This window comes from Planobacterium oryzisoli, from assembly GCF_015354315.1.
In the GTDB taxonomy this organism is placed as follows: Bacteria; Bacteroidota; Bacteroidia; order Flavobacteriales; family Weeksellaceae; genus Planobacterium_A; species Planobacterium_A oryzisoli.
This window is the reverse complement of the sequence record NZ_JADKYY010000001.1, coordinates 1-115,343: the sequence shown is the minus strand read 5'-3', so window position 1 is coordinate 115,343 and position 115,343 is coordinate 1. Positions and strand designations below refer to the sequence as shown.

The following is a 115,343-nucleotide window of genomic DNA, read 5'->3' as shown; positions in this document are numbered from 1 at the left end:
ATGGATTACAATATGCCAATACTTTCAGGGCTTGAAACTATAGATAAGATGAAAGAGATTTTTAAACAGAATAATAGAACTGTGCCTCTTGTGGTATTACATACTTCCTCGGAAGAACATGATGTTAGATCAGCATTCAGAAAGAATGAAAATTCGCATTGTTTACTCAAGCCAATTAAATCTGATGAATTATATAGAATACTTGCTAAAACCTCTCAGAGCGTTAAAACTAAAAGAGAAGAAGATTTCTCGAACAGGGATCTGTTAATTTTTGAACAACCTATAAATATCTTATTGGCTGATGATAATCCGGTTAATAGGGCTTTGAATCACAAGATGCTAGAGATGTTAGTTCCTGGTGCGAGACTTCTGCAAGTGAGTGATGGAAAACAAGCTGTTGAAGCATGTGAAAAGGAGATATTCCAACTCATTTTAATGGACGTACAAATGCCTATTATGGATGGCTATGATGCTACGAGACATATCCGTTTATTGCCAGGATATCAATATATACCAATTATAGCGGTAAGTGCAGGAAATGTCTCTGGCGAAATGGAACGATGCGTTAGGGCGGGAATGAACGATTTTTTGTCCAAACCATTTACATCAAAGGATATGTTAAAGGTTCTTCAGGCTAATATTGGCCTTGGCGGGGATGAATGATTGATTTAATCAAGATCGGTAGAAATATTACAGCGGAAGTTGTCAACTAAGTCAATTTCTCTCTTAGACTAAATGCGCTTTAAATTTAAGTTGATTTTTCAATGATGTATGTAATTTAATGATTTTCCAATTGAAAGAGAGTGCAGTAAGCACCATTACTAAATCGCTACCGATGGCATTTTCGGTTCTTGTAAACTGCTCTTTATAAGACACTTTGGGCTTAATTAATCTTTTTGACAAAAATAGTAATCCAAAGATGATGCTACATCCTAGTTAACATGTGTTAATTTTAAGTCTATTGGAGTAAAGAAACTACGGTTTGGAATTGTGAGTTGTGCGGGTTTAAGTCCTCCCTATTGCAAAGACTGCAGGTATTTTATGAAAATCCACTTTCTTTTTTCTCCATTCCTTTACTTTTAGAGTCTTAATAGATTCGCTCTTAGGATGGGTAAGATTGGCCGCTATACAAAGCGAGGTCTCAGGAGATAAAATCTTTACAAGATCTTCTATAAGTGCATTATTACGGTAGGGAGTTTCCATGAATATCTGCGTATATCCTGCTTTATTTACCACGGATTCCATCTGTAAAATCTGCGCCCGACGTTGGGACTTATCAATTGGTAAATATCCATGGAAAGTAAACTGCTGGCCAATAAAACCACTGGATATTAATGTAAGTAGTATAGAAGAGGGTCCCGTGAGGGGAAGCACTTTGATTTGATGCTGGTGTGCCCATCGCACAATGATGTGCCCCGGATCGGCAATGCAGGGCATTCCTGCTTCAGAAAGAACACCAAAGTCCACACCACTCTTAAGCAAGTCCTGAGCATCGGAAAGTTCAGAAACTACTGTATCTTTATCGAGCAGATAAAGCTTAAGTTCTGCTTGTACTTTCTCAGGACATAAAAATTTAATTATACGCCGGGCCGTTTTCTCATTCTCCACAAAATAATGATCAATTGAGCGGATATAGTCCCTAATTACAGGCGCAATTTCGTCCACGTTGGCTTCAGGGCTAAGATATGCGGGAATGAGTACTAACATACTACATGTTATTTAGTGTATGGGACCAATGCTTAGCAGCGTCTTGCAGTAATTGCCAAACCCGCTCAAAATCTTCTCTGTTCCCGTAATAGGGATCTGGTACCGGTAGATTATCGGGGGAAATGAGTCGAACCTTTCGGCGCATTTGCTCCGAAGCGCAAAGCGAATGCACATCCGCAAGATTGCTGTGGTCCATACATAAGATTAGATCGAAGTTTTCCAAATCTTCTGTCGTTAGCATCTTAGCTCTATGGGGTTGCAGATCCAGCCCATTGTCCTGTGCGATAGCAACCGAGCGACGATCCGCACTTCGACCTTGATGTATTCCAATGGTCCCTCTGCTTTCCACATGAAAATCCGAGCCAAGAGATTCCTTCATGATAAGTTCTGCCAATGGGCTTCTGCAAATATTGCCAAGACAAACCGTTAAAATTTTCATTTGGAAGAAGATAAGCTATAAGTGAGACGCAGCCGTAGATGCGTTAGGCAAGTAAAATTACTGCTTAATACGGTCCGAAAGGTCCTTAACGTACTTTTTAATTTCTTTGTCAATCTTAGAGACATCCTTTATTGTCTCGCACGCATACATCACGGTAGAATGGTCTTTACCACCCATTTCCTCACCTATTTTTGCAAAAGTGGCATTGGTGAGTTCCTTTGAGAAGTACATAGCCAATTGGCGCGGTAAGGCAATATCTCTCTTACGTGATCTAGACAACAACTGATCACGATCGATTCCAAAATATTCGCATACAACTTCTTGGATGTAGGGTATATTGATTACTTTCTTTTGTGTGGAGGCAATCTTATTGATTGTATCCTTGAGCAATTCCAAGCTAAGATCCGACTTGTATACTGTAGAATATGCAATCACAGAATTAATCACACCGATTAGTTCACGCACATTGGATTTAACCTCTCCAGCAAGATAATCTACCATGTCTTCGGTTAAGACAATACCGTCCCTGCTAAGCTTATCCACGATAATCTTTCTTCGGGTTAGGAAATCGGGTGATTTTACCTCGGCGGACAGACCCCACTTAAATCGAGAGACTATCCTTTCCTGGATATCTTGGATATCGACAGGAGCCTTATCAGAAGTCAAAACAATCTGCTTACCGTTTTGGTGCAAATAATCGAAAATATGGAAGAAGCTGTCTTGGGTAGCGGCTTTACCAGATAAAAACTGAATATCGTCGATAATCAGTACATCCACCATTTGGTAGTAATTCTGAAAATCGGTCTTATTTTGGGCTTTTGCTGCAGATACAAACTGCTGAATAAATTTTTCCGAGGAAAGATACAATACCACCTTATCGGAGAAATTATTCTTTACTTCCAGGCCGATTGCATGCGCAAGATGGGTTTTTCCTACACCCACACCACCATGGATAAATAAAGGATTGAATGCAGTCGCACCTGGCCTTTTAGCAATAGAGCGCGCCACAGTGGAAGCAAATTTATTACTCTCCCCTTCTATAAAATTGTCAAAAGATAGATGGGCAAGCAGATTAGACTCAATATGAACCTTCTTTATGCCTGGCGCTACTAATGGATTTACTAAATTCTTAGTCCTTGGTAAGGCTTCCTGGACTTTCGGAGGTGGTGTGGAATTGCCTTTCACATTCTGCACAATGGGTTTTTCCTTACCCAAAGGCCGATTTTCCATAACCGAATACCAAAGTTTAATTCCTTTTCCAAAGTTTTTTCTCAAGGCAGCGGAAAGAAGGGATAGATAATTATCTTCGATATATTCCTTGTAGAAATCACTAGGAACAAGTAGAGTTAAGTTTTGGTTTACCAAGGATAACGGAGTAACCTTGTCAAATAACAGATCAAAGGATTTTTCTAGCTTCTTTAGATCGTTGCTATCCTCTGCCGCATTTAGGTTGTCCCGCATAAACTGCAGACACTTTTCCCACACCAATGATAACTCTTGATCCATAAATTACACGTAAAATCGAAATGAAAATATATATTTGACTACCTGAGAAGTAGAGAAACAAAGATGACAAAAATTATTCTCAAAAAAAAATAAAACGGAACTTGATTATTAATAAATATATTTGTATGTTCAATCAAACAACACCCCAATGATCGAAACAACACACTCATTACGAGTACGTTACGCAGAGACCGACCCTATGAAGTACGTCTATTATGGAAACTATGCTCAGTATCTGGAGGTTGCGCGTGTTGAACTAATGCGCACCATAGGTTTGTCCTATGAAGAGATTGAAAAGAGGGGAATTTGGATGCCAGTTTCACAGTACGAGATAAAGTATTTGAAACCTGCAAAATACGATGAGATTTTAAACATAATAACTCGTGTAGAAAAATTTCCCGGAGTGCGAATTGTTTTTGACTACGAAATTTATAATCCTTCTAAAGAGTTAATTACCACTGCTAAGGTAACACTCTATTTTCTATGTGCAGAAACGCAGAAAATAGTACGATGCCCTGACTTTCTAGCTTCCTTACTAAAACCTTATTGGAGCACGACCACCTAAATTTATACTTACTAATGAACGAAAACTTTCTTCTTGCTTCCACTTCCAGCCTTTACGGCGGTCAGTACCTGGAGTATTTAACACCTCACCTACAGGAACTATTCAGTGGGATCCGCACCCTATTATTCATTCCCTATGCTAGGCCTTCAGGGATTTCGCACGAAAGTTATACCGAAAAAGCATCTGCCTACTTTAAAATCCTCGGGATTGAAGTAGTAGGCTTACATAAATTTTCAAATCCCCAAAAGGCTATTGAAGAAGCGCAGGCCTATTTTACAGGAGGAGGAAACACCTTTTTGTTAACCAAAATGCTCCACGAGCACAGTCTTATGGAACTGCTTGCTACCCAAGTAAAAACAGGCAAGCCTTATTTGGGAACGAGTGCGGGAAGTAATATTGGTGGTTTAAGCATCAAGACAACCAATGATATGCCAATAGTCTATCCACCAAGTTTTGATGCGATGGGTCTGATTCCTTACAATTTAAATCCTCATTATTTGGATCCTGACCCTACACTAAAGCACAACGGTGAGACACGCGAAACCCGCATAATGGAATACTTAACGCAAAACAACATTCCTGTTCTTGGACTTCGCGAAGGAAACTGGATACGCAAAAAGAACCAAAAACTACTGATAGAAGGTTCCTGTTCTACCCGAATCTTTGAACCTGGGAAAGTTCCCTACGAAGTAGAGGCCCCTTATCCTCTAAACTTCTAAAACAGCACGGCATCAACTTTGCAGCGTTGCTGAAAAGTGAATTATGAGATTTATTAAAATACTTACAGTCCCAGTTATGATGTTGCTTGCAGGTTGTGCCGCCCAACAGTCCTATCCCACTGCTACCGTAGTGAAAAACTGCAGTGGCACGTATCTGACAATTAAAGGAGAAGACTATAAAGTCTGTAACAGAGATATGCTTGAAAATTACACAGAAGGAAGTACAATAAATGTAGTCTATAAAGATTTGGATAAATGTACCCCACCAAAGGACGAGTACGTTTGTTTGCTCTACCACCCCCATAAGGGAGCGATTCAGATTCTTGAAGTGAAATAAATTAGATAAAAAAAGGGCCTTAATTGTGGCCCTTTGCATTTTGTAGTTATTCCGGCTTGGAATTCTCTTCTGGCGAAATCTTCCGATTTTTGGATGTAACCATGATAATAACCCCGGCTACTATAAATGGCAAGGACAGAACCTGACCTGTATTGAGTCCGAGAAATCCTATAAATTCTTCTCCCTGAGGTTCCTTTAAAAATTCTACTAACAAACGAATAGACCAAAGTACAATAAAAAACAGGCCGAACAGCCACCCTTGCTGATACTTTTTGTTGGTATATCTATATAAGAACCATAGAGCTATAAATAGCAAGAAATACCCTCCTGCTTCGAGTAGTTGTGTGGGATATCGTGGGACCGTTAACCCGTATTCGCTACTCATCTGCGGAAAAAGGACTGCTAAAGGTGAGTCTTGGTGTACGGGTTTACCAATAATCTCCGAATTGAAAAAATTCCCTATTCGTACGAATGCGCCTCCCAAAGCCACCACAATACCTATACGGTCGTATACCCAAAAAGGATTCTTGCCAATGATTTTGTAGGCGTAATAAAGCGTAGTAAAAATCAGTGCGATTGCGGCACCGTGACTTGCCAAACCTGAAAAGCCGGTGAATTTAAATTCGGGCTGCGTCTGGATCGGTAGAAAAACCGAAAGAAAGTCCTGCTTGAATAATTCCGGCTGATAAAAAATCACATGGCCTAGTCTTGCGCCTAGTATTGTACCCAACAGGGTCCATGTAAACAATGGTTCGAGGTATTTTTGATGGACCCTATCGCGCTGAAAGATCTTGGACATAAGGAAATAACCTAGACCAAAAGCTAGAATGAACATTAGACTATAGTAATGTAGTGTGATAGGACCAAGGTTAATGCCAGTGGAAGGATCCCAAATAGTAAAGGGCGTACGTAGTTCAGCAGTCTTATCAGGAGTTATAACCTCCGCAGGACCGCTAGGGTGGTACAGGTATTTAACAGTTTGCGGAGCACTTGCATTTGCTGCAGGCAGCACTTGCATACGATCATCTAACAGTTGGTACCCGTTACTGGTATAGGTCGTGAATACCTCGCCTGGTGCATAAGCCTTCACGACATCGTTCAGAATCACCAATACCGAATTGGAATGTTCTTTTTGTGCAAAATCAATAAAAGCAGGTATATCCGTAGTGGAAAAAATCTGAACTGGAAGTTCTTTGCTATCCACAACCATTCGTCCTGTTGAAAGACCTGAAGGATACAATTGGGCTTTGACAACGACTATTGACAGTAGTAAAATGAGAAATGCCGTTTTTCTAATAATATTATTCATAGTAAATTTTTTTGCTTAAGTATCTATTAAGGTACCGGGTCGTAGCCCTCTCCTCCCCACGGATGGCACCTACTTATCCTCTTTAATCCAAGATAGGTCCCTTTTAGGGGTCCGTATTTTTTCAGTGCTTCCAACATATAAGTGGAGCACGTGGGGTGGTACCGGCAGTTCTTACCAAGTAATGGAGATAGAAACAACTGGTAAGCGCGCACCAGGAAAACCAGAGGCAAAATTGTGATTCGCTGAAATTTCGAGTTCATACCAGTACAAAAATAACTTAAAATATTTCACCTTGCACATCCCTTTGTAGATTTATTAACTTTGAGAAATAAAGTAGAGAGTATGCACAGTCAAATTCCGCTCGCAGAGAAAATGCGACCCACCACACTTGATCAGGTACTTGGCCAGCAACATCTTACAGGTAATCAAGGTACGATTGCCCGTATGTTGAAAAGTGGCCATCTGCAGTCGATGATTTTCTGGGGACCCCCTGGTACAGGAAAAACCACCTTGGCAGAAATAATTTCGAGCCAGTCGGGACGGGATTTCTATAAACTATCAGCAGTGAGTAGTGGAGTCAAGGAAGTACGTGAAGTGATTGAAAAGGCAAAAAATCAGCATCTTTTTTCTGGGAAAGCTCCTGTATTGTTCATTGATGAAATTCATCGTTTTAATAAATCCCAGCAGGACTCCCTTCTTCATGCAGTGGAAAAAGGATGGATTGTCCTGGTGGGCGCTACCACGGAAAATCCTAGTTTTGAGGTGGTGTCGGCATTACTGTCACGTTCACAGGTATATGTTCTTAAACCTTTAGAGAACGAGCATTTAGATCAGTTAGCCCATCAGGCCACCAAGCGTTTTAACGAACTGCACCATAGCCAGTTCGCTATTGAGGATACTGCTGTCTTTAAACATTACAGTGCCGGCGATGCACGTAAACTGATTAATGCCGTGGACCTTGTCCTAGGCCAATACCTATCCACGGACACCACTTTAATAACCTCGGAGATGGCCAAGGAAACGCTGCAGGAAAATATTGTACTCTACGACAAGAATGGAGAGCAGCACTACGACATTATTTCAGCATTTATAAAATCCATCCGTGGATCTGACCCCAACGCAGCGGTATATTGGCTAGCACGAATGATTGAGGCGGGTGAGGATTTGAAATTCATTGCACGTAGGCTATTGATTTTAGCCAGTGAGGATATAGGTCTAGCTAATCCGCAGGCACTGACCATGGCAAATTCCTGCTTTCAAGCAGTGAGCGTCATTGGATATCCTGAGTCTAGAATAATCTTAAGTCAGACCGCAGTATACTTAGCAGTATCGGCAAAAAGCAACAGTACCTATACAGCGATTAATGCGGCTGTCGAGGAAGTACGACGATCGGGAAATCTCCCGGTACCTCTGCATCTTAGAAATTCGCCGACACAGTTGATGAAATCTCTGGACTATGGAAAAAATTACAAGTATGCACATTCCTATCAAGGAAACTTCACGCAGCAACAGTTTCTGCCAGATCAATTAGATGGAACGGTATACTACCATCCTGGTCATAATACTACAGAAGAGAAAATACGACAACAGTTAAATACCAAATGGCAGGGCTCGTACAATTATGAAAGAAGGAAAGAACATTAGACCAGACTACATTCCTAGTAACAGTCACGGTAAAGTAGTAGAGGTCTGCTCTAAATAACTGTCCTTACGGGGCATTATAATGGAGCGGTAATTGTTCGCATTATTTTCTGTTAGTACAATAAGCTGTGGTTCCAGACTTTTCTTCTGCGTTTTTAGCAGGGCTATGGATTTTGCAAAAACTCTGACTTGTGAATCGGAAATGACTACTCCATCCACTTCCACAGGATTGTCCTTTGCAATGCCGTTCATTTGATTGAGTTGCTGCAAGGTAAATGAGGGCTCCGCTTCTAACGGCTTTGTAGTTTGAATAGAGATGATACCTCGAGAAAGAAACGAACCGAAAGCTTTCATGTCTTCAGGCAATTTTTTATTGTACACATGCATACTTTCTATTAATGCATTTTGAAGGGATTTATAAAAACCAAATCCACAAATGGTGTTATTTACCAGCACCAGAGGCTGTGAACCCGAACTTTGCATTCGTAAGTTTTTAATTTGTCCCGTGCAGCACAGGCCGATACAGAGAAGAAATAATGTTAAGGTGGCTTTCATGTTACTCTGATTTATATATTTGTGAACGCTCGGAAATTCCATTAGCATTGAATGCCTCTATTTGAAAATAGTATGTATCCGTACGGTCGGCTCCAGTAAAGAAATACTCATTTTTACCATAAACCATTATACTTCCATAGAGCTTGTCAGGATCTTTTCCAAAATAAATCACGTATCCGTCTGCAAGAGAATTCTGTTGCCACTTCATCCAAATACTGCGCCGTTCTCCATGTTTTTTAGGATCTGCTCGTAAGGGTACAAAATTTTCCACGGGAGCAGGCACGGGTCCGGATCCCTTTCCGAACGCCCTAAGACCACTTAGAGCAAACTTTCCGGTTGGCATTTTATTATTTTCCATCTTGAGAAAACGCGCTTTCACCGGTTTCTCTAATTCAATATAGTCGTGCGGAACATCCGTAGTATTTTTACTCTTATCAACCACTGTTGACCACTTCTTACCATCTAGTGAACCATAAATTTTATACTGGTGCGCTTTTCCAAGGGTTTTTCCCATGAACTCAACATCCTGGTCAGCATAATTCACTTGAATCGCATACACAGTAGAGGTAGTACCCAAGTCAGTCTGAAACCACTCTCCCTTGCCGGAGGTTTGGGCACTCCAGTATGTTTTTATATCCTCATCCACTCCGTAATTGGCATGGTAGCCTCCCAGGGTGGAGGACACTTGAACAGGCTTGTTATAATTCAACAGCATCCATCCAGTGAACAGTCCTTTTGTGAAGTCCTGACCTTGAGCGTATTCTGGAGTGTACGTGGGATAATCTCCATACGCCGTAATACTGTACATTACATCATCCTTATCAAATCCTGCAGGCCATATTCCTAACCGCCTTTCAAAATTATTTTTAGTGGAGATAAAAATGGTTGATACGTGCCAGTAATTATCATATTTATCCTGAAAAGTAGATCCATGCCCCGCACCCCTTGCAAATCCGCCTGGTTTGTAGGAAAATGGGTTGTGCTTTTGGTACTGGTATCCTTCCAGTGGATTGCTTGACACATACACTCCATCTGCATAGCCACTAAATTCAGTAGCGGGAGCACCATACTGCATATAGTACTTTCCGTTATGCTTTGTTACCCATGCGCCCTCTACAAATGGTTGCAGAAATACATTATCGTTGTATTCACCAAAGCGTTCCCACCCATGGTCTTCAGGTTTTAGTCGTAGAATGGGTTTCACATAGCCTTCACTCTGCATCGTCTTGGTATTAATTTCTGTTCCTAATAAAGGCCATTCGTTACTAGAACCCCAATAAAGAAATAACTTCTTGGTGTCCTGATCGTAGTGAAATGCAGGATCCCAAGCACCCACTTTAAGTGTATCCACTGCAATTTCCCATTCGTCTTTGGTGGGATTCTTACTTTTCCATATAGGAAAATCCGATTCCCAGGTAGAACCGTACACATAAAGAGCATCGTCCATAACCCAGGCTGCTGGAGCATTTAAATCGTGTATATATTTGTCATCCCTCAAGAACTTACGGTAAACGAATTTCCAATTCAGCATGTCCTCGCTGTGCCAATACCCCTCCTGATTAGTAGAAAAGAGAAAGAGACGGTCCTTGAAGTTCACAATGACTGGATCTGCAGTGGCCCTATGCTTTCCTTGTTTGGAAAAAACTTCAAAGGGAGTATACCCGTAATCTATATTGATGGGATTACAATAGGTTTCTTGTTGTGCAAAGACAACTGCTGTTGACACGCATAGCAATGAGAGAGATAAAAAGGATTTCATGCGTAAGAAAAAATAAACTTCCTATCAAATATAGCGATTTTCTGCGAGAGGTCCGCATACATTATACCATTCGAACCTTGTGCGGGTTATTCTTTAAATAAGCTTTCTTGGCTAAAACTTTACTACCTTCTGCCAGACGATTTTCATATCTTTGTCGGAAAGCAAAAACCCACTTTTACAATGAAATTTTTTATCGACACTGCTAATTTAGAGCAAATCAAAGAAGCACAGGATCTTGGTATCCTGGATGGAGTAACTACCAATCCCAGCCTTATGGCTAAGGAGGGAATTAGCGGCAATGAGGCTATCAATGCACACTACAGTGCTATTTGCGAGATCGTTGATGGAGACATCTCAGCCGAAGTCCTATCTACTACCTACGAGGAAATGATCAAAGAGGGAGAAGAACTTGCGGCGATTCATCCTAATATTGTTGTGAAAATTCCAATGATAAAAGACGGAATCAAAGCCCTTAAATATTTTACCGATAAAGGAATAAAAACCAACTGCACCCTAATTTTTTCCGCTGGTCAAGCCTTGTTAGCAGCAAAAGCCGGGGCTACCTACGTTTCTCCATTTCTAGGAAGACTGGACGATATATCTGTCGACGGTCTGAACCTTATTAATGAAATCCGTACTATTTTTGACAACTACGGTTACCCTACACAAATTCTTGCAGCGTCGATTCGCCACTCCATGCATATAATTGATTGTGCTAAACTTGGCGCCGATGTAATTACATCTCCTTTGGCTCCAATCTTAAGTTTATTGAATCACCCTTTAACAGACAAAGGACTCGCTCAGTTTATAGAAGATTCTAAGAAAATGAAATAAAAAGAAAAAGAACTTTAAAAAGAGCATCGGTTTAGAACCGATGCTTTTTTTTAAAGTATCTTCTGATATAAATTATATATTTTATTCATTTATAAGTACTTATAAATTATATCCTATAAAGCACTTAAAGTTAATTTTGCGAGATATTGATGGTTACTATCTTTAGCTAATTGCTCCGACTCAAACCCTTTACTGCGGGCTATTTTTTGCATGGTACTGTAATCTATATAGAGCCATTTGAACCAAGCACTCCTTAAAGAACCGTACTGGTAACTACACTCCACTTCACCATAATAATAATTGGAAGGAAGGATGAACTCTTCGTACATATACTTAATATCACACGAATCGAAAATAATCTGCCCGCCTGTCTTTAGAAGCTCTTTGGCTTTTTCTAAGAAAACCCCAAACCCCTGTAAATCGCTGCACAAGCCTATGCCGTTCATTAGCAGTAGCAGTGTGTCGTACTTCCTACCTGAAAATGAAAAAAAATCTGCACATACTACTTCCCTCACTCCTCTATCTCTCATTACCTTGCAGCCACTTTCTGAGATCTCCAAGGCACACACGTCCAATCCTCTTTCCTGCAGCTCAAGGGCATGTGAACCCGCTCCAGCACCAATATCTAAAACAGACCCTTTACTACTACGCACTGCCAACTGCTCCAGCTCGGGCATTTGTGCAAAACTTCTAAAATACAAAGACACCGGCATAAGAACTTTGGGCCCAAACCTATCGTGCACATAAAGTCTGCTTGAACGATTTTGCTCATAATAATCTTTTATTGCTAAACCCGGTAAATCAATCATGACCATAAATTAAAACAGAGAACCACTTTGTGATTCTCTGTATTTTCTTAGTAGCGGGGACACGACTCGAACGTGCGACCTCCGGGTTATGAGCCCGACGAGCTACCTACTGCTCTACCCCGCGGTGTTTGGTAATAAAAATTTCCATCACATCCGCAAATGAAAACTTCGTAGAATTAGTAGCGGGGACACGACTCGAACGTGCGACCTCCGGGTTATGAGCCCGACGAGCTACCTACTGCTCTACCCCGCGATATTGGATTGCAAATATACACAATTTCTTTCATTTTGCAAATAATGTGAAGCTTTATTGGGCTCAGAAGAGAATTTAGTAACTTTGCTTAATGGCACGCATAATTAGAATACATCCTGAAAATCCACAGCAAAACGCTATAGACGAGGTGGTAAAAGTCTTAAGAGACGGAGGTCTTATAATCTATCCCTCGGATACTGTGTACGCTCTTGGATGCGATATAAATAATATCCGTGCCATGGAACGTTTGGCTCAAGTCAAGAAGGTAAAACTCGAAAAGGCGCAATTCTCTATTATATGCAATGACCTGAGTCACTTATCCGCGTATACTAAACCGATCGACACAAGCATCTTTAGAATTCTTAAGAATAATATCCCCGGCCCGTTCACTTTCATCTTGGAAGCAAACAAAAATCTTCCTCTAGCCTATAAAGGGAAAAAGACGATTGGCATACGCGTTCCGGAGCATAACATTCCTCAGCTAATTGTGGAAAAGTTAGGCCATCCAATCGCTTCCACTTCAATCAAAGACGACGATGAAGTTTTGGAATACACCACAGATCCTGAGTTGATAGCCGAAAAATACGAGAATCTGGTAGATGTCGTAATTGATTCGGGATTTGGAGACAACACCGCCTCCACTGTGGTCGATCTAACCTCAGGTGAACCTGAGATCATCCGTGAAGGTAAAGGGCAGTTATAATTATACTACAACCATAGTACAAAATACCGTAAATGAAGATAGTTACTTCTCCGGCAAAACTAATGAAGACCGGCCACAAAGTGGAATCTCCTTTAAGATCTTCCACTCCCCTTTTTATTGAGCAGGCAACCGCTCTTCATGAAGTTATAAAAACAAAGACTCCTCAGTACCTAAAAAAACTGATGGAGATTTCCGATAAACTGGCTGATGAAAATTGGGAACGTTTTCAAAACTGGGTACCCCATCCCAAAACATCTGAAAGCGCCCAGGCCATTTTTGCATTTCAGGGAGAAGTATACAGAGGCCTTGATGCTTCAAGTCTGGGCGAGGCGGAACTACAGTACTTACAAAAGAATTACCGAATTCTTTCAGGTCTTTACGGATTGTTACGTCCCTCGGACCGTATTATGCTTTACCGCTTGGAAATGGGCCGGAAATTTGCAATAGAAGGTCATTCAGACCTATACTCTTTCTGGAAAGAAATCCTTACTGAGCGACTATCCAAAGAACTGAAAAAAGGAGAAATTATTTTAAATCTAGCAAGTGCTGAATATGCAAGGGCACTCGATTTCAAACAACTTACTAATCAGGTGCTGGATGTAGAATTCTTGGAATTAAAATCAGGCAAACCCAAAAACATCGTAGTCTATACCAAACACGCACGGGGATTAATGGTCCGTTACTGCGCAATACATCAAGTTACCAAAAAGGAACAGCTCTTTGGGTTTAATCTGGAGGGTTACCGGTACGAGGAGTCTTTATCAACCGATCAAAAAATCACTTTCACTCGCTAATATGGATGCATTTTCGCTACAGTTGGAATTTGATCGTAGGCTTCAACATCTCTATTCACAATCCGAAATAAGGTTTCTCTACCAACAGATCAGCGGCCATTTTACTCGAGAGAGCGAAATTAGGAATGCTTTATTAAGGCTGGAGCAATCAGAACCATACCAATATATTATAGGTGAGAGTACCTTTTATGGAAAAGATTTCGTGGTTACTCCCTCCGTTCTAATACCACGACCTGAAACCGAAGAACTTGTGGAACTAGCCCTACAGAGGATAGCACTAGAAAAAGATTTCAAAGAACACCTTACCATAGTAGATATCGGGACCGGCTCAGGAGTTATACCAATAATTCTCAAGATACATCAGCCGCACGCAGTGGTATGGGGAATAGACGTATCCCCAGAAGCGATTGAGATAGCGAAGAGTAACGCGCAGCGCCACTTGCAGAAAATCGAATTTGTTTGCATGGACTACCTTCGTAGTAGTTTTCCTGTACAAAACGTAGACGTTTTAATCTCCAATCCACCCTACATCTCAGAAGAAGAACTCCAAAACATTGAGCGCAATGTGCTTGGTTTTGAACCCTACAATGCTCTTTTTGCCCCGGGACCTGATCCACTGGTTTTCTATAGGAAGTTGGCTAAAGATGCACAATCCCACCTTCGTAGCGGTGGGCTAGTTCTAGTGGAAATAAACCAGAAATTAGGTAATGAGACCTTGGACTTATTTAATAAGGTATGTACCCGCACTGAACTAATTCAGGACCTTTCCGGCAACGACCGTTTCGTGGTGGGTATAAAGTAGGTAGCTAAATCTTTTTTCGCACGAAGATTTGGTACGATAAATACAGTAGTGGCAGGGACATAATAAGTATATAGCGGGCATTCCCAAGGGCCAGTTCCGGCAGTACTGCAATGGCATAGACCAATCCAAAGAACGCTCCACCTAAATGCGCTGCATGTCCTATATTGTCGTGAGGGCGTGGATTAAGCATCATATATACCGAATACCCAAAGTAGAGTAAGCCGAAAATATATCCTGGAATAGCAATGGGAATAAAGAAAAAGTAAATGCCTATCTGGGGATAGACAGCAATTGCACTAAAGAGAATCCCGGACACTCCTCCACTCGCACCGATCGCACTATACCAACCCTGGTGCTTATAGAGAAACAATGAGAAAAGGTTACCAAGCAGTATAGATCCTAAATACACCAGCAAGAACCCAATTACCCCAAAGGCTTCCAGGACAATGGGTCCGAAAAAATAGAGCGTCAGCATATTGAATGCCAAGTGCATGAAGTCTGCATGCAAAAATCCAGCGGACAGTAACCGAATATATTCCTTTCGGTGGATTATATCGCCTACATTAAACTTGTATTTTTCAAATACCGCTTGGTTATTCAAAGCGTAATAGCTAATAACACCGGTTAGTACTATAATGATTAATAAAATCTGATCCATAAATCGTTATGTTATTCTTCGAACAAATTACCAATAATGCCTTCATCAGGGAGATCACTATTTTCCGCTTCAGGCTCGGAAAGGATTTGCTCAGAACCACTCTCCACTAAAGATTCCTGGGGATAATGTAATTCTACGGACCTAATCTTATGCTTTGTGAGCTGGTTTCCTATGGCCTTTATTCCTTTTACTGCAATAAACTCATCTACTGCAATAATATCGTTATCCTTTTCTTTACCTTTTTCTTTGGAATATACCAACTCTGCTTGTACACCGTTACCCACAAAAACTGCTTCGATAAAGGACTTTGCATGCTGCGATGGCATAAAGCTCTGTGTTGAAAAATTATTTTCCAGAATAAATCGCTTGATATAATATATACCTTTCTCTCCGTCGAAATACACGCACCCCAGAGGTTGCTCAGGATGCCATTTCTCAAGAATAAGGTATTGATCGTCAAACCGGTTGGAAAGATCAAAATTCACCAGACGTGCCTCCCCTTGGTCGGTTACCGTTAAAATTTTATCGTCGCCTTTAAAAGTTCCAAGTAAAACGCCTCGCCCCTCCACATTAAGCCTCCGCACTTTTTCATCAAACCAGATTTTTCGTGGCGCCAGCGTGGAGACTCCCTCTTCCTTGAGTTCAACCTTCTTCACGGCATACTTAGTGACCAGGTTGCCTCGTGCGCTTCTTCCCTTTATTGCTAGCTCTGAAAAATCCACATCCATGCGACTTTTGCGTACGCGTGGGTTGGGTTTTAAAAGCACTGATACAATCTCAGCTTCGCCATTGGGATTGGCAGAAAAATAAAGTACACTGGAGCCTTTCATTTCTGAAGCCAATGCATAATCGGTATTTCTCGTCACGGCAGTGACTGCAAACCGCTTCATATAATAAGGTCCTTCCTTGCCTTCTCTGTATATCATGTTATATACGGTTCTCTGGTCTCCTTTTTTCCAGATGCCCACATGGAGAATATCCTTGCCTACAAAGGTCTTGCCTTCGACTTTGACTACTTTCATAGTTCCATCTCTGCGAAACACTATAATATCGTCAATATCGGAGCAATCGAACAGATACTCATCCTTGCGCAGGGACGTTCCTATAAAGCCCTCTTCCCTATTTACATAGAATTTCTCATTGGCTACAGCAACTTTAGTAGCATCGATGGTATCAAAAACGCGTAGCTCCGTACGGCGTATCTTATCCTTACCGTATTTTTTCTGGATCCGTGTATAGTACTCTATTGCGTAGGAAATTAAATTTTCAAGATGGAATTTGCACTGCGCAATCTTCTCTTCCAAAGATGCAATGGTTTCTTTGAATTTGTCCAAGTCAAATCTGGATATACGTTTGATACGAATCTCCGTAAGTTTTACTATATCTTCTTGTGTTACCGCACGAAGCAGATGGCCGGTATGTGGCTTTAGTCCAGTTTCAATGGTAGAGAGCACCTCATCCCACGACTTTACTTCCTCTATATCGTGGTAAATCCTATTCTCTATAAAAATACGTTCCAAGGAAGCAAAATGCCAGCTCTCCTGAAGTTCGTCTAGTTCAATTTCTAATTCTCTCTTTAATAGTCCGACCGTATGGTCGGTGTTCATCCTCAATATCTCCGAAACCGACAGAAACATGGGCTTATCTCCTACAATAACACAGGCGTTTGGAGAAATCGACACCTGGCAATCCGTAAATGCATACAACGCATCGATGGTTCTATCCGGGGAAACATCATTGTGCAAATGAATAAGTATCTCTACTTTCGAAGACGTATTATCTTCTATTTTTTTGATCTTTATTTTTCCCTTCTCGGTGGCTTTAACTATCGAATCTATCAAATCGCCGGTATTCTTTCCGTACGGAAGTTCAGTGATTGAAAGAGTGTTCTTCTCTTTATGAATTATCTTTGCTCGGGCACGAACTTTACCGCCACGCTCCCCGTCATTATATTCAGAGACATCCAGTAGCCCCCCGGTAAGGAAGTCAGGATAAAGTTCGAATTTCCTTCCTTTTAGGTGCGCAATGGAGGCCGCAATCAATTCGTTAAAATTATGCGGTAGAATCTTTGTAGACAAACCCACACCTATCCCTTCTACACCCTGCGCCAAAAGTAGCGGGAACTTTACGGGAAGATCCACGGGTTCATTATTACGACCGTCGTAGGACTTGACCCAATGTGTCGTTTTGGGGTTAAATACCACCTCGAGTGCAAATGGGGTCAGACGCGCTTCAATATAACGCGCTGCAGCTGCAGAATCCCCTGTAAAAATATTTCCCCAGTTTCCCTGCGTATCGATGAGAAGTTCTTTTTGACCAATTTGCACCATAGCATCCGTTATGGATGCATCACCATGGGGATGGTACTTCATGGTATTACCTACAATGTTTGCGACCTTGTTGTAGCGACCATCCTCCAGTTCACGCATGGAATGCATGATTCTACGTTGTACCGGCTTGAATCCGTCGAATACGGATGGAATAGCGCGATCAAGGATTACATAGGAAGCATAATCCAAAAACCAGTCCTTATACAGACCGGAGACTTTCTTTAAACTCTCACCCTCGTTATAATGTTCTTCAGACATGTTTTAAGTCCTCTTTGGTTCTAAAGGTTATAAGGTTTCTTCTAGTTGCTGTTTTTTGTCAATTTCAGGATCTTCAATCACCAAGTTGGAAAGAATGAAATTTTGCCTGTCCGGAGTGTTCTTTCCCATGTAGAATTCAAGAAGCTGCTCTATGGTCTGATCTTTACCTAACACGACGGGTTCCAACCTGATATCTTTTCCTATAAAGTGCTTAAATTCATCCGGTGAGATCTCTCCAAGTCCCTTAAACCTTGTGATCTCCGGATTTTTACCTAGTTCATTAAGTGCTTTTATTCGCTCTGCATCGCTGTAACAGTACCTAGTCTCCTTCTTATTCCGTACACGGAACAAGGGGGTTTGCAGTATATACAAATGGCCATTCTTTATGAGATCGGGGAAAAACTGGAGAAAGAAGGTAATCATCAACAATCGGATATGCATACCGTCCACGTCCGCATCGGTGGCAATAATCACTTGATTGTAACGCAAATCTTCCAATGAATCTTCAATATTGAGCGCAGCTTGGAGCAGGTTGAACTCCTCGTTCTCATAAACCACTCTTTTGGTAAGGCCATAAGAATTCAAAGGCTTTCCGCGAAGCGAAAAAACAGCCTGCGTTTCCACATCCCTTGATTTAGTAATGGATCCCGATGCGGAATCTCCCTCGGTGATGAAGATCTGTGACTCGCTTTTCCTAAGAGCCCTCTGGTCGTTATAGTGTTGCCTGCAATCCCTTAATTTTTTATTGTGCAGAGATACTTTCTTAGCTCTCTCACGAGCAAGTTTCTGAATACCGGATAGCTCCTTTCGCTCTCTTTCAGAGACAAGTATCTTGCGTTGAAGCGCCTCAGCAGTAGGAGTATTCTTATGCAAATAATTATCCAGCGCTTTCTTTAAGAATCCGATCATAAAAGCGCGTATAGTTTCCTTTCCCGGTTCCATATCACTGGAGCCTAGTTTTGTTTTAGTCTGGGATTCAAACACCGGCTCAATGACTTTAATAGAAACTGCGGCTATGATGGATTTGCGAATATCGGCTGCTTCGTAGTTTTTGTTAAGAAACTCACGTACGGTCTTTACATAGGCTTCTTTGAATGCATTGAGATGAGTACCGCCCTGAGTTGTGTTCTGACCGTTGACAAATGAAAAATAAGTCTCGGACTGACTTTTGTCGGAATGCGTGATGGCAATTTCAATATCTTCATCTTTAAGATGAATGATGGGATACAAAATTTCTTCTTCCAGTTCTTCTTGAAGCAGATCTTTCAGACCGTTCTCTGAATAGAATGTCTCTCCATTAAACAGAATCTTTAAACCAGGATTTAAGTATACATAATTACGGAGCATTCGCTCGATATACTCTTTGCGGAACTTGAAATGCGTAAAAATGGTCGCATCGGGGATAAAAGTAATCTCGGTACCATTGCGCTCTGAGGTTGAAGATTCTTGATGGTTCTGCGTTATAGTACCTTGTGAGAATTCGGCAATTTTCATCTGTCCGTCCCGAAAAGAACGTACACGGAAGTATTCGGAAAGTGCGTTCACTGCTTTGGTACCCACTCCATTCAATCCCACTGCCTTCTTAAAAGCCTTACTGTCGTACTTTGCTCCAGTGTTCATCTTGGATACCGCATCCACAACGCTACCAAGAGGTATTCCCCTTCCATAGTCTCTGATCTGCGCTCTGCCTTCGTCGATTTTAATCTCAATGCGTTTTCCAGACTTCATCACGAATTCATCGACTGAATTGTCAATGATCTCTTTCAAAAGGATATAAATGCCGTCGTCCGCCGAAGAACCGTCACCCAATTTACCAATGTACATTCCCGGACGCTGACGGATATGTTCCTGCCAATCCAGAGTCCGAATATTAGCCTCAGTATATTGCACTGTATTGTTATCGCTCATTAAAAACGTTGGATTTATCTAGTTTTGGAGTTTTGCAGTTATAAAGCCGCATAACTACAAAAGTATTGAAATACAAAGGAATTGGAAAATATTTTAGAGAAAGTTTCTTCACAAATCCAATAAAAAAGACCCAGAGAAGACAGGTTCTCCTGGGTCTGTGTATTCTTTAGCAAAGCGAGCGTTTACGATAGTGCAGTTTTACATACCGTCACCGTCCAGCATCCGCCCTAACCCTCCTAGTAATGAACCTTCCTCTCCTTTCTTTTGCGTACCAAACTGTAGAATCCTGTTCGCAAGTCGCGATATGGGCAGTGTCTGGATCCATACCTTACCCGGTCCGCGAAGTTGTGCAAAGAAAAGACCTTCTCCACCGAAAAGGGTATTTTTAATTCCACCCACAAACTGTATATCGTAATCTACCTCTTGGGTGAATGCTACAATACAACCCGTGTCCACCTTTAATACTTCCCCAGGTAAAAGCACTTTTTCGATGACATGTCCTCCACTATGGACAAAACACATTCCGTCGCCTTCGAGCTTTTGCATGATAAATCCCTCGCCTCCGAAGAGGCCCGTACCTAATTTCTTCTGAAATTCAATTCCCACAGCCACACCTTTAGCTGCACACAAAAAACTGTCTTTCTGACAAATAACTTTCCCATTCAGTTCTGAGAGATCCAGTGGAATGATTTTACCTGAATACGGTGCTGCGAAACTTACTTGTTTCTTTCCTGCAGAATGATTGGTATAGACGGTCATAAACAGATTCTCTCCTGTTAGAAGCCGTTTGCCTGCAGAAAATAATTTACCCATGATTCCCTTCTCGTTTCCATCGCCAAACATAGTCTTCATTTCTATCCCGTCGGTCATCATCATAAAACTGCCAGGTTCAGAGATAACACTCTCCTGGGGATCCAGTTCAATTTCAACGCATTGCATTTCCTCACCGTGAATTGTGTAGTCTATTTCATGATTGTTCATAGTGTACTTTTTTACCAATAAGTAGGGTAAATTCACTAACTGTTACATACTAAGAGCAAGGTTACTGCTATGGTTCTGCCACGCTATTGCGCCACAAATAATCGCACGAATTCCTTTATGAGATAGCACAAGTTCCTTCACCCGTAAAGTTAATTGTTAGTAAAAAACGTTCCAATCAGTTAAGAAGAGTGTTTATCAATAGGACCAGGATAGGGACCCGCTTCTAACCTTTGTCCTCGTTCTATAGTATAGGTCTGGTATAGTACAAATGGAAGTGAAAGAAGCAAAGGTCCAAAAACCAAGCCCATGGCACCAAAAAGCTTAAGACCTACCAAAACACCAAATACCGTTATTAAAGGGTGAATATCGGCCATTTTCTTTAATAGTGTAAAGCGTAAGACATTATCTATCCCACCAACCAATATAAAACAGTACAGTGCAAGCATAAGCCCTTGATCCATCTGACCTGTTGCTATCTGATAAATGCATATTGGAATCCATACTACCATCGTTCCAACTACCGGAACAATGGAAGCAACACCGGTAAGCAGTCCCCAGAACACTGCTTTCTCAACGCCAAAAATACTATATCCTACTATGGCGATGAGTGCCTGGCTGACCGCAAGGATAGGAACTCCATAGGCATTGGAGCGAATCAGTTCCAGGTTTGCTGTGATAAAGTAGTTTTTGGCACCTTCTGAGAGTGGTACTAACGCTTTTACTTGCGCTTCCATAGTGCGGTTACTCATCAGCATAAAATAGAGAATGAAGAGTGCCACAAATATATTTGCAAAGAAATTACCTACCCAGTTCAACGTTGAAGGTATATAAGACAGAACTCGGTTTACAATGGTTATTAACTGCTCATTATCTATTTGAAAATCCAGTCGCTGGATATACTCATTGCCCTGTATGAATTCTACTACCGGGTTAAATTTTTTGATAATCTCCTGAGGATGGTCAATGACATCATTTATTTGAGGAATTAAGATTTCAAGCAAAAGCCATAAAGGCACCCCAAAGCTCACAATAATCAAAAAAAGAATCCATAACGTAGAGACAAGTTTATTCCAACGTTTTCTTTCAGTTAGGTATAAAAAATATCTGCGTACGACCGCATAAAGTACAATGGCTCCAAGGAAACCGGTGGTAAAATACTTAAGCTCAAAAGCTAAGACTAGCAGCAGGAATAGTGCTAGCAAAACCATACTCCGTAGGATGGTTTTCTGAGAAAAAAGGGTTCGCATGGTGAAAAGCTTGTATCGTCAAAGTTAAAACAAAAAAGCATTGAACGAGCCACTGCCCTTTCAATGCTTTGCTGGTTATATGCAAATTTCCACTTAAAAATTACTAACCCACTTCTGGTACGCCTGCATAAATTGCTTTAAGAATTCCTGTGTATCCTTTACAAAGGAGCCATCGTCTTGTAACAGGTTCTGCACCTGACCGATATACGCCTCTGGCTGTTGCATTAAAGGCACATCCAAGAAAACCATACTTTGTCTTAACGCATGGTTTGCTCCAAAGCCACCCAGAGCGCTCTGTGAAACACTCACAACTGCTCCGGGCTTACCTGCCCATGCATTTTGTCCGTATGGCCTTGACCCGATATCCAAAGCATTTTTTAGTGCACTAGGTACGCTACGATTGTATTCAGGAGTCACGAAAAGAAAACCGTCTGCACCTTTAATCTTGGTGCGAAATTCTTCCCAGCCTTCTGGCAGAGGCTCCTTATCCAAATCCTCGTTGTAATGCGCTAGATGCCCGATATCAATAATTTCTAGTTCCAAATCTCCATTCTCCAAATTCTTAAAGAACTCGGCCACTTTTAGATTATAAGAGTCTTTCCTAAGACTTCCCACAAGTACTGCAATTTTTTTACTCATATGCTCTTTATTTTTATTTTTCTACATCGCTAAGTATCCTCCATCCACCGGATAATAACTACCAGTAATAAATGAAGCCTCGTCACTAGCTAGAAACGCACAGAGCGCTGCCACCTCCTCAGGAGTACCTAGCCGATGCAATGCATGCTTTTGTTCCAAATCCGTAATGGCTTCCTTGCCCATGGTCTCTTCATTCACTAAGCCGGTATAGATAAAGCCCGGTCCAATAGCATTTACTCTTATCTTATCGGAAGCGTGGTCTAGAGCACCTGCCTTGGTTAGCCCAACCACCCCATGTTTAGAGGCAATATACGCGGCAGCTCCCAAGAATCCGACTTGGCCCAAAATTGATGCTATGTTCACAATGGATCCTCCAGAGCTTTTCATCATTGCGGGAATCTGGGTTTTCATTCCGTAAAACACTCCGGTGAGATTAATATCAATAACTTTTTGCCAGTCCTGAGCCGACACTTCAGCGGTTTTCTCAAATTTACTACCAATTCCAGCGTTATTGACTGCTATGTCCAACCTTCCGAATTTCTCCATTATGAAAACCATCATAGCTTCATGCGCTTCTAAACTAGAGGTGTCGGCCTTGAAATAAGCGGCCGTCATTCCATTTTGAATCAACTCCTCGGTGGCTTTCTTCACACTTTCCTGGTCTATATCACTTAAAACCACACTTGCGCCGCGGCGGGCAAGTAACTGTGCAGTAGCTAGTCCTATACCTGACCCGGCACCAGTAACCATAGCTACCTTTCCTTCTAAATTGTTCATAATCTGTTATTTGGTATTTCTAATTTACAAATTTGAAAGGAAAGATTGTGTTAAAATTTGTTATTATTTACAAAAAAAGACGGACAATGTCCGCCTTTATAGATGTAGAGCAAATTTCCTATTATACGTTGAATCGAAAATGCATAATATCTCCGTCCTTAACAATATACTCCTTTCCTTCCACCCCCATTTTGCCGGCTTCCTTTACTTTAGCCTCCGAACCAAAGTGAATGTAATCGTCGTATTTAATAACTTCTGCCCGGATGAATCCCTTCTCAAAATCCGTATGGATTACTCCGGCCGCCTGAGGAGCAGTCCATCCTTGGCCTATGGTCCAAGCGCGGACCTCTTTAACTCCTGCAGTAAAGTAGGTCTGAAGTTTTAAAAGGGCGTATGCCTTACGTATTAAGCGGTTTACCCCGGGTTCGCTTAGACCTAGTTCGTCAAGAAACATTTCCCGTTCTTCGAAGGTCTCTAGTTCATTGATATCGGCCTCGATCTGTGCTGCAAGCACGACCACTTCTGCCCCTTCTTGTGAGGCCATTTCCTGGATCTTCTCGATCCACGGATTGCCGTTTTTAATACCTTCTTCATCTACATTACACACATAGAGAATCGGCTTCTTTGTAAGTAATTGAATATCTTCTATTATGGACCTGGTAAGGTCATTGGTTTCAAATTCTCTTGCATTGCGACCCTCTTCAAGAAAGCTCTGAAGAGAAAGTAGTGTCTCGTAAGTAAGGACATCCTCCTTCTTTCCGGATTTTATAAATTTTTTGGCTTTCTCTACCGCTTTACTTATAGTTTCTATATCTTTTAGCTGAAGCTCGATATCGATTATCTCTTTATCGCGCAAAGGATCTACTGTTCCCTCCACGTGCACTATATTCCCATTTTCAAAGCACCGCAAAACGTGAATAATGGCTTCACATTCGCGGATATTGGCCAAGAATTGGTTTCCTAAGCCTTCCCCTTTACTAGCCCCTTTTACGAGTCCGGCAATATCTACGATTTCAACAACCGCCGGAAGAACGCGCTCTGGTTTGACCAGCTTTTCAAGCTCAAAAAGCCTTGGATCAGGAACCGATACCGTTCCCAAATTGGGTTCGATTGTACAGAAGGGATAATTGGCGGACTGCGCTTTGGCATTGCTAAGACAGTTAAACAAGGTGGACTTTCCCACGTTGGGAAGTCCTACGATACCACATTTCATATATTTAAATTAACGGAGTAGAACAAGGTGCCAGCACCTTAAATTTTGGCGCAAATATAGGGATTTTGAAATGAAAAAAGCTCCAGTTTCCTGAAGCTCTTATGAAGGATGTGCAGTTAAACTACCAGTCTCTTCTTCTTTCGTTTCCGCCACGGTTGTAACCACCACCCGAATTGAAACCACCTCTTGGTCTCTCCTCTCTTGGACGTGCCTCGGAAACATTAAGGACTTTTTGTTTAAACTCCTTTTGGTTTAATTCTTCAATTGCTTTTTGTGCTTCTTCGTTATCCGGCATTTCAACAAATCCGAATCCACGGCTTCTGCCTGTTTCTCTATCGGAAATGATTTTAGCGGAATCTACGGTACCGTAGTTTTCAAATAATGCTTGCAACTCGGACTCAACAGTGTTGTAGTTGAGGTTTGAAATAAAAATGTTCATAATAAATAAATAATAAAAATTGCTGATTAATAATATTGAAATCAACGAACGGACATATGAACATCTATTGATATTTCAACTTAATAACTGAGTGCAAGATACAACTAAATTCCAAACCACCTGCTACGAATATAAAATTCATTAAAAGTGGGAAGCTTTGCTGCTCAGTGCATTAGTCCACTGCAAGGTGCTCGTAGTCGGATTCGTTCCCAAGACGATCGACCGCTCTTAATGCTACGGCCTTGAGTGTCTTGCCGTCTTTGGTGCGTGGCAGTGTTTGAACCAGCTGCTCTTTACCTAAGATATGGGACTGCCACTGTTGATCGTATTTTGCGTAAAGAATCCATCCAAATACCTTATCAGGCTGTGCAGTGCGCCATTCCACGCGCAGGGAGCTCTGCTGCCCGCTGGCAAAGAGCCTGGGCGCAGGAACGACAGGAGCATTTATCCAAGGACTTTTAGGCACCAGTGCTTTCTGCTCGTAGGTTTTTTTAATGGTCTGGTACATGAGTGGATCTTTTAGTACTCCTGCAATACTGTAATGTATCTCACCCTTACTTTTTAGAAGCTCACGTCGGATCGTACTCATCTGGCCCTGAATTTCACTAGCACGACTCTCCACATTTTTCACCCCGACGGTGTTGAGTCCAGGCCATAGGTGTCGCCCTTTCGAATTTTCCTGTTGCCACCAACGTAATAGAGAACTAAAGCGCTGAGGCCCCTCTTCTTTCCAGTACAGTTGAGGAGAGAAATAGTCCAACCATCCCTCATTAAGCCATAGTTTGGCATCTGCATACAGTTCATCGAACTGCGAGGTACCTTTCACGTCTTGAGGATATCCACTTTTCCAAATTCCAAAAGGACTAATCCCAAATTTTACAGTAGGCTTTATATCTTTAATCTCCGTATGGATTCGCTTAATGAACTTATTCACATTGGCTCTACGCCAGTCCGCGCGAGTCAATGTACCTCCTGAGTTCAGGTACGCCATCCAAGAATTTTCATCCGGAAAATCCCGACCTCCATTGTACTCCTTATAAGGGTAAAAATAATCATCAATGTGTATGGCATCAATTTCATAGCGCTGCACAATATCCGCTATAACACGAGATACGTGGTCTTGTACCTGAGGATCGGAAGGATCCATCCAGTACATTCCGTTACGGAGCTTTTTAATTTGTTCCGGCATCTTCTTTACGAGACTCGCCGAAGTAATCGGCCCGCCGGTCGTATGGTGCGCCCTATACGGATTGATCCATACGTGGAGCTGCATACCCCTTTTATGGGATTCCTGAATCCAGAACTGCAAAGGATCGTAGTAAGGTTCTGGAGCTTTTCCTACGGTTCCAGTAAGAAAATAAGACCAGGGTTCCATGGCACTTTCGTAAAAAGCATCTCCAGAAGGTCTAGCCTGAAAGATTACGGCATTGAAGTTGGCCTCAGAAAGCCTGTCCAGAATATAAATAGCTTCCTTCTTTTGTTCTGCCACACTTAGGGAATTTCGGGAGGGCCAGTTAATATTGGCCACTGTGGCTATCCAGGCTGCTCTAAACTCTCTGGGTACCTCAGGCAGTACCAGTACCTCTTTCTCCGATGGTACTTTACTGGAAACGGGGGGAGTGAACGTACTGTCTTTATCGAGTACAGTCTGCCTTTTTTCAACTGTTTTCGATTTACAGGCTGATAAAAGTAGGGCAAAAAGTACCAGCCACAGTAGATGAATGTGCATTTTCTTCATAGGGCAAAAGTAACAGAAATTAGTAGTAGCAGTACGAAGTTTAACATTTTTTACAATAAAAAAAGGCGCCCAAAAGACGCCTTATATTTGTACTATTAGAAATTACGATTCGGACTTTGCCTGTCTGTCGGCACGTTTTCTATCCTCTTCAGAGAGGACCTTCTTACGCATCCTTATAAAGTTCGGCGTCACCTCGATCGCTTCATCGGCCTGGATATATTCCATACATTCCTCTAGAGACATGAGTATTTTCGGCGCAATATTTCCGTCTTTGTCTTTTCCGGATGCCCGCATGTTGTTCAACTGCTTTCCTTCAACAATGTTTACTACCAGGTCACCTGGCTTGTTCTGTTCCCCAACAATCATACCCATGTACACCTCTTCTCCTGGATCAACAAAAAAGCGACCCCGATCTTGAAGTTTTTCAATGGAGTAGGCAGTACACGGCCCTTGGTTCTTAGAAACCAACACTCCGTTGTTACGGCCTGCAATTGCCCCTTTGAAAGGCTTATATTCTGCAAATCGGTGTGCCATGATGGCCTCCCCTGCCGTAGCGGTTAGCATTTGTGAACGTAGACCAATAAGTCCTCGGGAAGGAATTTCAAATTCCAAATGCTGCATTTCTCCTTTGGTTTCCATAATATGCAAATCACCCTTACGCTGCGTGGCCAAATCAATCACTCGGCTTGCGTATTCCTCAGGAACATCCACCACCATACTTTCGTACGGTTCACATTTTACTCCATCGATCTCTCTTAAGATTACCTGAGGTTGACCAATGGTCATTTCGTATCCTTCTCTGCGCATGGTTTCGATAAGTACGGAAAGGTGTAGTATACCGCGACCAAATACAAGGAAGGTATTGGCATCGTCGGTTTGCTCCACCCGTAGAGCCAAGTTTTTCTCCAGTTCTTTTTCCAGTCTTTCTTTTAGGTGATTCGAAGTCACATACTTCCCATCTTTACCAAAGAAAGGGGAATTATTGATTGAGAAAGTCATGTTAAGTGTAGGTTCGTCAATCGACAAACGGGTCATTGGTTCAGGATTTTCTAGATCTACAAAGGTATCTCCAATTTGAAAAGCGTCAAATCCTACAATGGCGCAGATATCCCCTGCACTAACCTCACTTACTTTTTTCTTCCCTAATCCCTCGAACACATATAGTTCCTTGATCTTTCCTTTAACAATTTTTCCGTCCTCCTGTGCAAGACCAATCCACTGCCCTTCTTTCACACTTCCGCGTGCTACCTTGCCTATGGCAATCCTACCTAGAAATGAGGAATAGTCTAGTGAGGTAACCTGCATCTGTAAGCTTCCTTCCTCCACCTTTGGTTCGGGAACATATTGAAGAATACCATCCAACAGGGGAAGGATCGAATCGGTTGTTTCTAAAGAAGAGTTGAACCACCCTTGCTTGGAAGAGCCGTAAAATGTAGGAAAGTCCAGTTGCTCCTCGGTTGCATCGAGATTAAAGAAAAGGTCAAATACGTTATCGTGTACTTCTTCCGGACGACAGTTTTCCTTGTCCACTTTGTTTATAACCACAATAGGCTTAAGACCTAACTCCAGAGCTTTATGTAGTACAAAACGGGTTTGTGGCATAGGCCCTTCAAAAGCATCTACAAGTAGTAAAACCCCATCGGCCATTTTAAGTACTCTCTCCACTTCCCCACCAAAATCGGCGTGGCCAGGAGTATCTATTACATTGATCTTAGTGTCCTTGTAGGTAACGGAAATGTTCTTAGAAAGAATGGTGATCCCTCTTTCCCGCTCCAGGTCATTATTGTCCATTATAAGCTCACCGGATTCCTGATTGTCTCTGAAAACACTGGTGGCATGAATGATTTTGTCAACCAAAGTCGTCTTGCCGTGGTCAACGTGTGCGATAATCGCGATGTTTCTGATATTTAGCATATTGAATTTTAGACGGTGCAAAAGTAGTGATTATTAGCGAATTGATAAAAAAAACTTAAAAAATTAATTTTTTCTTAACGACAGCTCGTAATCACTTGGTTTTCTTAAAGTGGTTAGCGTACTCTGGTGCTTTTTCTATACACCGGACTAAACAAAAAAAACCTGTCCTTTGAGGGACAGGCTTCTGGCACTATACAACCACTTTGTATCAATTCGGCTCTAATGAGAGATGTTTATAAATAGAGTCTTTGAGCTTTAACCGTCTCTTCCTTAGCTCGTTAAGATGAGTGTCAGAGGTATGAGAAAAGCCGCCACGTTCAAAATGCTGTATTATAGCATTAACTTCTTCGTAATTTACATAGAGGCTCTTGAATTCCTCGCTTCGCATTCTTAGTTTCTCGATGCGCTGCTGGTATTGGGGAAATTCGTTTCGAAGTGTATGGTTTTCCATATGTGTGTGTTTTTAAGCGTTACTTAAAGTTACGGTTAAAAACAGCCCAGCACAATATGACACTTATCACTGTCGCCAGCGTCGAGGAATTCTCTTTACTTTTCTTTCTTAGTAAGATACTTCGCGTTTATAAACTCCCATACCATGGGTAGTAAGGATATGCCGATAATTCCAAAAATCACCGTTTCAAAATTCTCCTTAACAATGGGGATATTTCCAAAAAAGTACCCGGCCAGCGTAAGACTTAGCACCCATACTAACGCACCGATGACATTGTACCGAATGAAAGTGCTGTAGTGCATACTACCAATGCCAGCGACGAACGGGGCGAAAGTACGTACGATTGGAACAAAGCGCGCAATAATTATAGTTTTAGGACCGTTCTTCTTATAAAACTCCTGCGTTTGCAAAATATACTTTGGATTCACTAGTTGCTTGTCTCCTATTTTCCAAGCCAGGGCTTTAAGTCCTACCTTTTTCCCTAGCGTATAATTGACCGTATCGCCAAGAATGGCTGCTACGATAAGCAGAAATAAAACCAGGAAAAGATTTAAACTCGCCGTCTCTCCGTTTTGACCAATGACTCCCGCACAAAAGGTGCCGGCTGCAAAAAGGAGCGAGTCCCCTGGTAAGAACGGCATGATGACCAGCCCTGTCTCCACAAATATGATTAGAAATAGGATTAGATATACCCAGACCCCGTAGTCCACAATCATTGTGAAAAGGTGTTTATCAAGATTCAAGAAGAAGTCTAGGGCAGATTGAAGTAATTCCATGGTATTTTAATGAAAGTGCAAAAATACATTTTACTTTGCGTACTGCAATTACTCCATCCAAAACTTCACAAACTTTAACGTGGGAAAACTATTATATTCCTAAAGTGGACTCCCCTCCATCGAGTGCAATGCACTGGCCTGTGATCCATGATGCTTCTTCGCTTAAAAGAAACCGGCACAATGAGGAAGCATCCTTGCTTGAACCAATCCTTTTCATGGGATTACGCTGGGCCATTTTCTCTTTCTTTTCTGGACTGTCAAGTAACCTGGACGCCAAAGGAGTTTCGCTAAGTCCTGGGGCAATGCAGTTAAAACGAATACGGGGCGCGAATTCTGCCGCCAGGGAACGCACCAGGCCTTCCAAAGCTGCTTTATGAGTGGACACAACCGAGTGAAACCCATAACCTTTTTTCCCCGCTACGCTTGAGAAAAGTACTACGGAAGGATTTTCTGAACGTTTTAAAGCCGGCAGAGCCCTTTGCAGCACCTTTATCGCACCCAGCACTTGGAGCGAATAATCCTTTAAAAAATCCTCTGGACTACTTCTGTGAAACCCACCGAGAGGAATGTTTCCTACCGCATAAACCAACCCATCAAGCACTTGGGGTAGTTCCATAGTTAACTCCTCATCCAATACATTGAGGCGCTGCATATGGGTAGGTGTAAAGTCCAGCTGCGTGGTGTGGTACGTTGCCCATACGTTGTGATTAGATAGTAAGTCCTTGGCTATCGCTTTACCGAAACCACTGCCTCCACCTATTACTAAATAATTTGCCATACTATAATGCTATTTTTTTAACAATCGAATCGAAATCATTCTTCCGCATACTCGTGTACAGAGTGAAATGGAAGGTATTGAGCTTTTTAAGTTGCTTCAAGAAGGCTTGCTTTTCTTCTGTCTCCAGTACTGCAACCATAAGACGAGCCGCTTTAGAGACCTGACTAAAACTTTGAGCAAATTCCGACTCGCCTTTAGGTGATAACCGAAGGCGTCTGATTCTTTTGTCCTTGCAATCAGTACATTCCTCGATTAGTCCCGAGCGTGCCAGTCGACGAATTATCTCGGTACCGGTTTGTTTTTCATGTCCGTTACGCTCAATGAGTTCACTCTTACTAAGCAGTGGCTCATCTTTCAACCGGTACAGATAGGTGAACTCCTCATTTTGAAGAGCAGGAAATTCCTTAAGCGCTTTACGGAGCATTTGTTTGGAAAATCTACTGAGTAAGATAAGTTGCTTTGCAAGATCGTTGTCACTAAGCTCGCTTTCCCTTTTGGAACTTAGTCTGAGTGGACTTTGACTTAAAAAGTGCTTTTGATTGAGGTATTGACGAAACTCCTCCATAGTTGCTTTTCCAGCTTTTTGCTCGGCAAGAAAATCCGTAATGGTACCAAGCGCCGCATGGTAAAATTCATTCTCCATAACTCTTTAGTTTGCCACCGTATGCGTTGGATTAGTAAAATTCTTGTAACGCTCTACCAGAATGGGACCGGTGCTAATTTGGTGCATAAGCTGAAACAAACCAAACAGTGTACGGTTCATATAAATAAAATGCTTGGAACCTCTGTTGGTATTGTAGGAACGTAGCTCTTTCATCTTAGCATACCTTGCACCGATAGTGGTTAATTTGTGCATAAACTCTTTAGAGGAAAAATCAAATGTGCTTTGAGAAAAAGGTTGGGTTATAAGTACGAGTATTTCTTTAAATAGCTGGGTAAAAAATGCAGTTTCTTCTGCAGAATCTTCCGTACGCAAAATCTCAAGAGCGTACAGCGCATTATTGAATTTTCTTTCGTCTTCTATGATTTCCGGCCGCACCAATGAAAAATAAGGCCTATAAAATGCATCCGGAAGTTCTTTCATACATCCAAAATCGATTGGTTGCAACTGACCTTCCGAAGAAACTATAAAATTACCGGGATGGGGATCGGCATGCACCTTTCGAAGCACATGGAACTGGTACATATAAAAGTCCCATAGGGACTGGGCCACACGCTGCCGCAGGGGTTCATTAGCCCTATCGTCTACAAACTGCGAGATATGCTGTCCTTGCATAAAGTCCATAGTTAAGATACGTGGACTGGAGAGCTCCGGATAGTATTTAGGAAAGCGCAATCCTGGAATATGACTGCAAGCAGCGGCTATGGACTGACTCTGCATACACTCCAAGGCATAATCCGTCTCCTCGAGTAACTTCTGCTCTACTTCACTAAAATAAATTTCAGAACCTTTTTCCGGAAGTCCTAGGATACGTAGTGCGAAAGGACGCAGCAACTGCAAGTCAGAAGACACCGAATCACGCACGCCCGGGTACTGGATTTTCACCGCATAGGTATGGTCGTTCTTCTCTGCACGGTGCACCTGTCCAATGCTTGCGGCAAAAAGTGCGTCACTGGCAAAGGAGTCGAAAAGTTCTTCAGGATTACTTCCAAGGTCTTTGCGAAAGGTCTTTCTAACTAGCGCAATAGAAAGGGGAGGCACAGAAAACTGGGAGAGGGAAAACTGCTCCACATACGCTTGGGGTAGGAGCGTTTTCTCCATACTTAGCATTTGCGCCACCTTAAGACCAGAACCTTTCATGGTTTCCAGACTTTTATATATATCCTTTGCGTTACTACGCTCCAACTTCTCCTGCGCCTGATCCTTGTCTCCTAGTACTCTATCTCCATAGTAGCGCAGATAGTTGACTCCCACTTTTGCGCCGGCTTTCAAAAGGGTACCAGTGCGTGCGGCTTTGGAGACAGGTATTGAATCTACTGTTTTCATTTTACCACATTTTGTTCTTGTGAAACATAAATTTTCCAAAATCCACCACCTTCTTTGCTGCGGGGTTTTCTAGTACTGCACTGGCAGTATCGAGCGATTTTTCGATATAAATATCCGTATCGACGAAATCCGCAGAATTATCCTTCATCCAAAACTCCACTGCAGAGACAAAATGGAGCCAAAGTGCTTCATAACGTCCCTTCTCTAAGTAGCGTTGGAGCGTTTTCGAACCCTCTACGCGAAGACTTCCGAACGCCAGACCTTTTAGAAAGGTTAAAAAGGGCTTTTTTAAATTTCCAAGAACCATAAGTCTCTGATGGGGTGGACCTTGGAGTAAATAGAGGATAAAGCTCCTGTTTAGTGCCATGTTTTCAAAAAAGATATAGTACAGATCTAATAAGGATTCCTTTACCGCGTAGTTTTGATAGGAGGTGGTGGAGCTGCATACCTCTACCGAGCGCTCAAAAAGGACCTGTAGGTAATCGGCCTCTAAACTCGCAAAGGAGGCATAAAATGTATAGAACATATTCTCCTCCATTGCTATGGACTTTGTGAATTGATAGACATTGTCGGGCCTTTTCCCATGGTCTAGTACATAGGTACTATAGGATTTGAGAAGCTCAGCTCTTTCTTGTTTTGGTATCATTGTATTGTATTATTTAGTATTATTTTATACAAATATACAAATAATTAGTATATATTTGTACCAAATAAAACCAATTTAAAATGATAACTATACCACAACCTACGTTAATACCATTAAAAATTCAGGCTAAGTCCTACCTACCTACAGATTTTGGCGATTTTGAAATGCTTGCTTTCTCCGCAACAGACGAGAACTGGATGCCTCATCTCGCCTTAGTGGCTAAAGGCACCGATTTGAATGCAACTGTGAATGTGCGTTTTCACTCCGAGTGCGTTACGGGAGAGATCTTCCATTCCAGCAAGTGCGAATGCGGTGCACAACTTGATGAGGCGATGGCGTATTTCCAAAAACACGGAGGCGTACTAATCTACCTTAGACAAGAAGGAAGAGGCATTGGACTTATCAATAAAATACGCGCCTACCAATTGCAGCAGCAAGGCTTAGATACCATTGAGGCCAATTTACATCTGGGACTTCCGATCGATAATAGGGATTTTACGATTGGGATCACCATGCTTGAACTCTTGGGCATAAAAAAAGTAAATCTGCTCACCAACAACCCGGAGAAAATGCGCATATTTGAACGTAGTACTATTTCCCTAATGAACCGCATACCCTTAGAAATAAAAGCCAATAAACACAGTGAGGGATACCTTAGTGTAAAAAAGAAGCAAATGGGACACTTATTAAAGGAAGTGGTTTAACCTACGCACAAAAGGTTAATCGAATGATTATGAAGAAATTTTTTACTTTCATCCTATTATCTGTAGCTATGCTCAGCCAAAGTCAAACAATTCCCGAGCTTCGTGGTTATCTTAAACAGGGCGAAGAATCCGCGGCCGCGGGAAAGCAGCTTATTGCGCGATCCATGGCAGGTTACAATAAAACCAAGCTACCGATCTACCAGAGTTTTTTGGCGGTGGGTTATTTCTTTATGGCCAAACACGACGCCAATGTCCTTAATAAATACAAACATTTTAAAAACGGAAAAGAACAGATGAGTGCCGCAGTGCGCAAAGATCCTTCCAATGTGGAAATCAGGCTAATGCGGTATATCTCCCAGGAGAAGGCTCCCCGCGTGCTTGGGTACTACAAGGAGATGGAAGCAGACAAAAACCATATACTTAAATGGTACAAAACCTCACCCGATATGGCACTACAGCGGTATATCGAGTCGTACTTTGGCTTAAAATAATACCGTTAATACCTTAGAACACCCTTAGTCTCGCCAGAAATAAAAAAAAGGAAAAGCGCTGTTAAAAACAGACGCTTTTCCTTTGCAGTAGGCCCATGAGGAATCGAACCTCAACCTAAAGAACCGGAATCTTTAATTCTATCCATTAAACTATGGGCCCGGCGATATTTTTTTTAGAAAATAATCTTTACCCCTCCCATTACTTGAGCTCCCAGCACTTTGTATCCTTTGAACTGCTGGTAGTTGTTGTTGAGCAGGTTATTTCCGAGCGCAAAAATACTGAAATTTTTATGAATTCGGTACTCTGCAGAAACATTCATATCTACAAATCCTTCGAGTTTTTCGTTTTCCACCTGCGTCCAGGTATAACGCATAGCTTCCTGCATAGGATCTGCTGGTTCGCTGCCGATGGTAAAAGCGTTTGTATACCGTGCAGAGGAAAGCAATATACGCGCCCCTAAATCCAATTTATTGTCCAGAAGTGTATAGCGGCCACCAAGGGAGGAAACCACTTCCGGCTTGTAGTAGATCTGCATACCATCTGGCAGTTTGTATTTTTGGTATTCCACCAACGCATCAAGAGCGAGGTTTGCGAACGGGAAATACTGCACCTGAAGGGTCACTTCAGAGAGGTCGGCATCGCTATAGGCCGCAGAAAACGTATTTGCAAAATTATAAGCCGAACGGTTTAGTGTGTAGTTATTGTCCAAAAGGGAATTGGCTCGGAAGTACTGCGCATCGAGTAATTTTCCAAATCCTCCCTTAAATTCGTATTTTAAATTCTCCAAAAGATCCCCTTTGAGTCCGAAATACACATGGTACTTTTCGATTGTTGATTTGGTCTGCTGGTCAGAAAGAAGAAAAGGGTTTTCCTCAAGCATATCAGCATAGGAATGTATATGTACTCCTCCCCTAACCCCTGCAAAAAATTTAAATTCAGGAGCTGCCGCTATAAGTAGCTCTCCCTGAGGGAACCAATACGTCTTGTCGTTTGTACTTCCCGGTGTATTCACTGTGGAATATTGAGAAGAAAGAAAATCAAAACCTGCTCCTAAACGCAGATACGACTCTCCTCGGGCTAGGGTTATGCTAGGGGTAATTGCTAAATTCACTAATTTGTTTTCTGACCTGGAGGCCAGCAGGAACTCATTGCTTAGAGACTCCACGCCCAAACCTAAATCTGCATTAAGCAAAAATTCTTCTCCTCCAAGGGCTACTCCATGCTTAGAGAGATTGATTCCGGCCGAAATATGACTTTCCTTAGCATCAAAGTGGTCCGACAGGAATCCAGTTTCCAGACGCGCATCGTTAAGTATCTCGTTGGAATAGAAATCATAGTGTCCACGCACTCCAATCACATTCGTCTTTTGCGTCAGGTCTATACCAGAGTCTGGTTGCATGGCATAAATGCCGTAGTAGTTATAGTCTTTGAATCCATAGTCCGCAGATAAATTAAATTTTCCTTTTTCGGCGTACGAATTCAGATATCCGCCAATCTTAGCATCACTTGCACTGGAGTTCCACGGATAAAGTTTCTTGAGTCCATCGGTGGAAAGAAAATGCATATCCAGACCAACATCTGTTTTTTCATCCAGTGCAGCAGAGAGATTACCATCGGCCAGAATCCGTGCATAATTACCGTATCCAATCCGGAAATAATTATTCTTATAGTCCTGCTTTATAGTAGGAGTAATATCCCGTCCCTGAATTAGCGATGTTTTGAAGTCTGAGATCGCAGGAACATTTTCAATTTGGTACTCAATAGGTACCGCATTTTTTTCCTCCGGTGGATAGTTTTTTATACGTTCCACCGAGGTCTTTTTCTTATCGATCTTATTAACTTCGGGTTCTCTTTGTTTATCCAGTATGAGACGCTCTTCTCCAATTTGACCGTAGGAGTACCCCATGATTAAAAAGGTGGCTAGCGATAGGTATGTAGGTAATGCTTTTTTCATAATTTATTGGAATGTGCCCAAAATCTTTGGGGGCAGTAATCAATTTCTATTTTATTTTACTTTTCAGCGCGCGCGCCTCGGCAACCACATCGGGATAATCACCATAATTTTCTATAATCTGATCAATAGTGTAGCTGGCCTGGTAGTTGTCTTTTAGTCCTATGTAGTTGCTGGCAAGTACTACCAATGCTTTGGCGCCCCAGTACTGTTCGGAAGCATAATTGTTGGCTAGGCGGAATACGGTCTCGTTGGAGCTCTTGTAGGCTTTAGCTTTATTTTGATAGAACGCTTTTGCATAAAGAGCCTCTGCTGCAACCTCAGTGTTTGAAGAGCGCTCAAGGGGCTCGTATGCTTTTCTAGCCATCTCATCGCGTCCTCTATGCATAAGAGACCGGGCCTCGATTGCCTGCGCCAGTTCTCTGATAGACTGTGGATTACTGGTGTCTTGAAGTACCCGCTGGGAAAGTAGTTCGGCCTCCTTCCAGTTTTTCTCGAGTGCGGCAAGCTTCATGAGCTCCACCAGGGCGTAGCTGCGTAGTGCCGGAGCACTTGCTTTTTCCAGTGCGGTAAGCACTGGTTTTGCCTGCTCGTAATTCTCCTCTCTTAGGTAAATCTGCGCAAGGCGTCCCTGCGCCTGCTCGGTATAGTCGTTGGGTGAAGTAGTGATTGCCTGGAACACCAAAACCGCTTTTGAATACTGCTGTGTGTAGTAGAAACTTTCTCCCAGTTCAAACTGAGCCTGGGCCAGGTTCTGCCCGGAAGGATTTTCGATGAGGTACTTTTCGTAGAGCGGAATAGCCTGCTGGTACTTTTTCTCCGCATAGAGCGCTTTTGCAGCACTTAAACTGATCTCCTCAATGGCGCCCTGATCCAAGGCAACACCTGCCCGCTCGGCCAGTGCCTGGTACCCTTGCACATCACCCTTTTGAAGATAGAGTGGACGCGCCGCAAGTACGACTCTTTGTGCCACCGCAGTATTTTTATATTCCAGTGCCAGGTCTTCGAACCGTTTAAGCGCTTCATCATTTCGGTTTTGGTCCACAAGGTTCTGCGTACTGTAAATGCGGGCATTGGCTATTAACTGCATGTCGGAGGATTCCTTCTCTACCCTGCTAAAATAAGTTTCTGCATTTTTGTAGTCTTCGTTCGAACTGTAGGCTACCCCTAATTCGTAGAGCGCATCCCCTTTGTAGGTTGAATCCGGATAGCGATCCACCAATTCTTTTAGGTGCTGAATCTTAGCCATGGAATCGCCTTTGAATCCAAATGCCATGGCTTTCTGATACAGGGAATAGTCCGAAAGATTTTCGGTCTCCTCGTAAATGGCCAGGGCTTCCGAGAGTTTATTGTTGGCATAATAGGTGTCGGCAAGGCGAAGTCTTGCATCCTGTAAAAACTCCTCTTTCGGATTGCTTAGATACAGGGTGAAATAACGTTCCGCCAAATCAAACTGCTTGTTTTTGAAATAGCTGTACGCCAGGTCGTAAGCAAGCTGCTGACTTTCTTCAAACTGCTTGCCCTCTAAGGCCAAGAATCCCTTTTGTGCCTGCTCGTACTGTTGTTTCTGATAATAGGTTTGCGCCAGCCAGTACTGAGCCCTCAAATTGAATTCGGTATTAGCTTTGTGTTCAAGGGAGCGGAGAAAATAGGCCTCGGCGGCATCCATATTACCTTTGTTAAACTCCTCGGTTCCTAGAAGGAAGGAAACTTCCTGGTCAATCTTATCGGTAGTAGGGGTCGAAGAGGGTAATCGGTCTATGGCCTCGAGTGTTTCTTTATAATTTCCGGAATAGAGGTAGGATTTTACCAGCAATGCACTGATCTCTGTGCTTGCCTGTTCCCCGGGATAGTTTTCCAAATAGTTTTGCAGTACGGTAGGGGCTGCCTCGAAAGGATTTCCTATATCGTAGGAGAGTTTTGCATATTGTAGGTGGGCCTTCTTTTTCACATCCGCATCGTAGGACATTTGGTACGCGGAACGAAAGGCCGACAAGGCCTCAAGTTTCTGATCGGCCTGTAAATAGGCATTACCTAATTGGTAGTACGCATTTTGTGCCAGTGGCGAATCGGTGTTGACGATTCGGTTGTAGTACGAGACCGCTTCCGGGAAGTTACCTATCTGACTTGCCACAAAACCCATTTGGTAGAGATCGCTATGCGTAGGCTCTGGTGTGAAATCCACATAATGTTTAAGGTGTGGATACGCCTGAGTATATTCATTCTGCATGAAATAGCTCTCTCCAATTATCTTGTGTACCTCGGCGCGGTACTCCTCTGAAAGCACGTCGTTCAGTAAGGAAGTACCCGCTTCTATGGCCATATCGTACTGCTTTTCATTGTAGTGTAGCTGCACGTAATAAGGCCTAACCAAAGCACTGTAGGTAGGCTCGTCTCTTAACTGCTCGAAATACGTGAAAGCCTGTTGGTTTTCTCCCTGGGCATAATATAGATGTCCCAGCATATAGGCTATCTGGGAACGGGTCTGTCCGAAGCTCTGGGCATAGGCTTCCTGCAATGCTTCAGTGGCGCCGGCCGTATCCCCGGTCATGAATTTGCTGTATCCGAGTTTAAGGACATAGCGCGCATTATCTTCACGGGACAACTGGTATTGATTGATGTCCAGTAGTATGTCGAGTGCTTTGGAGAATTCTTTTTTTGCCAGGTAGTAGTCGGCCAGAGGCATGCTGGCCTGGGCGAAATAAGCCGAATTAGGATACTGCAAGAGAAAAGCATCCAGTCCCTTCTCTGCGTACTGTTTTTCCAGGACTACCCCAATGACGTTATCAAAAAATTGGGCTGCTTCTTTTTGGGAGTTGGAAAGGGATTGGTTATAGAAATACTGTCGGGCATATTCATGCTGCGCAGCCTTGTAAATTTTAGATTGGAATAGATTCTCCGCCAGTTGGAAACGGTAGGCTTCGCGGTCGGTAAAGAAAGAGGATTGTTGCCCTTGCGCTTGAGCGGCAAAAAAGAGGCCCGCAATTAGGGCTAAACGATTCGAATTCATGTTTTAACACTTAAAAAGTTAATCACATTTGATCAACGAAAGTATAGAAAACTTCTTATCTATGCAAGTTTTGGGTAGGTTGTTAGTTTGTGGATAACTGTTAAAGTTATCTAAAAATTCGGGCGAGCAACCCCATAGGTAATCCACCACCCTCGGGGGTTTTTAACCAATAAAAAACATTTTTACTTACATTTGTTTTTTTCAACAAAACTATGAACCAACTTTTCAGAAGAAAAACCTACGATGCCAACGACCAGTCCACGAGTCTTCGTCGCGTACTGGGCATCTGGGACATTGTCTTTTTTGGACTCGCCGCAATCATTGGCGCAGGTAGCTTCAGCAGCTTGGGGGAAGCTATTTTTCGCGGAGGCCCAGGAGTGCTGTCCCTGTATATCATCTGCGGTTTTGCTTGTGCTTTTACCGCACTATCCTACGCCGAGTTCGCTAGCCGCATTCCAAAAGCCGGGAGCGCATACACTTATGCGTATGCCAGCTTTGGGGAACTTATCGCCTGGATCATAGGCTGGGCCCTGATCATGGAGTACTCCTTCGGAAATATCTATGTGGCCTTCTCCTGGAGTGATTATTTTACCAGTTTCTTGGAGCGTCTGGGCGTGCATGTCCCTGACTATCTTTCTACCTCGTATCCCGAGGCGCGAAAGGCCTACGAAGGGGCATCTGAGAATAAAGACCTTATCAATGCTTGGAATACGGCGCCCATGCTCGGGAATTTAAGGGTTATACTGGATGTACCCGCCCTTATGATCAATGCACTAATCACAGCACTGGTATACATAGGTATTAAGGAAAGTAAAAATATCAACAACCTACTGGTCCTACTTAAACTGGCAGTGATAGCTCTAATCATTTTTGTAGGTATTGGGTATATAAATACAGAAAACTGGACGCCCATCAGTGCAGAGGGAGAGCCCAGTTTCATGCCCAATGGATTCTCCGGTGTGATGGCGGCGGTATCGGGCGTATTTTTTGCCTATATAGGATTTGATGCACTTAGTGTACTCTCTGAAGAGACCAAAAATCCGCAAAAGAACCTGCCTCGTGGTATGATCATCGCCTTGGCGTTAAGTACCCTGGTTTATATGGCCCTCACACTTATTCTTACCGGAATGGTGGACTATCGGAAATTCGACGGAGTGGGTGATCCCTTAGCGTTTATCTTTGCTCCAGAAAATGCCAACATGCCGTGGATGGAGTTTGCAGTGGCAGTGACTGCCATCATTGCAATCACTTCTGTGCTACTGGTTTTTCAGATGGGACAGCCACGCATATGGTATGCCATGTCGCGCGACGGACTGCTACCTAAAAAATTTGCAACTATTGACCCTAAATACAAAACCCCATCCTTTGCTACCGTGATTACTGGAGTAGCAGTGGGTCTGCCTATTCTATTTACCGATAAGTCCTTCATACTGGATTTTACCAGTATAGGCACCATATTCGCCTTTGTACTGGTCAATGGAGGTATCCTTCTCATGCCGCGTAAAGAGAAACTCACAGGACGCTTCCATTTGCCTTATGTCAATGCTAAATACTCCTTTCCCGTCTTGTTTTTAGGAGGGCTGTTTGGATTCTACTATTGGCAACCTGAATTTTTCCATCATCTGATGGACTGGCACGATCCTAATGAAGGGGAGTTTCGACTTTCCGTATTTCTTTTTATTGTGATTAATCTGGTTCTAGTGGTACTGGCGTTTCTCAAGAATTTGAACCTGCTTCCATTACTCGGGTTAAGTTCGTGTCTGTATTTACTGACAGGGATGACCCACGACAACTGGTTTTGGTTCGGCATTTGGTTCGCTATCGGTTTGATCATCTATTTTTTCTACGGTATGCGCAATAGTAAACTGGAACAGGATTTGAATGGAGATTTGAATTAAATCCCCTTATGACTAAACCTGCCCAAGATTTTGAAACATTTTATAAATCCTACCTCTCAGCCCATACAAAGCTTGCCACACGCATAATACATATGCTTTCGCTGGTCTTGGTAGTGTATGTAGTAACCTATGTACTTCTGTCGGGAAAAGAGCGGTTTTTATTTTATGTACCCCTAGTGGGATTTGGTCTTCCCTGGCTTTCCCATTTACTCTTTGAAAAGTCCAGACCGGTAGGCACCAAAGCGCCCTTATGGACCTTTCGCGCGGGACTGCGTATGGCAAAAGAATTAATTAGGACCGGACATTAAAAAAGGGCTTTCGCGTGGTGCGAAAGCCCTTTTTTTTTGCTTGTTACGGTGCTTTCTACCGTTTGGGAGAACCCTGTAAATTAGCTTTATCCAGATCCGCGAACTGCTGGGTGGCAGCCATGGACACTACCAAATCGTTCAGCATATTGCTGGCAGCAGTTGGAGAATTGGGCAATAGAACTAGATTACTGCGGTTGTTGGCGCCTACTGAGTTAAGAGTATCGTAATGCTGCGTAACTACTATCAGAGCAGAAGCTTCGGCTGCATTAATATTTACATTGTTTAACATCTCTACCGACTCCTTAAGCCCTTTTGCAATTTCCCTTCTTTGGTCCGCAATACCTTGCCCCTGGAGTTTCTTGGACTCCGCTTCGGCTTTTGCCACGGCAACGATACGGATGCGCTGCGCTTCGGATTCGTATTCAGCAGCTGTTTTTTCACGTTCCGCGGCATTTATTCTGTTCATTGCGTGTTTTACCTGTTCATCAGGATCGATATCCGTTACAAGCGCCTTGATGATGTCGTATCCGTAGCTCTGCATGGCATCCTGCAATTCGCCTTTTACTGCAATGGCAATGTCGTCTTTTCTTACAAATACGTCGTCAAGCTTCATTTTTGGCACCTCTGCGCGAACTACGTCAAAGACGTACGAGGTAATCTGTCCTTCAGGATATTCCAGTTTATAAAATGCATCGGCGACTTGTTCGCGAATGACCTGGTACTGAACTGATACTTTCATCTTTACAAACACGTTGTCGAGCGTCTTGGTATCGATAATCACGTCCAGCTGCTGAATACGCAAATTGATGCGTCTGGAAATTTGGTCAATTAGTGGGATTTTCAGGTGAAATCCCGCATGTCGCACCGATTGGAGCTTTCCAAAGCGCTCCACGATGGCTGCGGTTTGCTGCTTGACTGTAAAAAAAGAAGCAAACAAGATAATAAGGCCTATAAAGACCAATATTGCTACGTAAGACATAATTAAAGTGTTTTCGGGGTTAAAAGTGTTTCCTGTCTAAAGATACGATAAAATTGCAGAAAAAAGACGGTCCTTACATGGTCATACCAATATCGATCCCTTTAATTTTGCGGTATAGGTCGGTAGCAAAATTATCGGTCATCCCGGCTACAAAATCCACTACGCCTAGTACCTGCTCGTAGAGGGAGGCCTGGGGATAGAGAAACTGCGGGGGAATTAACTCCAAGGCAATTCTATCATAGGATTTACGCTTTTCTACTGGCTTAATGACGCAAGGAATGAAATGGTCCAGAAGTTCGTACATTACATTATATCCTGCATTTTCAATTTCCACTACCGAGCGGTGGCGGTAGATCTTCTCACGGGAAAACTTCTGTATGGCCCCTATGGCGGGATTCTCCCTACTGTAGGTATCCACAAGAGACTCCGAGAGGGTTCCGTTTAAAATAATGGGAAGTTGCTCTTTATAGAGTTCTACAGTGGAGGAGACAAGGGTATTGATCACCTTTGCCCGAAGGTAAGAAATCCTTTCGTTGGCATTGGTAAGAACACCCATACGCTGTTTCACTCGGGAGTGGTCGCTTTGGCTACCCTTTATCAGTTGAAGAAACAGGTCTTCTACATCGCTGGTTGATACAATACCCAAGCGGTGGGCATCCTCCATATCGATGATGTTGTAGCAAATATCGTCTGCAGCCTCCACGAGCCACACAAAGGGGTGGCGTTTAAATACCAACGGTGCAGAACTCTCCATTAGCATACCCGTTCGGTGGGCCATTTCCATAAATACCTGCTTTTGACTCTGGAAAAATCCAAATTTCTTCCGGTGAAGCACCTTCTTGTCTTTTGCCAGGGATTCACATGGATATTTAGCAATGCAGCTTAAAGTGGACAAAGTAAGCTGTATTCCTCCCTGATCTTTACCGTTTTGTCTGTGTGTGAGTGTGCGCATTGCATTAGCATTACCCTCGAAATGCACCAGGTCCATCCACTCGCCCTCAGTAAACAAAGAGCGTAGTGCCTCTTCGTTTTTTTCAAAATAGGTGGCTATGGCATCCTCACCCGAATGACCAAAGGCAGGGTTGCCTACGTCGTGGCAAAGACAGGCTGCTGCAAGTACATTGCTTAAGTTGTGCAGATAAAACTCCCGCGAGGGAAGGTCTAAGTCGTTATAGTAGCGCGTATGAATGAATTCTCCCACTAAACTTCCAATACTTCTCCCCACCGAGGAGACTTCCAGTGAATGGGTAAGACGGTTATGGACAAAGACGCTGCCGGGCAATGGAAAAACCTGTGTTTTGTTCTGAAGCCTACGGAAAGCCGAGGAAAACACAATGCGGTCAAAATCCCTTTGATAGTCTGTCCTACTTGCCACGGAGGACGGGGCACTTCCACTTCGTGCCGAGGTATATAAGCTGTTTAAAATCATAATGCAAAGACAAAAATAAGCCTTAAATTTAAGGTAAATCCGATTTTGTAATGAAACCTCTTATTCTATGCAGTCTGCTCCTACTCTACGCTTGCGAAAAAGCTCCTACCGGCACTGCTACTACGGACACTAAGGAAGATCTCTGCTATGAAAGTAAGGAAGGAATCAATTACGACCGTCCTAAGCAGATGCCACTAGGCTATACTAAGCAACAGGCCTTTCCTGCACACATCACGGCCAGTACCTCCCCCAGCTTCCGGGCATTTTCCTATTCAGAGCAAAAGCGTCAGTTAGAAAAACAGCAGTTGGAGGAATCTACTGGCAGTGCTTCCTACAAGCAAAAATACGGGCCCCTAGAGAAGGCTCTGCCAGGATTTACCTTTCTCTCCACACAAAATGGACTAACCCTAGCAAAGAACCGTTACGGACTTTGGATTGTTCGCAGCGAAACGTCAGGACCCAAACCCTATTTCTTGGGACTTACCCCTTCCTACTATGTGGACAACCTTTACAAGAGAGATGAGCCCTTCCTAAGAGAAGACCGTATCGTATTAGACGGAGCGTTAGTTACCATGGAGCGGCTCTCGCGGGTTCCGATGCGCCCACGCTACAAAGTCTTGAAAGAAAGCCAGGAACTAAGCATACCACTCTCGACACTATTTAAGGACAGTGATGGGGACGGCTACAACGATCTCTTCGAGGAATTCCTAGGACTCCATCCACTCCGTAAAGACAGCGACGGGGATGGACTTAACGATAGTGAAGACCCTAATCCAAGATACAAACCAAGCAGCGGAGACCTTACCGGATTGTACCTGAAAATACTAAAGGAGCAGACTCCACTACGCTCTGCTTATGAATTTATAGAGATTCTAACCGATTGCCCAGACTTCCTAGCAGTCCATCCGGATCACCAGCGGCTCCTGCTTTATAAGACAGAGGACCAAGCCGCACTTAAAATGGATGTCATCGATTCGTATTTTCCCATAAAATACAGCCGAATCCAAACCTATAAGGATTACCCGGGCGTGCTCTTTATGGATTTCTCTGACCAAGTAGGCACGGGTACTCTTTCCGGAGAGAAGACCCCTAGGGGCTGGCAGACCACTAAGAAATACACCCTTACCTTTGGACTGTAAAGCAAACGCCTCCGAACTTCTCTTAGAAATTCGGAGGCGTTAAATAGTATTTAATCTGTTTACATGTATGCTTCAATAGGCTCGCACGTACAGACTAGGTTGCGGTCGCCGAACGCTTCGTCCACTCGGGATACTGAGGCAAAGAACTTTCTTTCTCTAACCCACTCCAGTGGATATGCAGCCTTCTCACGGGAATACGGACGGTCCCAAGTATCGGAGATGACCACCTGCTCGGTATGCGGTGCATTTACCAGTACATTATTATCTTTATCGGCAAGTCCTTGCACCACTTCTTCAATTTCCTGACGGATACTGATTAATGCCTCAGCAAATCGGTCAATTTCCTCTTTGGATTCCGATTCGGTAGGTTCAATCATTAGGGTACCTGCTACTGGGAAAGAAACGGTAGGAGCGTGGAAACCGTAGTCCATTAATCTTTTGGCCACATCGGCCACTTCGATACCGTACGGTTTAAACTGGCGGAAATCAATGATGCACTCATGGGCCACACGGCCCTGTTCGTTCTGATAAAGCACAGGATAATGTTCTGCCAGGACTTCCTTAAGGTAATTGGCATTAAGGATGGCATGCTCGGTGGCTTTCTTAAGGCCCTCTGTACCCAGCATTTTAATGTAGGCATAGGAAATATTAAGGACCAGTGAAGAGCCGTACGGCGCCGCAGAGATTGCCTCCAAGGCATTTTTTCCTCCAATGCGTATGTTGGGATTGGAAGGCAAGAACTCCACTAGGTGCTTGGCAACGCAAATAGGACCCACACCCGGACCTCCGCCACCGTGCGGAATAGCAAAGGTCTTGTGCAAGTTTAGATGGCAAACATCGGCACCGATATGCCCGGGACTGGTGAATCCTACCTGCGCATTCATATTGGCCCCATCCATGTACACTTGTCCTCCGTGGGTATGAACGATTTCGATGATCTCGCGGATATTTGCATCGAAAAACCCATAAGTGGAAGGATAAGTAATCATTGCCGCAGCTAGGTTTTCACTGTGTTGGGATGCTTTCTCTGCCCAGTCTACCGGATCGATCTCACCATTTTCCAAATTCTTGCACACCACCACCTTCATGCCGGCAAGTACCGCAGAGGCAGGATTGGTTCCGTGCGCAGATTGTGGAATAAGTACAATATTGCGGTGCAGTTCGCCGCGGGATTTATGGTACTCTCGAATCACCATGAGTCCGGCATATTCGCCCTGTGCCCCGGAATTGGGTTGAAGGGAAGTGGCCGCAAAACCGGTTATTTCCGATAGATCACGTTCCAGTTCTTTAATCATTTGCTGGTAGCCCCCGGCCTGTTCGGTAGGAACAAACGGATGGACACTTCCCCACTCACCCCAGGAAAGTGGAAGCATCTGGGTAGCCGCATTAAGTTTCATGGTGCACGAACCGAGCGAAATCATAGAGTGGGTCAAGGATAGATCCTTGCGTTCCAGACGCTTGATGTAACGCATAAGTTCGGTTTCCGTATGGTATTTGTTGAACACTTCCTCGGTAAGTACTGCATCGGTGCGTAGAAGCTCTTGTGGAATGCTGCCCTCTTCTTTAATGGTGAGTTTAAAGGCCTGCTTGTCTAAGAACTGCGCGAAAGCTTCCAATAGATAGTCGAGCTTTTTCACTGTGGTACTCTCGTTTATTGCTATACTTACATACCCTTCGGAAAAATAATTCAGATTGATCCTACGGTCACGCATCAGCCGCATCAAACGGCCCTTTTCCTCCTCCGAGAGGCGGAATTTTACGGTATCAAATACCGGTTCCTCTACGATATCGTATCCAAGGATAGAAAGCGCACTAGCCAGTGCGTTGGTCTTAAAATGAATCTGATCGGCAATGTAGGCAAGACCCTTAGGCCCGTGGTAGACGCAGTACATACCTGCCATCACGGCTAGAAGTACCTGAGCGGTACAGATGTTCGAGGTAGCACGCTCCCTCTTTATATGTTGCTCCCTGGTCTGTAGTGCCATACGCAGGGCTCTTTTCCCGTAAGCATCCTGAGAAACCCCTATGATTCTGCCGGGAATGTCTCTTTTATAGTCTTCTTTACAGGCAAAGAAGGCCGCGTGCGGTCCCCCGTAGCCCATGGGGATACCAAACCTTTGGCTGGTACCCACCGCGCAGTCTGCACCCATGGATGCGGGCGATTTTACCTTCACCAATGCCAGTGGATCACAGGCTACAGCAACCTGCAGGTCTAATTCCTTGTAGGATGCGATAAGGTCTGTATAGTCAATGAGAATACCGTTCTTTCCAGGATATTGAAGCAGTGCACCAAAATAACTACTGTCCAGTTCCATCGAAGCATGGTCGCCTTCAACGATCTGGATTCCCAATCCTTCTGCTTTCGTCTTTAAAACGGCCACGGTTTGTGGAAGTACAAGATCCGAAACAAAAAACCGGTTTGCTCCTTTTTTCTGTTCTTTAGTCCTAGAACCAAAAAACATACTCATGGCCTCGGCTGCGGCAGTAGATTCATCCAGTAGCGAAGCATTGGCAATAGGAAGGCCCGTGAGGGAGGTAATTACTGTCTGGTAGTTAAGAAGAGCTTCCAACCTGCCTTGCGCGATTTCTGCCTGGTAGGGTGTGTAGGCTGTATACCACGAAGGGTTTTCAAATATATTACGCTTAATGGCTGCAGGAAGCAGCGTATTGTGGTAACCAAACCCAATATAATTTGCAAAATCACTGTTCTTGTTGGCAAGGCTGCGTGAATGGCGAATCATCTCGTACTCTGATAGCGGTTTGGAGATATTCAAATCCTTCTCCAGCCTAATGGAATCCGGTATGGTCTGGGAAATTAATTCCTCAAGGCTATCTACGCCAATTTTCTGCATCATAGCGGATTGGTCCACCTCATTTAGGGAAATATGGCGGTTTACAAACTGTTGGGTATTCATACTTAAATCGGTTTTTTTACAAGTGAGATTTGTCTTGTAAAAATACGACAATTGTGTGGGATAAGCAACGTACCTCCACGAGCGACTAAGGAATCGCTCAACTTGTTTTGATTTATTCTAAATAAGATTTATATTTGCTGCATGATTAGCTCCATTGTACCCTTCAAAATTGCACCCCTGGCACCTGCACAAGGCTTCAATACTGAGATGTTCTGCGGAAAAAAGAACTGCTGCAAAAAATTTAAGAAAGGCAAACGTTGCAAGAAATGTCCCGGAAGATTAAAGATTTCATGATAAATATCATCTTTTTTCAACCAAATAAAAGATAGTAAAATACCACTACTGCAACCGCCAGTAGAATCCACAAAAGATAGCCGGGCTTTTTACTTTCAGGCACTTTCTCCCTGCCACGGAGTATGGGTTCGGCATCTGAGTTAGGTTGCAAATTTTCAACTACCTGCTGAAGCACCAGAGACTGCACCACAGTTTTTTTAAGCAGCGTATTGTGCACATGAAGCAGTAACTGAAATTCCCCGTTTTCAAACGAATCCACTACGATAGTCTTTTCCCCGTAGCCGCGTACCAGCCCATAGGGCAGCAACTTTACTACATCCCCGTTCAAGGTATTCCACGTGACAATGACCTTCTCGCCGGAGGCCACACGGCGTTTGCTTACCGAAAAAGACTTGATGACCGGTGGCAGCATACTTCTCTGGTGGTAGCTCAAGGCTTCGAGTTGCTGGTCGTACAGTGCCTTCTGGGCAGGCTCGGTGAGCGTCTCATACGCTTCGCGCAGCTGCATGAACCGTTTTTGAAAAAACGGATCATCCGGGTTACGGTCCGGATGGTACTTATGGGAGAGCTTTCGGTAGGCAGCCTTTATCTGCTCCTTTGTGGCAGTGGGCTCTAGGCCAAGAAAATAATAATAGTTCTTCAACGTGTATAACTAAAGCGTAAAAATACGCATTGTAAATTCTTTTAACTAATTTAGTGCCACTACCCCCAGCGGGGATCTGTAGATTCACTGATGAATATAAGCAAAAAAAAGCGGCACTTCCCGGTTTCCAGTTCTCTTAGTGCGTACCTTAAAAAATACGACCGCACGATGCGCCTTCCTATCACCTACCAGGATTTGATGCGCTACAGCGACCACTTCCCCATCCTGGACCGGGAAGGTAAGGACACGCTTTGGGAGGGGGTATTCTACGATTACAGGGAAATGGAGGAAATACATTCGGGCCTTCTGGATATTTACCAGCGCCTGCGCTCGGACGGCAACAAAGAGGCGCGCTCGCACCTTATCGTAGACAGTATTGATTACTGCACTTTTGGTAATTCCAATCCCTTCCGCATCAAAATCCGTAACCTCCACAACGACATCCACGACTATTTCTATGTAAAGAAAGCCGATGCATCACGGGTTTTTGGTTTGGAACTGGAATATCTGCTCTCTCCCAACCGAATTGATTTTCTGGTCGATTCCGATACCCTCATCGAGGAACATGTCTCGGGAATCCCTGGCGATGTGTTTTTGGACAAGTGGATGGACGAGAACCAAAATCCAAAAAGGATTGCCAAAGAGTTTGTAAAATTCAATGAACGGTGTTTCTTACGCCTCTTGGGTGACCAGCGCTCCTATAATTTTGTCATCGTACTCACTCCCGACTTTGATGAGATCAAGTACCGTATCCGTAGTATTGATTTTGACCAGCAATCCTACGAGCCGCGCGTGAATCTCTACAAGCCGCAATTCTTCAAGGAAAATTCGAAGTACGTACAGTTTGTAATGGATTATATTGATCCCTCCTCCATAAAGCAGTACCAACATGAGGAACGTTCTCTGATGAGCAAACGTATGATTGTGGCACGAGACCGAATGGAAGAGCTTTTTGCAGCCCTCTCTAAAGAGAAGCTCTCCACGGATGAGAAAATTCAGCAACTTTCCCAGGAACTGGCTAGGGAGCTTAAAGAACCCAAGTTTCTACAGTGCACGACGATGGGCGAGATTGTTCGGAAGTTACTCTACTTTACCCTAAGACAGTACGAAGATTCGTCGCAAAAATAACAGGCATCAATGCCGCTCGACATACGATTCGAACTGGCTGGAGAGTTCGTCCCAGAGTCGTTTCTGGGATTCCACAGTATTTTTCGTTTCTGGGTCTATAGCAAACTCCACCCTTGTAGTGGTTGGATCGATTGCATGGAGCGCGAAGCTAAGCGTGCGGCCCTCACGTAAGTCCACCTGCAATACATTCCCGGGGTCTACCCTGGAAATGGTACCTTTCAGCTCATACAGCTCTTTTGCATTCTTGGAAGCCATTTGGTATAAAAATTCTCCTCCCTCACGTAATGAGTTCACAGCCTGCTGGCCGTGCCAGTCGTTTTGAAGAGCAAACCATGCTTTCACATGTGTGGGTTCAACCAGAAGGTCCCAGACCTGCTTTTTGCCTTTTAAAAGCACTATTTCCTTTTTAATTTTTTCCATACCTAGGGCATTAGCTTCGTTAAATATAGCAAAAAACAAATGCTTTAGGGCCTAACCATGGTAAGAAGCATTTTCATGGGGCGCGTGGCATGCACGGCGTGGGGTACCGAGGCCGGGAGAATGATACTCTGGCCTTGCTCTACGGTAAAGCTACGCTCTTGGATGGAGATTTCCGCCTCTCCTTCAAGTACCTGGAGAAGGGCATCAAAAGGAGTGGTATGCTCACTTAAGCCTTCACCCATATCAAAAGCGAACAAGGTAATGTTTCCTCCTTGGTTCTTTAGGACCTGTTTACTGACTACTCCGCCTTTGCTGTATTCTATCTGTTGGGAAAAGGTAAAAAGGGAGGCTTTCTCAAATAATGGGGACATAGTTGTGCATTTTATATTAAAAAAAAAACAGGGCTGATCGCAAGGAGCCTTACACAGTGCACGTTTGCGAGCAGCTCCTGCAAGAGCGTCTGCTGATAGATAACAATTATAATTTAAGACGCAGAAGTTGCAGCATCGAGTGCTGCCTGGTAATTGGGCTCTTGGGCAATCTCACCTACTTGTTCGGTATAAATTACCTGCGCGTTTTCATCGGTAACGACTACCGCTCTGCTTAAAAGTCCTTCCATAGGACCGTCGGTAATACGCACTCCATAATCGTCGGCGAAATTGGACCTGAAATCCGACAGTGTCTCCACATGGTCAAGGCCTTCCGCGGCGCAGAATCTACCCAAGGCAAAAGGAAGGTCCTTGGAGACATTCACCACCACGGTATTTTCCAGCGCTCCCGCCTTCTCGTTGAATGCACGGGCCGAGGCTGCGCAGATACCGGTATCAATACTCGGGAAAATATTGTAAATCACTTTTTTACCTTTATAGTCCGAGAGTCTTTTCACCTCTAAATTTTCGTTCACCAACTCAAAATCCCGTACGGTGGTTCCCACTAAAGGTAATTCGCCCACGGTATGCACCGGCTGGCCCTTTAAAGTAATATTTGCCATAATTCTATTTTTATTATTGTTTGTACCAAAAATAACCAATTTACCCCTTAGAAACTTGCTTGTAAAGGTTAAATATATCTTAAAAAAGGTTTTTCTTCCTGGCTAATACCTTTCGTACAATACCGTATAATGGCTAAAAAAACATTAAATTTGTGGTTTTAATTTTATAAAAATTTACCAAATAATGTCACAGGCCAAAATTTACTACACCCTTACCGACGAGGCGCCTATGCTGGCGACGCATTCCCTTCTTCCTATTGTCAAAGCGTTTACCAAAACCGCAGAAATCACCATAGAAGTACCGGATATCTCACTCGCAGGACGTATACTCTCCACTTTTCCGGATTATCTCACCCAGGAGCAACAAATCCCGGATTATTTGGCCGCTTTAGGCGCACTGGCCACCACCCCTGAGGCCAATATCATCAAATTACCCAATATTTCCGCTTCCGTGCCCCAACTCGAAGAAGCCATCGCAGAACTTAAATCCAAAGGATTCGCTCTTCCGGACTATCCCTCAGAACCTAAGACTCCGGAGGAAGAGGCCATTAAGGCGCGATATGCCAAAGTGCTGGGCTCTGCCGTAAATCCAGTCCTAAGAGAGGGCAACAGCGACCGACGTGCTCCAAAATCCGTAAAAGAGTACGCAAAAGCCAACCCGCACCGTATGGGATCCTGGAGTGCTGAAAGCAAAACGGAAGTAGTCGCTATGGAAGAGGGAGATTTCTTTGGTACGGAAAACTCCACCACCCTGACCCAGGCCACATCCTACCGGATTGTATTTACGAGTCTAGAGGGGGAGCGTACGGTGCTTAAAGAACTCGCTCCTTTACAAAAGGGCGAGATTATCGATACTGCCGTGATGCGAATAAAGGCCCTTAAGGCCTATGTGCAAAGGGCCATAGCACGAGCAAAAGAACAGAATGTACTTCTCTCAGCGCACCTTAAAGCCACTATGATGAAGGTGTCCGACCCTATCATTTTCGGAGCTATTGTAGAGACCTATTTCAAAGACGTTTTTTCTAAATACCAGGATACTTTTGAGTCTCTAGATATTAATCCCAACTACGGACTAGCCACTCTTTACGAGAAAATACAAGGAGAAGAGAAACAGGAGCAGATCCAAAGCGCCATTACCGAGGCTATTACGCAGGGACCGCGCATCGCTATGGTGAACTCCGATCAGGGCATCACAAATTTCCATGTATCTTCGGATGTAATAGTAGATGCGTCCATGGCTGCACTGGTTAGGGCAGGAGGTAAAATGTGGAATAAGGACGGAAAGGAAGAAGACACCGTGTGTATGATTCCAGACCGCACCTATGCGGGCTTTTTTCAGGCTATCATCCAGGACATGAAACAACACGGAGCCATTGACCCTACCACTTTTGGATCGGTTCCTAACGTGGGTCTGATGGCGCAGAAAGCGCAGGAATACGGATCACACGACAAAACCTTCCAAATGAGGGCAGAGGGAACCGTAACGGTGGAAAGCGAGCAGGGAGAGGTACTATTGCAGCAGGAGGTAGCCCCAGGGGATATCTTCCGTATGTGCCAGGTAAAAGACCTTCCTATTCAGGACTGGGTAAAACTGGCCGTCAACCGTGCAAGGCTGTCCAATACCCCAGCGGTATTCTGGCTCGATAAGGGCCGCGCGCACGACAGACAAATGATTACTAAAGTAGAGACCTACCTGAAGGACCACGATCTTACTGGCCTGGACATCCGTATAATGGATATCAAGGACGCTATGAGATTCACTCTGGAGCGTGCTAGGGAAGGAAAAGACACCATATCTGTCTCTGGAAATGTACTTAGGGATTACCTAACCGACATGTTCCCGATCTTAGAACTGGGAACCTCGGCAAAAATGCTCTCCATAGTGCCTCTTATGAACGGCGGAGGACTTTTTGAGACCGGTGCCGGTGGATCTGCACCTAAGCACGTGGAGCAGTTTCTTAAAGAAGGGTACCTGCGGTGGGATTCCTTAGGGGAGTTCTTAGCCCTGCAGGCCAGCCTGGAGCATCTGTCCCAAACACAAAACAATACCAAAGCAGCAGTACTAGCCAAGGCACTTGATCAGGCCAATGCCCAATTCCTTGCCAAGGACAAATCGCCTGCACGTAAGTTGGGTGGTATAGACAATCGGGGTTCACACTTTTACCTTGCCCTCTACTGGGCGCAGGCACTGGCTTCCCAGAGTGAAGACAAGGATCTGGCTGCAACTTTTGCTCCCGTAGCAGAGCAGCTTCAAAAAGAGGAAAAGACCATAAGCGACGAACTGATCGCTGCGCAGGGAAGCCCCCAGCATATAGAGGGGTACTACTACCCTACCTTCGCTCTGACCGATAAGGCCATGCGCCCAAGCACCACGCTGAACCAAATCATCTCTCTGCTTTAAATTTTCAACTCCGCTACGGCGGAGTTTTTTTTTATCGTATCGTTCCAATAGGAACAAATGTTTATTTTTGACTAAAACACTCTCCTTGAAAAAACGGCTTTCATTAGTTCTTCTCACCGCCATGCTTTCCTGCACCAGTGTGCAGAAGCACAACAGCAGGTTGGACACGCCTCTGGAACCCTTCCAACTGCACCAAGACGTGGAGTATGCCCTGGAGCAGCTTGAAAAATTACATCCAGAACTCTACGGATATACACCCAAAGAAACGTTCTACTTTAAGAAGGATTCCCTAATAGAGACCTTGAACAGGCCACTCACTCCACGCGAGTTCTATTTTAGGCTGGCTCCACTTATTACCGAAGTACGTCAGGGCCATCTGCAGCTACAACCTGCGCAAAGGCGTTCTACTATTAAAGAGTCCAAGGCGTTAAAAAACAAAAAAGGATTGCTTTCCGAGTTCTCCTACCAGGTTAAAGACGGGCGCATCTACATCAAAGCCGTAAAGGATCCCTCCTTGGCCCACTACAACCAGTCCGAACTCACTCAGATAGAAGGAAAATCCGCCAGTGAACTACTGCAGTCCTACAGCAGACTGGTAAGCCGTGACGGCTACAACACCACATTTTTGCCCTACGCGCTGGCCCGGCGCTGGCCCGTATATTATACGGCCGAGCACTCTTTGAACGATTCACTGCAACTTACCCTTAAAAGGAATGATTCCCTGCAGCAACTCACTCTGGTACGTGCTCCCAAGACTCCACAGGATCTAAAGGAGGATCAGCAGGAGAAAAAGAAAAAAGCAGCGGAAAAGACCCGGGACTATAATCCCCTTACAAAATCCTACAACCGCACGTTGGAATACCTCGATGCCGACCGCAAGGTAGCACTCCTTAAAATACGTAGTTTTTCCTATAGGGGCGCACGTAGTTTTTATAAGTCCAGTTTTCAGGAGCTCAAAGACAACCGTACGGAGCACCTTATTCTGGACCTTCGTAATAACTTAGGGGGGTCTCTGGCAGAAATTCATGATCTCTACTCCTACGTAAGTCTGGAGCAGCGCTTTAAACTCATTGAACCCATAGAATTAAATAGCCGTAGTTCACTTCTTCACAGCAGTTACCAGAGACTATTCCCTAAAGTATTAAGACCAGTTATGTGGACTTTCTACATTCCCTACCGTCTGGGCTCCTATCTACTGGTACGAAAACACCAAGACCGGTATGTATTCTCAAGTACCTACTGGACCTACCCCAAAAAACCAAAAAAGACAGCCTATACGAAATCTCTCTATGTTCTGGTCAATGGCAGCAGTTTCTCCGCAGCCTCTACCCTGGCCAGCAAACTCCAGAGCGCAGGGAGGGCAGAGATCTTAGGCGAAGAAACAGGAGGTGCTGCAAACTGGGCGGTGGCCGGACAATACGCCGTGAAGCAACTACCCCACAGTAGGCTGCTTCTCCCTATTGGACTTATGAAGGTAACGAGCTACACCCACGGAAAAGAGCATAGAAAAGGCCACGGTGTAGATCCCGACCTTAACCTACCTACAGATTCCCTTCTGCCTGGCACATCGCGTGATGCTGCCGTAGATAGGATCCTTAAGAGAATCTCCAGACCTAAAACTCAAAGATAAATCCAAAGTAAGGCAGCGGCGTGGAGCGGTCGTTCTGCGCAGTCTCCAGCTGGTATATTTGCTGCTCCCTTTGGGCATCGGGGTTGGTTATGATGCCATTACCCTGCGCATCACGTGATAGGGCAAGTACCGGCAGTCTGCTGGGATTATCGGAACCATAGGCATTGACCACATCAAGATAGAAGGTAAATTGCCAGGAGGGAAACGTCCATTTCTTCTCTGCGCGCAGATCCAGTTGGTGCACCAGATTTCCCCGCTGAGAATTGAGCAGAGTAAAGTCCTTCACCGGCGCATTGGCTACGTTCCATACCACCACCCGTGCACTTTGTGAAAGGTCGTAAGGGGTCTCAGGCAAGGCACTTTGCAACCGGAACCTTGCAGCCAAGTTCCAGTCTCTTTTAAGGTATTTTCCTGCCGTGAGGGAAAGTATGTGCCTACTGTCCCAACTTGATGGTTCGTAGGTACCTTGAGCATTGGTAAACTCCGAATACCCTAGTGTATATGCCATTATTCCGTAGAAATCATTTAAGGTCCTCTTTTGTGCCAAAAGTTCCACACCGTAGGTATGCGCCAGCTGAAGACAGTTGCGCACCCTATCGGAATCCAAAGGTTGGGAAGTATCAAATTTGCGCACGGCCCGACGGCGCCTGATGGCATCTGCAGTTTCCGTAATTGTAGTTTGTTAGGGTTTATAGGGAGCTAAGTAAGCCGGGATCTACCCGATTAGGCAGTGTCACGCGTAGCTGAGGCTCTCTCTCCATGGCTCGCTTAATGGCATCCATAGCTCCCTCATTACGCGCCCAGCTACGCCGGGCTATACCGTTGTTAACGTCCCAAAAAAGCATGGATTCCAAACGGCGCTGCGATTCTTTACTTCCATCCAGCAGCATGCCAAACCCTCCGTTGATTACTTCTCCCCAACCTACACCACCTCCATTGTGTATGGAAACCCAGGTAGCTCCACGGAAACTGTCTCCAATGACATTCTGTATGGCCATATCTGCGGTAAAACGTGATCCGTCGTAGATATTGGAAGTTTCCCTGTAGGGAGAATCTGTTCCCGAGACATCGTGGTGGTCGCGGCCCAGTACTACCGGACCAATCTCCCCACGCGCAATTGCCTCATTGAATGCCTGAGCAATCTGAATCCTACCTTGGGCATCGGCATAAAGTATTCGCGCCTTGGAGCCCACCACCAATCGGTTGGCTTTCGCTCCTTGAATCCACTGAATATTATCGGCCATTTGTTGGGCAATCTCACTCGGAGCCTGCCTAGCTAATTGCTCCAGCACCTCAAGGGCCAAGGCATCGGTTTTGTCCAGATCCTTTTCACTACCACTTGCGCATACCCAACGGAAAGGTCCGAACCCATAATCAAAACACATGGGACCCATGATGTCCTGCACATAGCTAGGGTACTTATATTCCCTTCCAAGGGTAGGCTCGGAGGCCATTACGTCGGCCCCTGCCCTTCCCGCTTCTAGCAGGAAGGCGTTTCCGTAATCAAAGAAATATGTTCCTTCGCTGGTATGGGAGGCGATGGCTCGTGCGTGTCTTCTTAGGCTCTCTTGTACATGGGCTTTAAAGGCGCTGGGATCCTGGGCCATCATACGGTTGGACTCCTCAAAACTCAAGGAGACCGGATAGTACCCACCGGCCCACGGATTATGGAGGGAGGTCTGATCCGAGCCGACCGCGATGAAAATTCCCACCTCTTTAAAATATTCCCACACCTCTACTACATTTCCTAAGTAGGCAAGAGAAACGGCCTCTCCATTATGCTGTGCCTTTTGCACGCGCTTAGTGAGTTCTTGTAGGTCGGAGAATATCTCGTCAATCCAGCCCTGGGCGTGTCGGATTTGGGTTATTTTTGGATTCACCTCCGCGCAAACCGTGATACAGCCTGCGATAGTACCCGCTTTAGGCTGGGCTCCTGACATTCCCCCTAACCCCGAGGTAACAAATACATTTCCCTGTGGTTTAAGGCCTATCTTGCGAAACGCATTGAGCACCGTGATGGTGGTTCCGTGCACAATACCTTGGGGACCGATATACATATAGCTACCTGCTGTCATCTGCCCGTATTGACTTACCCCAAGGGCATTAAACCGCTCGTAGTCGTCTGCCTGCGAATAATTAGGGATTACCATCCCGTTAGTCACTACTACGCGGGGGGCATCGGGGTGGGACGGAAAAAGTCCCATAGGATGTCCCGAATACATCACCAAGGTTTGGGTGGGTTCCATTTCCGACAAGTACTTCATCGTAAGAAGATACTGGGCCCAATTACTAAAGACCGCACCATTCCCTCCATAGGTGATCAGTTCCTCGGGGTGTTGTGCTACCTGGGGATCAAGATTATTATGAATCATCAACATTATAGCCTGCGCCTGGAGCGATTTACCGGGATACTCGGAAATACTGCGCGCATAGATGGGATAGGTAGGACGAAAGCGATACATATAGATCCTACCGTAGGTACGTAATTCGGTCAAGAACTCTCCTATTAATTCTTCGTGCCATTTTGCCGGGAAATAGCGCAGTGCATTTTCCAGGGCGAGTTTTTCTTCCTGTGCAGTGAGAATTTGCTTTCTGTGGGGCGCCCTGTTCACGGAAGGGTCCAGTGGCCTTGGTTCGGGTAAGTTCTCAGGAATCCCCTGTTGTATTAACTTTTTGAAATTCGTTTCTTCCATAGTACATATTAGTTAGTCGATCCCAGCATCGGTACAAACCGGTACCGCCCGAAAGACTCTTTTTCAAATTCCGTTGGTGCAATTTTGGTGAATCGATACAGTATCTGTTCCTGCAAAGGACCTAGGGGAATCACCATCCTCCCGCCTACTTTCAGCTGTTTTAACAGCTCGCTTGGAAGCTGCTGCGCACCACAGGTCACTAAAACACTGTCAAAAGGAGCAAACGTGGGCAGGCCCTGAAAGCCATCGCCAAAACTTTGAAACTTAGGCCGTAGTCCTATCTCCTTTAAGGTTTTGTGGGAAAAATCAAACAGCTCCTTTTGACGCTCCACGGAATATACCTGCAGACCCATCGCTACCAAGACCGCCGTTTGGTACCCACTACCGGTCCCAATTTCCAGTACCTTGTCTCCTTCTCTAGCCTCAAGCAACTGGCTTTGCTCCGCCACGGTGGAGGGATGGGAAATCGTTTGGTTCGAAGCGATGGGAAAGGCTCGGTCCTGATAGGCGTATTCATGAAAAATGCTTTCTAGAAACAGATGTCTAGGCACCTGCTCCATGGCACGCAGAACCAGCGGGCTAGTAATGCTGCAGTGGTCCCTGAGGTACTCCACGAGCTTCTTCCGGTGTCCCTTATGTAAAAATGAATCCTGCATCTAACAAAAGTAAAGATTTAGAGTCATTCCTACCAGAGTTAAACCGAGAAAAAAGCGACTGCAAGGGCAGGCCGATACGGTAAATTCCTGAGCTAATTACTATATTTACACAAATTATCTATACCATGTTACGAGCGGGTCTTGTGGGTGCTGGACACCTGGGGAAAATTCATTTGAAACTACTGGAGCAAAGTGAGAAATACTCGCTTGTTGGATTCCACGATGCCGATCCACACGTGGGAAAGGCCATTGAAAAAGAGCTGGGATACCGTTATTTTGAAGATTTCGATTCCCTTCTCGAGCAAATCGACATGCTGGACATTGTCACCCCAACTCTTTACCATTACGACTATGCACTGAAAGCAATCGCAGCGGGCAAACACTTCTTTTTGGAAAAGCCGGTAACCCAAACGCTCGAGCAGGCTAAGGACATTGTATTTCTTTGTAACAAATACGGCATCAAAGCCCAGGTAGGCCATGTGGAGCGCTACAATCCCGCATTCATTGCCACCCGGTCCTACATACAGAATCCCATGTTCATTGAAATCCACCGGTTGGCAGAATTCAATCCCCGCGGTACGGACGTATCGGTAGTACTGGACCTGATGATCCACGATCTGGACATCCTTTTAAGCCTAGTGAAGTCAAAAATCAAGCAGATACATGCCAGCGGTGTTTGTGTGGTTTCCAAAACACCAGACATCACCAATGCCCGCATTGAATTTGAAAACGGTTGTGTGGCCAACCTAACCACTTCACGTATTTCTATGAAAGCCATGCGTAAATCCCGCTTTTTCCAGCAAGATGCCTATATTTCGGTAGATTTTCTGGAAAAAAAAGCCGAAGTGATTCGTATGAAGCCGGTAAGTGCCCAGAGTTCTCCATTCGATATGATCATAGAAAATGCTGAGGGGGAGAAGAATCAGATAGTTTTTGAGTATCCGCAGATCGAATCCAACAATGCAATCTTGGACGAACTTAACGCCTTCGCACAAGCAATAGAAAACAACCAGCATGTAGAGGTCTCCTTAGAAGATGGTATGCTGGCCTTGGAGGTAGCCTTAGAGATTATGCGACTTATCACCAAGGAAAATCCGCAATGACAGTATTGCGCACTGCCCTACTACTTTTTACGCTTTGTTCCCTACTACCACTCTATGGACAGGGAAAATTTCAGGTACGATTTTACCACGAAATTAAGGGGTACCAAGCTATACTCTATGCCGACAATGAGGAGTACACCCCCATATCCAGTCAGCTAACTTTGCAACTAATCGGCATGAAGTCTAAGCTTAAATCAGGCGATACCGTGGTATTATCTCCCCGTACGCAGCGCCAGGAAATCACGCGATTTAACCCCATCAATAAGGGAAAAACCCACTTCCATTATAAAACACTCTCCAATTACGGGGACACCAGAATAAAGCACTACGACAGCCTATATATCTATTCCCTACCTTTTAAGCAGGGAGCTTCATATGCGGTAGGACAGGGCTACAATGGTACGCGTACCCACCAAGGAATCCATGCGCTGGATTTTGCGATGCCAGAAAAAAGCCCCGTGCATGCTGCTAGAGAAGGCCGAGTGGTCTTTGTCCAGGACCAACATACCACGCACTGCTATAGGCCGGAGTGTGCTAAGTACAATAATGAAATAATCGTCCTGCACGAAGACGGTACTTTTGCACAGTACACCCACCTTTATCCTCAGAGCGCAGTGGTAGAAAAGGGACAGTATATTGAGAAAGGCGGCCTTCTGGCAAAAAGCGGAAATACAGGATATTCCAGTGGACCGCATCTGCACTTTGGGGTATACTTACACCGCATTTCTGGGCAGAAAGTGTATCTACCGACCTATTTTGAAACCCACTCTAAGGAAAGAACCCTGCTGGAGGAGCACAAAACGTACAGAAACAAATAACACCTAATAATAAATCAAAATCCAATGAAACAAGTTGTAGTAATCGGCGCAGGAACCATGGGAAATGGAATTGCCCATACGTTCGCACAAAGCGGTTTTAGCGTCTCTTTAGTGGATGTATCGGCCTCAGCGCTGGAAAAAGGAATGCAGACGATTGAAAAGAATTTGGACCGCATGGTGTCCAAGCAGACCATTTCTTCCCAAGACAAAGACAACACCCTTGCAAATATTAATACCTATACCGAGCTCTCCCAGGCTGCGAGGCAAGCGGAACTCATTGTGGAAGCTGCAACAGAAAACAAGGAACTGAAATTTCGCATATTTAAAGAAATGGACTCTCTGGCTCCTGAGGGATGTATCCTTGCTACCAATACTTCCTCCATTTCCATTACTGAGATAGCCTCCGTTACACAGAGACCGGATAAAGTGATAGGAATGCACTTCATGAATCCGGTTCCGGTCATGAAGCTGGTAGAAGTGATCAAAGGGTATTCTACTTCAAAGCAGACTTTCGAACAGATCTACAACCTCTCTGAAACCTTGGGAAAAGTGCCGGTAGAGGCCAACGACTATCCTGGTTTTGTCGCCAACCGTATACTGATGCCAATGATTAATGAAGCTATTGAAACCCTCTACAACCGAGTAGCGGGTGTCCAGCAAATCGATACCGTTATGAAATTAGGAATGGCGCACCCAATGGGACCGCTGCAACTTGCCGATTTCATTGGTTTGGACGTATGTCTTGCCATTCTCAATGTACTGTACGATGGCTTTAAGAACCCTAAATATGCACCCAATCCTTTACTGGTCAATATGGTGCAGGCTGGAAAATTAGGCGTGAAGTCCGGAGAGGGTTTCTACGACTACTCCCAGAGCAAAAAAGCAGAGAAAGTATCCACAATGTTCGGACCCGAATTTTAACATAATTTAAAAAACGCTCCACCTTCGCTAAAGCAAATTTGTTTATCTTTGATTAAAATAAACCCTAAGAAAATGAAATTACCTAAATTTTTACTTGCCGATAATTCCGAAATGCCGGAAGATTTATTTGTAGTACACACCGAATATCCACGTTTCATCCTTAACGTAGAAGAGGAAGAAGTAGAATGGTTGGATGATTTGGAAGGTGACGATGAGGAAACCATGGCCGATGAAGCTACCAAGGTGGTAGAACAAGCTTTCGTATGGTGTGATGAGGAACTTGCTAAATACGACGAAGAAGAAGACGAGGAATAATTTCCCTACGAATTCATACACAAAGGCCAACCCTAAATTCATTAAGGTTGGCCTTCTTTTATGGAGTGTGGACAAAAGCCCACTAAAGAAAATCTATGGAGTAAAACGATTGAATTTCATCAACAGCAAATTGCCCTTATAGAGCTCAAGTACTCCCTGATTCACAACATAGGTATCCACCTGGGAAAGAGCCTGCAGAAAGTTTGTTTCAGTCATCATATCCTCACAAGCCATTTTTGTCGAGCCTATACGAGTTACGGAAAAACCACCATTAGAGGCGTTGAGAGAAAGCGTACCGAAATAATTATTACATCCCGCATTTCCTGAGATGCGGTCCTGCTCGAGAATAAGGGTGGGCGTCTTGCCTTTTACCTGGTCCGCCAGTTGCCACTGCGTGGAACTGATCGCTACTTGTTTAGAACCTACCTTACTTCCCGATGGGAGTACATTACACGAAACTACAAGCACAAATAACAGTGCGAACAACAGTACTTTTTTCATAAACAGGTATTTAATTCAAATTTAAGAAATAAAAACGGAATGCCTATTGTAAATCAGACGCTCTGAGACTACCGTTACAAAGCACATGCCACTTGCCTTCCAGTTCTTACAGCTACGAAAGTACTACCCTCTTAGCTGCGCCGTAAATTTCTTTTCGAAGAGTGCAACAAGTTGCTGCATCACCTGTGCGATTTCCTTTTCTTCTAGGGTCTTTTCTTCACTAAGCAAAGAAAAGTTCAGCGCATAGGATTTTTTTCCCTCTGGGAGGTTTGCCCCTTCGTATACATCGAAAAGCCCCACAGAGCGTAAATACGGCGAATTAATACTGTATGATGCCTTTTGCAGTTCCCCAAACGTAGTAGTGGAATCCACCAGTAGAGCAAGATCCCTTCGTACCGCATTAAATTTCGGAAGGGTCCGGAACTTCAGCTGCGTTTCTAAAAGCAAACTGTGGAGATTCTCAAGCTCTAGCTCTGCATAAAAACAGTCCTGTGCCAGGTCAAATTCCTTACACAGTGCAGTGGAAACTTGCCCCATCCGGGCCAGCGTTTTACCCTGGGCCTGGATCTGGAGTCCTTGGACAAAACGGCTGTCTTCAAGATGCTCTTCCTCCAATGGAAGGGTGAGTTTCTCTAAAAGAAGCAGTACATAAGACTTCAGATAGTAAAAGTCACTCACTACCTTCTTCTGTATCCAGTTCTCTGTATTTTCTTTACCGGTAAGTAGTAGTGCAAGCTGCTTTCTTTCCTGGTAACCATCCTCTTTATAATAAATCTTACCCAGTTCGAATAACTTAAGGTCCGAAGACTTACGGTTGCTGTTGTATGCGGCGTTCTCCAGCAAACCTTCCAGTAAAGATTGGCGCATCATAGCCAGCTCATTGGAGAGGGGATTTAATAATTTTACTGCTTTAGGAGTATCTTTTAGGGAGGTGAGGGAGTTATTCATCACTTCGAAAAAACCATTTCCTTGAAGCATCCGCGCAAGATAATTCTCCAGCTGCTCCTTGGTTGATTTCTCTTTTTTATGCGGCGTGAAATTAAATTTTGAAGGTGCCTCTACTTTATTGTAGCCGTAAATGCGAAGTACCTCCTCGATTACATCGATCTCGCGGGTGACATCCGCTTTGAAAGCAGGTACCTGAAGTTCCAGTCCGTTAGTGATCTCATTGAGTATAACAATCTCCAAAGAACGAAGAATTTCTTTGACCTTCTCGCGGTGTATCTTTACTCCTAAGATCAGATCCAACATGGAGTAACGAAGAACCACATAATGCCCTGTGTCGGATAGCGTATCGGCTTCCAGAATGCTTCCAACAAGGGAACCTCCTGCAATCTCCTGTATAAGGTGTACCGCCATGCCCAGGGCGCTGCGAACCATTTCCGGATCTACCCCGCGCTCAAATCGAAATGAGGCATCGGTACTAAGACCATGGGCCTTAGCTGCTTTACGTACTGCAACGGGGTCAAAGTAGGCACTTTCCAAAAAGACCGTGGTAGTGGAACTCTCCACTCCAGAATTTTTTCCACCAAAAACACCGGCAATACAGAGTGGGTTATTTTCACCGTCCTTAATAAGTATCTCCGTACCCTGAAGTATACGCTCCACGCCGTCGAGTGTGGTAAAAAGCGTTCCATTAGGAACTGTTCCAACCCGTACCTGCGCTTTTTTTATTTTCGCAGCATCGAATGCATGAAGTGGTTGTCCCACACTGTGCAGGATATAGTTGGTAATATCTACTACGTTGTTTATCGGTGCAAGACCTATAGAGCGGAGTCGGTTTTGGAGCCACTCTGGTGATTCCTCTACGGTTACGTTCTCAAGCACGGCGCCTAGATAACGTGGTGCTAATTCACTATCCTCCACTACTAATGAAATACCGCTCTCACCTTCTGATTCCAGGGAGAATTTAGAAGGCTTTTCCAGTTGGGATTTTAAGGCGTTCGATGTGAGATAGGCGTGAAGATCCCGTGCCACACCGTAATGGGACATGGCGTCGGTGCGGTTTGGAGTAAGTCCAATTTCAAGAATCTGATCCGAAACCAAATCAAAGTACTGTGAAAGAGGCGTACCTACCTGGTACTTGGCGGGATCCAGAACTAGTATACCGCTTTGGTCTTCGCCAAGGGAAAGTTCCTTCTCCGAGCAGAGCATCCCTTGGGACTTCTCTCCGCGGATTTTAGCTTCCTTGATTACCAGTTCCTGTCCTTGGTCGCCATACAAAGTTGTACCTACCGTTGCCACTGCCACGGTTTGGCCTGCAGCCACGTTGGGCGCTCCACAGACAATGGAAAGAATTTCCCCTCCACCCACATCTACCGTTGTGGTATTTAGTTTGTCTGCATTGGGGTGCTTTTGACAGGTGAGTACCTTCCCTACCAGCACTCCAGAAAGCCCTCCAGGGATGCTCTCGTACGGAGTGATACCTTCCACTTCCAGGCCTATGTCGGTGAGAAGTTCCCCAATACGTTCGGTCTTGAGGTCCGTTGTTATATAATCTTTTAGCCAGTTACTGGAGATCTTCATGCAGTCTGTGTTTTGCGTTAATTTCGAGTGCAAATATCGTGAATTTAGGGCACACAGGAAAATTATGCCTCCAAAATACAAAAGATCCGAACGTGGGTTCGGATCTCATTAGTTTGTTTGGGAGTATTCCTTACATGCCGATCACAGGCATGGATAGCATTAAAAGATGCTCACTCTGCTCCAGTCCATCAAGAGGTTCTACAATTCCCGGACGGTTTGGCTGGGAAAGTTTCATGGTAATATCCTCCGAAGTCAATACTGTTAGCATTTCCGTTAGAAACTTCGAACTGAACCCTATATTGATATCCTCACCATTGTAATCACAAGGAATCTGCATGTCCGCTTTATTTGCAAACTCGGTATCCTCCGCATGAAGGTGTAGAATATTGCCTGAAAGCTTGAAACGAACTTGATTAGTAGACTTATTGGACATGATGGATGCTCTACGAATAGCGCCGAGCAATAAATTACGATTGATTATAAGCACATTAGGACTTTCCTTAGGAATAACCGCAGCATAATTAGGGAACTTCCCGTCAATCAGCCTACAAATCCATACATGAGTGGAGAAGGAAAATTTAGCCATATTATCACTGAATTCGATCACAACATCCTCTGAGGAATTGGAAAGTATACCTCTGAAAAGGCTCAGGGGCTTCTTAGGTAGGATGAATTCCATAGGTTCGGCTACCAAGTCTTTGCGGCTGTATACCACCAGGCGGTGGGAATCCGTGGAAACAAAATTGGTTTCGTTCTCCGTAAACTGGAAAAGTACTCCGGTCATCATCGGGCGAAGCGAATCGTTGGAAGTGGCAAAAAGGGTATTGGACAGTGCCTCTGAGAGCACTCCCGCCGGAAGGGTCACACTGCGCGCCGCATCAAATTCAGGAAGTTCAGGGTAGTCCTCGGCATTGTCAAGCGCCACGGCGAAATTGTCCTTCTCGTCAAGAATCTCAAGTAAGCTTCCTCCCGATTCTGGATTGTCTTTTACCGAAAGGGTCAGCGGCTGCTCGCCGTAGGTTTTTAAAAAGTCCTGAAATATTTTTGCCGGTACAGCTATCTTTCCGCTGTTCTCGGACTTTACCTCAAGGGAAGTAACCAGCGTAGTCTCCCCGTCCGATGCAGTAATCTGAAGACTGTTCTGCTCCAGTGTGAACAGATAGTTTTCCAGGATAGGCCGGGATTGTGAATTGGATATCACTCCACTGACGGTTTGAAGCGCTTTTTGCAGTTCTCCACTTGAAACAATAAACTTCATAGATTTGAATTAATTTTTACAAATATAACAAATTGACTCTACATTAGACCATAGGAAACATTTACTTTTTAGGATTCAAGCCGCAGAACTCTCTGCCTGTTTCCAGTCTCTATAAATCTCTTATCTTTACTCTATGCGCAGTAAAAAAACTTCCTTTGCCAGCAGCCTAAGCAATGCCTTGTCGGGCCTTGTACACCTTCTACGCTCTGAGCGGAATTTTCAGATTGAGGTGGCAGCTCTTCTACTAAATCTTGTACTGATCGTAGTACTAGAAGTACCGCTTTTAAAGACATTGATGATTCTCTCGGTCTGTCTTTTGGTTCTCTTTGCCGAGACACTTAATACGGCGGTAGAAAAACTCTGCGACGCTTTGCATCCTTCCCACCATCCCATCATAGGTCTTGTGAAGGACCTATGCGCAGGAGCTGTTTTACTCTGCGCCGCACTGGCACTCATTGTAGGAGTTGTAGTATACTACCCCTACGTTGCAGCTCTTTTACTGCGGTAAAACAGTGGGCTGTGCTCTACCCCTTGAAATAGAGTACGCCGTTTCGGAAAATATTATGATAGTCTGCACCTGGAATATTGCGCATCAGGCCTTTTGCTACGCGTTCCGGATGACTCATCCTTCCGTAAATTTTTCCGTCTCTTGAAGTCACACCCTCGATTCCCATAAGCGAATTGTTCGGGTTGAAAGGCATGCCATGGGCCACCTGTCCTTCCAAATCCACATACTGCGTTGCCACCTGTCCCGCTTCAAACAAGGATGCAAGCACCGACTCCGAGGCAACGAAACGGCCCTCTCCGTGCGATATAGGGACTGTGAAGACCTTACCTTTATCGCCTGTAAGCCAAGGACTTTGGTCGTTGAGTACCTTTACATGAACCATCTGGGAGATATGCCGACCGATGGCATTGTGCGCTAGAGTCGGTGAATTTTGATCTAAATCCCTTATGCGTCCATAAGGCAGCAAACCAGACTTCACAAGGGCCTGAAAACCGTTGCAAATTCCTAAAATCATCCCGTCGCGCTCTAAGAGAGCAGCAATGGCATCCTGCATGCGATCGTTCTTTAGAACGTTGACAATGAATTTAGCACTACCATCCGGCTCGTCCCCTGCAGAAAATCCTCCAGAAAAAACCACGATCTGCGAACGCTCTATATGTTCTACCCAAGTAGCAATGCTTTCATTGAGATGCTGGGCAGAAAGATTCACCAGTGGGGAACTAACCACGCGGGCGCCCTCCTGTGCAAAGGCATTCTGGGTTTCGTATTCACAGTTGGTTCCCGGGAAAATAGGTGCAAATACCTGCGGAGTTCCAAAGCCATGCTTCTTGATCACGACCTGTAGACCTGTTGCCTTCCCTGCGGGTGGCTCTAGAATCACTCTGGTCTTTTCTTTAGTGGGAAAGAGCTCCTCAAAAGTAGAGGTATAAGCTGATAACAGATCATCAATTTCCATCACTTCCCCATTGATCTCTAAAAGTGAAGAAGAGCAGACCGTTCCAATTTTCTTAAGCAGCGGATGGTCTATTTCGCCTTGGGCCTCAAGTACCAAAGAACCAATGTTTTTCTCAAACAGGACCTGCTCCTGAGCCGTAACCTTCGCTCCTAATTTGTTTCCAAACGACATTACGGACAGTGCGCCGGCAAGGCCTCCGTCTTTAATGGTCTTGGCCGCTACGATGCTCCCCTCTGCAATGGCTTTGTGCACTAGGTCGTAGACCTCTTTCAGTTCCTCGTAGTTAGGCATTGCATCCCTTTGTGCTTTGTGGTGGTAGAAGTATAGGGTGTTTCCGGGTGATTTAAATTCCGGAGAAATGATATGGCTTTTTCTGCCGTGCGCACAGGCAAACGAAATAAGGGTCGGAGGAACAGTCAAATCCTGATACGTTCCACTCATACTGTCTTTTCCGCCTATGGCAGCAAGTCCTAGTTGCATCTGTGCATCGAAGGCCCCCAGTAGCGAAGAGAGTGGTTTGCCCCATTTACTGGAGTCGGTGCCTAGCTTCTCAAAATATTCCTGGAAACTCAGTCGTATATTTTTTCGCTCCCCACCCATGGCCACCACTTTGGCCACACTTTCCACTACGGCGTACGAGGCGCCGAGCAGAGAATTTTGTTCGGACAGGTAGGGGTCAAATCCCCAGCTTGCCAGAGAAACCGTCTCTATGTCCCTGGCTCCTAACACGGGGAGGGTCTGGACACTTCCTTCCATGGGCGTCTGCTGAAAGGTTCCTCCAAAAGGCATGGCTACAGTGGTAGCACCTACCGAGGAATCAAACATTTCACTTAGGCCTTTCTGGGAGGCAGTATTGAGTTGCTTAAGTTCTTCTTTGAGCGCGGTCATGGAGAAACTCTTTGGAATGCTTTGCACTGGCTTAAGGTGGGTAACCTTTGCTGCTTGTACTTTCTTGCACCCATTGGTATCTAGAAATTCCCTGCTTAGATCTACAATTTTCTCTCCTCTCCAATACATACGCAGCCTTCCGGTATCTGTGATTTCAGCAATAGTGAAGGCGTGAATGTTCTCCTTTGCACACAGTTCAATAAACTTTTTCTCCTGGCCGGCCGAGACGACCACGGCCATGCGCTCCTGGGATTCGGAAATAGCGAGTTCTGTACCATTGAGTCCCTCATACTTCAAAGGCATGGTATCTAGATTAATCTCCAGACTTTGGGCTATCTCCCCAATGGCCACGCTCACTCCCCCTGCACCAAAATCGTTGGATTTTTTAATAAGTTTGGTGACCTCCGGATTGCGGAAAAGACGCTGAATCTTGCGCTCCTCGACCGCATTACCTTTTTGCACCTCCGTAGAGAGAGTGTGTATGGAGGTCTCGTCCTGCTCTTTACTGCTTCCTGTTGCGCCACCCACACCGTCTCTTCCGGTAGCTCCTCCCAGAACTATGACTTTATCACCAGGCACAGGCGTCTCACGGCGCACCCAATCCTGTGGTACGGCCCCAACTACAAACCCTACTTCCATACGCTTGGCCTTATAGCCAGGATGGTAAATTTCACTTACCTGTGTGGTGGCAAGTCCGATCTGGTTTCCATAGGAAGAATATCCGTTGGCTGCCTGTTTGGAAATGGTTCTCTGTGGCAGTTTGCCCTTGAGGGTTTGGTCGAGAGGTTCCAGCACATTGGCAGCGCCCGAAAGACGCATCGCTTGGTAGACATAGGAACGTCCCGAGAGGGGATCCCTGATGGCGCCTCCAAGGCACGTCGAAGCACCCCCAAAGGGTTCTATCTCGGTGGGGTGGTTATGGGTTTCGTTTTTAAAGAGAAGGTACCAAGGTTCCTTCCTACCGTCGTATTCGGCCTCTATTTCTACCGTACATGCATTGATTTCTTCGGAGATTACCAAGTTAGACAGCTGTGCGTTCTGGTAGAGGTATTTAGCAGCTAAAGTACCGATATCCATAAGGGAAATCGAGCGGTGCTCTCGCCCTAAGGCTCTGCGCGTCTGCTTGTAGTGGGTAAAGATTCGCTCGAGAACCTCCTTGTAGGGGCCTTGGAATTCAATGTCTGTAAGCTCCGTTTCAAAGGTGGTATGTCGGCAATGGTCACTCCAGTAGGTATCTAGCATTTTTAGCTCGGTCTGCGAGGGATCTCTCTTCTCAGAAATAAAATAACTCTGGATATGATACAAGTCGTCTAGGCCAAAGGAAAACGCTTCCTGATAGTAAAACGCTTCCAGTTCGCTGGGGCCCCAGGTAGTAAAGCCCTCGTGGTAGAGTACTGGTTGTGGCGTACTTTGCGTCGGGATTTCCAGTATCTGAAGGTCTTTTTCCTGACTCTCCACTTTATTGATTAGAGACTTTGCCACCTCCTCTACCACCGCCTTGGAAGCTCCGAGTACTTCAATGAGCTTTCCACTGCGCACCTGCGCCGTAGTATTACCGGTTAGAAGTGCAATGCACTGCTGCGCGGAGTCCGCTCTCTGGTCGTACTGTCCCGGAAGGTATTCCATCGCAAAATAGTGGGCCTGGGCAGGATTTTCCTCATGGAGCTGATCCATCACCGGGTCCACGAAGGTGCTGTATAGAGCTTTCTCATACTGGCTAGGTTCAATACCAAAAATATCGTAGATATTATACACCTTAACCCCAGTGATGGAGGAATCTATCGATTTAATCTCGTCCATCACTTTAGGACTTTCTACATCAAAGAGACCACGCTTCTCAACAAATATTCTTTTTTTCATAGCAGTTCTTCCTCACAGGGAATAATAAATGGCATCTTACAACAAGGCCGTTTAAAAAAATATGCAGCCCAGAAGACTGCATGTAGGTTACACTTTAAGTTCGGTCTGCATGCCCAGATCCTGAGCGTACTTTTTCAGCAGAGGCGCTATTTCGTTATCAATAAATTCCTGCGTCTGGACGGGTGCGAAGCCAATAAAATTCTTAGGGTCCAGTACCTGCATCAACTTGGTCTTGTCCAGGCGCAGCGTAGTATCTGCAAGAATCCGCTCCAAGAGGTCGTTTTCCTCTCCGTCCATCTTAACCTTCTTGCTTGCTTCCATAGAGTGCTGACGGATAATTTCATGGATCTCTTGTCGGTCACCTCCAGCCTTGACCTCTTCCATGATGATGTATTCGGTAGCCATAAAAGGAAGCTCTTCCATGATATGTTTCTTGATACGGTTGGGATATACCACAATTCCGTTCAGGATGTTGTGCCAGATAAGAAGAATCGCATCCACGGCCAGAAATGCCTGTGGGATGGTGAGTCGTTTGTTTGCACTGTCGTCCAGGGTGCGTTCGAACCATTGCGTGGAAGCCACCATTGCAGAGCTCGATGAGAGGGACATAACATACTTGGAAAGCGCTCCGATACGCTCCGAGCGCATCGGATTTCTTTTATAAGCCATTGCGGAAGAACCTATTTGGTCCTTTTCAAACGGCTCCTCTATTTCTTTTAGATTCTGGAGCAGACGTAAATCATTGGTAAACTTATGGGCCGATTGCGCAATATTGGAGAGCAGTGCCACCACTTTGGCATCTACTTTACGGTCGTAGGTCTGACCCGAAACGCCAAACACTTTTTCAAATCCAAACCTTCTGGAAAGTTCTCGGTCCAGATGCTGTACCTTGGAATAATCCGACTCGAAGAGTTCCAAAAAACTTGCTGCCGTACCGGTAGTACCTTTTACACCGCGAAAACGCAAGGTATCGAGGAAAAACTCCATCTCTTCCAAATCCAAAACAAGTGACTGAAGCCATAAGGTGGCTCTCTTTCCTACGGTGGTTAATTGGGCCGGTTGAAAATGGGTGAATCCCAGTGTAGGGAGATCCTTATACTCCAGCGCAAAGTCCTTAAGACTTTCCATCACGTTGACCAGTTTCTTACGTAGTATGAGAAGACCGTCGCGAATCTGAATTAAGTCTGTGTTGTCTCCAACGAAAGCCGATGTAGCGCCCAGATGAATAATGCCCTTAGCTCCTGGGGCAGCATCACCGTAGGTGTGGACATGGGCCATTACATCGTGCCGAAACTTCTTTTCGTACTTGGCAGCCAGATCGTAATCAATCAAGTCCTGAGCCGCTTTAAGCTCATTTATCTGTGCCTCGGTAATATCCAGACCTAAATCCTTCTGGATCTCTGCCAAAGCAATCCATAGCTTTCGCCAGGTGCGGAACTTATTGTTGTGGGAAAAGTTAAAAAGCATCTCCTCACTGGAATAACGCTCCTCCAAAGGATTTTTGTACGAATTCATCGAAATTAGTCGTTTTTTGATCTACGACAAAATTAGTCAAATTTCTCGAGAAAGAAAAGAATTGCGGCAGGGAGTACGTAGCAAATTATACTGTCTCAAAAGAAAAACTGCCCCTGAATACGTAACGTACAGGAGCAGAATTCTATGATTGATTTTTACTTATTTGGACCAGTAGATGCGTTTGGATTTTACCTCAGCGGAATTAGTTCCTACCATGATATCAAATTCACCTTCTTCCCACTCGTAATTAAGCTTGTGGTCGTAAAACTTCAGATCTTCCGGGGTCAGGGTAAAAGTAACGGTTTTGGTTTCTCCCTTCTTAAGCAGCACCTTCTCAAACCCTTTCAGTTCTTTCACAGGACGGGTATTGGAACCTACCAGGTCCCTAACATATAGCTGTACCACTTCGGCACCATCGTACGATCCTGTGTTAGAGACATCCACGCTTACCTGGAGTTTGTCGTTTCCTTTAGGACGCTCTTTGGAGACGCGCGGCTCCGAATAGGTAAACGAGGTGTAGCTTAATCCATAACCAAAAGGATAAAGCGGAGTATTACACTCGTCCATGTAGTTGGCACGGAATCGTTCGTATTCACATTTCTCTACTTTCTGCGGATTCAATGGCCTTCCCGTATTCTTATGGTTGTAGTAGATAGGAACTTGTCCCAGGCTTCTAGGGAATGTCATCGGGAGTTTACCCGAAGGATTCACTTTTCCAAAAAGCACATCGGCTATTGCCAGTCCTGCCTCGGTTCCAGGAAACCACGCATTTAGTATAGCATCCGGAGTTTCGTGTACGTTGGATAGTGCAAGTGGCCTACCAGTGAATAGTACCATGGCGATGGGTTTACCGGTTTTCTTAAGAGCCTCGAGTAAATCGACCTGCGTCTGAGGAATGGTAATTTCCGCTCTTGAAGAGGATTCTCCGCTCATTTCGGCACTCTCACCAATAGCCAAGACAATGACATCGGCTTTGGAGGCAACTTCTACGGCTTCCTTGAGTAGTACTTCTTTACCACGATTATCGCGGTCTACCACCTTACCGTGTGCAGCGTAAATATTCTCCAACTTCTCTGAATCTTCCACGTTGGAGCCTTTGGCCGTAAGTATTTTCACGTCTTTACCTACCACCTGCTTCAAACCATCTACTAGCGTGACAGCCGAACCGTGTTTGGTTGCAACACTCCAGGTTCCGGGCATATTCACCGAGTTATTAACCAATGGGCCTATAACAGCTACAGTTCCCTGTTTCTTCAATGGAAGTACCTGATTGTCATTCTTCAGTAAGACCATACTCTGCGCCGCTATGCTGCGCGCTGCGTCACGGTTCTTCTGGCTGAACACTTCTTTCTTGGCTTCCGCTGCATTGCCGTACCGGTACGGATCCTGGAAAAGACCCAAATCGTATTTGGCTTCCAGAATTCTACGTGCAGCCTGGGTAATTTGCGCCTCGCTCACCTTTCCTTCCTTCAAGGATTTTTCCAATGTAGTGAGAAAGCCTTCCCCTACCATATCCATATCAATTCCCGCATTGAGTGCAAGAGCAGAAGACTGCTGCAGATCTCCCATGCCGTGTTCCACCATTTCGTTAATTCCGGTATAATCCGTTACGATAAAGCCGTCAAAGCCCCATTTCTTGCGAAGGACCTCGTCCATCAGCCATTTGTTACCTGTCGCTGGTATTCCATCCACCTCATTGAAGGACGCCATAACCGAGCCTACCCCGGCATCCACAGCGGCCTTGTACGGAGGGAAATATTCATTGAACATACGGGTATGGCTCATATCCACCGTGTTGTAGTCCATCCCACCTTCCGGTGCTCCGTAAAGAGCAAAGTGTTTCACACAGGCAAGGATGGTGTTTTTAAGGGCCAGATCTTTTCCTTGGTATCCATACACCATGGCTTTTGCCACTTCACTGGCTAGGAATGGGTCTTCGCCGCTACCTTCCGAGACTCTTCCCCACCTGGGTTCCCTAGAGATGTCCACCATAGGAGAAAAGGTCCAGTTAATCCCGTCCGCTGCAGCTTCCCTTGCGGCAATCTGCGCAGACTGCTGGACCAGGTCCGTATCCCAAGTAGCTGCAAGACCTAAGGGAATCGGAAAAGTGGTCTCATATCCATGGATCACATCCATGCCAAAGATCATAGGGATCTTTAGGCGGGATTTTTCCACAGCAACTTTCTGTACTGCACGAATTTTGTCTGCCCCCTTGATATTGAAAAGTCCTCCTACCAGGCCCTGCTCTATTTTCTTTCCAATATTGGAACTCTGCGCCTGTCCGGTAGTAAAGTCTCCTGAGGTAGGAAGATTAAGCTGACCGATCTTCTCTTGAAGCGTCATCTGGGCAATTAAATTATCAATAAAAGCCTTTTTAGTGGATTGGTACTGAGCCGTTTGGAAGGTCTGTACCGGTTGGTTTATAATCTGCTGTGCCATAAAGAGTGGTGAAAGGCTGAGCAGTGCAATTCCAATGAATTTTTTCATAACTATTTTTTTGAATTACTTACTATTTGAGGTTTTCTCTGCGAGAGCAACCAGCGGTAAAATGCCGGATCGGAATAAGTGGAGTCCCACGAATTATGATTATCGTCTGGGAAGATAATTAGTTCCACATTAGGATTGATACGTTTGATCTTTTGGTACATATCAATTGAGGTCATTGGCGATACAATATCGTCGTTACCACCATGGAAGATTTTTATAGGAAGGTCTTTGTACTGGTGGATGGTAGCCTGCATCCAGCGATCGGAAGGAGCACAGACCGGGGCCAGAGCTGCAAAGAGCTCAGGATGTTCATTGGCAAGTTTCCAACTTCCCCATCCCCCCATGGAAAGACCGGTAAGATAAATCCGGGACCTGTCGATATTGTAGCGCGTAGCAATATCTTCAATTAGGTGGTATACGGCCTGGGTATCCCACCACTCGTTAAGTGGGGTTTGTGGGGCCAGCAGTGCTACGGGTTCTCCCAGTAGCGATTTGTAGTTAAAAGGTCCGTGCGCTTTGGCTTTTTCCAAATCGTCCCCCCGTTCACCAGAACCGTGGAGAAATACAATAAGAGGAAGTTTACCCTTTACATCCTTAGGGTAATCTAGTACATACCCGATCTTTTTTTCCTCGGTGATCTTTTGGTCAAAATACGCTTTAGTTTCCTGAGCCTTTGCTAGGGTTCCCCCTAAGGAAATAGAGAGCAGACCCAGCAGTAGTGTTTGTTTTATACGCATCATGGTGGTAATTAAGGGTGTTTAGTAGAGGTGAATTCTAGTTTTTTAAGACCTTGCTTAATGTCCGGTGCATTCATAAAGAGATTCCAAAGAAGGCCCGTTCGGTGGTTTTCAATCATTGGTGCAATAGTACCCTGGTCGATAGCCAAATAGCGTGGAGTGGTCCAGTTATCGTAATGCACGGAGGTAGCATCGTACGGTCCTGCACTTCCGATAAATTCTTTTTTCTCCTCGTATAAATACCGCAGCACATTCATCGATTCCTCAGGGGTGTATGGAAAACTACTAAGTGCAGCCGTCGGGGTAATGACTCCACGGTCATTGGAAGGCATATGCGCCGTGTATCCAACCGAACCGTCGGGATTTCGTGTGTAGGAGGCCGTCATACCCCAATAGTTTTCACCGTATCCTTTAAAGTTCTTAGGGTTTTCCAATGCGTAGCGGTGGCTAATTAGAACGTGGTTGCGGTTAAGTTCAAAATAATCTTTAACCAGACGGTCGGATAGCCCCCTAGGATCCAGTCCCAGATACGAGTAATGCGCCCAAAACAAAGGGCCTCCATATTCCTGCGCACCGTTGTGCTGTACTATTAAATTTAAACCGTATTTGCTGTTCTCTGAGAGGTAGGTTCCATTACGGGTCCAACCTTTATAGTAGGTTTCACTGTCAATGGGATGGGTCGGGGACGAGGCGGCCAGTACATAGGTGATTAAGCACTCATTGTATCCTTCCAAAGGAAAATTCATTTCCCATCCGTAGTTAGGGGACCAGTGCCAATAGAGTACTTTTTCCCCTTTGGTATACCACTGCCATTCAACCCCTCTCCAAAGCGCGTCCATCTTCTCAGCAAGCGCCTTTTCTTTCGCAGTTCCATTCTTAAAGTATTCCCTTACGGTAATAAGTCCCTGAACAAGGAAGGCGGTTTCTACCAGATCTCCTCCGTCGTCTTTTTTACCAAAGGAAACCGTCTTACCATTTCTTCCATCGATCCAATGCGACCATGCACCGTGGTGCCTTTCCGCAGAAGCCAGAAAATCCGCTACATGGGTTAGTCTATCCACTGCTTCGGCTCTGGGAATAAAGCCTCTCTCCACCCCTACCAGCAGAGACATTAGACCAAAACCACTTCCGCCAGTGGTTACCACATCCGAATCGTTTTGGGGATAAACTCCGTCCTGATGGTAGCGTTCCCTGGCTAAAAGGGAATTGGGCTCGGCAAAATCCCAAAAATACTTGAGTGCATCCTTTTGTACCTGATCCATCAGATGCTGCTCCTTGTTGTGCTCCACCCCCTGGTGGTTGGCCACAGGGTTTTGCATATTTTGGCAAGAGGAGGCAATACCTAGGGAAAGTACACCCACTGCGAGAATGTATTTTTTCATAAGCGAATTATTTTTAAAGTGTATATCGGGACGAAGTAAAACCCAGCTTCTTGAGTCCCAGTTTAATCTCCGGTGCATTCATAAACAAATCCCACAGAAAAGAGGATTTGTGGTTCTCTACCATAACCCCAATGGTTCCTTGGTCTATAGCAAGGTAGCGGTTTGCCACCCAGTTATAATGCGGTGCATAGGCATCGTACGGACCTGCCACACCCACCAGCGAAGAGGCTCTCTCTTCATAGAGCATACGCAGGTGCTGCATGCTCTCCTTAGGAGTGAACGGCATGGAGGAAAGAGCTGCTGTAGGAGAAATTACTCCCAGATCGTTCTGGGGTGAATGGGCATTATAGGTAGTACCCCCGTCCGAGGCACGTGAATAGCTTGCGGTCAGTCCCCAGTGCTTGGCGCCGTAGTCTTTCCACTTTTTAGGATTGGCCAATGCGTACTGGTACTGTATCTGGGCATGGTTTGTAGTTACTTTTCCATAGTCTAGATACGCGTCTTGGAGTCCCATTGGATTTAGACACAGAAACGAATAGTGCGACCAAAAGAGGGGCCCTACCCCAGTGCCCTGCCCGTTGTGTTGGGCCAGAACCGGTATTCCGTACTGGGAAGAGGCACTGCGTACCGCTCCAGACCGAGCCCAGCCACGCTCGTAGTTTACCTTAGAGATGGAATGCTCAGGCGAGGAGGCCGCAAGTATATAGGTTACCAGCGTCTCATCAAAGCCCTGCAGTTTCATATTCATTTCAAATCCGTAGTTGGGAGACCAGTGCCAATACAGGCCCTCCTCTTTTCCTTGGGTATAGAAGTTCCACTCGATTGCGCGCCACAGCGTATCGGCTTTTTCGGAAAGCTCTTTTTCCTGCGCATTAGCCGAGTTCTTGAAATACTCACGTACCGCAATAAGACCCTGTGCTATAAAGGCGGTTTCCACCAGGTCTCCTCCATCGTCTTTGGCAGAAAAAGGCAGAACTTTTCCTGTAGATCCATTGATCCAATGGGGCCAGGCGCCGTGGAACCGGTCTGCATTCTGTAGAAAAGTAAGGGCAGTGGTAAGCCGTGCTACCGCCTCACTGCGCGGCACGTACCCATTCTTTATACCCACCAGGATATTAAGCATACCAAAACCCGATCCTCCGGCCGAAAGCACCGAGGCATCAAAACCAGGGTTATCCACATGGTAGCGTTCCCGCGTTAGCTTCGACTCTGGATGTGCGTATTCCCAGAAATACCTCAGTACATCACGCTGGACCTTGTCCATCAGCTCCGCTTCGGTAAGTACTGCCTGAGGCGGAGGTGTTGGAGGTACGGGTTCAGGCTTCACTGCAGGCGACTCCTCGGATCCGCTACAAGAGAGAAGGGCTAGAATGCTGCTGACTAGAAGAAAATTTTTAAATCCCAACATAAAAAAAAAGGTATGAAAGCCCATGCGTATAGGCTTCCATACCTGAAGTTAGATAGTTAATTAACGTTTTTGTGTGTACAGCGACTGTACTTCTTGCGCAGAAAGCGCCACCGAATACATACGGAATTGATCGATTCCTCCCGTCCAGGAGTTTTTCAGCCAATCCCCTGCACCTGCTTCAATCTGCTCGGCAGTGAATTCCTGTGGCCCGGCGCCAATCTTAAGACCTGTAATTTTGGATTCCTCGAGTTTTACATTCCCATGGTTGGTCCATTCTGGCTGAAATCCTAGCGCTACTCCGTCCTTATAAAGTGTCATCTTGGAGGTAGTACCGTCGTAGACGAACGCAAGATGGTGCCAGTTACCGTCGTACAGTCCAGCGACTGCATTGGCCCCTAACCATTCAAACCATTTTTCACCCGTAGCATCTTTTACGAAAAACTTCACAACCGGGGAAGACACCGAACCTTCAGTAAGAAGAAACATGGAACCTTGAGACCAGTGGTAACCTGATACAGCCGGCATACTGAAAATATGGTCGGTTTTAAGTTCCCCTTTCTTAGCCCAAACCGATACAGTGAAACTGCCTGCAGTGGCTGCAAAATCGTTTGCACTAGTGTATTTCACATATTTGTACTGCTCCCCCTGAACGGCTAGTCCATTCGCTCCTTCTACTGAAGTAAGTGGATTACTGCTTGGGAATTTTGCACGTATACTGTCCACCGCGTTCATCAGCGGATTGGTGCTCTCTCCATCAAAAGCTACGTAGAACTTCAAAGGCCCTCCAACCGGGTTGGCATCCGTAGGATAGTCTCCCAGTTCCGGTCTCTCCAAATCTTGGCAGGAAAATACCGCAAGGAAGGAAAGCACATATAATAATTGACTTACAATCTTATTCATTGCTGTTTAAATTAACGGTTAATAATTTGGATTTTGCGTTAGTATTCCCTGACTCTTGTCAATGGCTTCCTGCGGGATAGGAAGGTATTTGTTACGGTCGGTATACCCTTTGGAAGCCAAAACAGTAATGGCATCACCCCAACGTACCAAGTCGTAAAAACGCTCGAATTCCATTCCAAACTCAACTCTTCGCTCGTGCTTGATCGCATCGCGCATGGCCAGCTGACCTGAAGCCGTCGTATTAGAAAGACCTGCGCGTACACGCACCTGATTCACATACGTAGCGGCTTTCGAAGTCTGGCCAATCTCATTGGCGGCCTCGGCAGCCATAAGCAGTACATCCGCGTATCTCATGAATTTAATGTTCTCCCAATGGTTTTTATTCTGGCCATAAAATTCACGTTCACTTGGCAGTGTATAGGCTTTACCGTTCCAGTATTTCTGCGCCAGTGGTGGAGAATCCGGTAGGGTTTTTATTCCGTAGATATCCGGCTTACCGCTCTCAAGTATAGTGGTTTTCTTACGTAGGTCACCTGCCTCGTACGCAGCCACAAAATCCTCGGAAGGCACATTGAATCCCCATCCTAAATCCCATTCACCGGAACCACGAACCCCCTGCGATTCGTAGAAATTGTTGCTATATTTGGTAGGATAGTCGTAGGTTTTCTGCACCTCGAACACCGACTCCCTGGAATTGTTCCCTTCCTTGGAGAATTCCTTATCGTAGGAAGAATTTAAGGTGTAGGCTCCAGAGCCAATGACGGCCTCGGTAAGTTCTAATGCTTTGGACCAATTACGCTGGTAAAGGTAGAGTTTGGCGAGGTAGGCCTGCGCCATCCCTTTAGTTGCCCGTCCCCAATACGCGGAAGGCCACTGTACCGGAAGGGATTCGATGGCTTCCGTGAAATCTTTCTCGATCTGCGCATCTACTTCTGCTACCGTATTTTTGGGAGCGATTTCGTCCTGTGGGTTGTCAATGGATTTTAAGATCACCGGAACTTCCCCATAGTTTCTGCGCAGTTCAAAATAGGCGTAGGCGCGTATGGCTTTTGCTTCTGCTATGTTGGTCAGGGTCCCTTGTGAGGTGTCGCCCGATTCCAACGCGTCATTGATGAGTTCGTTGGCGTCAAATATCAGTTTGTAGTGGCCGTTCCAGGTATTGGTGATATGTCCGTTGGTAGGGACGTAGGCAAAACGATCGAAAACGTTGCCGTCGTTGGCCGCATCGGATTCGGAGCTACCTTTATTGGAATCGTCGCTTCTGATGATACTAACCCATATTTTGGTGAAATCTGCAATACCTCCTTCCGTACGTAAGGTACTGTACAAACCGAAGGCCTGGGCTTCAAATCCTCCGATGGGAACTTCGCCCACGGTAGGTCTTCCTTCCGGTTTGAGATCAAGATAATCGCTGCTACAGCTGCTAACTACTCCTGCCGTAGAGCTTAATAGTCCTGCAAGCAGGAAAACTCGGATTATATTCTTATTCATAATGTTGTTTTTAGAAAGTTACATTCACACCAAAACTGGTCACCCTAGGGTTTGGATAGCCGCTGCCGTTCACTCCGAACTGAAGGGCCGAACCTCCTGATTCCGGAGTAAATCCGTTCACATGATCCCACGTTTTTAGATTCTGAACATTAAAATACACTTTAAGGGCCTGAATGTTAAGACCTTCGATTAAATCTCTGTTAAAATTATATCCTAACTGTACATTTCGGATTCTAAAGAAGCTACCGTCCTCAATCATATAGGTGGAGTTCTCACGGTTGTACGCAGATTTACTGTAGCTTCTAGGCTCCCAGTTGGAAGTACCAGGTCCTGTCCAGCGGTCCAAACGTTCGGTACGGTAGTTAAACGGTGCAAATGAATTCCCGTTCCCCCATGTCCGGAACACTTCGTTTCCGTACACACCAAAGAAATCAGCATTCATGTAGAACCCTTTGTAGTCTCCTCCTACACTGAAACCGTAGGTAAAATCAGGAGTTGGGTCTCCAATAATGGTACGGTCGTCCGGAGTAATGGAGCCGTCCCCGTTGATATCGCGGTATTTCAAATCACCTGGGCCTACGTCACCGATGGTAGTGGGTGGAGAGGCGAGAATGTCGGCATAGGACTGGTATACCCCGTCCACCACATAGCCGTAGAACGCTCCTACAGGAGCTCCCTTTCTAAATATGGCAGGACCGGAGAACACTTCGTACCCGTCTTCAAACACGCTTAACACTTCCGTGTTGGTCGTGGTAAGGTTGGCATTTAAATAATAATTAAAATTGTCCGAGATTCTGTCTTTCCATCCGGCGGTGAATTCAAAACCATTGGATTGGATAGAACCCGCATTGGTAAAGAAACTGGTAGTTCCTTGTACGTAGGTGAGAAGATCGTTGGTCTGCTTGTTGTAGTACGTGGCATCGAAAGACAGCTTACGGCCCACCATCATAGACTCTAGGCCCACTTCGTAGGATTCAATTTCTTCCCACTTGAGATTTTCATTTTCCTCAAACGCTTTTATAAATGCAGGATATAAAAACCCGTTGAACACACCGGTACCTCCTTCTTGGTATGTTGGATAGTACAGATAGTTTTCAGGAACGAACTGATTACCCAGTGTTCCTATAGATCCCTTAAGTTTTAAAAGATCGAATACGGTTTGATTGTCCATGAAACTCTCTCTTGTTACTTCCCACGCAGCACCTAATGACCAGAACATCTGGTTTCTGTTGCTTGGAGAAAGTCGCGAGGACGCATCGTTACGAATAGAGCCGTTAAGGATGTATTTATTGTCGTAGTTATAAAGTATTCGACCCAGGACGGCAGTTTGCGTCGCTTTGTTCTGCTCGCTCTTCACCTCCTTGGTTGTGGAATCCACATAATCCGAACTGATGTACCAGAACCTTGGATCGTACGGAATCTGACCTAGCGGTGAGGAGAGACTTCCGCGCGCTGAAGCACTTAGTGCATAATAGTCGTCGTACATACTGGTGAAACCAGCCATGGCGGTCAGATCGTGTTTTCCGAAACGATTTCTATAGGTAAGTAAGTGGTCCTGTTGGAAGGACTGCGTACGGTTTTCGTGCTGACGCACCCCCGTAAGGATTCTACTTATAAATGGAGTCGTGGAATTGGTTTCCGGCACATAGAGGTCAAATATAGGATCGTACCCTCTTCCGTTTCTCTGACGGAACTGACCATAGAAACTGGAGCGGAAAGTGAAATTTTCCAGGAAGTCAAATTCAAAGTATAAGTTTGGATTGAACTGCATCTCCTTGTCCTTCTGGGTATGTTTTTGTCCTTCTATGAAAGCCAGAGGGTTGGCGATTTGCGCCGCACCTAATTCCTGCGGAAGCGAATTATACATACCGTAGTAATCTCCAGCCATGGTATTGATCGGCTCAACTACTGGCGTAGCATTTAGAGCTGAACCAAAGGAACGGGTTTGTGGAAGCTTTGAAAATGAACCCGTAAACCCTACCCCTGCACGGATATTATCGGTAATCTTAAGATCGTCGTTGAACTTGAGGGTCATACGGGAGTAGTCCTCGTACTTAATGGAACCTTCTTCTGTTTGGTATCCAAAAGAGAAGCTTACCCTGTTTTTATCGTTACCGTTAGAAATAGACACCCCGTGGTTGGCTACCATCGCTCCTTTATTGGTGATAAGGTCCACCCAATTGGTATTGGCGTTGAACATATTAAAGCCATCGTACGGTGAAAGACCTTGGTTTACCATGTCTTCGTTGTAGAGCATGCGGTACTGGTCCCCATTGGTTACGTCCGGCCGGCCGTCAAATGATTTCACTCCTACCGAGGAGTAAAGATTTACATTAGTACGTCCGCTACGCCCTCTTTTGGTCGTAATGATAATGGCACCATTCGCACCGCGGCTTCCGAAGATAGCTAAAGACGAAGGATCCTTAAGAATCTCCATCGACTCAATGTCGTTGGGATTAACAAAGTCAATGTTGTCTACAAAAACCCCGTCCACAATGTATTGCGGCTGGGTCTGGTTGATCGTCACCGTACCACGGATCCTCACGTCGGCCTGGGAGCCTGGCTGCCCGGAGTTCACAATGGAGACCCCCGCAACTTTACCCTGCAGCGCATTCACCGGATTGGAAGAGGGTTTGTCCGCTACAAGCTGACCGTCCACTTTGACAATCGAACCTGCTAGGTCCCTTTTCTTGGCAGTACCGTAACCGATCACAACCACCTCATCGATACGCTGTTCGCGTACCGTGTCCTGAGTCGTCTGTGCCTGTACACTTACTCCAAAGTAGAAAGCGGCAATCAGGCAAGGAAACTTAAGATTACTGTTTTTCATATAGTTAGCATTTGAATTAATTTTTCATGGCCTTTGATTTCTGAACACCAGAAATATTATCTCAAATTTAGAAATTAATTTACAAAAATCCTCATTAGTAAAGGATTTATTTACAGCATAACATCTAACTACTTTTGCGCAATATTCATCTTGGCGTAATATTTGAAAGTCCTCTTATCCAACACTCTAAAAAGACACAAAATGAAAATCAAGACCGTAATGATTGCCACTGTGGGGGTAGCGACCTTAGCCACCACCACACAGTCCTGCCTTGCACTGGCTACTTCTAGCATAGGGCTATCCATTTTAAAGCAAATTCTATTGGGGGGAATTACTAAGGGATTAGGAATATTCGCTGACAAGAATGCATTTTTACAAAACAATCTAATCGATCAGGCACTGCCCAGCGAGCTAAGGCAAATCAACTCGGTACTGGAAAAAATCGCACCCTCCCTGGTGCAGAAAGAAAGGGAGTACATAGCTGAGGCGGCTGCCTATACTGTAAATATCGCCGAACCTATTTTGGTTAATGCAGTAAACAGCCTTACTGCCGAAGATGTACAAAGGGTTGCTAATGGCGGAAAAGGTGCTGCCACGATGCTACTTAAGGAGAAAACCGCCGAGCAGCTCATGCTGGCAATCCAACCTAAAGTGGATCAGAAGCTCAATGAATTTGGAATCGTTAGTTCCATCAATATGGCTCTGCAAGGCAACCAGATACTGGGATCCATTTTGGGTTCGAATTCCGCAATGAGTGCTACCTCACCTTTAAGTAGACTTGCCAGTGAGCAGCTAGTCAACGGACTCTTCAAGCTTGTGGAGCAGCACGAACAGCAAAACTCCATCCAACTTCTGGATGCTATTCAAAAGCAGTAGGGAATAAAAATTATCTCTAACTTTGGTGATCCATTCCGGTTAGAATAAGGATCCTTAAATTGTATTATGAGTAAACTACTAAATGCGGATACTTCGGGGCAGGATCCCGAGGAATTTTACCGCTCACTGAAAGAGAAATTGGAGGAGAACCACAATTTTCCTGAAGACTACCATTATAAATTCATATTTCCTAACGAGCACACCAAACTCATTGAGCTCTACCAAGCTTTCGATAAGGTGAAATACACGATCTCCACCCGGGAGAGTAAAAATGCCAAATACCTTTCGGCCAGTATCACTGCGTTTGTACTCGATGCCAACCATGTGGTGGAGCTCTATAAGAAGGTCTCTGAAATCGAAGGAGTGATTATGCTTTAAAGTAAAGTTATGGTGGTACTATTAACCGGCGGGACCGGTCTTGTCGGAACGGCACTGGTTAAAAAACTTAAGCAGCGCGGACATGAAGTCCGGATATTGGTACGTGCAAAATCGGACGATCCCGGCACATTCTTATGGAACTATCAAAAAAAGCAAATAGATCCGGGTGCCCTTAACGGAGTGGACTGTATAGTGCACTTAGCAGGCGCTAGTATAGCAAAACGTTGGACCGAGAAATACAAGGAGGAAATTCTCTCCTCAAGGGTAGATTCGGCCCAGTTCCTGCGGGAGCAGCTTGAAAAAACCGGACAGAAGTTAAAAGCTTTTATAAGTGCCTCAGGTACTAACTACTACGGTACTGTAACCACTACCAAGATATTCACCGAGCAGGACCCTGCCGTTTCCAAGGATTTTCTTTCCCTAGTATGTGAAAAGTGGGAAGCAGCGGCCGATAGTTTTTCTCCCCATAGCGAGCGAGTAGTAAAAATTCGAACGGCCCCGGTACTTAGTAAGGACGGGGGTAGTTTCAAACCGTTAAAATTGCTCTCAGACTTTCACCTCTCCTCTCCAGTCGGTAGCGGCAGGCAGTACTTTCCATGGATCCATATAGAAGATTTGGTTTCGGTATACCTCCACAGTCTCGAAAATCCGCAGATAGAGGGTGCACTCAACGCAGTTGCAAGCGAAATTCCTACCAATCGTGAATTTATGAAGACTCTTGCCCAAGTTAATGGGAAGTTATTTATCCCGTTGGCCGTACCTTCAGTAGTCTTGCGCGGCGTACTCGGAGAAATGAGCAGCATACTTTTGGAAGGCAGCCGGGTCTCGAATCAAAAAATGGAAAAGGCGGGAATTCCCCTGCTTTATCCAAAACTGGAACCCGCCCTTCGTAAACTTCTGTATTAGGTATTAGATCCTCTCCGCTTCAAAGCCGTAGCTCTCGACTGCCTCAATGATCTGTTCTGAGTCAATTTGCGTGGAAGTGGTGGTTAAGATTTTGTCCTCGTGCGCGGTATCTACTTTCCAGTTACCTTCTCCAAGTAAGGTATCGAGTTCTTTCTGTACTTTGCTTACGCAGTTACCGCAGTTTAAATCGGTTTTGAATTTCAGTGTGTCTTGTTCCATAATCAAGTTTGTTTAGTTGTTTGGTTTAGCTAGTTAATTTACTATGAATTTCTATTTTTTTTCTGTGTCTTTAGTATCCTAGCGGATGCTCTTTAGCTTAAGACGCAGCGAATTACTTACCACACTTACACTGGAGAGGGCCATGGCCGCTCCGGCCAGCATCGGATTAAGCAGGAATCCATTCACCGGATACAGTATACCTGCTGCAATTGGTATTCCAATCACGTTGTATACAAAAGCCCAAAACAGATTTTGACGAATGGTAGCCACCGTACTTCGGGAAAGACGAATAGCCTCAGGTACCTTGGATAAGTCTGATGTTAGCAGCGTAACCATGGCCACATCCATCGCAATGTCACTTCCTTGCCCCATGGCAATACTCACGTCGGCTGTGGCAAGTGCCGTACTGTCGTTAATGCCGTCCCCTACCATGGCCACCGTATGGCCCTCTTTCTGGAGATTCTTGACATAATTGGCCTTTTCTTCTGGAAGAACTCCGGCCTTGATATGTTTAATCCCCACCTCATCTGCCACACTGTGGGCCACCCACGCATTATCTCCCGTGAGCATATGGATCTCAATGCCCATACTGCGTAGATCAGCCACGGCGCTTTTGGAAGTGGCTTTGATCTGGTCCGCAATTCCCACAATGGCCACCACTGCGGTAGCAGAGGCCAAGTACACTACAGTGACGGCGTGCTTACTCCAATCCTCTGCTTTTTGCTCGAACTCCTCCCCGATGGTGAGCTGCTGTTCTACCATAAGGTCCCTGTTACCAACAAAATACTGCTCGCCATTAATCGTTCCGGAAATACCTCGACCCGTAATACTTTTAAAATCCGTTACGGGAAGCAAAGAAACCTTGTTAAAGAAACCAACAATGGCCTGCGCCAGAGGATGTTCACTTTGGTGCTCTAGGGAAAAGAGAATGCTCTGCCACTGTACAGAAGTTTCTGCTGCGTAGGTCTTCTTTACCGACGGTGCCCCCTTGGTGATCGTTCCTGTCTTGTCCAGTACCACAGCCGTTATCTTTTTTGAAAGCTCGAGGCTCTGTGCATCTTTGATTAAAATTCCCTCCTGCGCTCCTTTGCCCATACCTACCATTATTGCCGTAGGGGTAGCGAGTCCAAGCGCGCAAGGACATGCGATAACCAGTACCGTGATTGCTGCAATCAGTCCCTGAACCATGGCATTTTCTACGCCAGAAAAAGACCAGAGCACAAAGGTCAGGACAGAGAGTAAGACAACTACGGGAACAAATACTGCGGCAATACGGTCCACAATCTTCTGTACGGGCGCTTTACTTCCTTGCGCACTTTGAACCGCGGAGATGATCTTGGAAAGCAGCGTATCCTTACCTACTTTTGTGGTTACAATCTCCAGACTGCCTTTCTGGTTGATGGTACCTGCAAATACAGCGGTGCCCATTTTTTTTACGGCCGCTATGCTCTCCCCCGTGAGCATGCTCTCATCTACATAGGATTCCCCTGCTACCACCTCTCCGTCCAGCGGGATTTTCTCTCCAGGCAACACTGCAATTCTCTCTCCTGTGCCCACCTGCTGCAAAGGTGCGGTATGAAAGGTGCCGTCCCCGCGCACCAGCCGTACCTGCTGTGGTTGGAGGTCCATAAGTTTTTTAATAGCCTCGGAGGTCTGGCCCTTGGCCCGCTCTTCGAGTAATTTACCAAGAAGGATAAAGGCTATAATTACTGCAGCGGCCTCGAAATACACATGGGGATGAATGCCCATCTGCATTAGTTGCTTAGCAAACAGCATGTTCACCAGCGAGAACAGATAGGCAATACCTGTACTGAGCGCTACCAGGGTGTCCATGTTTGCAGTCCCGTGGCGCGCCTGTTTCCACGCGTTTTGAAAAAATCCCCGTCCGAAATAAAGCACTACCGGGGTGGAGAAGAGCAGCATGATGGTATTGGCATAAGGCATATTCATAAAGAACATTCCAATAACCACTACAGGCAGTGCTAGGGCCAGGGAATAGTAGGTGGCACGGCGAAGCTCGCGTACTTTTTCCTTTTGAATGGTTTCCAGGGAAACGGCCCTTTGGTCGGCTTCTTCCAGGAGCAGATCGTAACCGGCTTTCACCAGGGCCGCCTTCAGCTCATTAGAACTGGTCTCTCCCACCATATACTGTGCGGAAAGCATACCGTTTCCATAGTTTACCGAAGCCTCAATGACTCCCGGCTGGCGGGAAACCACCTTTTGGGCACTTGTGGCGCACGAAGCGCAGGTCATGCCCAAGACAGGATACGCGATCTGTGCGGTAGGCACCTCATACCCTAGGCTTCGTACCGTCTTAATAACCGCATCGAGCGACTTGGGTCCTGTGGCCAGAACTACTGCCCGGTTGTTGTTTACTTCCACTGTGGCCGATTCCACGCCCTGAAGCTTGCATAGTGCGCGCTCGATAATTTGTGCACAGTGGGCACTGTCCACGCCTTGGAGCGGTATAGTATAGGATTTTGATTGCATCGTGTACTTAGTATCTATTTGTAGATACAAAGATGCGATAAGATGTACAAGCCTCTGTTGTAATACTTAGGATTTGAATTACGAAGTTTTTGGACCACTGCCTTTAAATCTTATCCAATGGCGTTCTTTTAATCTTACCAATGGCTTTGAAATGACTGGGCGAAAGGCCGGTAATTTTCTTGAACTGATTGCTTAGGTAGGCCACACTGGAATAGTCCATAGTAAGGGCTATTTCGCTTAAGGAGAGCTCTCCGTACACCAGAAGTTCCTTCACCCTCTCGATCTTCACTCCAATAGTGTACTTCTCTATTGTAATACCTTCGGTATGGGAAAATAGCGAAGAAAGGTAGGAATAGTCGTAGGGTATCTTCTCGGTAATGAGCTGAGAGAGATTGACTGCTGGGGCCCCGGGCTCGCGGTATACCATTGCGCGTACCGTTTGCTTGATTTGTTCTATGAGTTGCGCCTTACGCTCGTCCAGGATTTCAAATCCAAGGTTCTCCAGGCGCATCCGCAAGTGGCTTTGCTGCGATTTACTAAGTGCAGAGGGCAGATGTACTTCTCCTAAAAGTACCTTAAAATCGGAAAGCTCCATGAGCTCAAGTTCCCGTTCCACAGCTAGTATGCACCGGTTGCACACCATGTTTTTGATATATATCTTCTCTGCAGTTCCCATAACTCCTTATTTTTTGAAAAAATAGTAGAGCCTTTCGGACGGCCGCAGCACCATGGCCACACCACCCGACACGGCAATGGGTCTTTGGAGAAGCTCCCTGGACTGCTCTAGGAGACGAGCCACATTTTCCGCAGAGAATTCCATACCCTCATATCGCTCCTTGAATAGTGGATCCTGCGTTCGCACTAAAGATTCGTAGGGCTCACCGTGCTTACGTACAAGTACCTGAATCTCCTCGGGGGAGAGAGGCTCTGCGACAAAATCTATAAGTTCAAACTCCACAGCATTCTCGTCGAGAATTTCCAGAATTTTTCTGCTTTTGGAACACGATGGATGGTGCAAAATCTTTAGCATGGTACTTTCTTTTAAAACAATCCGTGCATCTGGGATTCGATACGCTCGAGAATATACCCAAAATCCTCCGGTCTTTCTACAAAGTCCAGCTCGTCCACCTCAATTACCAGCAGCTTTCCTTCCTGGTATCCCGATATCCATTTTTCGTACTTCTGGTTCAGTTTAGAGAGGTACTCAATGGAAATGGAGGCCTCGTAGTCTCTACCCCTTTTGTATATTTTTTTTACCAGATTAGGCACATCACTCTTGAGGTAAATAAGCAGATCGGGTGCAAGAACAAAAGACTTCATCAGCTCGAATACGGAGGAATAATTTTTAAAATCGCGCTCGGTGAGCAGTCCCATATCACTTAGGTTTTCTGCAAAAATATGGGCATCTTCGTAAATCGTACGGTCCTGTACGATGTTCTTACCGCTTTCGCGAATTTCCTTCACCTGGCGGAATCGGCTTCCCAGAAAATAAATCTGAAGCGCAAAGCTCCACTTGCTCATATCGGCGTAGAAATCCTCTAGATAGGGATTGTGGTCTACATCCTCAAACTGCGCCTCCCAGCCATAGTGCTTGGCTAACATAGTGGTGAGAGTGGTTTTTCCTGCTCCAATATTTCCGGTAATAGCTATATGCATTCTGTTGTTGTAATTGCTTTTAATTAGTAAAATCCTGTGGCCGCAGTCCAGGGGTGGATCCAAACAAAGCGGTAAAGATAAAGCACTTTTTACGACGCGTACAAGAGTGTACTGTAGATTTTATCCTACTTTGCTCCTACTTTAATTAATTGGTTCGTACCTCGTAGATGGTAGGCCAGTTCTTTCCGGTAACGAGCATATTCTCGCCTTTGAAGGTAATCCCATTGAGTACATCGTCGTTTCCGGTAGTGTGCTTTAAGGCAAGCTGGGAAAAATCATACGTTGCCACCACTTCACCAAAAGCAGGGTCGATCTTCAGCACGATGGGTTTTTGCCATACATTGGCATAGATAAAACCTTTATGGTATTCCAGCTCATTGAGCTGCGAGAATACCTCTTTATGCCCTGCCACTCCAATGACTTTAAGGATAGTGGAAGGGTTCTCTGAATCTAGAAAATAGAGATTCTTACTACCGTCGGAGGCGATTAGCTGCTTCCCGTCAAAAGTAAGACCCCAGCCCTCTCCCATCATTCCAGGATACGGGAATTCACCAAGAAGGTTTAAGGTATTTTTGTCATAGATAAATCCTTTCTTGTTGTACCAGGTAAGTTGAAAGATCTTATCACCCACCACGGCGAGTCCTTCCGCAAAAACATCCTGAGGCTGCATCGTTACTTGGGAAAGGGTTGTGCTTCCCAGCGGATAAGTTACCAAGCGGGACCCCCCGTTCTTTCCGTCACTTTCGTAGATGGTATTTCCCTCCAAATAGAACCCCTGAGTAAATAGGGAGGTGTCGTGGGGGTACTGCTGTACGATTTCGAAGTTTTGCTCCTTTTCGGGATTTTTTGCAAATACGTTGATGGTAGCATCCTGGGAAAGAACCTCTCCTGAGGAGGTCTCCACCTGAAAAGTCACTGCGTTGTCTCCAAGAAGAAAGAACTTGGGGTCGACCACCAATTTATCGGTCGATTGATCCCCGAAACTAAGCGTTATTGTCTTGGCATTCTGCGTTACTTCCTGGGGTAGTTCAATGGTCTCCCCTAGTACGTAACCCTTAGATTCCATTTCGAGGTTGTAGGTATTTAGAACATTTAAAATTTCCTTGTCCTTTGTACAGCTTACAAGAAAAAGAGAAGCTACAAGAGCTAAAATCAGCGTTTGTTTCATTCTGATGGATTAAAGTTTATTGCAGCAAAGTTACTGTTTTTTACATCCATCACACTGCCGGTCCTGCCAAAAAAAACCGGTCCTTATGGGGACCGGCCTGGAGTTGTGCCTAACGAAAAAGTCTTTGAACTCTATTTTTCCACGTATTGCTTTAGTTGCTTACCCACTATGTCTTTCCAGCCTTGTTCGAAACTTTCCTTGCGGAAGTCTACGCCTAGGTGCTCGAAATTTTCCAAACCCTTATGGGTGAGAGTCACCTCCGTATACTCGCCCACAGGTTCCAATTCCCAGCGTACCAGGGTTTTCTCTTTGGAAAATTCAGGATACGACCAGGAGTGTTTCAATTTACGCTCCGGTATAATCTCCAAAATCTCGCCATGGTGGTGGAATTTTTCCCCTCCCGGTTCAAAAAAATTGAATTCATGATGCATATCCAATTTGAAATCAGGAATATCAAAATACCAGTTCTTCATTTCCTCGCGGTCCGTGAGCGCGTTCCAAACTTTTGCTACAGGTGCGTTAAGTCTCTGCTTAACGACTACATTCTCGTGCATAGCTGTATGTTTTTAAGGTTGAACAATTTAAACTACTTAAAGGTAGCGAATTTTTAAAGTCTAAAATCCTCTTACTGATAAATATCTGTTTTTTTTCTCCCCCGACTGCACCGCTTAAAATACGAAGAGCTTTGCGGGAAAACCGAAAATATGTATCTTTTGCCCTACTAAAATACATCATTCTTTATGTCTTCTAACTCCGCGTACATCATCTCAGGTCTTAGATCTGCCATAGGCAATTTTAAAGGTACCCTCTCGGCCGTTCGTACCGACGATTTACTATCGCAGGTCCTTGCTGCACTACTGGCAAAGCACCCAAACGTCCCGTGGGAGAAAACGGACGATGTACTGATTGGATGTGCCAATCAAGCCGGGGAGGACAACCGTAATGTAGCAAGGATGGCATTGCTTTTGGCAGGAATGCCCGTGGAAGTACCTGGTGAGACGATCAACCGCCTTTGTGCCTCGGGAATGAGTGCGGTAGTGCAGGCCCACCGGGCGGTTCGCGCCCAGGAAGGCCACCTGTTTATAGCAGGCGGCGTGGAGGGTATGAGCCGTGCTCCGTACGTGCTTTCAAAAGCGCACGAGGCATATTCCACGGGCCAGGAAATGTTTGATTCCAGCTTTGGATGGCGTTTCATCAATCCCCGGATGGAAGCACTTTACGGTTGCGAAGGGATGGGCCAAACGGCAGAAAACCTGGCAGAACGCTACGGCATCAGCCGCGAAATGCAAGACGCCTTTGCCGTGCAGTCGCAACAAAAAGCCTTTGCTGCCCAGCAACGGGGACGTTTCTCCAAGGAAATCACTCCTGTGCTTGTTGCTCAGCGAAAATCCGATCCCCTGGAATTTAGTAAGGACGAATTTCTCAAACCACATACCACCATGGAAGGACTTGCACGTTTACGTGCGGCATTCAAGAAAAACGGTACGGTTACCGCCGGCAATGCCTCAGGCCTCAACGACGGTGCGGCTGCACTGCTTATAGCCTCGGACTACGCCGTAAAAGACTACGGACTTAGCCCGCTGGCACGCATCGTGTCTTCCGGGGTAAGTGGCGTTGAACCCTCCGTGATGGGCATAGGTCCTGTACAGGCCAGTGCTTTGGCTCTTTCCCGCGCAGGACTTTCTCTGGCGCAGATGGATATCATTGAGATTAATGAGGCCTTTGCTGCGCAGGTGTTAGCGTGCTTGAAAGAAATGCAAATCTCCCCTGAGGATCCACGTCTTAATTGCAACGGTGGCGCCATCGCTCTGGGACACCCTCTGGGTATGAGCGGGGCACGTATCCTTCATTCTGCTGCACTGGAACTTTCACTTCAAAACAAGCGCTATGCACTGGTTACCATGTGCATAGGAGTAGGTCAGGGCTATGCCGTGGTCCTGGAAAACCCGCATGTCTAGAAATTTGCCCTCTAAAAACCTAAGAGACTGAACTTGAGTTGCAGTGCAAAATTCTCTTTAAAAGTATTGGTTTGGTAGTGCCCTACCCGGTAGAATGCCCCCAAATTGAAGCGTGTGCTTAAGAAATTATTCCACTCTAGACCTACTTCCTGGTAGGGCTTTTCCAGCGACCGAAAAGCTAGCTGGTGTATGGTGGGGTCTATACTGGAGCCAATCGCTGCGCGGTACACCACATTAAAGCTGGAATAGTGACTCCCCAGGCTCTTGAAGGTAAAGGGAAGCTCATGGGAAAGGTAGGTGCCGGCCATCTTGCTACTGTAATACACTCCGGCAGGCATGGTAGCAAAGCCTAAATAGGAAGTAAGATTGAAATGCAGTCCTGGATCGCTTCCTGCCAGCCCATTCATTTCAAAGTGATGCCAAAGAGGCACCGACCCACTCACTAGTCCTCCGTACATGCGTATATGGCTTTCTCCTAATGCGCTCTTTAGCTGGTGGTTGGCTAGGAGCTGTATCTTACTATACCGGTGGGCTCCATCCATTGCTTTCAGACCCTGGGAAAAATTAAAGAAAACTTCAGGCAGTTGGTATTGGTAGGTGTATTTCCCTTGGTGCGTCATCACACTGCGGTTAAAGGGCGCATAATGCGCCGTAAGACTTAGTTGCGTATTTCGTAGCGGACCTTCAAGCCTATTGAAGGTGTAGGGAAAGAGCGCCTCTTCACGGTAGTGGTCTGCTTCCAGGCGAAAGGAAAGATCCGAACTTACATCGTATTCGTAAAATACACCACCCCCCTGATAAGAATAGAAACGGGGATTCTTTAAATTCACACCCGCATTGAGCAGCTTCATACGAAAATTCCAAAGCGTCTCACTAAACCTTCCTGCTGCCTTCACATCGTCTTTGTAATAAACTCCAAGTATACTGTGCCACATTTTGGAAGTGCGGTATTTCATTTCCAGTCCGTATTTTAACCTCTGGTCCTTCCAACCGTAGGCCAGGTATCCTGAGGGCCTGAAACGAGGATGAAAATGTTCGTTCAGTTCAATCCCCACACCGGTGCGCAGTCCTTCCACCTGGTTCAAGCCCAGCAGACGGTCGGCCAAAATATCCACCGGACCCAGCTGGATCCTGCCTTTAAGCAGCGTCCCTAGAAAATTCGCTTTCCCTTGCCATTGCTTTCCTCTTCCCACACTATCCAGCACTCGGTAGGTAGCTTCTTCCCTTGATGATAGCTCCTCTTGGCGGTACAAGGCCAATGCGTCTTGCGATGGGGAATCGACGCTTAGCTCATACATTTGCCTTGGAAGAGAAACCGGACCTGCATAGAAGTCGCTGTAATAAGATTCAAGAGTGAAATAACGGGCAAAATCCGCGGAACCTAACCCGGCCGTCTGGGCAAGCATAGTGGAAAAACGCTCGGATTCAAACCGTAGTGATTCGTGCTGGAGAAACCATTTTCCACTTACCAATCGGTAGTCCCTAACCTTGGAAGCTTCGAAAGGTCCAGTGCCCTGACTCTCTATTCTTCTAACGCCCAAAGTGCTTGAATCGATCCAAACCGAGCCGCTGTAGCGTCTAGAACCAGAAGGCCGGTTTTTCTTAACCTCCCGGAAACGAACCACCCAATACTCTCGACCCTCGGTCTGTATGGTGTCGGATAAAAAGTAACGATAGATGGGAAAACTCTCTGATTGTAGCTCCTTTGCAAGCCCCTGTGTTTCTCCACGTAGTGCAAGCAGGGCATAGGGAGGATCCTTCAGACCAGCTATGCGCGAATCCAGTACTCGGGATTTTAGTCCCGCCCCTTTGCTATAGGTAAATTCCTGAGCCCTTTCAAACAGAAACAAAGCACTGCTGCGGTTGAGGCTAAGAAGCTCTAGGGCGCGAAGCGAATCGCGCTGCTTCTTGGATGGTTGTGTACGCGTAGCTTTTTCCAGAGTTAGTGCGCGCGTGGAGCGGTTAAAACTTTGCACCGAATCGGGATGCAAATCGAAGCGCATTTTCTCGTACTGCGTAAAGCGGTAGCCTTCCAAACTCTCGGGAGAGTTCTCAAAGGCCTTTTTCTCCACTTTGCGCAGTAAATCCAGCGCCCTGGGGTCGCTTTTGTTCTGAATCTCCAGGGAAGCAATGGATCCTTCACGCAGCATTGATTCCGGGCCACTGCTCTGCCCCTTGAGAAGGGTAAGACTGCTACAGAGGCCCCAAAGCAGAACCGACTTAAGTATACCGCGCATTGATTTTTTTTATAATAGCCGTGCCTTCTCTACTACGCGCTCAATTCCACTCAGATCTTTTCCTCCTGCAGTGGCAAAGCCTGCATTTCCGCCGCCTCCGCCTTGAATTTCCTTAGATAGGGTTTTAACGATCGATCCTGCAGCATAGGTTGCTTCCAGTGAAGCAGAAACGCCCACCGTAATAAGGGGCTTACCTCCATGGTCGCTTACCACGACAATAAGGGCATTCTCTACCTGAGATTTAAGAGTAAATACAATGTCCTTCACGCTCTGAGAATCCAGGGAAGTACGTTTTACAAGAAGGTTTTTACCCTCTTGCCGAGTGAACTCCTGACTCCAAGCAGAGAGTACATTCTTGGTCTGCTCCTTTTTTAGCTGGTCGAGTTCCGTACGCAATTGGGTGTTCTCCGACTGGAGCTTCTCCACTGCTTTAAGCACGTCCTTGCTCTTAAGCATCTGCGAGAGCTCGTTCATGGCTTTCTCTACTGCTTGATGGTGCGCCCTTAGTGCCCCTCCAGAGATCGCTTCAATACGACGAATGCCCGCAGCTGCGGATGCTTCCGCAAGGATCTTAAATGCTCCGATCTCCGAGGTATTCCCTACATGGGTGCCTCCACAGAGTTCCATGGAACTTCCAAATTGTATCATCCGAACGGAATCTCCGTATTTCTCTCCAAACAGAGCCATTGCTCCTTTAGATAATGCCTCCTGGAGTGGAATGTCACGAAATTCCTCAAGAGGCAGTGCACTTTGTATCTTCTCGTTTACCAAATTTTCAATGGCTTGCAGTTGCTCAGGAGTGATTTTGGAGAAATGCGAAAAGTCAAAGCGCAAGTAATCCGGTCCCACATACGAGCCTTTCTGTTCCACGTGCGTTCCTAAAACCTCTCGCAGTGCTTGGTGAAGCAAATGGGTGGCGCTGTGGTTGCTTTGCGTACTGGTGCGCGCAGCAGATTTAACCTGCGCGTAGAAGACTGCTCCTGGATCCTTAGGAAGAGTCTTAATAAGCGAAATGATAAGATTATTCTCTTTACGGGTTTCTAGGACTTCGACCACTTCCTCACTTAGCTCTGGATCAAAATGCTCTGGATGGTCTATGTTGAAGTTTTCAGCGTAGCTAGGGATCAGAATACCGTTATCGCCCACCTGTCCACCGCCTTCAGGATAAAAAGGAGTGGTGGTAAGGACGATCTGATAAAACTCCCCGTCCTTATTTTCTACTTTCCGGTAACGTGCAATCTGTGTGGTGGCACTTAACTGATCGTAACCCACAAAATTTTGTGCTGCATTCTCCAGGATCACCCAGTCGAATACCTTGGATTTAGAGTCTTTCTTTGAGCGCTGTTTTTGCAGCTGCATTTGCGCTTCAAATCCTTCCTGGTCTATGCTAAGGGATTTCTCCTCGGCAATGATGCGGGAAAGATCGGCAGGAAATCCGTACGTATCGTACAACTCAAAGACGGCTTCTCCGGAAACTACCTTAGAGCCTAAATTTACGGTTTCTTTCAGGATATGGTCAAGACGCACAAGTCCGGTCTCAATGGTTTTTAAGAAGGATTGCTCTTCCTCGCGTACGACCTCAGAGATCAGCTTCTGCTGCCTTACCAGTTCCGGGAAGGCCGATCCCATCTGAGTGGCAAGTACTTCGACCAATTCAAAAAGCACTGGTTCTTTCGCTTTTAAAAAGCGGTAACTATAGGATATGGCGCGGCGAAGTATCCTTCTAATGACATAACCTGCTCCCGTATTGGAAGGAAGCTGCCCGTCGGCAATGGCAAATGCAACCGCACGGATATGGTCAACTACCACCCGAATGGCTGTATCTTTGTCGTTCTGCAAAATCCCTTCGTACTGCTTGCCTGTTAGCTGGGCTACTTTATCAATAAGGGGCGTAAATACATCGGTATCGTAATTGGATGTTTTACCCTGGAGTGCCATGCAGAGGCGCTCAAAGCCCATTCCAGTATCTACATGTTTTGCCGGTAATTTCTCCAGCGACCCGTCTGCTTTACGGTTGTACTCCATGAAAACCAGATTCCAGATCTCGATAACCTGAGGGTGGTCCTGATTGACCAGTTCACTTCCCGGAAGAAGTGCTTTCTCCACCGGGGTACGAAGGTCCAAGTGGATTTCCGAGCAAGGGCCACAAGGGCCACTCTCTCCCATCTCCCAGAAATTATCTTTCTTGTTTCCGTTTAAAATACGCTCCTGAGATACGTGGGCAAGCCAGTAGTCAAAAGCCTCATGGTCTCTAGCTAAGTCCTCCGCCGTGTCGCCTTCGAATACCGTCACATAGATATCGTCCTTAGAAATACCGTACTCCTTGGTAAGAAGCTCCCAGGCCCAATCAATTGCTTCTTTTTTAAAATAGTCCCCAAAAGACCAGTTACCCAGCATCTCAAACATGGTATGGTGGTAGGTATCGCGTCCCACATCGTCCAGATCGTTATGCTTCCCAGAAACGCGAAGGCATTTTTGAGAATCCGCGATTCGCGGGCTGGAAGGCGCCTTATATCCAAGAAAGTAGTCTTTGAACTGGGTCATTCCTGAATTGGAAAACATAAGGGTGGGGTCGTCTTTAAGTACAATGGGTGCAGAAGGAACTATGGTATGTCCTTTAGAGGCAAAAAAATCCAGATACTTTTGGCGTATTTCGTTCGATGTCATAGTGGTGTGCTTTTCCTTTAATGGGCTCCTAAGTCCCGATAAGGGGCAAATTTACTAATTTGTTTGTGTAGACTTGCAAGAAATTCATTCAGGATTTAGCGAATATTTTCCTTTAAAACCATCTCCAAATCCCTAGCGCCGACCGCATTCACTCATTTTGCATCATTTTTGTATCTTCCTTCCAATGAAAATCACTGAACTTGCCCAAGAGCTTGAGGTTAGTACCGAAAGCATAAAACAGTTTATCGAAGACTTTGATTTGGAACTTTCCGAATGCTTGCACCCAGACCTAACCGTCAAGCCAGATTTTCTCAAGTTTGCCAGGGAGAATCAAAAATTTCTGCGCAACTACGAAAAGGACTTAAGTAAAGAGAAAACCTCCGACCAGATAGCCCAGGAAATCAACCAACCGGTGGATAAGGTGGAGCAGGTGATAAAACGTAAACTTCCCAACCTCTATGAGAGCGGCATGTACCGTTCTTCAGTATCCAGTTACGGGATTGACCACGAACTGGGAGGCAATTACCGATTTGTATACGATTATTTCGGAAGAAAGACGCCTTTGGCGCGCCGGGATTTTATAGGCTACCGGGATTTGTTTTTCTACATCACAGAAATGCTTAATCCTTTCATCGATCCTCAGCAGGCTTACGATTGGGGCATCAATAAGCCGGCAGGGATCATTCTCTACGGTCCAAAAGGATCGGGACGTATTTTCTGGGCACGAAAGATCGCGCAGATTATTGGGTACCAATTCAAGGAAGTGAAACAATCCTACCTAGGCACATCCTTTGTGGACGGGCATAAAACTAATTTTAATGACTATCTCAGCAGCATGATGAAAGGCAATAAGGTTGTGCTGTTCCTGGAGAACTTTGATCAAATTGCCGCAGAATCGGGTGTGGACTCCCAATATGCCCACACCAAGGACATGATTCTGCACAGCATTCACCATTTTGTTAATGAGAATCTATTAATGATCGTCTCGGCAGATCAGTTGGAGGGTATGGACAATGAGGTCTTTGCACCGGGACGCATGGATGTCCGAATACCGGTATTCCCGCCCAATGCCGACGAACGTGCACAGATGATTCTTCGCTATATGACACTAAACCTGGAGCAGGACTCGGCCTTGATGGAAATACTGAAATTCAATGGTGCAGACAAAAAACCTTTCTGGCAGAACTATGCAGCGCAGATGCGGCTCTTTAGCAACACGATGGTCATTGATTTTACACAAAGCCTTAAAAAACGGCTCCGCACGCAGTACCTTCGCCACAAGAGCAACCAACTTCGAATTGACTCCACTATGCTCGACTACAGCCTGCGCCAGGCAGCTACCAAACTTACCGACGAATATCTCTCTTCCGTCCAGCAGTTTATTCGGGAAGTATCTGCAAGCGATTACGATGTGTTTGCACGCCGAATTGAAGCGCTTAAAAAGGAACTTGATACCTACCGTGTAAAAGAAGCGCCTCGCAGAAAGATTGGGTTTGACCACCATAAGATGCCTCCCACCCCTTGAGTCTCTGCTATCCTCGAGCCTAAAAAATAGTATATTTGCAAAAATACCCGACCATTGATTAGTACCGACCAAATGCGTGATTCCAAGGCGCGTATCGATGATTTATACCGTTACCTCCAAATAGAGAAGAAGCGAATTGAGATATCTAACGAAGAAGAGAAAACGGCTGATCCTACCTTTTGGGACCACCCCAAGGAAGCCGAGGCCTTTCTAAAGAACCTTCGAAGCAAGAAAAAGTGGGTAGAGCAGTACGAGACTCTCTCCACCATGCAAGAAGACTTGGAAGTCCTACTGGAATTTTCAAAAGAAGACCCCCAAAGTGCTGAGGAACTCGAACAGGAATATCCAAGGCTCGTGGAGAAGATTGAGGACTTGGAATTTAAAAACATGCTATCTAACGAAGGAGACGAACTATCCGCAGTACTGCAGATAACTGCAGGTGCTGGAGGAACAGAAAGCTGCGACTGGGCCTCGATGCTTATGCGCATGTACAGCATGTGGGCAGAAAAACAGGGCTATCGAATCAAGGAACTCAATTACCAAGCGGGCGATGTGGCAGGAGTCAAGACGGTGACACTCGAAATTGAAGGCGAATTTGCTTTTGGGTACCTGCGTGGAGAAAACGGAGTGCACAGGCTAGTTCGTATTTCTCCTTTTGATTCCAATGCCAAACGCCATACGTCTTTTGTCTCGGTATACGTATATCCGTTAGTTGACGATACGATCGACATTCAGATCAACCCTGCCGACATTTCCTTCGAGACGATGCGCTCCTCAGGTGCTGGAGGTCAAAATGTCAATAAAGTGGAAACGGCCGTTCGTCTTCGGCATGCCCCGACCGGAATCATCATTGAAAATTCAGAGAGCCGCTCGCAGCTTCAAAACAAGGAGAAGGCGCTCCAGCTCCTCAAATCACGTCTTTACGAAATTGAACTCGAACAGCGTATGCAGGCGCGTAATGAAATCGAGGCTAATAAGATGAAGATTGAATGGGGAAGCCAGATACGGAATTACGTCATGCACCCCTACAAATTAGTCAAGGATGTTAGGAGCGGGTATGAGACTTCAGATGTAGAAAGTGTGATGAACGGAGGGCTCACGCCTTTCCTGAAAGCTTTCTTAATGGCCGATGGATCAGGGGCTCAGAGCGATTCAATGGAACTTTAAAAGCCGTAGTGGTACCGTTTCATATACCTCTTTACAATTTCTTTAGCGTGCGGGTTCACTCAGTTTCCTGCACAAGCTGGAAAAAGGACAGGCGGAATGCTGAAATGCGCATGAGGCTTTCCACTTTAATATTCGTGTTGTTAAAAAATCTTAATTTGTTTTAGCAAAGCGCTTTTTCCGCTATTTTTGTAGATATTCGATTACTGCATGGAACATTTTGAGAGTTGGAAAGATCTGATTAATCCTGAATTTTACATCAAGCTTGGCGGATTTTGGCTGGTAATGTTCATCATTTTTGCAGAGACCGGGCTTTTTGTAGGTTTTTTCCTACCAGGAGACAGCCTGTTGTTTATTTCGGGAATTTATTCCGTGGAACTTATCTCGGCGACCTTCGGGTCTACGGGGAGTGGATTTCTCGATACTACGATACTTTCCACCTGTATAGCACTGTGCGCCATTCTAGGCAACGAGGTAGGTTACTGGTTCGGGTATAAAACCGGACCCGCATTCTATAAACGAGAAGATTCGTTTTTCTTTAAAAAAAAGTATCTTTTTCAGGCACATGACTTTTTTGAAAAGCACGGCAGTTTGGCCATCATCATGGCCCGCTTCCTTCCTATTGTTCGCACGTTTGTTCCCATTGTAGCAGGAATCGTCAAGATGGACAAAAAAAGGTTTTTGTTCGATAATATCTTCTCGGCATTTCTCTGGTCCTATACCCTTGTCTTTGCAGGACATTACTTGGACCGACTCTTTATAGTAGAATTTGGAATCGATCTCAAGGCCCATTTAGGATCTATCGTCCTTGTACTAGTTTTGGTAACTACCCTTCCAGTGATCTTAAAGCTCGTATTTGGAAAGGTGAAGGACCGAGAGGAAAATTCGGGATCCTAACCAATCATTAAATGTCTTTTTTAGTACATTTGAATCAAATCTATTCGCATGTACAAATCCATAGTATTTCTTGTCCTTTTGTGGGCAGGACTGCTCACAGGGCAGGAAAAATACGTGCTGGTCATTCATGGAGGCGCCGGGACCATCCTTAAAAGCCAGCTATCAGAAGAAAAAGAAAGACTTTACCACCAAGCCCTCTCACAGGCCTTAAAGGCGGGATTTACCGCAATCCAAAATGGTGAAGATGCCCAGCAGGCTGTGTCAAAAGCCATAATGGTACTGGAAGATTCTCCCTTGTTTAACGCAGGAAAAGGCGCCGTATTCACCCACGAAGGTAAAAACGAAATGGATGCGGCCATCATGCTGGGACACTCTCTTAAAGCAGGCGCAGTAAGTGGCATACAGACAGTTAAAAACCCCATTAACGCAGCGATTGCTGTGATGGAGCACTCCCCACATGTAATGCTCTCCGGGAAAGGTGCAGAGGAGTTTTCCAGGTCCGTAGGACTCGAGATTGTGGACCCGAGTTATTTCTACACCAAGGAGCGCTGGAAAGGGCTGGAAAAAGCCAGACAATCCGAGAAAAAAGACCCTTCCGCAAGTAACAGTATAAAGGCGCAGGCATTACACGACTACAAGTTTGGGACAGTGGGTGCCGTAGCTCTGGACCAAAAAGGGCACCTGGCTGCGGGAACCTCTACCGGCGGGATGACCAATAAGCGTTGGAACCGAATTGGTGATGCACCGATCATAGGAGCAGGAACCTACGCAAACCATATGGTAGGAGTATCTGCCACGGGTTGGGGAGAATTTTTTATACGTACCACTGCAGCACGAAGCCTGGCCGCCTTAATGGAGTATAAGGGCCTGGATGTAGCAAGTGCAGCATCACAGACTATTGAACATATTGCATCCCTAGGAGGAGACGGAGGCTTAATAGCGCTGGATTCCAAAGGAAATGTGGCCCTACCGTTCAATACGGCAGGAATGTATCGAGGGTATATCACGGAGTCGGGTACGATTTACACTTTTATATACAAATAACCGTAAGACAATTCATGACAACCGTACTATATTCGCTAAAGGACTGGGAAGATTTTGCTAAGAAAGTAGCCGTTGAGCTAACCCATCCTCTACTATTACTCAAAGGGAACCTGGGTGCAGGAAAAACCACTTTTACGCAATCACTGCTGCGCGCACTGGGAAGTTCTGATGAGGTCTCTTCCCCTACCTATGCCTTAGTTAACCAGTACCACACTCCTCTTGGAAAGGTTTTTCATTTTGACCTCTACCGGCTTAAATCTATGCAAGAGGTAATGGATATAGGACTGGAAGAATACTTTGGAGACGCATACCTATGCATTATCGAATGGCCGGAAATCTATGAGGAAGAACTCCAGCATTATCCCCACCACCACATGGTAATCAGCGTCCAAGACGATGTACGCAGTGTAACTTTCAACTAAGGCACCTTCCTTGAGGGAATATTGTATCTTTGCACTCTAATCCATTACAGTGCCCGGCTATGAGCGGAAACATTTTCACACCATTCAGCGAACAGGAATTATTGCCTAAAGAAGAGAAGCTGGAAGTCATCAAAAAAAATCCCAAATTCAGTATTGGTATACCCAAAGAAACCTGTCTGAATGAAAGGCGCACGTGCATCACTCCCGATGCGGTCCAGGTGCTCTCCCAGCACGGGCACGAAATACGAATCGAAGCCGGTGCGGGTTTAGGTTCATTTTTTACCGACCAGCAGTACAGCGAGGCAGGGGCTATTATTGTAGATTCTCCATCGGAGGCTTTTTCCCAAGATTTGGTAATGAAGATCAATCCTCCTACTTTGGAAGAAATCAATATGCTCCGGCCATGCACCTACCTTATTTCTGCTCTCCAGATCAATTTACGGGACACGGCGTATTTCATGAAGCTTGCGGAGAAAAAAGTCAATGCCATTGCATTTGAGTTCATCACCGACGACTACCACCAGCGCGCTCTTGTGCGTCTCATTGGGGAAATTGCCGGCACCGCATCGGTACTGTACAGTAGCGAGCTACTTTCCCTCTCCAACGGTCTTATGCTTGGAGGGATTACCGGTGTGCGGCCCACCGAAGTAGTAATCATCGGAGCAGGAATCGTGGGTGAATTTGCAGCCAAGGCGGCCATAGGACTGGGCGCCACGGTCAAGGTCTTTGACAACTCACTCTCTAAACTAAGAAGACTCCATACGTTGGTAGATGGAAGAGTACCCACTTCCATTATTGATCCTAAAGAGCTTGCAAAAAGTCTTCGCAGAGCCGATGTGGTCATCGGTGCCTTGGCACGTATGAACCAACAGCCAGTTATCACTGAGGAAATGGTGGTCAAAATGAAAAAAGGCAGTGTAATCATAGACATTACCATCGACCACGGAAAGGTTTCGGAGACTTCGGAACTCACCACTATGGAGCAGCCGTATTTCATCAAGCATGAAGTCATCCACTGCGGCCTGCCTAACCTGACTTCAAGAATCCCTAGGACTACCACCAAAGCTATTTCCAACTTCTTCCTTTCCTATCTTTTAAATTACGATCAGGAGGGAGGATTTGAAAACATGCTGGTGCATACCAATCAGATGAAGGATTCCCTCTACATGTATAAGGGACGTCATACTAAAAAAAGTATTTGCGAGCGCTTTAACTTAACCTACCACGATATCAATCTTCTTATTTTCTAACGCACTGTTACCCTACTTTTAGATTTTCTATTCTATGCGCAAGCTCAAGTTTTTTCTTTTAGGACTTATTCCCGGCCTCCTTTTAGTGGCCTTCATACTCAATAAAAAAGGAGCCAGCTGCTCGGGATATCTTCCCAACAGCAGGGTCATTGCCGAAACCCTCAGCAAGGAATTTGTATACGAACCCACGTTTTCTGCAAGTCTGAAGAATTTAAAGCTCTCTGAGGAATTCCTACGCGACAGCATCCTAACGAAGGGAGCCATTGATTTTACCCGTAGCCAGGCACAGAAAAAACCTTGTCCCAGCTATCTACTGCAGTATCCAGAAGAGAATCCACGCCTGGAGATTACCTATATAAAGTGTAAGGAAGAGGCCGTTTTTAAAAGCATAAAATCGGTACGGTAGATGACATGCGCGTTAATAGGAGTAGGACTCATCGGAGGATCTCTTTCTCTTAGACTCAAGCAGCTAGGGAAAGTCACCCACGTACTGGGAGTAGATAAGAACCCAAAGCACCTTCAGCAGGCATTTCAGAGGGGATTAATTGATGCGGAGAGAGAACTTGCCGAGGCTGTGGAAGAATCTGAGCTCATTATCTTGGCAGTACCGGTTGATGCCTCCCTTACCCTTTTGCCTAAAATATTGGATCTGTGCACCGAAAAGCACACAGTGATCGACGTGGGTTCCACCAAGGAGAAGATTTGCAGTGTGGTGCGTACGCATCCCAACAGACGTCGGTATGTGGCTTTTCACCCCATGTGGGGTACAGAAAACAGCGGTCCGGAGTTTGCCACTACGCAAAGTTTTGAAGGACGGGCGGGAGTAATCTGCGACGCAGAGTACAGTGCGCACGATGCACTGCTTCTAACCCAAGAGCTCACTAAGGAACTAGGGATGCACTTGCTTTATATGGGCAGCCGTGAACACGATATCCATACCGCATACATCTCGCATATCTCGCACGTGACCTCCTATGCACTTGCCAATACTGTACTGGAGAAAGAACAGGAAGAAGAGACGATTTTTCAGCTTGCAAGTTCTGGTTTTTCCAGTACCGTGCGACTGGCTAAGTCCCACGGCGCAATGTGGGTTCCCATTCTAATGCAGAACCGTACCAACGTGCTGGAAGTTCTTGGAGAGCACATCCATCAGCTCCAACTTTTCCAAAGTGCCCTTGAAAAATGCGATAAACTCGCACTTGAAGAGCTAATTGAGAAGGCTAATGCTATACGCGCTGTACTAGATCATAAACCCTTGCGTTAGCATTCAGGTACATTTACGGCAATGGCCAGACCTCCCTCGGAGGTTTCCTTGAAACGCTCGCTCATGCTTTGGGCAGTGTCCCACATAGATCGGGTCACTTCATCCAGGGTCACACGCGCCTTCGAAGGATCACTTTCTATGGCAATATTTGCCGCCGTAATGGCCTTGATTGCGCCCATGGAGTTGCGCTCAATACAAGGAATCTGTACCAGCCCTCCTATAGGGTCGCAGGTAAGACCAAGATGATGTTCCATAGCTATCTCTGCTGCCATCAGGACCTGGCCCACCGATCCTCCCATAATTTCAGTCAGTCCGGCAGCGGCCATGGCCGAGGACACACCCACCTCTGCCTGGCATCCTCCCATAGCAGCAGAAATGGTGGCGTTCTTTTTAAATAGTGTTCCTATCTCACCCGCCACCAATAAAAATCTTATAATAGCATCCTCGCCCTGAAAACGGGTAAAGATTTGCGAATACATCAGAACGGCAGGAATCACACCACTGGCGCCGTTGGTAGGTGCTGTAATTATCCTTCCAAAGCTTGCATTTTCCTCATTCACGGCCAGTGCAAAGCAGGACACCCACTTATTTATGGTATTAAAGGAATGCTCGCACTTTAGAAGGAGTTCCATCCACTCTTCCAATCCCGAATAATTTCCCTCACACAGTAGTTTCTTATTAAGATCCGCGGCCCGGCGCACTACATTTAGACCGCCCGGAAGTATCCCGGTGCGGTGTGTCCCTTTATAGACGCATTCTTTTATCTGTTGCCAGATATACAAGGCTTCATCGCGTGTCTGCTTTTCGCTCCTCCAACTTTCTTCATTGAGAAAAACCAGATCAGATACACGCGAGAGATTCAGAGCCTTGGTGTAGCGTTCGATATCGGCACCGCTATGGCATGGATACAGGGTGCGTGTACAGACCTGCTCAATAGAATTCTCCTCAGGTGTGGCTACAAACCCACCTCCTACAGAATAGTATTCCTCTACTAATTTACTGTGGTCATTAAACGTGGCAGTGAAGATCATGCCGTTAGGATGAAAGGGCAAGGACTTGGTTTTATCCAGCACCAGATGTTCACCGTATCGGAAGGGTATGGACTTTTCACCTCCGAGAATTAGAAAGCCACTCTGTTTAATCCGTTCGACTTTAGAATCTATCTGTGCGGTGTCTATAGTTTTGAAATTCTCACCACTTAGTCCTAGCATTCCTGCAATGTCGGTTCCATGTCCTACTCCGGTCTTAGCAAGTGAGCCGTAAAAAACCACATGTACTTCTTCCACCTCCTCCAGGCTTTTCTCCCTTCTTATTTTATCTAAAAACATCTCGGCTGCATTCCAGGGTCCCATGGTATGTGAAGAAGACGGCCCTATGCCCACTTTAATTATCTCAAAAATACTTATTGACTGCATACTATCTGATCTCGTGCAAATATAACAATTTAGCCAAGTTAAAAAACCCGGTATTTGGCTGGCATAAACAAAAAGCTAACTGCTATATGCTCAGTGTCTTACATTTCTCCAACACAGAAAAAAGTATTTTATTTACTTCCCTACTTTTCGTTGCGGGAAAAAGATGCGTACCTCCCTGAATAACGAAATCAGGTCTGCAGTTTTTTATTGGAAATACTTGGTCCTTGTCTCCCATGATTTGTATTACCTTGTCTTGAGGGTCGGCATTCCACCGCGAAATATTCTCTACACTCCACTTCAGATAGTAAGGATCTCTTTGAGTGAAATACTCGTTAAGACGGGGATGGTCCGAGGCGATAAGCTTTCGGAAATAGCGGTAGAGGTAATTGGACTCGTTTTTAAAAAGACCCTCCGGAATCAGCCTGGTTATTCCGGTATAAGAACCCACCTTTAGCAGTACCGATTTTTCCTTGCCTGAGCGCAGTGAAGCCAAAATAATAACTTTCACAGCCGGTTTAATTCGGTGAATTTCCTGAACCAGTATACCTCCAAAGGAATAGCCTAATAGCACGAAAGGTTTGGAATCGTCTATATTCTCTGCCATACGGCTGGTGTAGCTCTCAAAGGTCTCATTGCGCTGGGGCATAAGCCAAGGAATAAACTGCACAGTGAAACCTTCAGGAAACTCCAGTCGTTCTAATACTTTATAGTCTGCGCCCAGGCCTGAAATTACATACACTATCATTTCCATACAAAAAGGCCCTACTAAGGGGCCTATATCTTCATTTAATTCTAGGAATCTTGATGCTCAAAAAAGATACCGTAGTATGCCGCTCCTTCGAGAATACTTTTTTCGTTGCTTAGAACATAGATCGGTATATCCTCCAGTAAGTGCTCCATACGGTCGGATATCAAAAAGCTCTTATAAAACTTGTTTTTGTCAATCAAGGGATAAAGCACATCGGTTATTTCTCCTGTAATTATTAATCCGCCCGTGGCCTTAAGCTTTAGGACCAGATTATTCGCCTCACGTGCCAATAGTTCTAAAAACATATTGATTGTTAGTTTCACCAGGCGTGATTTTTTTTCCTGTGCAGCGTGCATCAGAGCGGGCAAAAACCCTTCGGCAGCAATCTGCTGCTGAAGCCATTCTTCCTCTGGATGGCGCCCTATGTCTCGCAGGAAGCGGTAAATATTGTACAACCCCTCCTTTGTTAAGACTTTTTCCCAGGTTACGATTCCATATATTTTATTTAGGAACTGATAGAACTGGACCTCAAAGTCATTGCGCGGTGCAAATTCGGTATGCCCCCCTTCGGTTGCGAAAGGACGCAGATACGCCCCGTCAAAAAATAGTCCTGCCTCGCCAAGTCCGTTGCCGGGAGCCAAAATAGCTACATTTCCAGAATGGGCCTTGGAGGAGCCGTTAAGAAGCTGCATTTGCGCACCATTGGTTTCCGCAAGACTGTACGCCGTGGCTTCGAGATCATTGATAAGATATACTTTGTCAAAGCCCATCTCTTCCTTGATCTTTCCTGCATCTACACTCCAAGGTAGGTTCGGCGTCTCGCAGTATCCTGCAATGACCGGGCCCGGTACAGCAAGAGAAATTCTCTTAACGTGCTCTGCTTTTAGGCTTTCTATGGCTTTGGCCAACAATTCGGATGGGGAAGTGTACTCCTGGGTACTTAGCGTAAGGGACTGCTTCTCCACAATTTCACCCTGCCGGCATTCGAAAACCGCCACAGTACTTTCTTCCGAGCGTACATCGGCAGTGAGAAGGGTGTTATTACGGTTTATTTCACACTCTCTTCCAGGAGAATACAGTGGAAAATATGTTTTATAATTCATATTTAATGGTTTACTCTCAAAGATAAAAAACTTTTGTAAAAGAAATTAAAAAAACCTTTCCACGTGGGAAAGGTCCTTCTCATTATCTGTGTTACTTAATTACTGACCTAAAGGAATATTATAAGATACTCCTAGGCCTAAAGCGCCAGCATTGTACTTTTGGTCTCCTATTTCACCTTTATCTCCGGTGAATACTTTCTGGTATTGCACTGCGAAATTCCAGTCTCTGTTGTGGTAGCCGATTTCTGGTTTGATATAAAGTCCTCCGTCCGGTCTTTCGGTTGCTACTACGGTATTGGAAGCTACTTGCTTATCCCCGGTGATGAAACCGTAACCAAGGTCGGTCCCAAAATAGAATCCGGTTTGTTTCGGATAGATACGAACTAATGCAGCTACCGGAACTACACCAAAATCATTATTATCTACCGCTAAGCCACCTACAGTGTTCTCGCGACCAAAGTAATGGGTATATCCCGTGGCTATACCTAGCCCAAACCCTGGAGTTACTAGATTTTGGTACGCCACATCCAGACCCAATGCTGCGGATGCATTTTCCTGTGGAACTGCTATTCCTACATTGGCTCCTACTTTAATCATGTTTTTCATATCGGCACTCTGAGCACTTATTAGACCTGCACCCAAGATACCTACTGCTAAAATTGATTTTTTTAATGATTTCATAATTTTAAATTTTACTGCTTAATGATTTTAATTTTACTGAGCAGTATCTTGAAAACATTGTGCCAAATAGTTGCTCACAACCCTGTGAACCATACACCAACAACCATAAACACTACGTTATCAATTCATTAAAATTTAAACAAATGCTTGTTTTTATTTTCTGAAATCAATTAAAATTGACCTAACTTAAACCGGTAATCACTCCGAAATCGTCTATATCCATAAGTTCTGCTGCAGGAATGGCTGGAAGTCCCGGCATGCGCATCATATCTCCTAAGATGGGAATAATAAAGCCCGCTCCGGCAGCAAATTCAAACTCACGAACTGTAACTTTAAAATTTTCCGGCCTGCCGATCTTTTTTTCATCATCCGAGAGTGATTTTTGGGTTTTGGCCATGCATACCGGGAGCTTGTCAAAGCCCAGTTCTTCAATGGTCTTTAGTTGCGTTTTGGCTTTTTGTGAATAATTTACGCCCTCCGCACCGTAGATTTCCTTAGCGATCGTCTCAATCTTGTGCTCCAGAGAGTCTTCTACAGAGTAGAGCGGTTTAAAATCATTACCGCATTCCTTGGCGCAGCGTACTACTTCCCGGGCCAGATCTTTCATCCCCTCACCTCCTTGCGTGAATTCGTCAGCGACTAGGGCGCGTACGCCCACAGCAGCACAAGCCTCTTCTATAAACTGTAGTTCCTCCTGGGAGTCGCTTGCAAAGTGATTGATTGCTACAATAGGCTGCAATCCCAGTTTCCGTGCATTTTCAATATGTTTTAACAAATTGGCCATCCCTTTTTGAACGCTTTGTAGGTCCGCTACATCATACTGCGCCTTTAGTACCGCTCCTCCGTGGTAACGTAGAGCCCGCACAGTGGCTACAATTACGTACGCATCGGGTTTTAGATCTCCGTAGTGGCATTTTATATGAAGGAATTTCTCAGCTCCCAAATCAGCCCCAAATCCCGCTTCGGTCACCACATAGTCCGCCAGGGAGAGTCCCATTTTAGTAGCTATTATGGTATTGGTCCCCTGGGCTATATTAGCGAACGGACCGCCATGGAGAATCGCAGGGTTTCCTTCCAGGGTCTGAACCAAGTTCGGCTTGATAGCATCTCTAAGTAAAATAGCCATCGCACCTTGGGCATTGAGATCGCGGGCGTACACTGGTTTCTTGCTCCACGTATATCCTATAAATATATTTCCAAGACGCTCCTTTAAATCTTTAAAATCCTTGCTAAGACATAAAATAGCCATCACCTCAGAGGCGGGAGTGATGTTAAAGCCTTCCTCTCTAGGGATACCGCTTTGGGCTCCTCCTATACCTACCACAATATGGCGCAGGGCACGGTCATTCATATCCATCACCCGTTTCCATGTGATTGTCCGTGGGTCCAGCCCCAGGGAACGCGATTTACTTTGCAGGTTATTGTCGATTAGAGCGGAAAGTAAATTATTGGCTTTTTCAATAGCAGCAAAATCTCCAGTAAAATGCAAATTAATATCTACCATAGGAATCACCTGTGCGTAGCCACCCCCTGCGGCGCCGCCCTTAATTCCAAAAACAGGCCCTAAGCTGGGCTCTCGCAGCACTGCTAGAGCATTTTCGCCGATCTTATTGAGTCCGTCGCATAAGCCAACCGAGACCGTCGTTTTTCCCTCCCCAGCTGGGGTTGGATTGATAGCGGTGACCAAGATAAGTTTTGCCTTTTTTATCTTATCTTCCTTTAAATAGGATAGAGGAATTTTTGCTTTGTATTTGCCGTAGTATTCCAAATCGTCTCGGGCAATTCCTATTTTCTCCGCAATTTCACGGATGTGCTTAATGGGTGCTTGTTGGGCTATTTCCAGGTCGGTGGGAAAACTCATAGTCTTTGAATTATTCTATATATAACAAAGTTAGGGTATTATATAGAGCCGCTCAAGAAATTACATTTGAGATATATCAGCAAAAAAAAACACCCCATAGGGTGTCTTGTGTTTTTAGGCAGTTATTTTTTCCACCTGCCTTTTGAGTTGCTGCTTTCTAGTTTGACGCTCTTCGTATTTCTTTACCACGTAGCCAATAACCAGTGGAGCTACCCATAATAGGAGTCTTCTTAATAATGTTGGATTCATAATAATTTATTTTAAATCATACCATTCAAGAACTGCGCCATTTTTTCTTCTCTGGGTTAGTGCTAACAGAAAATAAAGCAGGTCTCTGAAATAATCAGAGACCTGCATGGTTATTATTTTAGATGCCCTCAGAAGGGGTGTCTTGCGACTTGTTTTCACCTGATTCTGAGTCTCTTCTAGGTTTTCCTTCTGGTTTTGGCGGCCTAGGCAGAAGAACTTTTCTAGATAGTTTCATCTTCTTACGGTCGTCGTAGCCGAGGAATTTAACTTCTACCTCATCACCCTCTTGATACGGTACCTTATCGGTGCGCTTCCAATCAATCTCTGAGATGTGAAGTAGTCCTTCGGTTCCTTTAGCGATAGCTACAAAAGCTCCGAAATCCATCACTTTCACTACCTTGCCATTGTAGACTTCACCAACAACAGGTACAAATGTAATTTCGTTGATTCGTGCTATTGCATCATTGATTTTTGCGCGGTCGGTTCCGGCGATCTCGATGCGTCCAATCTCACCTATTTCCTCGACAGCAATAACCGTCTGCGTATCCTTTTGAAGCTGCTGAATAATCTTTCCTCCAGGTCCAATTACCGCACCTATGAAATCTTTAGGGATTTCAAGTATCTCCATTTTCGGTGCATGTGGTTTCACATCTTCTCTTGGTGCATCAATAGTTTTAAGCATTTCTCCCAAAATGTGTAGGCGTCCTTCACGCGCCTGGTTAAGAGCAGTCTCCATAATATCCATGGAAAGCCCTTGTATCTTGATATCCATCTGGCAGGCAGTAATACCGTCCTTTGTTCCAGTTACTTTGAAGTCCATGTCCCCTAAGTGGTCTTCATCTCCTAAGATATCCGAAAGCACGGTAAACTTACCTGTTTTAGGATCAGTGATAAGTCCCATAGCGATTCCAGAAACCGGTTTGGTGATTTGAACACCTGCATCCATAAGTGCTAGGGTTCCTGCACAAACGGTAGCCATAGAGGAAGATCCGTTGGACTCTAAGATATCAGAAACAATACGTATTGTATATGGGTTTTCTGCCGGAATAATATTTTGAAGCGCTCTTTGCGCTAAGTTCCCATGTCCTACTTCCCTTCTGGAAGTTCCTCTGAGTGGACGTGCTTCTCCGGTAGAGAATGGCGGGAAATTATAATGAAGGAAGAATTTTTGGTCGTAGTTTATTGCTACGGAATCTACCATATTGGAATCCTTCACCGATCCAAGGGTAACGGCAGTCAGGGATTGGGTTTCTCCACGAGTGAACACCGCGGATCCGTGCGCCCCTGGAAGATAATCTACTTCGCTCCATATAGGACGAATGGTCTTAGAATCACGACCGTCGAGACGAATTCCTTCATTAAGAATCATTTGACGCATCGCTTCTTTTTCTACATCGTGGTAGTATACTTTAGCGAAAGGTTCGATTTCCAGGCGCTCCTCCTCAGAATACTGGGAAAGGAATTCTTCCAAAACCTGGGCAAAACGCTCGTGACGTGCTTCCTTGCCTGTAGGTGTTTTTGCTACCTCGTATACTTTATCGTACGTTTTTTCCCACACCAAGTGACGAATCTCTTCGTTGTGGGTCTCGTGTTGGTATTCTCTCTTAGTTTGAGAAGAGGCTACCCTGCCGGCCAATCTTTCCTGAGCCTCGACCTGGGTTTTGATTTCTTCGTGGGCAAACTTGATGGCCTCCAGCATTTCTGCTTCAGAAACCTCCTTCATTTCGCCTTCTACCATCACAATGGAATCTTTGGTTGCGCCTACCATGATGTCTAAATCCGCATTTGCTAGGTCTGCCATGCTTGGATTGGTAACATACTCGCCGTTAATTCGGGCTACGCGAACCTCGGACATAGGACCATTGAAAGGAATATCAGTTACTGCAATAGCAGAGGAAGCTGCAAGTCCTGCAAGCGCTTCTGGCATTACTTCCGGATCGTAAGAGATTACCGATATCATCACCTGTACTTCGGCGTGAAAGTCCGCAGGGAAAAGTGGTCTTAAAACCCTGTCTACCAAACGCATGGTTAATACCTCCTCATCGGAAGGTCTGGTTTCTCTCCTAAAGAAGTTACCTGGAATTTTTCCGGCAGCATAAAACTTTTCACGGTAATCTACCGTAAGAGGTAAGAAATCTACCCCTGGATTTGCTTCTTTGTTGGCTACTACGGTAGCAAGCAACATAGTGCCTCCCATTCTTACTACTACAGATCCGTTAGCCTGCTTGGCTAGACGTCCTGTCTCGATGGTAATTTCTCTACCATCCTTTAAAAGTACTTTTTCAATAATTGCTTCTGGAGCATTCATAAATTAACTGTCTTATGCAGTCCGTATTGACTGCGTTACTATTTAAACTTTTTAAATATCGTGGGCAAAGGTAAATAAATTATAGGGAATCTACTATTGGCAGCATTTGCATTTATATAAATTTCACCAGCACTACGGTAACTTTAAACTGGTCTTAGGGACTAATTAACAAACTCTTCCTCATTGAATACATTACTTAAACTTGAATGGGCGGCACTATTTCTGGCTGCACTTTATTTCTCCACCACCCTTAGTTTCCCTTGGTGGATGTTTGCTCTTCTATTCTTTACACCGGACCTCTCCATGCTAGGCTACTTGATTTCCAACAAGATTGGTGCAGTATTTTACAATACATTCCATCATTTAGGGGTTGCAGTAGCACTGCTATGTGCAGGTCATGTTGTGGAAGTACAGTGGTTGCAACTTGGGGGCACAGTACTTCTAGCGCATAGTTCCTTTGACAGAATGCTGGGCTATGGACTCAAGTACCACCGGGGTTTTCACTTCACCCACTTGGGATTGATAGCAAATCATAAGAACTAAGGAAAAGCGCTTAGAAAATTTTCCATAATTCCCATCTCTTTCCTTACTGGCATAAGAGTGGATAGCTTTTTAGTGAACCAAAAAAAAAATAATATTATGGGAATTTTATGGACATTAATTATTGGAGCTATCGCAGGATGGCTAGGATCACAAATTTTTAAAGGAGGAAGCTTAGGACTAATCGGAAATATCGTCGTAGGTATTGTGGGTGGATTCATAGGATATTGGCTACTTGGAGCTACCTTTGGAACCGCTATTATTGGTCAAATCTTAACCGGGGCAGTCGGTGCCATAGTCCTGTTGGCCATCATTAACCTTTTGACAGGTCGAAGGGTCTAATCCTTACCTAGAGTTCATATAAAAAAAGAAGCCGTCTCAATACTAAATTGAGGCGGTTTTTTCATTTTAGGAGGTTTTAGTGTTGTATAATTAGGAGGTATTTTGTATCTTTATTACTGATAATCAACAAGATGCGACCTACTTTCAAAGAATACAACCAAGACCAACTCTGGCTTTTCCCGCCCTCTATCGATGAGTTGGTACCTCAGGACCATCCCGTTCGTATAGTGGATGAGATTATTGAGCAGATCGATTTACGTGAGCTTATCAGTACCTACCGTGTGGAGGGTAAGCCTGGGTATCATCCCAAGATGCTACTAAAAGTTCTTGTCTACGGATATATGGATAATATCTACTCGAGCCGTAAGATAGAGAAGGCCTTGAAGGAGAACATCAACTTCATGTGGATTAGTGGAAGG

General features: G+C 45.1%; 102 protein-coding genes and 3 tRNA genes (1 of these 105 running past the window's edge). 37 read left to right on the top strand and 68 right to left on the bottom strand.

What is annotated here, in order from left to right; translation table 11 throughout:
- Nucleotides 1-663 carry the final stretch of a response regulator gene (locus IC612_RS00520; protein ID WP_228512812.1) on the top strand. 1,791 nt of this gene lie to the left of the window's left edge, so the window shows 663 of its 2,454 coding nt (coding positions 1,792-2,454); its start codon lies beyond the left edge, outside the window; it ends in the stop codon at nucleotides 661-663.
- A 342-nt stretch (nucleotides 664-1,005) separates the two neighbouring features.
- Here IC612_RS00520 and IC612_RS00515 read toward each other — a convergent pair whose 3' ends face one another.
- The 3 genes from IC612_RS00515 to dnaA are packed head-to-tail and all read right to left on the bottom strand — an operon-like array spanning nucleotide 1,006 to nucleotide 3,652.
- Nucleotides 1,006-1,707 (bottom strand): SAM-dependent methyltransferase, encoded by a 702-nt coding sequence (locus IC612_RS00515; RefSeq protein WP_194738212.1) that lies wholly within the window; start codon nucleotides 1,705-1,707, stop codon nucleotides 1,006-1,008.
- A gap of 1 nt (nucleotide 1,708) precedes the next feature.
- Nucleotides 1,709-2,146 (bottom strand): low molecular weight protein-tyrosine-phosphatase, encoded by a 438-nt coding sequence (locus tag IC612_RS00510; protein WP_194738211.1) that lies wholly within the window; start codon nucleotides 2,144-2,146, stop codon nucleotides 1,709-1,711.
- A 57-nt stretch (nucleotides 2,147-2,203) separates the two neighbouring features.
- A complete protein-coding gene (gene dnaA / locus IC612_RS00505) occupies nucleotides 2,204-3,652 on the bottom strand; it encodes a chromosomal replication initiator protein DnaA (RefSeq protein ID WP_194738210.1) in 1,449 nt (482 codons plus the stop codon).
- A 148-nt stretch (nucleotides 3,653-3,800) separates the two neighbouring features.
- Between dnaA and IC612_RS00500 the strand changes: the two genes are divergently transcribed.
- From IC612_RS00500 to IC612_RS00490, 3 genes are read left to right on the top strand one after another with little or no spacing between them, the layout of a single operon-like run.
- On the top strand, nucleotides 3,801-4,217 hold the full coding sequence (locus tag IC612_RS00500) for an acyl-CoA thioesterase (RefSeq protein WP_194738209.1): 417 nt from the start codon (nucleotides 3,801-3,803) through the stop codon (nucleotides 4,215-4,217).
- Nucleotides 4,218-4,231: 14 nt separating this feature from the next.
- Complete coding sequence (gene pepE, locus IC612_RS00495) at nucleotides 4,232-4,936, top strand: dipeptidase PepE (RefSeq protein ID WP_194738208.1); 705 nt, start codon at nucleotides 4,232-4,234, stop codon at nucleotides 4,934-4,936.
- A gap of 43 nt (nucleotides 4,937-4,979) precedes the next feature.
- Nucleotides 4,980-5,273: a hypothetical protein gene (locus IC612_RS00490; protein ID WP_194738207.1), complete on the top strand. Its 294-nt coding sequence runs from the start codon at nucleotides 4,980-4,982 to the stop codon at nucleotides 5,271-5,273.
- A gap of 46 nt (nucleotides 5,274-5,319) precedes the next feature.
- Here the strand turns inward: IC612_RS00490 and lgt are convergent, their stop codons facing one another.
- Both lgt and yidD read right to left on the bottom strand, forming a co-directional pair.
- Complete coding sequence (gene lgt, locus IC612_RS10040) at nucleotides 5,320-6,168, bottom strand: prolipoprotein diacylglyceryl transferase (protein ID WP_317173974.1); 849 nt, start codon at nucleotides 6,166-6,168, stop codon at nucleotides 5,320-5,322.
- A gap of 440 nt (nucleotides 6,169-6,608) precedes the next feature.
- Nucleotides 6,609-6,842 (bottom strand): membrane protein insertion efficiency factor YidD, encoded by a 234-nt coding sequence (gene yidD / locus IC612_RS00480; protein WP_194738206.1) that lies wholly within the window; start codon nucleotides 6,840-6,842, stop codon nucleotides 6,609-6,611.
- An 82-nt stretch (nucleotides 6,843-6,924) separates the two neighbouring features.
- Here yidD and IC612_RS00475 point away from each other — a divergent pair, with 82 nt between their 5' ends.
- The gene (locus IC612_RS00475) at nucleotides 6,925-8,226 is read left to right on the top strand and encodes a replication-associated recombination protein A (RefSeq protein WP_194738205.1); all 1,302 of its coding nucleotides are present in this window, start codon (nucleotides 6,925-6,927) and stop codon (nucleotides 8,224-8,226) included.
- 24 nt (nucleotides 8,227-8,250) lie between these two features.
- Here the strand turns inward: IC612_RS00475 and IC612_RS00470 are convergent, their stop codons facing one another.
- Nucleotides 8,251-8,778: a hypothetical protein gene (locus IC612_RS00470; protein WP_194738204.1), complete on the bottom strand. Its 528-nt coding sequence runs from the start codon at nucleotides 8,776-8,778 to the stop codon at nucleotides 8,251-8,253.
- Nucleotide 8,779: 1 nt separating this feature from the next.
- The gene (locus IC612_RS00465; protein ID WP_194738203.1) at nucleotides 8,780-10,537 is read right to left on the bottom strand and encodes a discoidin domain-containing protein; all 1,758 of its coding nucleotides are present in this window, start codon (nucleotides 10,535-10,537) and stop codon (nucleotides 8,780-8,782) included.
- A gap of 180 nt (nucleotides 10,538-10,717) precedes the next feature.
- Between IC612_RS00465 and fsa the strand changes: the two genes are divergently transcribed.
- Entirely contained in the window at nucleotides 10,718-11,371 is a 654-nt protein-coding gene (gene fsa, locus IC612_RS00460; protein WP_194738202.1) for a fructose-6-phosphate aldolase, read from the top strand.
- Between the two features lie 113 nt (nucleotides 11,372-11,484).
- Here fsa and IC612_RS00455 read toward each other — a convergent pair whose 3' ends face one another.
- The 3 genes from IC612_RS00455 to IC612_RS00445 form a co-directional block, all read right to left on the bottom strand.
- The gene (locus IC612_RS00455; RefSeq protein WP_228512811.1) at nucleotides 11,485-12,180 is read right to left on the bottom strand and encodes a class I SAM-dependent methyltransferase; all 696 of its coding nucleotides are present in this window, start codon (nucleotides 12,178-12,180) and stop codon (nucleotides 11,485-11,487) included.
- A gap of 51 nt (nucleotides 12,181-12,231) precedes the next feature.
- Nucleotides 12,232-12,304 (bottom strand) — tRNA-Met (locus tag IC612_RS00450).
- Nucleotides 12,305-12,360: 56 nt separating this feature from the next.
- Nucleotides 12,361-12,433, bottom strand: a tRNA-Met gene (locus IC612_RS00445).
- 91 nt (nucleotides 12,434-12,524) lie between these two features.
- Between IC612_RS00445 and IC612_RS00440 the strand changes: the two genes are divergently transcribed.
- Genes IC612_RS00440 through prmC form a run of 3 tightly spaced genes read left to right on the top strand, consistent with a single transcriptional unit; the run spans nucleotide 12,525 to nucleotide 14,732 of the window.
- Nucleotides 12,525-13,136 carry an L-threonylcarbamoyladenylate synthase gene (locus tag IC612_RS00440; RefSeq protein WP_194738200.1) on the top strand — a complete coding sequence of 204 codons (612 nt, stop codon included), beginning with the start codon at nucleotides 12,525-12,527 and terminating at the stop codon, nucleotides 13,134-13,136.
- Between the two features lie 32 nt (nucleotides 13,137-13,168).
- Entirely contained in the window at nucleotides 13,169-13,930 is a 762-nt protein-coding gene (gene yaaA, locus IC612_RS00435; RefSeq protein WP_194738199.1) for a peroxide stress protein YaaA, read from the top strand.
- 1 nt (nucleotide 13,931) lies between these two features.
- Nucleotides 13,932-14,732: a peptide chain release factor N(5)-glutamine methyltransferase gene (prmC, locus tag IC612_RS00430; protein ID WP_194738198.1), complete on the top strand. Its 801-nt coding sequence runs from the start codon at nucleotides 13,932-13,934 to the stop codon at nucleotides 14,730-14,732.
- Between the two features lie 4 nt (nucleotides 14,733-14,736).
- Here the strand turns inward: prmC and IC612_RS00425 are convergent, their stop codons facing one another.
- From IC612_RS00425 to IC612_RS00345, 17 genes are all read right to left on the bottom strand, one after another.
- The gene (locus tag IC612_RS00425; RefSeq protein ID WP_194738197.1) at nucleotides 14,737-15,390 is read right to left on the bottom strand and encodes a rhomboid family intramembrane serine protease; all 654 of its coding nucleotides are present in this window, start codon (nucleotides 15,388-15,390) and stop codon (nucleotides 14,737-14,739) included.
- Between the two features lie 11 nt (nucleotides 15,391-15,401).
- A complete protein-coding gene (locus IC612_RS00420) occupies nucleotides 15,402-17,978 on the bottom strand; it encodes a DNA gyrase/topoisomerase IV subunit A (protein WP_194738196.1) in 2,577 nt (858 codons plus the stop codon).
- A gap of 27 nt (nucleotides 17,979-18,005) precedes the next feature.
- Nucleotides 18,006-19,886, bottom strand: coding sequence for a DNA topoisomerase IV subunit B (locus IC612_RS00415; protein ID WP_194738195.1), 1,881 nt, complete (start codon nucleotides 19,884-19,886; stop codon nucleotides 18,006-18,008).
- Between the two features lie 198 nt (nucleotides 19,887-20,084).
- The gene (locus IC612_RS00410) at nucleotides 20,085-20,867 is read right to left on the bottom strand and encodes a TIGR00266 family protein (RefSeq protein ID WP_194738194.1); all 783 of its coding nucleotides are present in this window, start codon (nucleotides 20,865-20,867) and stop codon (nucleotides 20,085-20,087) included.
- 179 nt (nucleotides 20,868-21,046) lie between these two features.
- Nucleotides 21,047-22,114, bottom strand: coding sequence for an AI-2E family transporter (locus IC612_RS00405; protein ID WP_194738193.1), 1,068 nt, complete (start codon nucleotides 22,112-22,114; stop codon nucleotides 21,047-21,049).
- A 93-nt stretch (nucleotides 22,115-22,207) separates the two neighbouring features.
- Nucleotides 22,208-22,753 carry an NADPH-dependent FMN reductase gene (locus IC612_RS00400; protein WP_194738192.1) on the bottom strand — a complete coding sequence of 182 codons (546 nt, stop codon included), beginning with the start codon at nucleotides 22,751-22,753 and terminating at the stop codon, nucleotides 22,208-22,210.
- A gap of 21 nt (nucleotides 22,754-22,774) precedes the next feature.
- A complete protein-coding gene (locus IC612_RS00395; RefSeq protein ID WP_194738191.1) occupies nucleotides 22,775-23,530 on the bottom strand; it encodes an SDR family NAD(P)-dependent oxidoreductase in 756 nt (251 codons plus the stop codon).
- 121 nt (nucleotides 23,531-23,651) lie between these two features.
- The gene (gene ychF, locus IC612_RS00390; RefSeq protein ID WP_194738190.1) at nucleotides 23,652-24,743 is read right to left on the bottom strand and encodes a redox-regulated ATPase YchF; all 1,092 of its coding nucleotides are present in this window, start codon (nucleotides 24,741-24,743) and stop codon (nucleotides 23,652-23,654) included.
- Between the two features lie 121 nt (nucleotides 24,744-24,864).
- Nucleotides 24,865-25,182, bottom strand: coding sequence for an RNA recognition motif domain-containing protein (locus tag IC612_RS00385; RefSeq protein WP_194738189.1), 318 nt, complete (start codon nucleotides 25,180-25,182; stop codon nucleotides 24,865-24,867).
- Between the two features lie 172 nt (nucleotides 25,183-25,354).
- Nucleotides 25,355-26,920: a glycoside hydrolase family 10 protein gene (locus tag IC612_RS00380; RefSeq protein ID WP_194738188.1), complete on the bottom strand. Its 1,566-nt coding sequence runs from the start codon at nucleotides 26,918-26,920 to the stop codon at nucleotides 25,355-25,357.
- A gap of 102 nt (nucleotides 26,921-27,022) precedes the next feature.
- The gene (gene typA / locus IC612_RS00375) at nucleotides 27,023-28,834 is read right to left on the bottom strand and encodes a translational GTPase TypA (RefSeq protein WP_194738187.1); all 1,812 of its coding nucleotides are present in this window, start codon (nucleotides 28,832-28,834) and stop codon (nucleotides 27,023-27,025) included.
- A gap of 208 nt (nucleotides 28,835-29,042) precedes the next feature.
- Entirely contained in the window at nucleotides 29,043-29,285 is a 243-nt protein-coding gene (locus IC612_RS00370; RefSeq protein WP_194738186.1) for a YdcH family protein, read from the bottom strand.
- A 95-nt stretch (nucleotides 29,286-29,380) separates the two neighbouring features.
- Nucleotides 29,381-30,061, bottom strand: a complete 681-nt coding sequence (locus IC612_RS00365) for a DedA family protein (protein WP_194738185.1) — start codon at nucleotides 30,059-30,061, stop codon at nucleotides 29,381-29,383.
- Between the two features lie 91 nt (nucleotides 30,062-30,152).
- The gene (locus IC612_RS00360; protein WP_194738184.1) at nucleotides 30,153-30,839 is read right to left on the bottom strand and encodes an SDR family NAD(P)-dependent oxidoreductase; all 687 of its coding nucleotides are present in this window, start codon (nucleotides 30,837-30,839) and stop codon (nucleotides 30,153-30,155) included.
- A gap of 1 nt (nucleotide 30,840) precedes the next feature.
- Nucleotides 30,841-31,482 (bottom strand): MarR family winged helix-turn-helix transcriptional regulator, encoded by a 642-nt coding sequence (locus tag IC612_RS00355; protein WP_194738183.1) that lies wholly within the window; start codon nucleotides 31,480-31,482, stop codon nucleotides 30,841-30,843.
- Nucleotides 31,483-31,488: 6 nt separating this feature from the next.
- The gene (locus IC612_RS00350; RefSeq protein ID WP_194738182.1) at nucleotides 31,489-32,826 is read right to left on the bottom strand and encodes an ABC1 kinase family protein; all 1,338 of its coding nucleotides are present in this window, start codon (nucleotides 32,824-32,826) and stop codon (nucleotides 31,489-31,491) included.
- 1 nt (nucleotide 32,827) lies between these two features.
- Complete coding sequence (locus tag IC612_RS00345) at nucleotides 32,828-33,472, bottom strand: hypothetical protein (RefSeq protein WP_194738181.1); 645 nt, start codon at nucleotides 33,470-33,472, stop codon at nucleotides 32,828-32,830.
- An 80-nt stretch (nucleotides 33,473-33,552) separates the two neighbouring features.
- Between IC612_RS00345 and ribA the strand changes: the two genes are divergently transcribed.
- Together ribA and IC612_RS00335 are read left to right on the top strand one after the other, a co-directional pair.
- Complete coding sequence (gene ribA / locus IC612_RS00340; protein ID WP_194738180.1) at nucleotides 33,553-34,176, top strand: GTP cyclohydrolase II; 624 nt, start codon at nucleotides 33,553-33,555, stop codon at nucleotides 34,174-34,176.
- Nucleotides 34,177-34,205: 29 nt separating this feature from the next.
- The gene (locus tag IC612_RS00335; protein WP_194738179.1) at nucleotides 34,206-34,667 is read left to right on the top strand and encodes a hypothetical protein; all 462 of its coding nucleotides are present in this window, start codon (nucleotides 34,206-34,208) and stop codon (nucleotides 34,665-34,667) included.
- Nucleotides 34,668-34,755: 88 nt separating this feature from the next.
- Here the strand turns inward: IC612_RS00335 and IC612_RS00330 are convergent.
- The 3 genes from IC612_RS00330 to IC612_RS00320 form a co-directional block, all read right to left on the bottom strand.
- Nucleotides 34,756-34,827, bottom strand: a tRNA-Arg gene (locus IC612_RS00330).
- A 13-nt stretch (nucleotides 34,828-34,840) separates the two neighbouring features.
- Nucleotides 34,841-36,622 carry a TonB-dependent receptor gene (locus tag IC612_RS00325; RefSeq protein WP_194738178.1) on the bottom strand — a complete coding sequence of 594 codons (1,782 nt, stop codon included), beginning with the start codon at nucleotides 36,620-36,622 and terminating at the stop codon, nucleotides 34,841-34,843.
- Nucleotides 36,623-36,668: 46 nt separating this feature from the next.
- Nucleotides 36,669-39,629, bottom strand: coding sequence for a tetratricopeptide repeat protein (locus IC612_RS00320; protein WP_194738177.1), 2,961 nt, complete (start codon nucleotides 39,627-39,629; stop codon nucleotides 36,669-36,671).
- Between the two features lie 212 nt (nucleotides 39,630-39,841).
- Between IC612_RS00320 and IC612_RS00315 the strand changes: the two genes are divergently transcribed.
- Both IC612_RS00315 and IC612_RS00310 read left to right on the top strand, forming a co-directional pair.
- Nucleotides 39,842-41,527: an APC family permease gene (locus IC612_RS00315; RefSeq protein WP_194738176.1), complete on the top strand. Its 1,686-nt coding sequence runs from the start codon at nucleotides 39,842-39,844 to the stop codon at nucleotides 41,525-41,527.
- A gap of 8 nt (nucleotides 41,528-41,535) precedes the next feature.
- Nucleotides 41,536-41,835: a DUF962 domain-containing protein gene (locus IC612_RS00310; protein ID WP_194738175.1), complete on the top strand. Its 300-nt coding sequence runs from the start codon at nucleotides 41,536-41,538 to the stop codon at nucleotides 41,833-41,835.
- A 55-nt stretch (nucleotides 41,836-41,890) separates the two neighbouring features.
- On the opposite strand, the gene IC612_RS00305 is transcribed toward IC612_RS00310, so the two are convergent.
- Nucleotides 41,891-42,814: an SPFH domain-containing protein gene (locus IC612_RS00305; protein WP_194738174.1), complete on the bottom strand. Its 924-nt coding sequence runs from the start codon at nucleotides 42,812-42,814 to the stop codon at nucleotides 41,891-41,893.
- A 73-nt stretch (nucleotides 42,815-42,887) separates the two neighbouring features.
- Complete coding sequence (gene dgt / locus IC612_RS00300) at nucleotides 42,888-44,243, bottom strand: dGTP triphosphohydrolase (RefSeq protein WP_194738173.1); 1,356 nt, start codon at nucleotides 44,241-44,243, stop codon at nucleotides 42,888-42,890.
- A gap of 50 nt (nucleotides 44,244-44,293) precedes the next feature.
- On the opposite strand from dgt, the gene IC612_RS00295 reads away from it, so the two are divergent.
- Nucleotides 44,294-45,382, top strand: coding sequence for a hypothetical protein (locus IC612_RS00295; protein ID WP_194738172.1), 1,089 nt, complete (start codon nucleotides 44,294-44,296; stop codon nucleotides 45,380-45,382).
- Nucleotides 45,383-45,441: 59 nt separating this feature from the next.
- Here the strand turns inward: IC612_RS00295 and gcvP are convergent, their stop codons facing one another.
- Together gcvP and IC612_RS00285 are read right to left on the bottom strand one after the other, a co-directional pair.
- Complete coding sequence (gene gcvP / locus IC612_RS00290; RefSeq protein ID WP_194738171.1) at nucleotides 45,442-48,297, bottom strand: aminomethyl-transferring glycine dehydrogenase; 2,856 nt, start codon at nucleotides 48,295-48,297, stop codon at nucleotides 45,442-45,444.
- A gap of 310 nt (nucleotides 48,298-48,607) precedes the next feature.
- Nucleotides 48,608-49,234, bottom strand: coding sequence for a J domain-containing protein (locus IC612_RS00285; protein ID WP_194738170.1), 627 nt, complete (start codon nucleotides 49,232-49,234; stop codon nucleotides 48,608-48,610).
- 90 nt (nucleotides 49,235-49,324) lie between these two features.
- Here IC612_RS00285 and IC612_RS00280 point away from each other — a divergent pair, with 90 nt between their 5' ends.
- On the top strand, nucleotides 49,325-50,362 hold the full coding sequence (locus IC612_RS00280; protein WP_228512810.1) for a hypothetical protein: 1,038 nt from the start codon (nucleotides 49,325-49,327) through the stop codon (nucleotides 50,360-50,362).
- 6 nt (nucleotides 50,363-50,368) lie between these two features.
- Here the strand turns inward: IC612_RS00280 and IC612_RS00275 are convergent, their stop codons facing one another.
- The 3 genes from IC612_RS00275 to tpx all read right to left on the bottom strand — a co-directional run bounded on the left by IC612_RS00275 (nucleotide 50,369) and on the right by tpx (nucleotide 51,773).
- Nucleotides 50,369-50,782, bottom strand: coding sequence for an SRPBCC domain-containing protein (locus tag IC612_RS00275; protein ID WP_194738169.1), 414 nt, complete (start codon nucleotides 50,780-50,782; stop codon nucleotides 50,369-50,371).
- A 44-nt stretch (nucleotides 50,783-50,826) separates the two neighbouring features.
- A complete protein-coding gene (locus IC612_RS00270; RefSeq protein ID WP_194738168.1) occupies nucleotides 50,827-51,153 on the bottom strand; it encodes a cupin domain-containing protein in 327 nt (108 codons plus the stop codon).
- Nucleotides 51,154-51,266: 113 nt separating this feature from the next.
- Nucleotides 51,267-51,773 (bottom strand): thiol peroxidase, encoded by a 507-nt coding sequence (gene tpx, locus IC612_RS00265; RefSeq protein WP_194738167.1) that lies wholly within the window; start codon nucleotides 51,771-51,773, stop codon nucleotides 51,267-51,269.
- A 184-nt stretch (nucleotides 51,774-51,957) separates the two neighbouring features.
- Here tpx and IC612_RS00260 point away from each other — a divergent pair, with 184 nt between their 5' ends.
- Together IC612_RS00260 and IC612_RS00255 are read left to right on the top strand one after the other, a co-directional pair.
- On the top strand, nucleotides 51,958-54,174 hold the full coding sequence (locus IC612_RS00260) for an NADP-dependent isocitrate dehydrogenase (RefSeq protein WP_194738166.1): 2,217 nt from the start codon (nucleotides 51,958-51,960) through the stop codon (nucleotides 54,172-54,174).
- An 85-nt stretch (nucleotides 54,175-54,259) separates the two neighbouring features.
- Nucleotides 54,260-55,804 carry a S41 family peptidase gene (locus IC612_RS00255; protein ID WP_194738165.1) on the top strand — a complete coding sequence of 515 codons (1,545 nt, stop codon included), beginning with the start codon at nucleotides 54,260-54,262 and terminating at the stop codon, nucleotides 55,802-55,804.
- On the opposite strand, the gene IC612_RS00250 is transcribed toward IC612_RS00255, so the two are convergent.
- Genes IC612_RS00250 through IC612_RS00240 form a run of 3 tightly spaced genes read right to left on the bottom strand, consistent with a single transcriptional unit; the run spans nucleotide 55,788 to nucleotide 59,153 of the window.
- Complete coding sequence (locus IC612_RS00250) at nucleotides 55,788-56,438, bottom strand: hypothetical protein (RefSeq protein ID WP_194738164.1); 651 nt, start codon at nucleotides 56,436-56,438, stop codon at nucleotides 55,788-55,790. The genes IC612_RS00255 and IC612_RS00250 overlap by 17 nt on opposite strands.
- A gap of 55 nt (nucleotides 56,439-56,493) precedes the next feature.
- On the bottom strand, nucleotides 56,494-58,497 hold the full coding sequence (locus IC612_RS00245) for a urocanate hydratase (RefSeq protein ID WP_194738163.1): 2,004 nt from the start codon (nucleotides 58,495-58,497) through the stop codon (nucleotides 56,494-56,496).
- 8 nt (nucleotides 58,498-58,505) lie between these two features.
- A complete protein-coding gene (locus tag IC612_RS00240; protein WP_194738162.1) occupies nucleotides 58,506-59,153 on the bottom strand; it encodes a protein-L-isoaspartate(D-aspartate) O-methyltransferase in 648 nt (215 codons plus the stop codon).
- Between the two features lie 125 nt (nucleotides 59,154-59,278).
- On the opposite strand from IC612_RS00240, the gene IC612_RS00235 reads away from it, so the two are divergent.
- From IC612_RS00235 to IC612_RS00220, 4 genes are all read left to right on the top strand, one after another.
- On the top strand, nucleotides 59,279-60,256 hold the full coding sequence (locus IC612_RS00235) for a Gfo/Idh/MocA family protein (RefSeq protein WP_194738161.1): 978 nt from the start codon (nucleotides 59,279-59,281) through the stop codon (nucleotides 60,254-60,256).
- Nucleotides 60,253-61,074: a M23 family metallopeptidase gene (locus IC612_RS00230; protein ID WP_194738160.1), complete on the top strand. Its 822-nt coding sequence runs from the start codon at nucleotides 60,253-60,255 to the stop codon at nucleotides 61,072-61,074. The genes IC612_RS00235 and IC612_RS00230 overlap by 4 nt, the downstream gene beginning before the upstream one ends.
- 24 nt (nucleotides 61,075-61,098) lie before the next feature.
- Nucleotides 61,099-61,995: a 3-hydroxyacyl-CoA dehydrogenase family protein gene (locus IC612_RS00225; protein ID WP_194738159.1), complete on the top strand. Its 897-nt coding sequence runs from the start codon at nucleotides 61,099-61,101 to the stop codon at nucleotides 61,993-61,995.
- A gap of 72 nt (nucleotides 61,996-62,067) precedes the next feature.
- A complete protein-coding gene (locus tag IC612_RS00220) occupies nucleotides 62,068-62,310 on the top strand; it encodes a hypothetical protein (protein ID WP_194738158.1) in 243 nt (80 codons plus the stop codon).
- Nucleotides 62,311-62,403: 93 nt separating this feature from the next.
- On the opposite strand, the gene IC612_RS00215 is transcribed toward IC612_RS00220, so the two are convergent.
- From IC612_RS00215 to dnaN, 3 genes are all read right to left on the bottom strand, one after another.
- Entirely contained in the window at nucleotides 62,404-62,811 is a 408-nt protein-coding gene (locus tag IC612_RS00215; RefSeq protein ID WP_194738157.1) for an META domain-containing protein, read from the bottom strand.
- Between the two features lie 123 nt (nucleotides 62,812-62,934).
- On the bottom strand, nucleotides 62,935-65,337 hold the full coding sequence (gene pheT / locus IC612_RS00210; protein ID WP_194738156.1) for a phenylalanine--tRNA ligase subunit beta: 2,403 nt from the start codon (nucleotides 65,335-65,337) through the stop codon (nucleotides 62,935-62,937).
- Between the two features lie 130 nt (nucleotides 65,338-65,467).
- The gene (dnaN, locus tag IC612_RS00205) at nucleotides 65,468-66,595 is read right to left on the bottom strand and encodes a DNA polymerase III subunit beta (protein WP_194738155.1); all 1,128 of its coding nucleotides are present in this window, start codon (nucleotides 66,593-66,595) and stop codon (nucleotides 65,468-65,470) included.
- Between the two features lie 133 nt (nucleotides 66,596-66,728).
- Here dnaN and IC612_RS00200 point away from each other — a divergent pair, with 133 nt between their 5' ends.
- Nucleotides 66,729-67,103 (top strand): diacylglycerol kinase, encoded by a 375-nt coding sequence (locus IC612_RS00200; RefSeq protein ID WP_194738154.1) that lies wholly within the window; start codon nucleotides 66,729-66,731, stop codon nucleotides 67,101-67,103.
- A gap of 16 nt (nucleotides 67,104-67,119) precedes the next feature.
- Here IC612_RS00200 and IC612_RS00195 read toward each other — a convergent pair whose 3' ends face one another.
- From IC612_RS00195 to IC612_RS00155, 9 genes are all read right to left on the bottom strand, one after another.
- Nucleotides 67,120-70,806, bottom strand: a complete 3,687-nt coding sequence (locus IC612_RS00195) for a phosphoribosylformylglycinamidine synthase (RefSeq protein WP_194738153.1) — start codon at nucleotides 70,804-70,806, stop codon at nucleotides 67,120-67,122.
- Between the two features lie 87 nt (nucleotides 70,807-70,893).
- Entirely contained in the window at nucleotides 70,894-72,321 is a 1,428-nt protein-coding gene (gene purB, locus IC612_RS00190; protein WP_194738152.1) for an adenylosuccinate lyase, read from the bottom strand.
- Between the two features lie 159 nt (nucleotides 72,322-72,480).
- The gene (gene bglX / locus IC612_RS00185; RefSeq protein ID WP_194738151.1) at nucleotides 72,481-74,808 is read right to left on the bottom strand and encodes a beta-glucosidase BglX; all 2,328 of its coding nucleotides are present in this window, start codon (nucleotides 74,806-74,808) and stop codon (nucleotides 72,481-72,483) included.
- A 2-nt stretch (nucleotides 74,809-74,810) separates the two neighbouring features.
- Nucleotides 74,811-75,548, bottom strand: a complete 738-nt coding sequence (locus IC612_RS00180; protein WP_228512809.1) for a carboxylesterase family protein — start codon at nucleotides 75,546-75,548, stop codon at nucleotides 74,811-74,813.
- A gap of 8 nt (nucleotides 75,549-75,556) precedes the next feature.
- Nucleotides 75,557-76,927 carry a glucoamylase family protein gene (locus tag IC612_RS00175; RefSeq protein WP_194738150.1) on the bottom strand — a complete coding sequence of 457 codons (1,371 nt, stop codon included), beginning with the start codon at nucleotides 76,925-76,927 and terminating at the stop codon, nucleotides 75,557-75,559.
- 13 nt (nucleotides 76,928-76,940) lie between these two features.
- Nucleotides 76,941-78,335, bottom strand: coding sequence for a glucoamylase family protein (locus tag IC612_RS00170; RefSeq protein ID WP_194738149.1), 1,395 nt, complete (start codon nucleotides 78,333-78,335; stop codon nucleotides 76,941-76,943).
- Nucleotides 78,336-78,395: 60 nt separating this feature from the next.
- On the bottom strand, nucleotides 78,396-79,235 hold the full coding sequence (locus IC612_RS00165) for a LamG domain-containing protein (protein ID WP_194738148.1): 840 nt from the start codon (nucleotides 79,233-79,235) through the stop codon (nucleotides 78,396-78,398).
- 18 nt (nucleotides 79,236-79,253) lie between these two features.
- Nucleotides 79,254-80,726, bottom strand: coding sequence for a RagB/SusD family nutrient uptake outer membrane protein (locus tag IC612_RS00160; protein ID WP_194738147.1), 1,473 nt, complete (start codon nucleotides 80,724-80,726; stop codon nucleotides 79,254-79,256).
- Between the two features lie 10 nt (nucleotides 80,727-80,736).
- The gene (locus IC612_RS00155) at nucleotides 80,737-83,556 is read right to left on the bottom strand and encodes a SusC/RagA family TonB-linked outer membrane protein (RefSeq protein ID WP_194738146.1); all 2,820 of its coding nucleotides are present in this window, start codon (nucleotides 83,554-83,556) and stop codon (nucleotides 80,737-80,739) included.
- Between the two features lie 201 nt (nucleotides 83,557-83,757).
- On the opposite strand from IC612_RS00155, the gene IC612_RS00150 reads away from it, so the two are divergent.
- From IC612_RS00150 to IC612_RS00140, 3 genes are all read left to right on the top strand, one after another.
- On the top strand, nucleotides 83,758-84,432 hold the full coding sequence (locus IC612_RS00150) for a DUF4197 family protein (protein ID WP_194738145.1): 675 nt from the start codon (nucleotides 83,758-83,760) through the stop codon (nucleotides 84,430-84,432).
- 66 nt (nucleotides 84,433-84,498) lie between these two features.
- Complete coding sequence (locus IC612_RS00145; protein WP_194738144.1) at nucleotides 84,499-84,810, top strand: DUF493 family protein; 312 nt, start codon at nucleotides 84,499-84,501, stop codon at nucleotides 84,808-84,810.
- A 9-nt stretch (nucleotides 84,811-84,819) separates the two neighbouring features.
- A complete protein-coding gene (locus IC612_RS00140) occupies nucleotides 84,820-85,716 on the top strand; it encodes a TIGR01777 family oxidoreductase (RefSeq protein WP_194738143.1) in 897 nt (298 codons plus the stop codon).
- Nucleotides 85,717-85,719: 3 nt separating this feature from the next.
- Here IC612_RS00140 and IC612_RS00135 read toward each other — a convergent pair whose 3' ends face one another.
- The 7 genes from IC612_RS00135 to IC612_RS00105 all read right to left on the bottom strand — a co-directional run bounded on the left by IC612_RS00135 (nucleotide 85,720) and on the right by IC612_RS00105 (nucleotide 91,803).
- On the bottom strand, nucleotides 85,720-85,935 hold the full coding sequence (locus tag IC612_RS00135; RefSeq protein WP_194738142.1) for a heavy-metal-associated domain-containing protein: 216 nt from the start codon (nucleotides 85,933-85,935) through the stop codon (nucleotides 85,720-85,722).
- Between the two features lie 78 nt (nucleotides 85,936-86,013).
- Nucleotides 86,014-88,425: a heavy metal translocating P-type ATPase gene (locus tag IC612_RS00130; RefSeq protein WP_194738141.1), complete on the bottom strand. Its 2,412-nt coding sequence runs from the start codon at nucleotides 88,423-88,425 to the stop codon at nucleotides 86,014-86,016.
- 103 nt (nucleotides 88,426-88,528) lie between these two features.
- Nucleotides 88,529-89,101: a helix-turn-helix domain-containing protein gene (locus tag IC612_RS00125; protein WP_194738140.1), complete on the bottom strand. Its 573-nt coding sequence runs from the start codon at nucleotides 89,099-89,101 to the stop codon at nucleotides 88,529-88,531.
- Nucleotides 89,102-89,107: 6 nt separating this feature from the next.
- The gene (locus IC612_RS00120) at nucleotides 89,108-89,455 is read right to left on the bottom strand and encodes an arsenate reductase family protein (protein WP_194738139.1); all 348 of its coding nucleotides are present in this window, start codon (nucleotides 89,453-89,455) and stop codon (nucleotides 89,108-89,110) included.
- Nucleotides 89,456-89,466: 11 nt separating this feature from the next.
- Nucleotides 89,467-90,081 carry a deoxynucleoside kinase gene (locus IC612_RS00115; RefSeq protein ID WP_194738138.1) on the bottom strand — a complete coding sequence of 205 codons (615 nt, stop codon included), beginning with the start codon at nucleotides 90,079-90,081 and terminating at the stop codon, nucleotides 89,467-89,469.
- Between the two features lie 145 nt (nucleotides 90,082-90,226).
- Entirely contained in the window at nucleotides 90,227-91,249 is a 1,023-nt protein-coding gene (locus tag IC612_RS00110) for a glutaminyl-peptide cyclotransferase (RefSeq protein ID WP_194738137.1), read from the bottom strand.
- Between the two features lie 131 nt (nucleotides 91,250-91,380).
- Nucleotides 91,381-91,803, bottom strand: coding sequence for an SRPBCC family protein (locus IC612_RS00105; RefSeq protein WP_194738136.1), 423 nt, complete (start codon nucleotides 91,801-91,803; stop codon nucleotides 91,381-91,383).
- 186 nt (nucleotides 91,804-91,989) lie between these two features.
- Between IC612_RS00105 and IC612_RS00100 the strand changes: the two genes are divergently transcribed.
- Nucleotides 91,990-93,207, top strand: coding sequence for an acetyl-CoA C-acyltransferase (locus IC612_RS00100; protein ID WP_194738135.1), 1,218 nt, complete (start codon nucleotides 91,990-91,992; stop codon nucleotides 93,205-93,207).
- 11 nt (nucleotides 93,208-93,218) lie between these two features.
- Here the strand turns inward: IC612_RS00100 and IC612_RS00095 are convergent, their stop codons facing one another.
- A complete protein-coding gene (locus IC612_RS00095; RefSeq protein ID WP_194738134.1) occupies nucleotides 93,219-95,444 on the bottom strand; it encodes a hypothetical protein in 2,226 nt (741 codons plus the stop codon).
- Between the two features lie 9 nt (nucleotides 95,445-95,453).
- A complete protein-coding gene (gene alaS, locus IC612_RS00090) occupies nucleotides 95,454-98,111 on the bottom strand; it encodes an alanine--tRNA ligase (protein WP_194738133.1) in 2,658 nt (885 codons plus the stop codon).
- Nucleotides 98,112-98,295: 184 nt separating this feature from the next.
- Between alaS and IC612_RS00085 the strand changes: the two genes are divergently transcribed.
- The 8 genes from IC612_RS00085 (at nucleotide 98,296) to IC612_RS00050 (ending at nucleotide 105,677) form a co-directional block, all read left to right on the top strand.
- Nucleotides 98,296-99,636: an AAA family ATPase gene (locus IC612_RS00085; protein ID WP_194738132.1), complete on the top strand. Its 1,341-nt coding sequence runs from the start codon at nucleotides 98,296-98,298 to the stop codon at nucleotides 99,634-99,636.
- Nucleotides 99,637-99,708: 72 nt separating this feature from the next.
- Nucleotides 99,709-100,803, top strand: a complete 1,095-nt coding sequence (gene prfB, locus IC612_RS00080; RefSeq protein ID WP_407676047.1) for a peptide chain release factor 2 — start codon at nucleotides 99,709-99,711, stop codon at nucleotides 100,801-100,803.
- Between the two features lie 207 nt (nucleotides 100,804-101,010).
- Nucleotides 101,011-101,697 carry a DedA family protein gene (locus IC612_RS00075; protein ID WP_194738130.1) on the top strand — a complete coding sequence of 229 codons (687 nt, stop codon included), beginning with the start codon at nucleotides 101,011-101,013 and terminating at the stop codon, nucleotides 101,695-101,697.
- A gap of 48 nt (nucleotides 101,698-101,745) precedes the next feature.
- Nucleotides 101,746-102,741: an isoaspartyl peptidase/L-asparaginase family protein gene (locus tag IC612_RS00070; protein ID WP_194738129.1), complete on the top strand. Its 996-nt coding sequence runs from the start codon at nucleotides 101,746-101,748 to the stop codon at nucleotides 102,739-102,741.
- Nucleotides 102,742-102,755: 14 nt separating this feature from the next.
- Nucleotides 102,756-103,163 (top strand): tRNA (adenosine(37)-N6)-threonylcarbamoyltransferase complex ATPase subunit type 1 TsaE, encoded by a 408-nt coding sequence (gene tsaE / locus IC612_RS00065; RefSeq protein WP_194738128.1) that lies wholly within the window; start codon nucleotides 102,756-102,758, stop codon nucleotides 103,161-103,163.
- A 59-nt stretch (nucleotides 103,164-103,222) separates the two neighbouring features.
- Entirely contained in the window at nucleotides 103,223-104,413 is a 1,191-nt protein-coding gene (locus IC612_RS00060; protein WP_194738127.1) for an alanine dehydrogenase, read from the top strand.
- A gap of 34 nt (nucleotides 104,414-104,447) precedes the next feature.
- Nucleotides 104,448-104,819: a hypothetical protein gene (locus IC612_RS00055; RefSeq protein ID WP_194738126.1), complete on the top strand. Its 372-nt coding sequence runs from the start codon at nucleotides 104,448-104,450 to the stop codon at nucleotides 104,817-104,819.
- Nucleotides 104,820-105,677 (top strand): prephenate dehydrogenase, encoded by an 858-nt coding sequence (locus tag IC612_RS00050; protein ID WP_194738125.1) that lies wholly within the window; start codon nucleotides 104,820-104,822, stop codon nucleotides 105,675-105,677.
- Here the strand turns inward: IC612_RS00050 and IC612_RS00045 are convergent.
- The 7 genes from IC612_RS00045 to IC612_RS00020 form a co-directional block, all read right to left on the bottom strand.
- Entirely contained in the window at nucleotides 105,674-107,092 is a 1,419-nt protein-coding gene (locus IC612_RS00045; protein ID WP_194738124.1) for an L-serine ammonia-lyase, read from the bottom strand. The two genes, IC612_RS00050 and IC612_RS00045, sit on opposite strands and share 4 nt — an antisense overlap.
- Before the next feature lie 82 nt (nucleotides 107,093-107,174).
- Nucleotides 107,175-107,843 (bottom strand): alpha/beta hydrolase, encoded by a 669-nt coding sequence (locus tag IC612_RS00040; protein WP_317173969.1) that lies wholly within the window; start codon nucleotides 107,841-107,843, stop codon nucleotides 107,175-107,177.
- Nucleotides 107,844-107,884: 41 nt separating this feature from the next.
- Nucleotides 107,885-108,943 carry a glucokinase gene (locus IC612_RS00035; protein ID WP_194738123.1) on the bottom strand — a complete coding sequence of 353 codons (1,059 nt, stop codon included), beginning with the start codon at nucleotides 108,941-108,943 and terminating at the stop codon, nucleotides 107,885-107,887.
- Between the two features lie 99 nt (nucleotides 108,944-109,042).
- Nucleotides 109,043-109,624: a hypothetical protein gene (locus tag IC612_RS00030; protein WP_194738122.1), complete on the bottom strand. Its 582-nt coding sequence runs from the start codon at nucleotides 109,622-109,624 to the stop codon at nucleotides 109,043-109,045.
- A gap of 181 nt (nucleotides 109,625-109,805) precedes the next feature.
- Nucleotides 109,806-111,485, bottom strand: coding sequence for a formate--tetrahydrofolate ligase (locus IC612_RS00025; RefSeq protein ID WP_194738121.1), 1,680 nt, complete (start codon nucleotides 111,483-111,485; stop codon nucleotides 109,806-109,808).
- A gap of 114 nt (nucleotides 111,486-111,599) precedes the next feature.
- Nucleotides 111,600-111,734 (bottom strand): hypothetical protein, encoded by a 135-nt coding sequence (locus tag IC612_RS10035; RefSeq protein WP_262892241.1) that lies wholly within the window; start codon nucleotides 111,732-111,734, stop codon nucleotides 111,600-111,602.
- Between the two features lie 118 nt (nucleotides 111,735-111,852).
- A complete protein-coding gene (locus IC612_RS00020; RefSeq protein WP_194738120.1) occupies nucleotides 111,853-114,042 on the bottom strand; it encodes a polyribonucleotide nucleotidyltransferase in 2,190 nt (729 codons plus the stop codon).
- 183 nt (nucleotides 114,043-114,225) lie between these two features.
- Here IC612_RS00020 and IC612_RS00015 point away from each other — a divergent pair, with 183 nt between their 5' ends.
- The 3 genes from IC612_RS00015 to IC612_RS00005 form a co-directional block, all read left to right on the top strand.
- A complete protein-coding gene (locus IC612_RS00015) occupies nucleotides 114,226-114,585 on the top strand; it encodes a DUF4260 domain-containing protein (protein WP_194738119.1) in 360 nt (119 codons plus the stop codon).
- A 96-nt stretch (nucleotides 114,586-114,681) separates the two neighbouring features.
- Nucleotides 114,682-114,924, top strand: coding sequence for a GlsB/YeaQ/YmgE family stress response membrane protein (locus IC612_RS00010; RefSeq protein ID WP_194738118.1), 243 nt, complete (start codon nucleotides 114,682-114,684; stop codon nucleotides 114,922-114,924).
- A 131-nt stretch (nucleotides 114,925-115,055) separates the two neighbouring features.
- Nucleotides 115,056-115,343: transposase (locus tag IC612_RS00005; RefSeq protein WP_194738117.1), on the top strand; the 288-nt coding region annotated here is incomplete at its 3' end.

Excerpts from the sequence above, each read along its gene's own strand:
- IC612_RS00100 (WP_194738135.1), top strand. The coding sequence starts at position 91,990 with ATGTCTTCTAACTCCGCGTACATCATCTCAGGTCTTAGATCTGCCATA.
- IC612_RS00260 (WP_194738166.1), top strand. The coding sequence starts at position 51,958 with ATGTCACAGGCCAAAATTTACTACACCCTTACCGACGAGGCGCCTATG.
- IC612_RS00500 (WP_194738209.1), top strand. The coding sequence starts at position 3,801 with ATGATCGAAACAACACACTCATTACGAGTACGTTACGCAGAGACCGAC.
- dgt (WP_194738173.1), bottom strand. The coding sequence starts at position 44,243 with ATGATTTTAAACAGCTTATATACCTCGGCACGAAGTGGAAGTGCCCCG.
- IC612_RS00360 (WP_194738184.1), bottom strand. The coding sequence starts at position 30,839 with ATGGCAAATTATTTAGTAATAGGTGGAGGCAGTGGTTTCGGTAAAGCG.
- IC612_RS00385 (WP_194738189.1), bottom strand. The coding sequence starts at position 25,182 with ATGAACATTTTTATTTCAAACCTCAACTACAACACTGTTGAGTCCGAG.
- IC612_RS00010 (WP_194738118.1), top strand. The coding sequence starts at position 114,682 with ATGGGAATTTTATGGACATTAATTATTGGAGCTATCGCAGGATGGCTA.
- IC612_RS00175 (WP_194738150.1), bottom strand. The coding sequence starts at position 76,927 with ATGAAAAAATACATTCTCGCAGTGGGTGTACTTTCCCTAGGTATTGCC.
- IC612_RS00335 (WP_194738179.1), top strand. The coding sequence starts at position 34,206 with ATGAAGAAATTTTTTACTTTCATCCTATTATCTGTAGCTATGCTCAGC.
- IC612_RS00440 (WP_194738200.1), top strand. The coding sequence starts at position 12,525 with ATGGCACGCATAATTAGAATACATCCTGAAAATCCACAGCAAAACGCT.
- IC612_RS00230 (WP_194738160.1), top strand. The coding sequence starts at position 60,253 with ATGACAGTATTGCGCACTGCCCTACTACTTTTTACGCTTTGTTCCCTA.
- IC612_RS00275 (WP_194738169.1), bottom strand. The coding sequence starts at position 50,782 with ATGGAAAAAATTAAAAAGGAAATAGTGCTTTTAAAAGGCAAAAAGCAG.
- IC612_RS00085 (WP_194738132.1), top strand. The coding sequence starts at position 98,296 with ATGAAAATCACTGAACTTGCCCAAGAGCTTGAGGTTAGTACCGAAAGC.
- IC612_RS00510 (WP_194738211.1), bottom strand. The coding sequence starts at position 2,146 with ATGAAAATTTTAACGGTTTGTCTTGGCAATATTTGCAGAAGCCCATTG.
- IC612_RS00345 (WP_194738181.1), bottom strand. The coding sequence starts at position 33,472 with ATGATACCAAAACAAGAAAGAGCTGAGCTTCTCAAATCCTATAGTACC.
- IC612_RS00095 (WP_194738134.1), bottom strand. The coding sequence starts at position 95,444 with ATGCGCGGTATACTTAAGTCGGTTCTGCTTTGGGGCCTCTGTAGCAGT.
- IC612_RS00195 (WP_194738153.1), bottom strand. The coding sequence starts at position 70,806 with ATGAAAAAAAGAATATTTGTTGAGAAGCGTGGTCTCTTTGATGTAGAA.
- yidD (WP_194738206.1), bottom strand. The coding sequence starts at position 6,842 with ATGAACTCGAAATTTCAGCGAATCACAATTTTGCCTCTGGTTTTCCTG.
- IC612_RS00050 (WP_194738125.1), top strand. The coding sequence starts at position 104,820 with ATGACATGCGCGTTAATAGGAGTAGGACTCATCGGAGGATCTCTTTCT.
- ribA (WP_194738180.1), top strand. The coding sequence starts at position 33,553 with ATGATAACTATACCACAACCTACGTTAATACCATTAAAAATTCAGGCT.
- dnaA (WP_194738210.1), bottom strand. The coding sequence starts at position 3,652 with ATGGATCAAGAGTTATCATTGGTGTGGGAAAAGTGTCTGCAGTTTATG.
- IC612_RS00405 (WP_194738193.1), bottom strand. The coding sequence starts at position 22,114 with ATGCGAACCCTTTTTTCTCAGAAAACCATCCTACGGAGTATGGTTTTG.
- IC612_RS00325 (WP_194738178.1), bottom strand. The coding sequence starts at position 36,622 with ATGAAAAAAGCATTACCTACATACCTATCGCTAGCCACCTTTTTAATC.
- IC612_RS00380 (WP_194738188.1), bottom strand. The coding sequence starts at position 26,920 with ATGAAGAAAATGCACATTCATCTACTGTGGCTGGTACTTTTTGCCCTA.
- IC612_RS00475 (WP_194738205.1), top strand. The coding sequence starts at position 6,925 with ATGCACAGTCAAATTCCGCTCGCAGAGAAAATGCGACCCACCACACTT.
- IC612_RS00075 (WP_194738130.1), top strand. The coding sequence starts at position 101,011 with ATGGAACATTTTGAGAGTTGGAAAGATCTGATTAATCCTGAATTTTAC.
- pheT (WP_194738156.1), bottom strand. The coding sequence starts at position 65,337 with ATGAAGATCTCCAGTAACTGGCTAAAAGATTATATAACAACGGACCTC.
- purB (WP_194738152.1), bottom strand. The coding sequence starts at position 72,321 with ATGAATTCGTACAAAAATCCTTTGGAGGAGCGTTATTCCAGTGAGGAG.
- IC612_RS00110 (WP_194738137.1), bottom strand. The coding sequence starts at position 91,249 with ATGAAACAAACGCTGATTTTAGCTCTTGTAGCTTCTCTTTTTCTTGTA.
- IC612_RS00365 (WP_194738185.1), bottom strand. The coding sequence starts at position 30,061 with ATGGAATTACTTCAATCTGCCCTAGACTTCTTCTTGAATCTTGATAAA.
- IC612_RS00280 (WP_228512810.1), top strand. The coding sequence starts at position 49,325 with ATGAATATAAGCAAAAAAAAGCGGCACTTCCCGGTTTCCAGTTCTCTT.
- IC612_RS00215 (WP_194738157.1), bottom strand. The coding sequence starts at position 62,811 with ATGAAAAAAGTACTGTTGTTCGCACTGTTATTTGTGCTTGTAGTTTCG.
- IC612_RS00315 (WP_194738176.1), top strand. The coding sequence starts at position 39,842 with ATGAACCAACTTTTCAGAAGAAAAACCTACGATGCCAACGACCAGTCC.
- IC612_RS00055 (WP_194738126.1), top strand. The coding sequence starts at position 104,448 with ATGCGCAAGCTCAAGTTTTTTCTTTTAGGACTTATTCCCGGCCTCCTT.
- IC612_RS00150 (WP_194738145.1), top strand. The coding sequence starts at position 83,758 with ATGAAAATCAAGACCGTAATGATTGCCACTGTGGGGGTAGCGACCTTA.
- IC612_RS00035 (WP_194738123.1), bottom strand. The coding sequence starts at position 108,943 with ATGAATTATAAAACATATTTTCCACTGTATTCTCCTGGAAGAGAGTGT.
- IC612_RS00370 (WP_194738186.1), bottom strand. The coding sequence starts at position 29,285 with ATGGAAAACCATACACTTCGAAACGAATTTCCCCAATACCAGCAGCGC.
- IC612_RS00425 (WP_194738197.1), bottom strand. The coding sequence starts at position 15,390 with ATGGATCAGATTTTATTAATCATTATAGTACTAACCGGTGTTATTAGC.
- IC612_RS10035 (WP_262892241.1), bottom strand. The coding sequence starts at position 111,734 with ATGAATCCAACATTATTAAGAAGACTCCTATTATGGGTAGCTCCACTG.
- dnaN (WP_194738155.1), bottom strand. The coding sequence starts at position 66,595 with ATGAAGTTTATTGTTTCAAGTGGAGAACTGCAAAAAGCGCTTCAAACC.
- ychF (WP_194738190.1), bottom strand. The coding sequence starts at position 24,743 with ATGAAATGTGGTATCGTAGGACTTCCCAACGTGGGAAAGTCCACCTTG.
- IC612_RS00105 (WP_194738136.1), bottom strand. The coding sequence starts at position 91,803 with ATGCACGAGAATGTAGTCGTTAAGCAGAGACTTAACGCACCTGTAGCA.
- IC612_RS00200 (WP_194738154.1), top strand. The coding sequence starts at position 66,729 with ATGCGCAGTAAAAAAACTTCCTTTGCCAGCAGCCTAAGCAATGCCTTG.
- IC612_RS00220 (WP_194738158.1), top strand. The coding sequence starts at position 62,068 with ATGAAATTACCTAAATTTTTACTTGCCGATAATTCCGAAATGCCGGAA.
- IC612_RS00320 (WP_194738177.1), bottom strand. The coding sequence starts at position 39,629 with ATGAATTCGAATCGTTTAGCCCTAATTGCGGGCCTCTTTTTTGCCGCT.
- alaS (WP_194738133.1), bottom strand. The coding sequence starts at position 98,111 with ATGACATCGAACGAAATACGCCAAAAGTATCTGGATTTTTTTGCCTCT.
- IC612_RS00145 (WP_194738144.1), top strand. The coding sequence starts at position 84,499 with ATGAGTAAACTACTAAATGCGGATACTTCGGGGCAGGATCCCGAGGAA.
- IC612_RS00030 (WP_194738122.1), bottom strand. The coding sequence starts at position 109,624 with ATGAAATCATTAAAAAAATCAATTTTAGCAGTAGGTATCTTGGGTGCA.
- IC612_RS00045 (WP_194738124.1), bottom strand. The coding sequence starts at position 107,092 with ATGCAGTCAATAAGTATTTTTGAGATAATTAAAGTGGGCATAGGGCCG.
- IC612_RS00395 (WP_194738191.1), bottom strand. The coding sequence starts at position 23,530 with ATGAACAATTTAGAAGGAAAGGTAGCTATGGTTACTGGTGCCGGGTCA.
- IC612_RS00420 (WP_194738196.1), bottom strand. The coding sequence starts at position 17,978 with ATGTCTGAAGAACATTATAACGAGGGTGAGAGTTTAAAGAAAGTCTCC.
- tpx (WP_194738167.1), bottom strand. The coding sequence starts at position 51,773 with ATGGCAAATATTACTTTAAAGGGCCAGCCGGTGCATACCGTGGGCGAA.
- IC612_RS00040 (WP_317173969.1), bottom strand. The coding sequence starts at position 107,843 with ATGGAAATGATAGTGTATGTAATTTCAGGCCTGGGCGCAGACTATAAA.
- IC612_RS00125 (WP_194738140.1), bottom strand. The coding sequence starts at position 89,101 with ATGGGAACTGCAGAGAAGATATATATCAAAAACATGGTGTGCAACCGG.
- fsa (WP_194738202.1), top strand. The coding sequence starts at position 10,718 with ATGAAATTTTTTATCGACACTGCTAATTTAGAGCAAATCAAAGAAGCA.
- IC612_RS00170 (WP_194738149.1), bottom strand. The coding sequence starts at position 78,335 with ATGTTGGGATTTAAAAATTTTCTTCTAGTCAGCAGCATTCTAGCCCTT.
- IC612_RS00140 (WP_194738143.1), top strand. The coding sequence starts at position 84,820 with ATGGTGGTACTATTAACCGGCGGGACCGGTCTTGTCGGAACGGCACTG.
- IC612_RS00070 (WP_194738129.1), top strand. The coding sequence starts at position 101,746 with ATGTACAAATCCATAGTATTTCTTGTCCTTTTGTGGGCAGGACTGCTC.
- IC612_RS00270 (WP_194738168.1), bottom strand. The coding sequence starts at position 51,153 with ATGTCCCCATTATTTGAGAAAGCCTCCCTTTTTACCTTTTCCCAACAG.
- IC612_RS00165 (WP_194738148.1), bottom strand. The coding sequence starts at position 79,235 with ATGAATAAGATTGTAAGTCAATTATTATATGTGCTTTCCTTCCTTGCG.
- yaaA (WP_194738199.1), top strand. The coding sequence starts at position 13,169 with ATGAAGATAGTTACTTCTCCGGCAAAACTAATGAAGACCGGCCACAAA.
- IC612_RS00410 (WP_194738194.1), bottom strand. The coding sequence starts at position 20,867 with ATGAACAATCATGAAATAGACTACACAATTCACGGTGAGGAAATGCAA.
- IC612_RS00225 (WP_194738159.1), top strand. The coding sequence starts at position 61,099 with ATGAAACAAGTTGTAGTAATCGGCGCAGGAACCATGGGAAATGGAATT.
- IC612_RS00115 (WP_194738138.1), bottom strand. The coding sequence starts at position 90,081 with ATGCATATAGCTATTACCGGAAATATTGGAGCAGGAAAAACCACTCTC.
- IC612_RS00245 (WP_194738163.1), bottom strand. The coding sequence starts at position 58,497 with ATGGAAGAAACGAATTTCAAAAAGTTAATACAACAGGGGATTCCTGAG.
- typA (WP_194738187.1), bottom strand. The coding sequence starts at position 28,834 with ATGCTAAATATCAGAAACATCGCGATTATCGCACACGTTGACCACGGC.
- IC612_RS00350 (WP_194738182.1), bottom strand. The coding sequence starts at position 32,826 with ATGAAAACAGTAGATTCAATACCTGTCTCCAAAGCCGCACGCACTGGT.
- IC612_RS00135 (WP_194738142.1), bottom strand. The coding sequence starts at position 85,935 with ATGGAACAAGACACACTGAAATTCAAAACCGATTTAAACTGCGGTAAC.
- IC612_RS00180 (WP_228512809.1), bottom strand. The coding sequence starts at position 75,548 with ATGATGCGTATAAAACAAACACTACTGCTGGGTCTGCTCTCTATTTCC.
- IC612_RS00355 (WP_194738183.1), bottom strand. The coding sequence starts at position 31,482 with ATGGAGAATGAATTTTACCATGCGGCGCTTGGTACCATTACGGATTTT.
- IC612_RS00130 (WP_194738141.1), bottom strand. The coding sequence starts at position 88,425 with ATGCAATCAAAATCCTATACTATACCGCTCCAAGGCGTGGACAGTGCC.
- IC612_RS00490 (WP_194738207.1), top strand. The coding sequence starts at position 4,980 with ATGAGATTTATTAAAATACTTACAGTCCCAGTTATGATGTTGCTTGCA.
- IC612_RS00160 (WP_194738147.1), bottom strand. The coding sequence starts at position 80,726 with ATGAATAAGAATATAATCCGAGTTTTCCTGCTTGCAGGACTATTAAGC.
- tsaE (WP_194738128.1), top strand. The coding sequence starts at position 102,756 with ATGACAACCGTACTATATTCGCTAAAGGACTGGGAAGATTTTGCTAAG.
- IC612_RS00400 (WP_194738192.1), bottom strand. The coding sequence starts at position 22,753 with ATGAGTAAAAAAATTGCAGTACTTGTGGGAAGTCTTAGGAAAGACTCT.
- IC612_RS00305 (WP_194738174.1), bottom strand. The coding sequence starts at position 42,814 with ATGTCTTACGTAGCAATATTGGTCTTTATAGGCCTTATTATCTTGTTT.
- IC612_RS00515 (WP_194738212.1), bottom strand. The coding sequence starts at position 1,707 with ATGTTAGTACTCATTCCCGCATATCTTAGCCCTGAAGCCAACGTGGAC.
- IC612_RS00120 (WP_194738139.1), bottom strand. The coding sequence starts at position 89,455 with ATGCTAAAGATTTTGCACCATCCATCGTGTTCCAAAAGCAGAAAAATT.
- IC612_RS00025 (WP_194738121.1), bottom strand. The coding sequence starts at position 111,485 with ATGAGTTTTCCCACCGACCTGGAAATAGCCCAACAAGCACCCATTAAG.
- IC612_RS00470 (WP_194738204.1), bottom strand. The coding sequence starts at position 8,778 with ATGAAAGCCACCTTAACATTATTTCTTCTCTGTATCGGCCTGTGCTGC.
- IC612_RS00235 (WP_194738161.1), top strand. The coding sequence starts at position 59,279 with ATGTTACGAGCGGGTCTTGTGGGTGCTGGACACCTGGGGAAAATTCAT.
- IC612_RS00060 (WP_194738127.1), top strand. The coding sequence starts at position 103,223 with ATGAGCGGAAACATTTTCACACCATTCAGCGAACAGGAATTATTGCCT.
- IC612_RS00465 (WP_194738203.1), bottom strand. The coding sequence starts at position 10,537 with ATGAAATCCTTTTTATCTCTCTCATTGCTATGCGTGTCAACAGCAGTT.
- prmC (WP_194738198.1), top strand. The coding sequence starts at position 13,932 with ATGGATGCATTTTCGCTACAGTTGGAATTTGATCGTAGGCTTCAACAT.
- IC612_RS00310 (WP_194738175.1), top strand. The coding sequence starts at position 41,536 with ATGACTAAACCTGCCCAAGATTTTGAAACATTTTATAAATCCTACCTC.
- pepE (WP_194738208.1), top strand. The coding sequence starts at position 4,232 with ATGAACGAAAACTTTCTTCTTGCTTCCACTTCCAGCCTTTACGGCGGT.
- gcvP (WP_194738171.1), bottom strand. The coding sequence starts at position 48,297 with ATGAATACCCAACAGTTTGTAAACCGCCATATTTCCCTAAATGAGGTG.
- prfB (WP_407676047.1), top strand. The coding sequence starts at position 99,709 with ATGCGTGATTCCAAGGCGCGTATCGATGATTTATACCGTTACCTCCAA.
- IC612_RS00415 (WP_194738195.1), bottom strand. The coding sequence starts at position 19,886 with ATGAGCGATAACAATACAGTGCAATATACTGAGGCTAATATTCGGACT.
- IC612_RS00295 (WP_194738172.1), top strand. The coding sequence starts at position 44,294 with ATGAAACCTCTTATTCTATGCAGTCTGCTCCTACTCTACGCTTGCGAA.
- IC612_RS00020 (WP_194738120.1), bottom strand. The coding sequence starts at position 114,042 with ATGAATGCTCCAGAAGCAATTATTGAAAAAGTACTTTTAAAGGATGGT.
- IC612_RS00240 (WP_194738162.1), bottom strand. The coding sequence starts at position 59,153 with ATGCAGGATTCATTTTTACATAAGGGACACCGGAAGAAGCTCGTGGAG.
- IC612_RS00155 (WP_194738146.1), bottom strand. The coding sequence starts at position 83,556 with ATGAAAAACAGTAATCTTAAGTTTCCTTGCCTGATTGCCGCTTTCTAC.
- bglX (WP_194738151.1), bottom strand. The coding sequence starts at position 74,808 with ATGAAAAAATTCATTGGAATTGCACTGCTCAGCCTTTCACCACTCTTT.
- IC612_RS00455 (WP_228512811.1), bottom strand. The coding sequence starts at position 12,180 with ATGATTGATTTACCGGGTTTAGCAATAAAAGATTATTATGAGCAAAAT.